67 protein-coding genes, 1 tRNA gene and 1 pseudogene are annotated in these 92,918 nt (G+C 42.9%); 26 read left to right on the forward strand and 43 right to left on the reverse strand.

Annotated elements, in window-relative coordinates; translation table 11 throughout:
* The first annotated feature begins 204 nt into the window (after nt 1-204).
* Nucleotides 205-1,983 (forward strand): M20/M25/M40 family metallo-hydrolase, encoded by a 1,779-nt coding sequence (locus tag NT175_11075; GenBank protein MCX6235239.1) that lies wholly within the window; start codon nt 205-207, stop codon nt 1,981-1,983.
* A 119-nt stretch (nt 1,984-2,102) separates the two neighbouring features.
* Nucleotides 2,103-2,498 (forward strand): GtrA family protein, encoded by a 396-nt coding sequence (locus tag NT175_11080; GenBank protein MCX6235240.1) that lies wholly within the window; start codon nt 2,103-2,105, stop codon nt 2,496-2,498.
* Between the two features lie 19 nt (nt 2,499-2,517).
* On the opposite strand, the gene cdd is transcribed toward NT175_11080, so the two are convergent.
* From cdd to NT175_11140, 12 genes are all read right to left on the reverse strand, one after another.
* On the reverse strand, nt 2,518-3,006 hold the full coding sequence (gene cdd, locus NT175_11085; GenBank protein ID MCX6235241.1) for a cytidine deaminase: 489 nt from the start codon (nt 3,004-3,006) through the stop codon (nt 2,518-2,520).
* 105 nt (nt 3,007-3,111) lie between these two features.
* Entirely contained in the window at nt 3,112-4,773 is a 1,662-nt protein-coding gene (locus tag NT175_11090) for an O-antigen ligase family protein (GenBank protein MCX6235242.1), read from the reverse strand.
* Between the two features lie 47 nt (nt 4,774-4,820).
* Nucleotides 4,821-6,521: a S41 family peptidase gene (locus NT175_11095; GenBank protein ID MCX6235243.1), complete on the reverse strand. Its 1,701-nt coding sequence runs from the start codon at nt 6,519-6,521 to the stop codon at nt 4,821-4,823.
* 39 nt (nt 6,522-6,560) lie between these two features.
* Nucleotides 6,561-6,782, reverse strand: a complete 222-nt coding sequence (gene yidD, locus NT175_11100) for a membrane protein insertion efficiency factor YidD (protein MCX6235244.1) — start codon at nt 6,780-6,782, stop codon at nt 6,561-6,563.
* The gene (locus NT175_11105) at nt 6,763-7,152 is read right to left on the reverse strand and encodes a ribonuclease P protein component (GenBank protein ID MCX6235245.1); all 390 of its coding nucleotides are present in this window, start codon (nt 7,150-7,152) and stop codon (nt 6,763-6,765) included. Before NT175_11105 ends, yidD begins: the two co-directional genes overlap by 20 nt.
* A gap of 34 nt (nt 7,153-7,186) precedes the next feature.
* Entirely contained in the window at nt 7,187-7,939 is a 753-nt protein-coding gene (locus NT175_11110; protein MCX6235246.1) for a uroporphyrinogen-III synthase, read from the reverse strand.
* Nucleotides 7,940-8,000: 61 nt separating this feature from the next.
* Nucleotides 8,001-8,825, reverse strand: a complete 825-nt coding sequence (locus NT175_11115) for a DUF4271 domain-containing protein (protein ID MCX6235247.1) — start codon at nt 8,823-8,825, stop codon at nt 8,001-8,003.
* 28 nt (nt 8,826-8,853) lie between these two features.
* Nucleotides 8,854-9,618, reverse strand: coding sequence for a Sir2 family NAD-dependent protein deacetylase (locus NT175_11120; protein MCX6235248.1), 765 nt, complete (start codon nt 9,616-9,618; stop codon nt 8,854-8,856).
* A gap of 35 nt (nt 9,619-9,653) precedes the next feature.
* Complete coding sequence (locus NT175_11125; GenBank protein MCX6235249.1) at nt 9,654-12,335, reverse strand: bifunctional acetate--CoA ligase family protein/GNAT family N-acetyltransferase; 2,682 nt, start codon at nt 12,333-12,335, stop codon at nt 9,654-9,656.
* Between the two features lie 221 nt (nt 12,336-12,556).
* A complete protein-coding gene (locus tag NT175_11130; GenBank protein MCX6235250.1) occupies nt 12,557-13,831 on the reverse strand; it encodes an OFA family MFS transporter in 1,275 nt (424 codons plus the stop codon).
* Between the two features lie 110 nt (nt 13,832-13,941).
* A complete protein-coding gene (gene acs / locus NT175_11135) occupies nt 13,942-15,858 on the reverse strand; it encodes an acetate--CoA ligase (protein MCX6235251.1) in 1,917 nt (638 codons plus the stop codon).
* Between the two features lie 82 nt (nt 15,859-15,940).
* Nucleotides 15,941-17,218 (reverse strand): hypothetical protein, encoded by a 1,278-nt coding sequence (locus tag NT175_11140; protein MCX6235252.1) that lies wholly within the window; start codon nt 17,216-17,218, stop codon nt 15,941-15,943.
* Nucleotides 17,219-17,576: 358 nt separating this feature from the next.
* On the opposite strand from NT175_11140, the gene NT175_11145 reads away from it, so the two are divergent.
* Nucleotides 17,577-18,776, forward strand: a complete 1,200-nt coding sequence (locus NT175_11145) for an acetate kinase (GenBank protein MCX6235253.1) — start codon at nt 17,577-17,579, stop codon at nt 18,774-18,776.
* 10 nt (nt 18,777-18,786) lie between these two features.
* Here the strand turns inward: NT175_11145 and NT175_11150 are convergent, their stop codons facing one another.
* From NT175_11150 to NT175_11175, 6 genes are all read right to left on the reverse strand, one after another.
* A complete protein-coding gene (locus tag NT175_11150; GenBank protein MCX6235254.1) occupies nt 18,787-19,527 on the reverse strand; it encodes a YebC/PmpR family DNA-binding transcriptional regulator in 741 nt (246 codons plus the stop codon).
* A 207-nt stretch (nt 19,528-19,734) separates the two neighbouring features.
* Entirely contained in the window at nt 19,735-21,315 is a 1,581-nt protein-coding gene (locus tag NT175_11155; protein MCX6235255.1) for a DUF2807 domain-containing protein, read from the reverse strand.
* A gap of 405 nt (nt 21,316-21,720) precedes the next feature.
* The gene (locus NT175_11160; GenBank protein ID MCX6235256.1) at nt 21,721-22,866 is read right to left on the reverse strand and encodes a hypothetical protein; all 1,146 of its coding nucleotides are present in this window, start codon (nt 22,864-22,866) and stop codon (nt 21,721-21,723) included.
* 9 nt (nt 22,867-22,875) lie between these two features.
* Nucleotides 22,876-23,361: an RNA polymerase sigma factor gene (locus tag NT175_11165; protein ID MCX6235257.1), complete on the reverse strand. Its 486-nt coding sequence runs from the start codon at nt 23,359-23,361 to the stop codon at nt 22,876-22,878.
* A gap of 93 nt (nt 23,362-23,454) precedes the next feature.
* Entirely contained in the window at nt 23,455-25,242 is a 1,788-nt protein-coding gene (gene lepA / locus NT175_11170) for a translation elongation factor 4 (GenBank protein MCX6235258.1), read from the reverse strand.
* A 44-nt stretch (nt 25,243-25,286) separates the two neighbouring features.
* On the reverse strand, nt 25,287-29,402 hold the full coding sequence (locus NT175_11175) for a PEP-utilizing enzyme (protein MCX6235259.1): 4,116 nt from the start codon (nt 29,400-29,402) through the stop codon (nt 25,287-25,289).
* Between the two features lie 241 nt (nt 29,403-29,643).
* Here NT175_11175 and gap point away from each other — a divergent pair, with 241 nt between their 5' ends.
* Complete coding sequence (gene gap / locus NT175_11180; GenBank protein MCX6235260.1) at nt 29,644-30,645, forward strand: type I glyceraldehyde-3-phosphate dehydrogenase; 1,002 nt, start codon at nt 29,644-29,646, stop codon at nt 30,643-30,645.
* A 61-nt stretch (nt 30,646-30,706) separates the two neighbouring features.
* Here the strand turns inward: gap and NT175_11185 are convergent, their stop codons facing one another.
* The gene (locus NT175_11185; protein MCX6235261.1) at nt 30,707-33,304 is read right to left on the reverse strand and encodes a gliding motility-associated C-terminal domain-containing protein; all 2,598 of its coding nucleotides are present in this window, start codon (nt 33,302-33,304) and stop codon (nt 30,707-30,709) included.
* 462 nt (nt 33,305-33,766) lie between these two features.
* On the opposite strand from NT175_11185, the gene NT175_11190 reads away from it, so the two are divergent.
* The 3 genes from NT175_11190 (at nt 33,767) to NT175_11200 (ending at nt 37,972) form a co-directional block, all read left to right on the forward strand.
* Entirely contained in the window at nt 33,767-36,016 is a 2,250-nt protein-coding gene (locus tag NT175_11190; GenBank protein ID MCX6235262.1) for a RelA/SpoT family protein, read from the forward strand.
* A gap of 83 nt (nt 36,017-36,099) precedes the next feature.
* The gene (locus NT175_11195) at nt 36,100-36,546 is read left to right on the forward strand and encodes a transcriptional repressor (protein ID MCX6235263.1); all 447 of its coding nucleotides are present in this window, start codon (nt 36,100-36,102) and stop codon (nt 36,544-36,546) included.
* 124 nt (nt 36,547-36,670) lie between these two features.
* Complete coding sequence (locus tag NT175_11200) at nt 36,671-37,972, forward strand: adenylosuccinate synthase (protein ID MCX6235264.1); 1,302 nt, start codon at nt 36,671-36,673, stop codon at nt 37,970-37,972.
* On the opposite strand, the gene infB is transcribed toward NT175_11200, so the two are convergent.
* The 4 genes from infB to NT175_11220 form a co-directional block, all read right to left on the reverse strand.
* Nucleotides 37,967-41,053: a translation initiation factor IF-2 gene (gene infB / locus NT175_11205; protein MCX6235265.1), complete on the reverse strand. Its 3,087-nt coding sequence runs from the start codon at nt 41,051-41,053 to the stop codon at nt 37,967-37,969. The genes NT175_11200 and infB overlap by 6 nt on opposite strands.
* Nucleotides 41,054-41,150: 97 nt before the next feature.
* Nucleotides 41,151-42,386 (reverse strand): transcription termination factor NusA, encoded by a 1,236-nt coding sequence (gene nusA, locus NT175_11210; GenBank protein ID MCX6235266.1) that lies wholly within the window; start codon nt 42,384-42,386, stop codon nt 41,151-41,153.
* A gap of 11 nt (nt 42,387-42,397) precedes the next feature.
* Nucleotides 42,398-42,865, reverse strand: a complete 468-nt coding sequence (rimP, locus tag NT175_11215; protein MCX6235267.1) for a ribosome assembly cofactor RimP — start codon at nt 42,863-42,865, stop codon at nt 42,398-42,400.
* 73 nt (nt 42,866-42,938) lie between these two features.
* A tRNA-Gln gene (locus NT175_11220) sits at nt 42,939-43,011 on the reverse strand.
* Between the two features lie 189 nt (nt 43,012-43,200).
* Here NT175_11220 and NT175_11225 point away from each other — a divergent pair.
* Nucleotides 43,201-46,422: a DUF2723 domain-containing protein gene (locus tag NT175_11225; GenBank protein ID MCX6235268.1), complete on the forward strand. Its 3,222-nt coding sequence runs from the start codon at nt 43,201-43,203 to the stop codon at nt 46,420-46,422.
* Here the strand turns inward: NT175_11225 and lgt are convergent, their stop codons facing one another.
* Complete coding sequence (gene lgt / locus NT175_11230) at nt 46,423-47,223, reverse strand: prolipoprotein diacylglyceryl transferase (protein ID MCX6235269.1); 801 nt, start codon at nt 47,221-47,223, stop codon at nt 46,423-46,425.
* Nucleotides 47,224-47,400: 177 nt separating this feature from the next.
* Here lgt and dprA point away from each other — a divergent pair, with 177 nt between their 5' ends.
* The 3 genes from dprA to dtd all read left to right on the forward strand — a co-directional run bounded on the left by dprA (nt 47,401) and on the right by dtd (nt 49,972).
* Entirely contained in the window at nt 47,401-48,507 is a 1,107-nt protein-coding gene (dprA, locus tag NT175_11235; GenBank protein ID MCX6235270.1) for a DNA-processing protein DprA, read from the forward strand.
* Between the two features lie 65 nt (nt 48,508-48,572).
* Nucleotides 48,573-49,508 (forward strand): ribosome small subunit-dependent GTPase A, encoded by a 936-nt coding sequence (gene rsgA / locus NT175_11240; protein MCX6235271.1) that lies wholly within the window; start codon nt 48,573-48,575, stop codon nt 49,506-49,508.
* 11 nt (nt 49,509-49,519) lie between these two features.
* Nucleotides 49,520-49,972 (forward strand): D-aminoacyl-tRNA deacylase, encoded by a 453-nt coding sequence (dtd, locus tag NT175_11245; GenBank protein MCX6235272.1) that lies wholly within the window; start codon nt 49,520-49,522, stop codon nt 49,970-49,972.
* Between the two features lie 30 nt (nt 49,973-50,002).
* Here the strand turns inward: dtd and NT175_11250 are convergent, their stop codons facing one another.
* Complete coding sequence (locus NT175_11250) at nt 50,003-52,330, reverse strand: TonB-dependent receptor (GenBank protein ID MCX6235273.1); 2,328 nt, start codon at nt 52,328-52,330, stop codon at nt 50,003-50,005.
* A gap of 383 nt (nt 52,331-52,713) precedes the next feature.
* On the opposite strand from NT175_11250, the gene icd reads away from it, so the two are divergent.
* From icd to NT175_11265, 3 genes and pseudogenes are all read left to right on the forward strand, one after another.
* Nucleotides 52,714-54,084: an NADP-dependent isocitrate dehydrogenase gene (gene icd / locus NT175_11255; protein ID MCX6235274.1), complete on the forward strand. Its 1,371-nt coding sequence runs from the start codon at nt 52,714-52,716 to the stop codon at nt 54,082-54,084.
* A 47-nt stretch (nt 54,085-54,131) separates the two neighbouring features.
* Nucleotides 54,132-54,287, forward strand: coding sequence for a hypothetical protein (locus NT175_11260; GenBank protein MCX6235275.1), 156 nt, complete (start codon nt 54,132-54,134; stop codon nt 54,285-54,287).
* Nucleotides 54,271-55,005, forward strand: a pseudogene (locus tag NT175_11265) (citrate (Si)-synthase). Before NT175_11260 ends, NT175_11265 begins: the two are co-directional and overlap by 17 nt.
* 42 nt (nt 55,006-55,047) lie before the next feature.
* Here the strand turns inward: NT175_11265 and NT175_11270 are convergent.
* Nucleotides 55,048-55,629, reverse strand: coding sequence for an ACP phosphodiesterase (locus NT175_11270; protein MCX6235276.1), 582 nt, complete (start codon nt 55,627-55,629; stop codon nt 55,048-55,050).
* 152 nt (nt 55,630-55,781) lie between these two features.
* On the opposite strand from NT175_11270, the gene NT175_11275 reads away from it, so the two are divergent.
* The 3 genes from NT175_11275 to NT175_11285 are packed head-to-tail and all read left to right on the forward strand — an operon-like array spanning nt 55,782 to nt 59,249.
* Nucleotides 55,782-57,404, forward strand: coding sequence for a thiamine pyrophosphate-dependent enzyme (locus NT175_11275; protein MCX6235277.1), 1,623 nt, complete (start codon nt 55,782-55,784; stop codon nt 57,402-57,404).
* A complete protein-coding gene (locus tag NT175_11280) occupies nt 57,404-57,985 on the forward strand; it encodes an indolepyruvate oxidoreductase subunit beta (protein MCX6235278.1) in 582 nt (193 codons plus the stop codon). Before NT175_11275 ends, NT175_11280 begins: the two co-directional genes overlap by 1 nt.
* Before the next feature lie 13 nt (nt 57,986-57,998).
* The gene (locus NT175_11285; protein MCX6235279.1) at nt 57,999-59,249 is read left to right on the forward strand and encodes a peptidoglycan DD-metalloendopeptidase family protein; all 1,251 of its coding nucleotides are present in this window, start codon (nt 57,999-58,001) and stop codon (nt 59,247-59,249) included.
* 66 nt (nt 59,250-59,315) lie between these two features.
* On the opposite strand, the gene NT175_11290 is transcribed toward NT175_11285, so the two are convergent.
* The 7 genes from NT175_11290 to NT175_11320 all read right to left on the reverse strand — a co-directional run bounded on the left by NT175_11290 (nt 59,316) and on the right by NT175_11320 (nt 71,665).
* The gene (locus NT175_11290) at nt 59,316-60,797 is read right to left on the reverse strand and encodes a SusD/RagB family nutrient-binding outer membrane lipoprotein (protein ID MCX6235280.1); all 1,482 of its coding nucleotides are present in this window, start codon (nt 60,795-60,797) and stop codon (nt 59,316-59,318) included.
* Nucleotides 60,798-60,848: 51 nt separating this feature from the next.
* Nucleotides 60,849-64,151, reverse strand: coding sequence for a SusC/RagA family TonB-linked outer membrane protein (locus NT175_11295; protein MCX6235281.1), 3,303 nt, complete (start codon nt 64,149-64,151; stop codon nt 60,849-60,851).
* Between the two features lie 327 nt (nt 64,152-64,478).
* Nucleotides 64,479-66,002, reverse strand: coding sequence for an aromatic amino acid ammonia-lyase (locus NT175_11300; protein MCX6235282.1), 1,524 nt, complete (start codon nt 66,000-66,002; stop codon nt 64,479-64,481).
* Between the two features lie 354 nt (nt 66,003-66,356).
* Complete coding sequence (gene hisS, locus NT175_11305; GenBank protein ID MCX6235283.1) at nt 66,357-67,763, reverse strand: histidine--tRNA ligase; 1,407 nt, start codon at nt 67,761-67,763, stop codon at nt 66,357-66,359.
* Between the two features lie 27 nt (nt 67,764-67,790).
* Nucleotides 67,791-68,960, reverse strand: a complete 1,170-nt coding sequence (locus NT175_11310) for a glycosyltransferase (GenBank protein ID MCX6235284.1) — start codon at nt 68,958-68,960, stop codon at nt 67,791-67,793.
* Nucleotides 68,961-69,018: 58 nt separating this feature from the next.
* Nucleotides 69,019-70,224 (reverse strand): glycosyltransferase family 4 protein, encoded by a 1,206-nt coding sequence (locus NT175_11315; protein ID MCX6235285.1) that lies wholly within the window; start codon nt 70,222-70,224, stop codon nt 69,019-69,021.
* Nucleotides 70,225-70,234: 10 nt separating this feature from the next.
* Nucleotides 70,235-71,665: an LptF/LptG family permease gene (locus tag NT175_11320; protein MCX6235286.1), complete on the reverse strand. Its 1,431-nt coding sequence runs from the start codon at nt 71,663-71,665 to the stop codon at nt 70,235-70,237.
* Nucleotides 71,666-71,973: 308 nt separating this feature from the next.
* On the opposite strand from NT175_11320, the gene NT175_11325 reads away from it, so the two are divergent.
* Nucleotides 71,974-74,673 (forward strand): T9SS type A sorting domain-containing protein, encoded by a 2,700-nt coding sequence (locus NT175_11325; GenBank protein ID MCX6235287.1) that lies wholly within the window; start codon nt 71,974-71,976, stop codon nt 74,671-74,673.
* Between the two features lie 131 nt (nt 74,674-74,804).
* Here the strand turns inward: NT175_11325 and NT175_11330 are convergent, their stop codons facing one another.
* The 4 genes from NT175_11330 to NT175_11345 form a co-directional block, all read right to left on the reverse strand.
* A complete protein-coding gene (locus tag NT175_11330) occupies nt 74,805-75,305 on the reverse strand; it encodes a nitroreductase family protein (GenBank protein MCX6235288.1) in 501 nt (166 codons plus the stop codon).
* Nucleotides 75,302-75,838, reverse strand: coding sequence for a tetratricopeptide repeat protein (locus NT175_11335; protein MCX6235289.1), 537 nt, complete (start codon nt 75,836-75,838; stop codon nt 75,302-75,304). The genes NT175_11330 and NT175_11335 overlap by 4 nt, the downstream gene beginning before the upstream one ends.
* Nucleotides 75,839-75,957: 119 nt before the next feature.
* Nucleotides 75,958-77,793 (reverse strand): pyruvate kinase, encoded by a 1,836-nt coding sequence (locus NT175_11340; GenBank protein MCX6235290.1) that lies wholly within the window; start codon nt 77,791-77,793, stop codon nt 75,958-75,960.
* A 73-nt stretch (nt 77,794-77,866) separates the two neighbouring features.
* Nucleotides 77,867-78,964, reverse strand: a complete 1,098-nt coding sequence (locus NT175_11345; protein ID MCX6235291.1) for an alanine racemase — start codon at nt 78,962-78,964, stop codon at nt 77,867-77,869.
* Between the two features lie 120 nt (nt 78,965-79,084).
* On the opposite strand from NT175_11345, the gene NT175_11350 reads away from it, so the two are divergent.
* The 3 genes from NT175_11350 (at nt 79,085) to NT175_11360 (ending at nt 81,684) form a co-directional block, all read left to right on the forward strand.
* Nucleotides 79,085-79,633, forward strand: coding sequence for a hypothetical protein (locus NT175_11350; protein ID MCX6235292.1), 549 nt, complete (start codon nt 79,085-79,087; stop codon nt 79,631-79,633).
* A 168-nt stretch (nt 79,634-79,801) separates the two neighbouring features.
* Complete coding sequence (locus NT175_11355; GenBank protein ID MCX6235293.1) at nt 79,802-81,040, forward strand: pitrilysin family protein; 1,239 nt, start codon at nt 79,802-79,804, stop codon at nt 81,038-81,040.
* Nucleotides 81,037-81,684 carry an O-methyltransferase gene (locus NT175_11360; protein MCX6235294.1) on the forward strand — a complete coding sequence of 216 codons (648 nt, stop codon included), beginning with the start codon at nt 81,037-81,039 and terminating at the stop codon, nt 81,682-81,684. The genes NT175_11355 and NT175_11360 overlap by 4 nt, the downstream gene beginning before the upstream one ends.
* 5 nt (nt 81,685-81,689) lie before the next feature.
* Here NT175_11360 and purE read toward each other — a convergent pair whose 3' ends face one another.
* Nucleotides 81,690-82,193, reverse strand: coding sequence for a 5-(carboxyamino)imidazole ribonucleotide mutase (gene purE / locus NT175_11365; protein MCX6235295.1), 504 nt, complete (start codon nt 82,191-82,193; stop codon nt 81,690-81,692).
* A 97-nt stretch (nt 82,194-82,290) separates the two neighbouring features.
* On the opposite strand from purE, the gene NT175_11370 reads away from it, so the two are divergent.
* The 4 genes from NT175_11370 (at nt 82,291) to NT175_11385 (ending at nt 85,231) form a co-directional block, all read left to right on the forward strand.
* Complete coding sequence (locus NT175_11370; protein ID MCX6235296.1) at nt 82,291-82,830, forward strand: phosphoribosyltransferase family protein; 540 nt, start codon at nt 82,291-82,293, stop codon at nt 82,828-82,830.
* 175 nt (nt 82,831-83,005) lie between these two features.
* On the forward strand, nt 83,006-83,578 hold the full coding sequence (locus NT175_11375) for an adenylate kinase (protein ID MCX6235297.1): 573 nt from the start codon (nt 83,006-83,008) through the stop codon (nt 83,576-83,578).
* Between the two features lie 19 nt (nt 83,579-83,597).
* Entirely contained in the window at nt 83,598-84,587 is a 990-nt protein-coding gene (obgE, locus tag NT175_11380; GenBank protein MCX6235298.1) for a GTPase ObgE, read from the forward strand.
* 62 nt (nt 84,588-84,649) lie between these two features.
* On the forward strand, nt 84,650-85,231 hold the full coding sequence (locus tag NT175_11385; protein ID MCX6235299.1) for a phosphatase PAP2 family protein: 582 nt from the start codon (nt 84,650-84,652) through the stop codon (nt 85,229-85,231).
* Here the strand turns inward: NT175_11385 and NT175_11390 are convergent, their stop codons facing one another.
* From NT175_11390 to NT175_11410, 5 genes are all read right to left on the reverse strand, one after another.
* Nucleotides 85,232-85,693, reverse strand: a complete 462-nt coding sequence (locus NT175_11390; GenBank protein MCX6235300.1) for a pyridoxamine 5'-phosphate oxidase family protein — start codon at nt 85,691-85,693, stop codon at nt 85,232-85,234.
* Between the two features lie 153 nt (nt 85,694-85,846).
* Nucleotides 85,847-86,197 (reverse strand): phage holin family protein, encoded by a 351-nt coding sequence (locus NT175_11395; GenBank protein MCX6235301.1) that lies wholly within the window; start codon nt 86,195-86,197, stop codon nt 85,847-85,849.
* Nucleotides 86,198-86,222: 25 nt separating this feature from the next.
* Nucleotides 86,223-89,132 carry a hypothetical protein gene (locus tag NT175_11400; GenBank protein ID MCX6235302.1) on the reverse strand — a complete coding sequence of 970 codons (2,910 nt, stop codon included), beginning with the start codon at nt 89,130-89,132 and terminating at the stop codon, nt 86,223-86,225.
* Between the two features lie 13 nt (nt 89,133-89,145).
* On the reverse strand, nt 89,146-92,151 hold the full coding sequence (locus tag NT175_11405) for a phosphoenolpyruvate synthase (protein MCX6235303.1): 3,006 nt from the start codon (nt 92,149-92,151) through the stop codon (nt 89,146-89,148).
* A 59-nt stretch (nt 92,152-92,210) separates the two neighbouring features.
* Complete coding sequence (locus NT175_11410; protein MCX6235304.1) at nt 92,211-92,360, reverse strand: hypothetical protein; 150 nt, start codon at nt 92,358-92,360, stop codon at nt 92,211-92,213.
* Nucleotides 92,361-92,469: 109 nt separating this feature from the next.
* Here NT175_11410 and NT175_11415 point away from each other — a divergent pair, with 109 nt between their 5' ends.
* Nucleotides 92,470-92,784 carry a type I restriction enzyme HsdR N-terminal domain-containing protein gene (locus NT175_11415; protein ID MCX6235305.1) on the forward strand — a complete coding sequence of 105 codons (315 nt, stop codon included), beginning with the start codon at nt 92,470-92,472 and terminating at the stop codon, nt 92,782-92,784.
* Nucleotides 92,785-92,918: the final 134 nt, after the last annotated feature.

Consider the following 92,918-nt stretch of genomic DNA (forward strand, 5'->3'; position numbering starts at 1 on the left):
ATGCTCGTTTCATAAAATGTCGAATTTTAGATTATTGCGCAAATATAAATGATTGTGCTTCGAGCACGTGCAGCGCTTGAGCTACGGACTGGATTTTTATTCGTCTGTGTGTAAACCAAACGGTTTGTAATGTATATTTGATAAACTAAAAAAGTAATACCTTCGCATTTCCAATTTTGATTAAGAGAGACTAACATCAATCAAATGAAGACACTATATAAAGTTTTTCTTGTTTTATCACTTACATTTATTTCTCCCCTTGTATTTGGGCAGGAAATAACTACCGATCAGCTCAAAGAACATATCACATTCCTGGCCTCTGATGCACTTAAAGGCAGAAAAACCGGAACGCCCGAGGAATTTATTGCAGCAACGTATATCAGGGATCAATTAAAAAATGATGGTATTGAGCTTTTAGGTGATGATGGCTTTCAATTTTTTGAAGTGGTCACCGGAGCTGAGCTTGGAAAAAACAATCACTTTATGGTAGCTGGCCATAATCCTGCACCCGATAGCGTTTTCAGACCATTTCCATTCTCAAAAAATGCTTCCGTATCAGCCCCGGTGGTATTTGCAGGTTTTGGCTTCGATATTTCAGAGGATAGCCTTACATGGCATGACTATGCCAATGTGGATGCCAAAGGTAAATGGGTGATGATACTGAGGGGCGATCCTGAAATGGATAAAAGTGAAAGTCGTTTCACGAATTTCACAGGTGCACGTGCGAAAGTGTTGACAGCGAGGGATAAAGGAGCTGCTGGCGTTCTGTTTGTGACCCCCGTCAGAATGAATGAAAAGGATGAACTGGTTTCCCTGACCTTTGATAAAAGTTCTTCCGATGCAGGCATACCGGTGATACATATAACAAGGTCCTTAGCCGATATCATTCTGGCTAAAGCAGGCAAAACTATCGGGCAACTTGAGAAGGACATCAATGATAACAAACAGCCTGAATCTTTCGAAATTCCTGTTGTTGTTAATGGCCAGGCAGATGTCGTGCTGACAAAGGCAAAGGCGCAAAATGTGGTGGGTCGGCTTAAAGGGAGTGATCCATCGCTTAAGAATGAATTTATCGTTATTGGCGCTCACTATGATCATCTGGGAATGGGCGGACCGGAGTCAGGCTCCAGATGGCTTGACACTCTGGCTGTCCATAATGGTGCCGATGATAATGCATCAGGTGTGGCAGGGCTGCTGGAAGTTGCACAAAGGCTTGCCGGATCAGGCGACCCATTAAAACGCAGTATAGTCTTTATAGCCTTTGACGGTGAAGAAATGGGGCTACTGGGATCTAAATATTTCATTAATAATCCTTTAATAGATCTGAAAAAGACCATAGCCATGTTCAATTTTGACATGATCGGTCGTTTGGTTGCCGATTCCGGGGCTCTTGTCATCAGCGGTACTGGGACGGCAGTTGAATCAGAGGAAATACTCAAAGATCACTCCGGAGGCCTGGCATTTGAGCTGAAATTTTCACCGGAGGGATATGGCGCCTCAGATCAGTCCAGCTTTTATGCTGAGAATATTCCTGTTTTCTTTTTAACTACCGGAGCACATGAAGATTACCATACACCTGACGACGATGCTGATAGGATTAACTATATGGGCAGCAAAGAAGTACTCGATTTTGCCTATAATGTCATTTTTGACGTTGATAACCGTGACCAGGCATTAACATTCAGAGAAGCAGGCCCCAAAGAACGACCAGATTATGGCAGAGGTTTTAAGGTCACCTTGGGTATTATGCCCGATTTTGCCTCTACCGAAAATAACGGCCTTCGCGTGGATGGTGTGCGAAAGAGCGGCCCTGCTGAAAAAGGTGGCATTCTGAAAGGCGACGTCATCACTGCCCTGAATGGCAAACAGGTGACAAATATCTATGATTACATGAACCGGTTAAAGGAACTCGACCGTGGGCAGATCATATCAGTCGATGTGTTGCGCAAGGGTGTCACAGTCGTGTTGATTATACAGTTGTAGATGTGCAAAACAGAACACGGATGACACTGAATATCACTGATAGAGATTTTCGTGATAATCCGTTTTATCCGCGTCTACCAGTGTTCTATATAAATAATTTCAGTATTTAAATCTCCTGAATGTCAGAATTATTTAACTGGAATATTATCTGGAAATTCATCCGTTTCGGTGTGGTTGGGATATCCGGAATGGCTGTCGACTTCGGAATGACATACCTGTGTAAGGAGATCATTCGAATACCAAAATACATCGCCAATGCTATAGGTTTCACCCTTGCTGCCTCAACAAATTATATCCTGAACAGAATATGGACCTTTCAAAGCCAGGATCCGGCAATTCTTATCGAATATTCCAAATTCTTCATAGTTTCAGTAATAGGTCTTGGCATAAACACTCTTGTGCTCTGGATCCTCGTGAGCAGATTCAAAAAACATTTCTATCTCTCAAAACTCTTTGCAATAGGAGTGGTGATGATTTGGAATTTTTTGGCAAATCTTCTTTTTACCTTTGCTTGATAGCAGTGCTTATCAGTAATTATTTTTTCAGTTCGTCTGCACTGAACATATTAGGAAGTAAATCCCCGATACTTTCGCTGATGAGAATTTTACCGGTTTCACCCATCATAATTATTCGTATAGGGTGGTTGTGAAGTTTTTCATATTCAGCCAGCACTTGGCGGCATGCACCACAGGGGGTCACCGGAGTATTAATGGTAAAATGTTTTGCACGTGCTGTTATTGCGATGGCCTTTACCGGAATATCAGGGTGACCGGCTGATGCTGCAAAAACAGCCACCCGTTCCGCACACAGTCCGGAAGGATAGGCCGCATTTTCCTGGTTGCTGCCTCTGAGAACAGCACCATTTGAAAGAACGACAGCAGCGCCCACGTGATATTGCGAATAGGGAGCATAAGCTGTTTCAACAGCTTCCTTCGCATTCAGCAGCAAATCTCTGTCATCATAGGTTAAATCATTTATCGAGTCATATTCCAGAAAGGAAATGTGTAGATTTATCTTTTGCATAAAAACGAAATTGGAATAATGCAATAAAGATAAGGCATTTGTAATTATCCGTTAATTTAACTTGAATTTTCGGTTTTTCGAATGGTTATACCTCAACTTGAAGGATTATTTTCTTCCAAAAAGGAAGAAAGAATAAAAGAAAGCAAAAAATGTGACACCGGCCTGTGTTTTCAGCGTGTCATCCGTCAACATCGATAGCATGGCAATGATAAAGAAAATAAGGAAGAAATAATCCTTTATTCCACCGGTTTTGATAGCTGGATAGATCAGTGCGAACAGAAACCATATAAAACCGATAACTCCAAACGAGACCATAATGTTAAGAAACTGGTTATGTGAACTGAAAAGCCCTTCTTTCGCATTCTGCAAGGGTGAATTCATGCGGGCTAGTTCCTTCCTGAAACTGGTCTTCAGATCTCCTGTTCCGACGCCCAGCAAGGGATGTTGCTTTATCTGGGCCATGGCAGCTTTCCATAATTCAATCCGTTCAAGTGCCGAAAAACCTGTTACCTCCCTGTTTTTTTTATATTCCAGGTATGCCAGAATATTCTGATAAATAATGGTCTTGGGATTGAACTTTTTAAGGTCATTAATATTTGCCACGCCGTTTTCAATATAACGTATCTCCTTATCCGTAAGAGAATTCACACCATCAGCATCTTTCCGCAAATCCCGTGAGCTAAGGTACCGGATCAAAGTATACCGCAGTTGCTGTCCTTTCCTGTCGAGACTGTCATAGTTGATCTGACTTCTTCTATTCCAGGCTTCCCTGAGTTCAGGGACACATAGATACAAACCGGTATACCGGCCGTCTTCGACCCCCATCGCTGTATCCTGAAAGTAAGGAATACCCCGTGGAGTATGCTTATCTAGTAGTTCTATTCTGATTGGTTCGATATGGAAATACTTCTTAATAGTAATGGCTACATACGATATGATTACCACGATTACTATTATTGCTCCTATGGGAGCGCCGTATCTGATCATGCGGTTCTGTTGGTGAACTGTATAATAAAAGAACAGAAATAATAAGGTCATGAAAAAGACCATTATGCCGGTCATTGACTTGAGGATGAATAAATATACCACAAGCCATATCATAATCAGGATAAACGGCATTTTCTTTTTAAAAATGTATTTTATCGGTCCATGTTGTTCCTGATAAATGAAATACCAAAGGGTGAAAATGGCAAGACAGATATTCAGGCTGAAGCGTATATGTGACATGAAAGGGGTGATGTCCCTGGAATCAATGGAGGTTTGAGTCAACCATATAAATGCACTGTAAAGGGAGCCACCTGTCACTGCGAGGATATACACCAACATAATATTCTTAAATCCTTTTTTGTCAAGCCCTTCAATTGTTGAAATGAACAACGGGAGCAGAAATAACGGGAGCATCGTGCGCAAATCCTTGAAGGCATAATTAAAATCGGTTGTATATAGCAATCCTACGACAGACATCAATAGGATAGAGCTGAAGATGACTGCAGCCCGGTTTGAGAAAAAGATCCTGAATTTGCGGATAAAATTTTTAGAAACCTCCACAATAGCATCTCCGATCATTCGAACGATGCCAGCAAGAAGAGATTTCTTCTTAAAGTTGCTGACAATTTTCTGCTGGTCTACTCCATCCCACAAAAAAACACCTGTGAGAATGAACTGGGACACACTCATGAAATATTTCGACAAGGGGATTGCGCTGATCATCAGGGCCATACCAAAATAAAAAATTAGCCGCAGAACCGGGTACTTTTTTGAATCCATTAAACAGAATCCGTTGAAGGGTGTGTAATCCTGGTTTTAAATCTATTCTATCCCTTGGTTTTTTTATCCGGTTCGGATTTCAAAGATCCATCCAGAACAGCACGGTAGGCGTTCTGGTCATTCAATACACCAATTGCTCTTTCAATCTCGGGATCTTCTGAAAGTGTAGTGATGATTCGTCCTTCGTCATAATAATACCGGACAACAATTTCTCCTTTCAGTAAAGAACGTAACTCCTTGCTGTATTCCTGCAGATCGTCCATTTTCTCCTGTTCAATTTTATTTCGGAGGGATATAATAATATCTTTAACATCATTATAAAAACCATCCTTCATGGAGGCACTCTCCATCTCTTTGAGCTTTTGTTCGCTTTCAGTCGGATAACTGTAATCTTTGTCTGAGATGAAAGTCAGAAACTCATTATATATACTATCGTTTATAATAAATTGCTCCGGTTCCGGAATGGAAGAGTGTGACCAATAAAATTTGGTGGCATAATTAAAAATGAGGTACTTGCTGAACAGGCTGAAGGCAATATTTGAAAATTTCACAGGTTCGAGGGGAATATCAGGTTCAATGCCGCCACGATCATAAACCGTACGTCCATTGTGGGTTTTAAAAGCTGAAAACAAGGAATCGGGCGTTTTTTCGGCCTCGCCATTCATATCCCGTTTTGAATAATCGATGGCCTGGATGCATCTTCCGCTTGGGATATAATATTTGGCAACGGTAATCTTGATCTTATTATTATAAGGAAGAGGCAGGACGTTTTGTACAAGCCCTTTTCCAAATGTCCGTTGTCCGATGATAATACCTCTGTCCAGATCCTGAATGGCTCCTGCCACGATCTCGGAGGCTGAGGCGCTGGCTCCGTTGACCAGAACGACAAGAGGCAGGTTTATGTCCACAGGCTGTGTCATGGTCGCATACATTTTATTACGGTCTGGCAGACGACCTTTTGTGCTGACGACATGCTCGCCCTTTTCTACGAATAAATTGGTTATGTTAACTGCTTCCTGGAGTAATCCTCCACCATTACCCCTCAAATCCAGAATAAGACCTTTTAATTCGTTTTTTTCTTTAAGCTCAGTCAGTGCCTTTTTGACCTCCTTACTGGCATTCTGTGTGAAACCGACGAGTTTAATATATCCGACACCATCTTTCAACATACCGTAATAAGGTATGTTTGGAACCGTAATCTCTTCGCGTGTGACGTCAATTTTCATCGGTTGGCTTATGCCCTGACGTTCCAAAAGGATTTTAATGGGTGTTCCAGGCTGCCCTTTCAGAATTTCACTCACATCATCGGTTGATTTACCTTTGGCAGATTTATCATTTATTTCAAGGATTTTGTCTCCTGCTTTTAATCCTGCTTTATCGGCGGGAGAGTTCTTGTAGGGCTCGGAAATAATTACATAATCTCCCTCCCGGTGTATCAAGGCGCCTATTCCTCCATACTGGCCCGTCGTTATAAAAGTATAATCTTCAACATCCGACTCAGGGATGAAATTGGTATAAGGATCTAATGATCCAAGCATCGCCTCAATGCCTGATTGCATGAGAGTTCCGGGTTCTATATCGTCAACATAATTGATATCCAATTCTTTATAAAGTGTTGTATAAATGTCAAGATTTTTTGCAATCTCGAAGTCATTATTCTTTTGACTATTACCGGAAAGAGGTAACAGCATAATAATATAAGCCAGAACTGAAAATTTGAGCAGTTTGAATGATGCGATATTTTTCATTGGGTTATATATTTTTAAGATGATGTGATAGTCAAGATTTTAAGGTACGGGATCATATCCACTGCCCCCCCAAGGGTGACAGGAAAGCACACGTTTTAATGTCAACCACCCCCCTCTGAAGGGCCCATGTTTTTTTATGGCCTCTATGCCATAAGCTGAACAGGTGGGCGTGTACCTGCAAGATGGAGGGAAGAATGGTGATATGGTAACTTGGTACAGGCGAATGAATAAAATCATCAACTTACCAAGTAGCTCCTTCATACTCCCTGATTAAACGATGCAAAATTACAATTATTATTGATTCGATTTCTTTGAATGAAACCGCTTTGCTGCCTGAATAGATAAGGGCCAGGGCACATGTTTTACCGGCATGTTCCAGATGGTTGTATAAAACTGATTTATTCTTCCTGTATGCTTCTCGCATCAGCCGTTTCAGTTTATTCCTGTCAACAGCCCTGGGAAAGTTGCGCTTATTGACAGTTATAAGAACCTGAACCGGATATTCAGATGAAAGCTCAGCGCAAATCCAGGTGACTTTAATGGGGTAAATAAAAAAATTGTTGCCCTTTTTAAAAAGAGTGGAGATAAGCTTAAGGTTGCACAGTCTTTCTTCTTTTCTGAAGGATTGCATGTAAAATCTGGCTCACCGGAAGGTCGTGGTCAGCCTATTTTTTCTTGTTGTTTTTGATAATATATTCATCGATGGCCATAGTCATCGATGGGGCAGTTTTTGTCGGAGCTCCGATATTTACCGTAAGACCTGCTTCCTGAACAGCCTTAGTTGTGGTTGGACCAAAAGCACCAATGAGTCTTTCTCCTTGTCTGAAATCCGGAAAATTTTTATAAAGAGATTTAACACCCGAAGGATTAAAAAAGACTAACAGATCATATTTATCAAGCTCAAGGTCTGATAAATCACAGGCCAGTGTCTTATAAAACAGGGCCTTAGTATAATTTATCTGGTTCTGCTCCAATAGCTTCGAAAAATTTTGTTTATGAATATCCGAGCAAGGTAAAAGGAATTTTTCGTCTTTATGCTTTTTAATAATCTCAAGAAGATCGTTGAAATTCTGTTTACCATAAAATATTTTTCTCTTGCGGTACTGAACATATTTCTGAAGATAAAAAGCTGTTACTTCAGAAATACAGAAATACTTCATTTCATCAGGTATTTCAAGTCGCAGGTCTTTAGATAACCTGAAGAAATGATCTACAGCATTTTTACTCGTAAAGATGACTGCCGTGTGTTCCAGAATCTGAATCCTCGATTTCCTGAATTCTTTCGCGGTCAATCCTTCGATAGTTATAAAATTATGAAAATCAATTGTGAGATTATGCTTCTTAGCAAGCTGGATATATGGTGACTTTTCAGCTTCACTAGGTTGCGGCTGTGATATTAAAATACTTTTGATCTTCAATGTTTTATGGTTTTTTAACCGACATATTTAAGGTTAATTGCAGCTCTGGTTTATGTTAGGATTAACCTATCAGTAACTTGACAACAATAATAACCGGTAAAATTTCGACGGTGCAAAGGTATAAAAATAAATAGAATATCGAAAATTTTGAATAGACTATTCCTACGTACAAACCTCTGAAAAGCTTAAAAATGAAAATGATAGCCATTAATATGAGAACGGAATAAATTAAAATAATAAATCCGGTGTATATTATCATCACCAGAAAAGGCAATATGATGACGCCCAGGTTCAGACTGAAGATCAGTGAATTCAGTAAATACCGTGAGGTCGCTTCAGCAGTCTGGAAGACCGTTCTTAACACCCTGATAAGGATATATTTGAACAGAATGAAAAGAATTAATGCCAGAAAAATTTTCAGAAATGTCATAAGATCATTTCCCAGTGAAACCTTAAAGATAACTTTACCGATAAGAAGGAGTATAAGTGAACAAGAGGAGATATAAACAAATCCAAGACCAAGGGCAATCTGCTCCTTAAAAAGATTACCATCCCTGATCAGAAAGTTGACCCGTTTTTCTGAATATAGCGACTGAAGAACCTGAAAAAATCTTTTTCTGAAAAATACCTGTATCCATGCCAGGAGAATGAAACACACAGCAAGCAGAAGAAATATCCAGTCGTTATTGGTACTTTCATAGATTTGTGGCCTGATGTTATGTGGTTTTAATTCATGGGAAATGAATAATGGAGAACCTGATGGATAGATAGTGATGGTTTCATTACTTACAGGAAACTTAAAGATGGTGCTATCTTCTGAAGAACATTGCGACGTATCCTGACTGATAAGAACATAATTTTCAGGAAAATTCAAGGTACCGGACATTCCCCCTGAATCTTGCTGTATGATGTTCTCAGGATTCATTGATTAGCATTAGTTTACCCATCTGCCTGGTGATCTCCACCGCCGGACCCTCCAGAAATATATCAGTAAAGGTATCAGAAAAATGGGATTTCCTGATATTGATTTCAATAATTGATGCACCATTATCTTTAGCCATCATAGGAATCTGGGACGCCGGATAGACCTCGCCATCAGTACCGATAATGAGCAAAACATCCGCTTTTCTGGCTTCTTCGAAGCAACGTTCGACTGTATGCTTTGGAAGCGGCTCATTGAAAAAAACAATCGCAGGTTTCAACAATCCCTTACAGATATAACAGGTTGGTGGCAGAAAATTCAGGTCTGTAAAACTGATATCATATTCGGAGGCACATTCCGTACATATTAATTTTTTGGTGCTCCCATGCAACTGAAGAACATTTTTACTGCCCGCCATCTGGTGTAGGTTATCGATATTCAGGGTAATGATCGACTCAAGGATTCCTCTTTTTTGTAGTATGGAAAGAAAATAGTGAGCCTCGTTAGGTTCGGCCTTTGAAAGGGTTTCATAAAAAATTTCTTTGATTTTCTTCCAGGAAGCGGCTGGCTTTCTGCGAAAGAACTCAATGTCGAGGAAAATCGGATCATAGCGTGACCATAGTCCGTTTTCACCCTGGAATGGAGGTATACCGCTTGCTACAGAGATGCCGGCACCGGTGAATGCCACACCAAATCGCGATGCCTGAAGAATTGCGACAGCCTCCCTGATCAATTCTGTTTGTTCCTTTTCACCCATGGCATACGATCAAATTCTATAATCCTACACTGATCTTAGAGATCTTTTGTTACGTGGACATTTCCACCTTGCTCAAACTGGATCTTGAAGTTATATTTTTTAAAGACGGCGATCATAGGTTTATTATCAAGGGTAGTTTCAGCGACAATATGATTCATTTTCCAGTCACTGGCAATATCCATACAATACTTGGTAAGGATATTACCCAGATCCTTTCTCTGGTAGGCATCAGTAATCAGCACAGCATACTCGACAGTATCCATATCCGGATTGGATATGAGCCGTCCAACTCCAGTGAGGCGGCGTCTTCCATCTTCATTTACTTCAGCTACAATTGCAATTTCCCTGTAGTAATCAATGAAACAGAACTGCGTGGCTATTTCGTGGGCGGCAAAATGAAAATTATACCGGAACCTCGAATAAATCGACTCTTTTGAGCAACTTGAAAGCATCTCTAGCCACATTGGTTCATCCTCAGGTTTAATAGGTCTCAGGATCACCGGTACACCATCGGCCAGTTTGGTTGTTGTAACATACTTTTCCGGATAGGGATGGAGAAGAAGATGTGAATATTCCGGAATCGGATGATTGAGTATCTCCTGGTCAATGACAATACGGGCATCAAGAGCAATAACATCCTTTTCGGTGACCAGGAGCGGATTGATATCCAGTTCTTCAATTTCTGGATAGTCAGCTGCCAGATATGACATTCGGATAAGTATTTCTATAAGCTTTTCTATATTCTTTCGTGGGCTTCCCCTGTAACCTTCGAGTAGCGGATAAATCTTTAGTGACTTCAGCATATTGACAGCAAGTCTTTCACTCAACGGTGGGAATCCCAATGTTTTATCCTTAAACAATTCTGCGCCAATACCACCCATGCCAACAAGCAGCACGGTTCCAAACACCGGATCTTTTTTAATCCCAATGATCAGTTCAACAGCTCCTTTCGACTCGATCATCGGCTGAATGACCACACCTTCGATTTTGGCTTCCGGACATTTTACCCTCACCGAATCCATCATCTTGCGATAACTTTTGAGTAATGACTCATTACTCTTGATATCCACAACCACACCGCCAACATCGGTTTTATGTGTAATATCGTGTGAGGAAATTTTCAAAACGACAGGAAATCCGATCTGGTTGGCAATCTGTAATGCTTCCTCTGATGTCTTGGCCAACTGAGGCCTGGCTGTTGGGATACCATAAATCTCAAGCAACTGTTTGGAATCTGTTTCCGAAAGGATTTTTTCCTTTACAAATGCTGTCTTCTGAAATTCTTCCTTGATCTTTTGCCGGTCATAAGGGAAAGAAACCGGAACGTCTATTGGTGTTTCAAAAAGGGTTTCCAGATTTCTTGAATAATCAACCAGTGTCATAAAAGCCCTTATAGCCTGTTCAGGTGTTTGGTACACAGCGATTCCGGCATCGTTGAAAATCTGGTTGCCGTCTCTCATTACTTTTCCTCCCAGCCAGGCAGCCATGATGGGCTTGGTCGTGTGTTCCGATAATTTGCTGATCAGAAGAGCTGTGTTTGTTGGATCGGTCATAGCTTGCGGTGTAAGAATGACAAGAACAGCGTCGACGCCGGAATCCTCAAGAACGATTTGAGTAGCTTTTGCGAATCTGTCAGGAGGTGCGTCTCCCACAATATCAACAGGATTGCCATGTGACCAATACGGGGGAAGAGCAGCATTGAGTTTTTCTATGGTAGCCTGCGATAGTTCTACGAGATTACCTTTATTTGCAATCAGGGTGTCGGTGGCCATTACACCTGGCCCACCTGCATTGGTAACAATAGCCAGCCTTGATCCTCTGGGGATACGTTTTCTGGAGATCAGATCTGTAAAGTCAAAGATATCTCCTATATCATACACCCTGGCAATGCCGGCTCGCTGGAACACGGCATCATAAACGGAATCCTCAGATGCCAGTGCACCTGTATGAGAGGCAGCAGCCTTGGCAGATTCCGGAAATCGTCCGGCTTTATAGACAATGATTGGCTTTTTGCGGGCAAAGGCACGCGCAGCAGTCATGAATTTTCTTACATTACTGATGGCCTCAACATAAAGAACTATGGACTTGGTGATTGGATCCTGGCCAAAGTAATCGATAAGATCACCAAATTCAACATCCATGCTATTACCTATCGAAACGAAGTAGGAAAATCCGACATTCTCTTCATAGGCCCAGTCGAGAACAGATGTACACAAAGCACCTGATTGGGATATGAATGCCACATGTCCTGGTTTGGGCATCCCGGATGCAAAACTGATATTCAATTTAAGGCTCGGTACAATAATACCTAGACAATTAGGCCCGATGACCCGCATACCATCGAATTTTTTTACCTCTGCTTTAACCTGATCTTCCAGCTTTTTTCCTTCGGGGCCTATCTCCCTGAATCCTGCCGACATAATGATGATGCCCATAATGCCTGCCTCCCCGCATTCCCTAACCAGTTCCGGAACCCGGTTAGCTGCTGTGGCAATCACAGCCAGGTCGGGCGTTTTCGGTAAACTTTTAACATTTGGATAGCACTGTATTCCCAGCACCGCTTCATGTTTGGGATTCACAGGATAGACCACACCATCAAAGCCACCTCCGATAAGGTTTCTGAGTGTGATGCCACTGACGCTCATCGGATCATTTTTTACGCCGATTAATGCAATCCGCTGCGGACGGAAAATTTTTTCAAGCTTTCTGATGCCCATTTTTTTACAGTTAGAATATCCAATAATAGAGTTAAAGCAAATGATTTTTTATACTTTTCAAAAGTACTAAACATATCCTCTTATCAGGAAAATTATTGTGAAAAAATTAACAATATGGAGTTGTTAATAAACCTTGTAGGTTTTTAATTATTTGTCACTGTGAAACAAAAACCCCCTCTTTGTTGCATAAAAAGGGGGTGATAAAAGGTTTTTTTAGCAGATCAGTTTACCCTCTTTACAGCCGGCTTCACCAGTGAAATGGTTATAACTGCCACAAAGCATAAAATACCACAAATAGTGAATGCCAAGGGGAAATTATCTATATCACCGAGTTTTCCTCCAAGTATTGGACCGAAGATACCCCCTATTGCATAGGCCAGAAAGACCCAACCATAATTACGTCCGATATATTTTAATCCAAAAGTGTCGGCAGTCATGGTTGGGAAAAGGGCAAAATTACCACCAAAATTAAAACCTATGAGCATGGCAAAAATGTACAATGTCGCTATATTCCCTGCCATCCACTGAAAAAGGATGACAAAAACGCCCTGAGTGGCCATCATGATGATGATTGCAAGTTTTCGTCCTATTTTATCGCTGATGGTTCCCCATAAAATGCGTCCCAATCCGTTAAACAGGGCAAAAAACACGGCCATCGCCAGAGTCGCTGTAGCACTGGCCACTTCTTTGGATATTCCGTGTGCCTCAAGTGCTTTCATAGGCCAGAGTTTCATCAGTCCAATGCTCATCAATCCTGCACTGGCTCCAAATGCGAAAGTAAGAAGTATCAGATAGAACTGGGTGGTCCGCAGCATTTCACTACTGTCAAAATCTTCAGTAACCGCACCGGGTTTGGACCCTGTTGCAACGGGGGGATTCCAACCTGCCGGTTTCCAGTTCTCCGGCGGGAATGACATCCAGATGCTTCCAATTAAGACGATGACAAGATAGGCAATACCAAAGGCGATAAAAGTACCGGAAACGCCTATGTGCCTAATCAGTTCCCCTCCTCCCAGCGGACCAAGTTTATCAGCCAGAGCCATCCAAAGGGTTGCTCCAAAGCCGAATCCGGCAACTGCCAGGCCGGTTATAAGACCTTTTTTCTCAGGATACCACTTGATACCGACTGCAATTGGCACGACATAACCAAGACCGATACCGCTTCCACCAATGATTCCAACAAAAATCAGCGTTGTGGCAAAATGTTCTGCACCGAAGATTCCTGAAAGAATATAACCTGTACCCAGAACAATTCCTCCTGCCATGGCAAGTTTACGGGGCCCTACTGTGAGCAGCATACGGCCAGCAATGACCATGATGATGGCAAAGAAGGCCAGTCCTGCCGAAAATACCATTTGTGTCTGTGCTTTGGTCCATCCTGCCTCAACCAATGGTTTGGTATAGACCGACCATGCGTAGATGGCACCTAATGCCAGTTGAATAAGAATGGCTCCTACCACAATCATTCCTCTATTCTGGACCTTTTGATTTTCCATTGTATTCTGTTTAAATGATTATTATTTTGAGAGCAAATGTAATACCCGTAAAAAGGCAGATCAAGTCAATTTAGACCTGAAATGCCTTTCTATATCACTGCATTTCTGGACTACCTTTTTACTTCAACTTTAGCTCCCCTGATAATCTCTTCCACAACGCCCGGATCGAGCAGTGTAGATATATCGCCGAGGTCAGTGGCATCACCCTCGCCAATCTTACGGAGGATACGGCGCATGATCTTACCTGAACGGGTCTTTGGTAATCCACTGACGACCTGTACAATATCCGGTCTGGCTATGGGTCCGATGAGCTTGGAAACCAGATCCTTAATACTCTGTTCAATGGTTTTCTGCTCATTTTCGCTTATTTCCTCACAGGTGACATACGCATAAATGCCCTGTCCTTTAATCGGGTGAGGATAGCCAATGACTGCAGATTCATTGACTCTTGGATGCTGATTGATGGCATCTTCAATTTCCGCTGTGCCGATTCTGTGTCCCGAAACATTGATGACATCATCAACACGGCCAAGGAGGCGGTAATAGCCTTCTTCATCTCGGCGGGCACCGTCACCGGTGAAATACAGTCCCCTGTATGTTGAGAAATAATTCAGCCGGCATCGTTCATGGTCGCCATAAGTGGTGCGGATCATTCCGGGCCAGGGGAATTTTATACATAGATTGCCTTCAACGCTGTTACCTTTAAGTTCCACGCCTTCATTGTTCATGATCACAGGTTGCACACCCGGTAAAGGCAAAGTGGCAAAGGATGGTTTTGTAGGAATAATACCGGCAAGCGGGGTGATGAGGATGCCACCGGTTTCGGTCTGCCACCAGGTATCGACAATTGGACAGCGTCCTTTACCTACAAGATCATGATACCAGCGCCAAGCTTCTTCGTTGATAGGTTCGCCGACAGAGCCTAATACGCGAAGTGATCTGAGATCTTTGTTGGTAACCCATTCATTCCCCTGAGCAATAAGTGCGCGGATAGCAGTAGGTGCAGTATAAAATTGGGTGACTTTGTATTTATCAATGATTTCCCAGAATCTGCCCGGATCAGGATAGGTTGGAACACCTTCGAACATGATGGAGGTAGCACCTGCCAGAAGTGGTCCGTATACAATGTAAGTATGCCCTGTTACCCAGCCGATATCGGCTGTGCACCAGAACAAGTCGCCATCGCTATACTGGAATACGTTCTTAAAGGTATATTCAGCAAACACCATGAAACCTCCAATGGTATGCAACACACCTTTTGGCTTTCCTGTAGAACCTGAAGTATACAGGATAAACAGAGTTTCTTCGGCGTCCATAACCTCCGCTTTGTTTTCTTTGCTGACACCCTGAATAAAATCATCCCACCAGATATCGCGTCCTGGAAGTATATTGACATGATCATTTGTTCTTTTAAAGACGATGGTGTTTTTTACAGAAGGACAGGTCTGGAGAGCATCGTCAACAACGGATTTCAGAGGTATCGCCTTGGCACCTCTGTAAGCTCCGTCTGAAGTAATGACAAGGTTACACTGTGCATCCTGGATGCGGTCGGCAAGTGAGGAAGCTGAAAAACCGGCAAAGACAATTGAATGAATGGCACCAATCCTTGCACAAGCCAGCATTGCGATAGGTAATTCGAGTATCATAGGAAGATAAATGGATATCCTGTCGCCTTTTTTTATACCAAGACGTAACAGTGCATTGGCAAACTGACAGACCTGTTCATATAATTCACCATATGTAAGCTTGCGTTCTTTTTCATTGGGATCGTTAGGTTCCCAAATCAGGGCAATCTGATCTTTACGCATAAAGAGGTTCCTTTCGAAAAGATTCTCTGTAATGTTCAATTTGCCATTGATGAACCACTTAATATTAGGTCCTTCAAAATCCCATTCCAGAACTTTATCCCATTTCTTACGCCAGAAGAATGTTTCGGCTTGCTCGCCCCAGAAACCTTCGGGATCAGCGACACTTTTTTCATAGGTTTGAATGTATTCTCCTAGACTCGTGATCTTCTTCGTCATAATTGTATTATTTTTAGTTAATAACTGTATTAAATTGTTTTATCGATAGAAAGAATCATATTAATATGCTCCAACGTGAAAATTATCAGAAAAATATGTAAGCACCTAACAGTAACCTAAGATTCCCAACAATTTCCTCATTTTGGACTACTCCTTTTGAATCAGGCTTTCCATATGCTGCAGCAGTATATTCGACTTCCGCAGAAAACCTTAACTTACCGGGGCTAAAAAGTACTCGTGGAGCGATTCGATAAACATAATCAATATCGGAACCACGGCTGTAATAAATTTGTTCTAAGCTGCTTTGTGTAGGTTTAGTTCGTGCAATTCTTTCAATAACCTCCTTTGATCCAAGATTTCTTGAATACCCTCCGAAGATTCCAAACTGCCATTTTTCACCATTGGAATGTATATCTGTCCAGAATGAAAGAACATCGATAGGAGAATAATTCCATGAGCCAGTCAACGTATCAGTGACACTGCGTACGGCATAACCTCCAAGCATGGTCATACTATAAAATTCCTGTCCATAGATGCCTTCGAATTTGAATGTCACCTTAGGTAACTTAATCTTTAAAAATGCCATACCGGCGAAATTATTGACTGTTTCATCGGCCTGGAAATTTTTATCAGTGACTAAACGAGGTGTCAGCTTCTTATAATTTCCTCCGACACCAAAGAGATATAGCAGACTTTTCGTATCGCCGCTATTTCCATATTGCAGGGTAAGGTTCAGTTCAGGAATAACAGAATTCCTCAGATAAACCGAGCTGGCACCATCAGGTCCGGTACTGACAAAATCGATCTGTGATATGGCCGCGGCACTCACTTTGAGGTTTCCAAAAGCTTGGGTCAGACGGATCTGTGGATTCCTCGAGAAAGGCTGAAAGGGAGCACCGGTATTGAATGATTCCGTCAATGGGTAACAATCCGTGATGAACATAGGATGCCACCACTGTCCCAATATCAGTTCTGTTTTCGGCCATGTCAGTTTAACAAAGGCATGGCGTAAACGGAAAGTATTGATATTTAGATCACTGTTACCAAAAAATTCCGCTTCAAGATAACCTGATATTTTGGCTCCAAGAGCATCCGGTGCGGTAATGACACCCTTCAGCCGTGTTTGTATGGCAAGAAAATGGAAACTCGCTTTGGCATTGATATCATTGCCATTCACATCAAATTGAGGACCCTTTGGGAAAAGTAAAAAGTGTCCCTGCCTTAATGCTACCGTCTGTCTTGAATCAAAAATGATGTCATTTTTTACATATCCGCCAAGCTTAATCCCGAAAGAGCTTTCTCCCTGAGCATATGAAAGCGCTGGTATGATTAAGAATAATAAAACCGAAAGAGAATTTCTCATTTTGTCGAATTATATTTTAACATTCCAGATCACTAAAACTAATTGTTATTTTATTAACAATAAAAGGTGTCGCCACCTAAATTGTTCTTTTAAAAAGTCAACTGCCGTTATTCTGGCATAATTTACCGAATTCTATGATTTAGAATGCGTTAAATAACTCTTTAAAAGTGGACAAAAATAAGACTTTATTCATAATTTCATAGAGTATCCTGAATAATTTTTTAACACAAAGGAAATTTAAAATGAATCTACCTTTATTTTTTTGAAAAGGGAATATTGTTAAAAAAATAACAATAAAAGATCAATTATTTGGAATATTTCTGGAAATTTGCCCCACATTATTAAAACGGTACTCCATATGAACATAATAGTTTTGAATTGCGGCAGTTCATCAATTAAGTCCCAGATGCTTATCATGCCAGAAGGAAGGGTGGGGGCAAAAATACTGATCGATAAAGTGGGTTTGAAAGGGGGAAATATTAAATATTACGATTCTGAGGGGAAAGCTTTCCATTTTCAGCGTGAAATTTCCAATCATCAGAAAGGCATTGAGTGTATACTGGAAATGTTCACCAACAAGACGCATGGTTGTATCAGCGATTTGGCGGAGATACATGCAGTAGGCCACCGGGTAGTTCATGCAGGAGAAAAATACAGTGGGAGCGTCATACTGAATGAGGATGTCATCAAAGCCCTCGAAGAATGCATTGACTTGGCTCCCTTACACAATCCTCCGAATCTTGAAGGAATTTATGCCATGCAAAAGATAATGCCGGGCATCCCTCAGGTCGGAGTTTTTGATACTGCTTTTCATCAAACCATGAAAGCCTGGGCATATTTATATGGTATTCCCTATAATCTTTATGAAAAATACAAAATCAGGCGGTATGGATTTCATGGGACAAGTCACCGGTATGTGGCAAGACGGGCTGCAAAGATTCTGGGAAAAGAGTTAGGATCTCTGAAAATGATCACCTGCCATCTTGGCAATGGTTCATCAATAGCCGCTGTAAAAAATGGTCAATCCATAGATACATCTATGGGCATGACGCCATTGGAGGGTCTGATTATGGGTACCCGTTGCGGCGACCTTGATATCGGAGCTCTGTTACACGTAGCTGAGAAGGAAAATCTTTCACTCAAGGGAATTCATAAACTGGTGAATAAGCAGAGTGGTATGCTTGGCATTTCCGGTGTATCTTCTGATATGAGAGATATTGAGACAGCCGCTGAAAACGGCCATCAGAGAGCAAAAATAGCTTTGGAAATGTTCGCCTACCGTGTGAAAAAATATATCGGAGCCTATGCCGCAGCAATGGGTGGCCTTGATGCTATAGTTTTTACCGGTGGCATTGGCGAAAATGATACAGCAACAAGGCAAAGGGTTATGGAAGATATGGAATTTTTCGGTATTTCATTTGACAGGGAGAAAAATCAAGCGGTTCGCTCTCAGGAAGCTTTTCTTACACAGCAGGATTCTAAGGTTCATGTGCTGGTTATTCCTACAAATGAAGAGCTGGTAATTGCTGAAGATACGTATGAACTGGTTTTAAAATAATTCATCCATTCTACATGTCATCCATCAGCTCATCGGTCATTTCAAGATTGTGGTAAATATTCTGGACATCATCATCATCTTCGAAAATATCGATCATTTTCAGGACTTTTCGGGCGGTTTCTTTATCAAGGTTCACAGACGTCATTGGAATCCTTTCCAGTTCAGCACTTTCGGGCGTCACATTCATCTCTTCCAGCTTTTTCATCAAAGATCCAAAATCTTCCATGGCACAAGTGATGCTGAAGTACCCATCTTCAAGAACAATATCTTCTGCACCCGCATCAATAATGGCCATTTCAAATTCTTCCTGGTTCAGGTCGGCAACCGGTACTTCAAATATGCCTTTTCTTTCAAAGATATGGCTTAATGATCCATTCGTGCCCAGGCGTCCGCCATTCTTATTAAATATTGCCCTGATGTTACTGATAGTCCTTTGCTGGTTATCGGTAGTGCATTCCACAAAAACGGCAACGCCATGAGGAGCGTATCCTTCGTAAGTCGTCTCAACCAGGCTCTCGGAACCCTTTTCGGAACCTTTATTAATGGCCCTCATGATATTATCTTTTGGCATGCTGGCACCTTTAGCGTTGGCTATGGCAAGCCGCAACTTAGGATTCCCCTCAGGGTCAGGTCCGCTTTCGCGGACGGCAATAGTAATATCTTTAATGATTTTTGAGAATATTTTTGAACGCTTAGCGTCGAGGGCTCCTTTTTTTCTTTTGATGGTAGCCCATTTACTATGACCTGACATAGCTATGTAATTTATTTGTATTCAGTTATCTACATGATCAAGGATAAAAAACGGATTGAAAAATGGGTTGTAAAATTAATATATTTTGAGCAATTATAAAATGGAATGCAATAAAAAAAGACTTGCCAGATCCACAGGACCTGACAAGCTTCTCATCAGAAAAGAGAGTCTATGTGTCGCAGAGCATGGACTCTCCTTTTCAAAATATCACCATCCGATAATCGTCAATCCAAGCGTAAAGGGATACAATTCAGGTCCTTTGCCTTGTTTAAATAGCGTATTCAATGCATATGTTCCGAACAGGTTTAGTTTACCCCAACCGATACCAGCATAGGCATCCCAGCGGAATGGCTGTATGCCATAGTCGTCATGTACTTTTCTTTTCTGTCTTCCATTATCTTCCCACACAGCTTTGGAACGGATATTAAATGCCCATCCTCCGACAACGCCACCGGTAACATGAAAGCTATTGACTTTCGAAAACCTGTTGGTCTGGTATTCGAGTAACAACGGAACGGTCAGATATGTTAGTCTTAGTTTACTTTTTATATAATTCCTGTCAGGGTACGGGGGAATGAATTCATTACCCTTGCTGGCATGATAGCCATAAATGGGTTTGGAATCGGCTATGAGAACGATGTCTTTTGAAAGGCAGTAAGTGGTCCATTGAATTCCGATACCTGTAATCAATCCGAAATGCGGTCGTGCCAGGGTGATATTCTGCTCATATATGTTAAGTTGATAGTTGAGTGATTTGGCGTAATTCAGATCAAGAAATTCATACTGATCCGGAACGCTGAATTTCATGTCCTTATCAAGATACCCATTAACTCCCATCTGGAATCCGCCCCAGTGTCCGTTGAATTTTTGCTTATGACTTTTTACAATTCCGACCTGTCCGTCATCCTTAACAACGATCCTGTCATTCCCAATGTCGACATTAACGGAATCGTCATTTACTACATTCACAATGATATTCCCGACCTTCACTTTTGTTGCCTTACCATGTTTGTCGGTTGTCACTGAAACAGGGCCATATACGTCTTGATCATATTCTTCTTCATTTTGTTCTGTTTCAGCTGTTTCTTCTACTTCGGCTGTTTCTTCTACTTCACTGATATTCCGGATGATCTGTGGTTCATTTACGTATGTGATATCGCCAGCCCCGCTGATTTCTGTAGTAACCTCATCGGTGACATTAATATCAGCGCTGGAGGCACCACTTACATTCGCGACGGCAACTTTTGTCACCAGACTATCTGCCTGTAAATGCGATGCACCTGACAATTCAAATGTATGCTGGTTAACCTGGCCTGAGAGTTTCATGTCAGAAGCTCCCGAGAGTTCTGTGACAAGGTTATCGGCTGTCAGTGTGAGTGTCAGGTCAGAAGCGCCGCTGCCTTCCACCGACAGGTTTTCCAGTTGAAAGGGAGTCTGACCTTTAACGGTTGATGCACCCGAAACCTCCAAAGAAGTCAAATCCTTTAATGTGATATAAACGTTAAGCACTTTAAAATTTTTAATTCCCTTCGTGGAAATCTCCAGCTGACCATCACTGACTTCAGTGATCACATTTCCGAGATCTTCAGTTTTCGTTTCCACCTCTACAACCTGGGGCTCTCCCTGTGAAAGGTAAATGGTAAATGCTCCACCTACATTGATGGAGGTGAATTCCGGTAAATTTCGTATCTGCTTAATAATTTTTTTATCTCCTTCCTCCTGAGCCTGAACCGAAATACAGGTCAACAGCATTAAGGACATGAGTGTATAATTCAGCATTGTTTTCATTGTCATTAATATTTAGTTAATAAATCATGTGATTGAAGAATCTTTGTTCCTATGACGGATTGTCATCCAGAATTGTTACAGGGAGTTTGTATAAAAAGAGTTCAAAATATAGTCGGAATGATAATAACTTGGGTGGATGGGGGTCTACTTCTTTAGATGACAAAGTAACTTATTGCTGTATCCAAGAACCATTAACAGTACCTGGGGAAGATTAACCATCTCAGAACATACGAAGTAGAAGGCGAAGGATAAGTAGAAGGCGATATCAGAAAGGAAGTTAGAAATCTGAATTCATCTTTCCATTCGCATATCTCCCTCGCCTTTCAGTTCTACTTCTACTTCGAATGTTCGTATGTTGGATATTCAATTCAGCTTTCTGTCCTGATTTCTCAGACCACCTCAGTTTTATTTGGTCCTGCTGATTTCAAAATTTTCATTTCCCACCTGGTACGACAGGATCTTGCCATTTTTATCTGTCACACGTTCAATCCTGAAATCGCTGTTGGTCAAGTGGTTTATTCCGATGACACCCAGATCGGCCAGCGCCCAGAAGGAGAAATCAGATGATTTTTTCTCATCCTTTGGCTCTTTTTTAAACAGTTTCCTGATTTTGGCATAACCATAGGCGAAGATCGAATTATAATCCTCAGGCTTATTGGTTTGGGCCAAATCCGTCATATAATCTTCCACAGCAAATAAATAAGGCGGTATCCGGGAGAGGTAATTCCTGGTATGAACAATATTTTCCTCCTGATTGTATTCTGAAGTATTTATAATCTGCAGTTCTGCAGTGGCATAATTACCTTTTAATTTAGTCAGGGGTGTCAGATCTCTGTTTTGAAAAGGTAATAATGCTGAATCCATTGTTGGGATTTGCCCTGAGATAACTGCTTTTATTGGCAGAGACTCAGGATTCATTTCGGGAATATATGCAGTAACATTTGATTTTTGGTTCGTCGGCCTGTCCATATCTTTTCCTTGGTAAACAGCGGTATCTGATTTGGTGAAGCCCGCAAGGGTTCTGCTGTCATCGGCTTGTTTACGCATAGGATTAAATAGTAAAAAGAGAATTAGCAAGGCAGCAGCGAGGGTTATGCTATAATAAATCAGCCTTCTGCCTGATATGAATAGCGCTCTTTTTTTCAGAGCCTGTTTGCCGGGGAAAATGATTCCATTATCAGGCTCAAGAACAGTTGCTTTGAGAAGGAGATATTCATTTTTCAGAAAAGGATTCTTATCTATAAAGCGAGTGACCAGCTCTTTATCTTCATTATTCAGATCGCCTTCGAGTTCGGCAATAAAATATTGGTCATAATTGGATGCATTGATGTATCTGACCGATGTGATAATATTTTTTTTCAGATTGTGTTTTCCCGGAAAAGAGATGGTTTCATCAGAAACAAGACGAATATTTTCAAAGGCTTCAAATTCCTCTTTCAGGTCGGGATTATGGTCCAGGAAAACAGCCAGTTCATCAACCTGCAAAGGGGACAATGCACCTTCACTGTAGTCGACAAAAAATATTTCATAATTATTCCTGGCTATTTTCATGGCACAACATTATAGCACGTTTTCCATACGGACGATATAATCTTTAAGAAATATCCTTGCACGGTATATGTAAACCTTCACCTGTGATTCGTTCAGGTTCATGATATTTCCTATCTCCTGATATGAATATCCTTCATAGTCGCGGAGCAGAAGAACGGATTTTTGAACATGGGGCAATCTGGTCAGACCCTGCTCAAGGACTTCTTTCAGGTCGTTATATTCATTTTCCGTCGTTATCATTTGTTCATGATCTTCTTCTAATGCATTGATCCTCTTATCTTTCCTGAGTTGGTCGATCATCGTGTGATAAGCTGTTGAAAAGAGATAGGGTTTGGCTTTTTCAAAAGCAATATCTGCGACTTTTTCCCACATCTTCGCAAAAGCCTCCTGGACAATATCCCTGGCTTTATCTGTATCCTTGATATTTTTGAGGATAAAGCGGTAGACCTTGTCGGCAAATTCTTCTACACACGAATTGTATTCGTAGGTTGTCATCTGTCAGTATGGAAAATTCATTGTTGGTGCCTATAAGACGATATGAGAATGTAAAATGTTACAATACCGATGGCCATTTGTCCGACCATGAAGTTAATCCATTTTAAGAACAGCCAGAAAAGCCTGTTGGGGCACCTGAACATTGCCTATTTGTCGCATGCGTTTTTTGCCTTTTTTTTGTTTCTCGAGCAGTTTGCGTTTGCGGGTGATATCGCCGCCATAACATTTCGCTGTGACGTCCTTTCTGACAGCCTTGACGGTTTCCCTGGCAATAATCTTGGCACCGATGGAAGCCTGTATGGCAATATCGAATTGCTGACGTGGGATGAGTTCTTTCAGTTTACCTGTCATTTTCCGGCCAAAATCATAGGAGTTGGCCTTGTGAATCAGCGTTGACAAGGCATCGACTCTTTCGCCGTTTAACATGATATCCAGGCGGACCAGATCGGCAAGCTTATAGCTGGATTGGAAATAATCGAAAGAGGCATAGCCTTTTGAGATACTTTTTAGTTTGTCGTAAAAGTCGAAGACGATTTCGCCGAGGGGCATTTCACATGTTATCTCCACGCGATCGCTGGTGAGGTAAATCTGGCTTTTGAGGGTGCCCCGCTTATCAATGCACAGATTCATAATCGGGCCGACATATTCTGATTTACTGATGATCTGAGCTGTGATATAGGGTTCTTCAATATAGTCAAGATATTTCTGATCAGGCAGGCCCGATGGATTATGGACCTCTACCATTTCACCCCTGGTGGTGTATGCCTTGTAAGAAACATTTGGTACAGTGGTGATGACATCCATGTCAAATTCCCTGTCGAGGCGTTCCTGGATGATCTCCATATGAAGCAGTCCAAGGAATCCGCACCTGAAACCAAAGCCAAGGGCAACAGAGGATTCCGGCTCGAAGAAAAGAGAGGCATCATTGAGCTGAAGCTTCTCAATAGAAGCCCGCAGTTCTTCATAGTCGTCAGCATTTATGGGATAAACACCGGCAAAGACCATTGGCTTTACCTGTTTAAATCCCTCAATGCCTTTTTCACAAGGCCTGTCGTAATGCGTAATGGTATCGCCCACAGTGACCTCTTTGGATGTTTTAATGCCTGAAATGATATAGCCGACTTCACCGGTTCCCAAAACCGGCCGTGGCAAGTAGGGTAGTTTCAATACACCGATTTCTTCAGCAAAATAATCCCAGTCGGTGGCCACGAATTTCACATGATCACCCTGCCGGATGACTCCGTTCATTATTCTGAAATAGGCGTATATACCCCGGTATGAATTAAAAACCGAATCAAAAATAAGAGCCTGCAATGGTGCCTCCGGATCACCCTTGGGTGGCGGGATCTTCTTTATAATGGCCTCAAGGATCTCATATACGCCATAACCTGTCTTCGCGCTGGCTTCAAGGATTTCTTCCCGCTTACATCCCAACAGATCGACGATCTGGTCTTTGACCTCTTCGGGCTGGGCATTCTCCATGTCCATCTTGTTCAGTACAGGTATGATTTCCAGGTCATGGTCGAGAGCCTGATACATATTGGAAATGGTCTGAGCCTGAATACCCTGGGTAGCATCAATGACCAGCAAGGCCCCCTCGCAGGCGGCGATGGATCGTGATACTTCATATGAAAAATCGACATGACCGGGCGTATCAATAAGATTCAGAATATAGTCTTGTCCTTCAAATTCATAATTCATCTGGATGGCGTGACTCTTAATAGTGATACCCCTTTCCCTTTCCAGGTCCATATTATCCAGTACCTGTTCCTGCAAATCTTTACCGGTCACCGTATCGGTATATTCGAGTAAACGGTCGGCAAGTGTGCTCTTACCGTGGTCAATATGGGCGATGATACAGAAATTTCGGATATTCTTCATAACCTGCAAAGATAGGATTTTATATAAAATCCATCATAATCTGTTTATATACCCGGAATCAGTTCAGACAGTTCTATGGGGTAGTTGCCCTTGTAAATATTCCCGAGGTATCCATCGATAGCTATCCTGTCGCCGGATTTGAATTTCATGGCATTGATTGCGCATTCTTTTTTCTTTTCATTAACAGCCAGGTCAATGCAATTGACGACGCAGACTTTACCGAGCCTGACAGCTGTGACAGCGGCGTGCGAAGTAGCCCCTCCCTTGGAGGTCAGCAGACCGTCACATTTGAAAACCATACCGATGTCGTCAGGAACCGTATCAGGTCTTACGAGAATATGGTTTTGCCCGGGGAATTGTACCTTGAATTTGTCCAGGTCGTCCATGTCAAAAGAAAGGATGCCGTTCATGGCGCCTCCACCGATTCCGATGCCCCTGCCGACCAGTTGCATGTCATGTGGTGATAAGCTGAATACGTTTATCTTTTGCTGATTCAGGATATCCAGGTCGCGGGTTTGGAGAATAAAAACATCATTAGGATTCTCCGACTCAAACGTGAATTCAATTTCCTGAGGCGGGTAACCATGATTTTCAATGAGATCGACGGCAATTTGCTGGATTCTCCTGTAAATTTCCGGCATGGCGCTTTGCAGGGAACGTTTTTTCATCCGCGACAGTTTCCTCTGATTTTCGGAAATGGGTAATGTATGTACAAGTCCACTGACAATATCTTCGCCCTGGCTGCAGAAAGTGAAGTCACCATAGAGATTCACTCCTGGTTTCGGATCATGAGGATAACGTGTAAAAACAACACCAGTTCCGGAGTATTTATGCAGGTTACCCAGGATCATCTTCTGAATGATGACTGCAGTGCCCCACTCGTTGGCAATGCCGAGGTGCTGCCGGTAAGCCCTGGCCCTTTCAGATGACCAGGATTCAAAGACATAACTGATGGTTTGCTTCAGTTGCTCTTGTAAGTCCTGTTCAAAATATATATTGTTATCCGACAAGACTTTCTTATAGGCCATTGCAATCTGGTGCATAAGTGCAGGTTCAAAATTGGCCTTCTGATCGACTTTGTATTTCTTCTTATAGGCCTGGATGGTCTGATCGAAAACATCACGGGCAATACCGTTGGCCATGCCCCAGCACTGCAGCAGACGACGGTAGGAATCCCATGATGTCCAGCCGAAGTTATGCTGTTTACTCAACTCTATAGTGAGCTCGTCATTCATGCCGACATCAAGGAATGTCGTCATGGCTCCAGGCATTGAAATAGCTGATCCTGAACGGACTGATAATAATAGTGGGTTTTTTGGGTTGCCAAATTCCCTGCCTGTGAGTTTTTCGAGCCGTTTAATCTGGGTAAGAATCATACGGTCCATTTCTTCTCCTATATCCGGCAGGTTAGAAATGGCATTCCTGCAGCGGAACACTTCAGTAGTCAGCACAAAACCCTGGGGAACAGGAAATTCAGACAAATACATTTTTTTTAAGAAGTACCCCTTTGAACCCAGGAAGATTTGGTTGTCCATTTCAACGGTTTCTTCGCTGATAGGACTGATGACCAGGTCGGAGTTGTAAGACATGACATCATTGATAAGTGCCTGTGGCAGATGATCAGCCATATTCCGCAAGCTATGCAGAACCCTTGAAACAAGATTATCAAGTGGCTGAACCAGAAAAGCTGAAGAGATAATATCCCTGTAAAATTCCTCTGATTTTTTATTCAGCAATACGGCCATGGACTTTTCATCCTTTTCGTTTTCCGGCCTGAATAACCGGGGAATGATTTCATAAAGCGGATATTCGTAAGTTTTCAGAAAATATTTGTCGATCGATTTTTTAATATCTTCTGCGATAAACTGGAAGATATTGATATACTGTTCAAGCGAGAAGCTTCTCGATATCAGGCTGTATTTAAGCATTTCCAGGTTGGATGTGAAGCCCTGACTATAGATACCATCGAATTCCAGTCCTTCCCTGAAATATTCAAGGATCTCATAAATGCGGTTGAGTGTTTTGGCAGAAATATAATCCAGGTTGATATTGTCAACCACCTTTTCCATCAACCGTGTGGCGATCTTTTCAAGCCTGAATGTCAGCCCGAGCGCTTCAAACTTGTTTTCCCTGTAAACACCGTACATGGATGGTATGCCAATGGCAATATGCCTTTTATAATAGATATTCTCCCATCCTTCACTTGGAGAGGGATTGAAAATAATCTGCTTGAGTTTTTCCATGAAGCTGTATATCATCTTCAGGGATTTCTCGAAATTGTTACTTTTCAGGGCTTTGCTGAACTTTTCGATCTCTTTGTTATCAAGAAAAGGAAATTTTTTAAGAATGGCGCTGATATCAACTGTATCGAAGGAATATTTTTCTTTTAGCAGGAAATAGAGTTTCCTGAGGAATTTGATTCTTTCTTTATCCCTGTTATTATTATCTGTTATCTGTGCGATGAGTTCCTCGAATTTTGATTCTTCCAGGTCAAGGAGTTCAGTATGCCGGCAGCTGCTTTTTTCACAAAGGCTATGCACCATCAGGTGTACAGGGGCAAACCATTCACCCTCCAAATCGATCGATTCGTAAACGTCGGAAGGAAGTAAAGGCTTTAATTTACTGAGGTCACCATCGTACCAGAAGCTGAAAATTTTCCTGGTCAGGTCTATCAGGGTATTGTTGCTCTCGGTATGTACCTGTTTGCGTAGGAAATGGATAAGACGATCCTGGCGGCGTGAGAGTTCGTCAATAGATGTTGTGATATGACGGATATCGCCTTCGGCACCTATCTCATTAAAATAAACAGGGAAAATCTTTGTGAGTTGTTTGACACGCTTATAGTATGGAGCAATATTGGAATTAAGGATCTTACTGATATCGCGCTGGAAGAGGTCAGTGTCATTGATAAATATACCACCGAGTTTAAGGTTAACAATTAGGGAAGAAAGCAGACGCTCAAGGATCATGTGAGGGTATTCAATCAACTCAAGCCAGACCCTGATATTTTTGATATGATTTGGATTCACATTGATCTGCCAGTCTTCATTTACATATACGATGCCGGGGATTTCGAAGCCAAAATCGATGAGTTTACTTTCAAAATGGCTCACGAGCTGTCGTTCTTCAGTATCATCTACATCTATGAGCTTCTTACCCAGTGTCAGCAGGCAATCCAATACCGAGGACATATGATTCTTGCGCAATTGTTCAGACAGTTCGAAGATTTTATCAGTGAAATCTTTGAGCTCATCTTTCTCGATTTCATCGATGGTATTGCGGAGCAGCTTATTGATGTTCCAGATCAGCCGGTCTTTTACCTGTGCCATACCTGGTAGATAGAGCAGATAGAACGAATAGTAGAACTTTTCAATGAACGATTCAAAAATATCCGTAAATCGACTATAGTTGTCGGCAATGGCATCATAAGTAGGAATTTCTGTGGTCAGTGCCTGCCAGTCGGTGATCGTTTCAATTTTTGCCTTGAGAGCATCGAAATAGGGCTGACCGACTGTTGCCAGTTCTGCAGAATAATCTCTCCTGAGGATCTGTTTTCTGCTGTTCATCCATGCATTAATCTGGGATGTTTGTTCCCAGAAAAGGATGTTTTTATAAAGGATTTCCTGTGTAAGCCGAAAGACTTCATCACAGAAGGATGGCAACTGAACCGTGACGGTGAGGTGCTTGATAAAAAACCTTGAACTCTCAATGAAACTTTCTTTCCTCAATTCAAGATTCCTTTTAAATATATGAAGGCATTCGGAGATCGTATGATGAAGGATTTTCCTTTGCCGGCTCAGCAATTCAACGAATTCAATCAGCGTCTGGATGATTTCCAGATGCAATTCTTTTTTCAGGTCACACTGTAACAGTTTATCCTGAACATCCAGGATGACATCAAAAGCTTTTTCGGCCTGTTCATTTCCGAAATAAAACCAGAAATCCCCGAGGAGAATCTCCCTGAGCTGTTCAACAACAAATTTGCGGTTTGAGAAGGGGTGGGAATATTCAATCAGGCATTCGCTGGCCCGTTTGCTAATGCCATAATACGATTCAGACAGTGTAATGAAAAACTGATGTGATTCCGGGATCACAATATTTTTATAGCGTGTTTCAGCCAGGTTAGCCTCCAGGGCTTTAGATATGAACTTATCTGCCATGAACCAGCAACTTTGCATGCAAAATTAATCTAAACCACCGAAATAAAGCCAGATTTTACGGCTAATTTCATCACTGTAACGAATACGGTGACAGATCTGAACAAAAGTTTATTTTTTTTGTTATTTTATTAACAATCTTAATTCTTAAAGTATAATTTTGCACCGCGTAAAAAAACCCGATTCACCAGGTCTTCACGACTGGGTCAGTTTTAATAGTGTTCAATAATTAAAATTTACAATAATGGCTAAGATTAAAGTTGCTATTAATGGTTTTGGAAGGATAGGCCGCAATGTTCTTAAGATCGCCCTTGAGAGGGAAAATATTGAAATTATCGGGATAAATGACCTGACTAATACCAAAACACTCGCACATTTGCTCAAGTATGACTCCACCCAGGGAAAATTTAATGGCACGATAGGATTTGATGACACGAATATCATTGTCAACGGGAAAAAGATCTCCGTATCGGCTGAGAAGAGTCCTGCCAATATCCCATGGCCGGAGAGTCCAGACGTAGTAGTGGAAGCTACGGGTATATTCCGCAACAAGGAAAGCGCTAAAGGCGGCTATGGTGATCACTTAAAAAATGGAGCAAAGAAGGTCATTTTAACAGTTCCTGCAAAGGATGATATTGATAACACAATCGTTATCGGTGTTAACGACAGGGATTTGAGAGAAACCGACCAGTGCATTTCGAATGCTTCCTGCACAACCAATTGCCTGGCGCCTGTTGCAAAAGTTCTGAATGACAGGTTCGGCATCGAAAATGGATTCATGACTACCATTCATTCTTATACTAATGATCAGCGTATTCTTGATGCGCCTCATTCGGATCTGAGAAGGGCGAGGTCATGTGCCATATCGCAGATACCGACCACCACCGGTGCTGCAAAAGCTGTTGGTAAGGTCATCCCTGAGCTGAAAGGCAAACTGGATGGGTTGGCCATTCGCGTTCCTACTCCGACAGGGTCAGTGGTCGACTTCGTGGCCAACCTGAAAGTGGAAGCAACAAAGGAAGAAGTCAATTTGGCTATGAAAGAAGCAGCCGAAGGCCCCATGAATGGCATACTCGAATATACGGAAGATCCGATCGTTTCAGTCGATATTATCCATAACACGCATTCTTCCATCTTCGATGCACTCAGCACTATGGTCATGGGGAAAACCATAAAGGTGCTGGCCTGGTATGACAATGAATGGGGTTATTCCTGCAGGGTGGTCGATTTAATCGAAAAGCTATAGTTACGCGCCTTTCATTATTGTGACTTGTGAAGTCTCAGAATTTGGCAGGATGGATAGCGGTTTATTTCAAAATGTAAACCACACCCTGCAAGGCTCTCTTCATTAAGCCCTTGAGTGTGTATTCATAGACATCGCAGGTATAGAAATAAGGACCATCGCTGCATTCACGGTTTGTATTTTTATCCTTTCCATCCCAGTCAATCTTCGGGTTGGTTGTCTCATAAACCACTGTACCCCAGCGGTTAAAAATTTTCAGGTCGATGCTTTCCACTGAAGTATAGGGGAATGGGACCAAATAATCGTTATATCCGTCCCCATTTGGCGTAAAGACATTTGGCAGGGCATAAACCGGACAGGCATGAATACTCACACATACCAGATTGCTGTAATCGCTTTGATTACCGGTGGTGTCGATGGCTGTTATTGCATAACACCCTGCAATACCCAGCAGGTTCGCATGCAGGAAAGTCGTGTCATCAGCGCTCAAAGTTGAATCCAGGAGTATAATATCAGATTGTATGGTTGGTGAAAAATAGATAAAGTATTTTTCGACATCTGTGCAGCAAATATTATTCGGATTGGTCCATATCAGCCTGTTTAACACCTGTTCACAATCGGTTTCAACGGTCAGTTCCGGCGGGCATGGAGGAACATTATCCAACGGACTGGCACAGGATATTTGCGAAAAATTAATGATGGGATCAATGATCCCCGGCGCGGAATAAGCACCAACAGTTTTTATATAATAACAGTAATTGACCTTATTGATCAGTCCGCTGTCATTATAAAATGGTACCGCGCTGGATCCAATGGAGTCAAAAAGTTGTGTCGCAGGGTTCTTACGGTAGATAATATTGACATCATTGTGCCAGGGTACGTTTTCTTCCCATGCCAGTTCAAGTTTGTTGTCGGTCGGGGTGATACTCAGGTATACCGACGAAGCAATCTGCGTTGAGCCAATCAGGAACCGGTTACCGGGTGTGTCATTATACAGCTCGATCCGGTAACTTGACGCAAAATCAGCTGTGTTGACAGGCAAATCGTGGTAAATGGTATCATTAAGGTCGGACAGGGAGTCAATCAATATCAGATTAGCACCAGTGAATCCATCAGAACGGTAGATCAGGTATTTGTAAGGGCCAGGAGCCTGCAAAACATCCAGTTCTGTGGGTTTTGACCATGCCACATAAATGCTGCCGTCGGTTGTACCCGTTGTTTCAATGCTGACATTGGTAATGATAGGGACATCCTTTTTCAGAGATGCGCAGGCTTCATCAGATGCATAGCTTTCTGCCTCATCCGGAAAAACTGCCACCACCCGGTAGCAATACTGAATTCCATGAATGAGACCGTTGCCATTGTTGTCATCGGTGAATAGCGTATCATCAATAGACAGGCGGTCAGCAATGGGTATGTAGCCAGTAAATTCGGGCAATCCTGTCACACAGTAACCAAGTTCTCCGGTGAACGATCCAAAACGACGGTACACCCTGTAACCGGAAGCATTTGAACAGGGACTTTTGTTCCAGGCCAGATGAACAGAATTACCAATAGGAGTGGCTGTGAGGTTTTCAGGCGGTGGCCCATTGACGAGGATATTCACTGTTTTCATGTCAATGAGTTTTACGGGCTGGCCATCATCAGTAACTTTGAAAAACACTTGGTAGGGTCGTTTCTGGACATGAAGACAGGCGGTTTGCCATGTAAATGTCGACTTCACATATCCTGTGGAATCAACAGGTTGGGGAAAATCAGCAGGATTATTTTCCATGACAATTGGACCACCTGTAGCTGTGAGTGTGATCACATCGTTGTTGATATCGGTAGCTATGACATCGAAGGATATCGTTGATCCGGCAGTGACACAAGTATCCTGTAATGGTTGAATGACAGGTGGATCATTGTTGCATGCGGCGATGTGGATTTGCATATCGCGGGTGATGGCGCTGATGCGAACGCCATGACGCCATTCCTCAATAAGCATAGCCAGGTTAAATTCGCCCTGCATGGTCGGATGATCCCATAGTATGTCTCCTGTCAAAGGATTAATGGTAAGTTCGCCGGGAGGATTATCAGGGTCAGCGACGTTGGGATACACAAAACCGGGTATCACTTCACCCTCAGCGCCCCTGCAGGGAATGAAACGGTAAGAAATACTATCACCGTCAATGTCATAAGCACCGGGATTATGGATGTAAGGTATACCTGTGCATCCATCATCCAAAGGCGGATTAAGTAAGACAGGTGAGTTGTCTGGACCAAGAAAGGGATTAATGACAAGGGTTGTCTGTATATAAAGCGGAACATTGACGGAATTGGGAATATTTATGATGCCATAGTTCCGGTTAGGATCTTCAAGAGATATGACATAGGCAGAATAGCCGCTGTAAGTATGCTGTCCGACATAAACATTGCGCCGGATGTCATTAGCGAGGTCTACTTTTTCAGTACGTGGCAGGATGCTTGATGTGCCATCGCCCCAGAGGATCTCAAGTTCAGGCCTGTCGGCAGGGCTCGGAGCAAAGGTATAGGTGAGTATCTTGAACTCATAGGTCAGTCCGCTGATATGCCGGAATGTGATCTCGCCCGACCGTTGATGTGTAGCTACGACAGATACAGAGCAAAGTAGAAATAGTATTACCGATAGAAATCGCCTCATCACAGCTTAATAACGGATAGACAGTATAAAAAGTTCACCCCCGCTTCCCAAATTCCATGTCAAACTTAAGCATTTTTTACAGCAAAAATTTGACCAAAATAAAAAAGGAAAAATTTCCTGAAAATCCTGAAAGGATTTAACATGAATAACCAAGCCAGAAAGGCTTGGTCACAAGCAATATACCACAGAACAGAACCCTGAAAGGGTTCAATATTTATAAACATTGATTTTACCATGGTATCTCAATTTCAGCTAATTTTGTAAGAGAGGCTGTCTCAAAAGTCCTTAGTGTCCCTTGGTGATTACCTTTGTGTCTCTTTGAGGTTAATCTAATTAATTGTACCACAAAGAGTCACAAAGCATACATAAAGTAACACAAAGTCAGAAAAACAATTTTCCAACACTTTTGCGACTGCCTCAATGTCCTGTTCGTTTTCCCGACGGGCGCCAACAAATTCGACTATGTATCAGGTTGACTTAGAAAAGGAGAAACATGAGATCATCAGGAGGTATCGGAACCTGCTGAGGGCCTGGCATCCGGCCAGCGGAACAAAAGATAAGACAATGATCCGCAAGGCACTGGACTTTGCCGTTGAAGCTCATAAGGATATGCGCCGCAAAACCGGTGAGCCCTATATCTATCATCCACTTGAAGTAGCCAGAATTGTCGCCGCTGAAATAGGCCTGGGCGAGACTTCCATCGTCTGCGCCCTGTTGCATGATGTGGTCGAAGATACTGACTATACCCTGTCGGATATTGAAATGATATTCGGTGAGAAAGTATCCAGGATCATCGACGGTCTGACTAAAATTAAAGGGATTTTTAACTCTCCGACGACCTCAGGGCAAGCCGAATATTTTAAAAAGATACTATTGACTCTTTCAGATGATGTGAGGGTTATATTGATCAAACTGGCCGACAGGCTCCATAACATGCGGACACTGGAAGCCTTGCCGCGTGAAAAACAACTGAAGATTGCTTCGGAAACGGCATTTCTTTTTGCTCCCCTGGCCCATCGGCTGGGCCTTTATGCCATCAAGAGCGAAATGGAAGATCTTGCCCTGAAATACACCGAGCCGGAGATTTACAGGACGATATCCGGGAAATTAAAAGAATCGGAGAAGGACAGAAATAAATTCATCGCGAAATTCATCCAACCTCTCCGGAAAGAGCTGGCACACCAGGATTTTAAGTTCGATATCGAAGGCCGTGTGAAGTCCATCTTTTCCATCTGGAAAAAAATGAAAGAAAAAGAGATCCCATTCGAAGAGGTGTTTGATATTTTTGCCTTGAGGATCATCATTGATGCCATTTTTGAAGCAGAGAAAGTGGACTGCTGGCGTGTATATACGATTGTGACGGAATCATACAGCCCCTTGCACAACCGTTTACGTGACTGGATTTCCACACCCAAAGCCAATGGATATGAATCGCTTCATACTACCGTCATGAGCCACACCGGCCGGTGGGTAGAGGTACAGATCAGGACGAAAAGAATGAATGAAATAGCAGAAAGGGGATATGCGGCTCACTGGAAATATAAAAATGCCAATTCAAATGTAACCGCTGTGGACCAGTGGCTGAACAAGATCACAGAATTACTCATGACACCCGAATCCAATGCACTCGACTTTCTTGATGAATTCAAGCTGAATCTTTTCACAGATGAGATTAATGTCTTTACTCCGAAAGGGGAACTGAGATCCTTACCTGTCGGCTCCACAGCCGTTGATTTTGCTTACGGTATTCATACCGATCTTGGTGATCAAAGCATCGGTGCCAAGGTTAATCATAAGCTTGTCGCCCTCAGCCACGTGCTGCGCAATGGCGATCAGGTGGAAATCATCACTTCCGGGAAGCAGAAACCGAAGGAAGACTGGCTTAACTTTGTGGTGACAGCCAAAGCCAGATCACGCATAAAGGAAGCCATAAAAGAAGATAAAAAGAAATATATCGACGAGGGCAAGGTGAAGCTGAGATCGTACCTGGAACAGCTGGATGTCGAATTTACAAATACCAACCTGTCGAGAATCCAGGGCTTCTTTAATATACATAGCGCCATTGATCTTTTTTATAAAGTCGCCAATAATGAGATAGGCCTTAAAGAGCTCAAAAACTGCTGCCAGGAGCATGACCGTGGCGGGTTGCTGGGCCTTATCACGCGGCCTTTCATCAAATCCAGACCCAATGAACCAAAATCCTTGTCAGAGGCCATTGCCGAACAGATCAGTAAAAAACCCGAGTCACTTGTCCTGAAGGAAGATATGGAGAGCATCACATATCGCATTGCTGAATGTTGCGATCCTATCCCGGGCGATGACGTGGTTGGATTCATGACTTCAGAGAAAAATGAAATAGAGATACACCGGACTAATTGCAGCGAAGCTATCCTTCTCATGACTAAATATGGTAACAGAATTGTTAAAGCGAAATGGCGCAGTAAGGAATCTATCGGATTTCTGACCGGCATAAAAATCATTGGCCTTGACAGAAAGGGACTGATCAATGAAATTACACAAATCATATCGGGAAAACTTGATTTGAACATCCGTTCATTCCACCTTGAAACCCATGAAGGCATGTGGAATGCATTAGTTATGCTTTATGTTCACAATACACAGAACCTTAATGATCTCATAAGGCAATTGAAAAACCTCGACTCGGTGAAGAAAGTCGTCCGTATTAACCGCATGGATGAAAAAGTCATTTAGCTTATCCATTGCTTTTGGAAATTTTATTTTTATTTAAACTAAATTATAATAAAAATTTAGTACTTTAGGCGAAAATCTCTGGAATGACTAAGAACGACACTATCAATTTCGACACTATCAAGAAAATTTTTACAGATTATCTTGAGAGTCATGGTCACAGGAAAACTCCTGAACGATATACTATTCTGAAGGAGATTTATTCGACAGACGGGCACTTTGACATTGAGACTCTTTATATCAGGATGAAGAACAACAAATACAGGGTGAGCCGGGCAACACTATACAATACCATTGAGCTTTTATTGAATTGCAGGCTGGTGACCAAGCATCAGTTTGGCAACAATTCGGCTGAATTTGAAAAATCATATAAATTTGGTGCTCACGATCATTTTATTGATGAAGATACCGGCAAGATCAAAGAGTTTTATGATCCGCGGATAGAAGAAGTCAGGGATTCGGTTGAAAAGCTCCTGAATGTGGAGATTTCACATTATGCCCTGACATTTTACGGCAGGTCAAGGAACCGGTAGTAATAATCATTTAAAGCGATCAACAATTTCAAACTATGAAATATCCACCAGAACGATTTTCATTTGAGCCGCAGTGGATATTTTAGGGATATTCCATGTGATCTAAAAAACAAATTGATAACACATGAAAGTAGATGTAATTCTGGGCCTACAATGGGGGGATGAGGGCAAGGGAAAGATAGTGGATAAACTGGCGCCACACTATGATGTCATTGCACGGTTTCAGGGTGGGGCTAATGCCGGTCATACTATTAATATCAAGGGCGATACCCATATCCTTCATCTGATTCCGTCGGGTATTTTTCATGAGGATAAAATCAATATTATCGGCAATGGGGTGATTGTGGATCCCTTTATTCTGAATAAGGAGATCACTGAACTTAAGCTGAAGGATGTTGATGCCACAAAAAATTTGTTCATTTCGAAAAAAGCGCATCTAATCCTGCCGACACACCGCGTCCTGGATGGCATCTATGAGCGTACCAGGGGAGATGCAAAAGTGGGATCCACCCTGAAGGGTATTGGACCGACATATACGGATAAGGCTGCAAGAAATGGCATCAGGATAGGGGATATCATACATCCATCATTTTCTAGTCAATATATAGCCTTAAAGGAAGAACACTTGCGTATCTCCCGGATGTTTAATTGCAACCCGGATGATCTTCCGATTGATGGATTACCTTTCAGAGACTATGAAGCGCGGTGGTTTGATGCCATTGACAGGATGAGAGGCCTTCATTTGATTGACAGTGAGTTTTTTATTAATAAGTGCCTGGGTGAAAATAAATCGGTACTTGCCGAAGGAGCGCAGGGGACCATGCTGGATGTTGATTTCGGAACCTATCCATATGTCACTTCATCTAACACGATCTGTTCAGGTGTCTGCTCGGGATTGGGTGTTGCACCTCAGATGATCGGGAAGGTGTATGGTATTATTAAAGCCTATACGACCCGCGTGGGCAGCGGGCCATTTCCAACAGAACTTATGGATGACCAGGGTGATTTATTACGTGTTAAAGGTCATGAATATGGATCGACCACAGGTCGGCCCAGGCGATGCGGCTGGCTTGACCTGGTGGCAGTCCGGTACGCTGTCATGCTGAATGGCGTCAGCCACCTTATCATGACCAAAGCCGATGTTCTCAATGGTTTTGAATGTATTAAGGTCTGTAAGCATTACCAGATTAATGATCAAATAATCGACCATTTTCCTTATTGCGTGATACATGAACCGGTTATCCCTTTGTATGACGAGTTGGCCGGCTGGAAAACTGACATCTCCCGGATAGAAAAATTCAAGGAGGTACCAGTAGAATTTATGACATATCTACGTTATATTGAAAGCTCACTGGGGATTAAGTTTGTTATGGTCTCAACAGGTTCAGAGAGAGATCAGATGCTGATATCGGGGGAGCATTTATAATTTCCTTTTTACTTCAATCTCTTCGTATCCTTCAATGATATCGCCAACTTTAATATCGTTGTAATTCTCAATATTCAATCCACATTCATAGCCGGAGGTAACTTCTTTCACGTCATCCTTGAACCGTTTAAGTGACCCGAGTACACCGGTGTAAACTACAATCCCGTTGCGGATAACACGGACTTTCGTGTGCCTGGTGATCTTACCGTCCAACATCATACACCCGGCCACTGTGCCGATTTTTGAGATCTTAAAGACCTCTCTGACTTCAATGTTGCTGGTGATTTTTTCTTCTATTTCAGGTGACAGCATGCCTTCGATGGCATCTTTAATTTCGTTGATGGCATTATAAATAATTGAATAAAGCCGGATATCTATCTGTTCCTGTTCAGCCAGTTTACGGGCACTAACCGACGGCCGCACCTGAAATCCAATGACGATGGCATCTGACGCTGAAGCTAACAAGACATCTGATTCAGTGACGGGCCCGACAGATTTGTGTATAACATTGACCTGAACCTGTTCGGTGCTCAGCTTCAGTAATGAGTCGGACAAGGCCTCCACAGAGCCATCAACATCACCTTTTACGATGATATTCAGTTCTTTGAAGTCACCGATAGCAATACGTCGCCCGATTTCATCCAGAGTAATATGCTTTTGAGTCCTGAGGCCCTGTTCGCGCTGCAGTTGTAACCTTTTATTCGCAATAGATTTGGCTTCATGTTCATCCTTCATGACATTGAACTGGTCACCGGCCTGTGGTGCACCATTCAAACCCAGAAGGAGAATAGGTACTGAGGGCCCTGCCTCTTTTATAGGAATTTTTCTTTCATTGTACATAGCTTTTGCCTTACCAAAGGTAGCACCTGCCAGTACAATATCGCTTATGTTGATGGTGCCATCCTGGACAAGAAGTTTGGCTACGTATCCGCGGCCTTTATCCAGTGACGATTCGATGACTGTTCCTCTGGCCGGCTTTTCCGGATTGGCTTTGAGTTCAAGCATTTCGGCCTCCAATAGAACCTTGTCGAGCAGCTCATTAACTCCGGTACCTTTTTTTGCTGATATCTCCTGGCATTGGTATTTTCCACCCCAATCCTCGACAAGGATATTCAATTTCGATAATTGTTCCTTGATTTTTTCAGGGTTGGTGTTGGGTTTATCAATCTTATTGATAGCAAAAACCAAGGGAACGCCGGCAGCTTGGGCATGGTTTATAGCCTCAATAGTCTGGGGCATCACATTATCATCGGCAGAGACGACAACGATGACGATGTCGGTCACTTTTGCACCCCTGGCCCGCATAGCAGTGAAGGCTTCGTGGCCCGGAGTATCAAGGAAAGTGATTGATTTACCGTTTTCCAGGAAAACCTCATATGCACCGATGTGCTGGGTTATCCCTCCCGACTCCCCTGCAATGACATTCGTATGACGGATGTAATCCAGCAGGGATGTCTTCCCATGGTCTACGTGACCCATGACCGTGACAATAGGTGGACGCCAGGTTAAATCTTCCGGATGGTCTACTTCATCGAATTGGTTAATGGCTTCCTGCACTTCAATGCTGACGAATTCGACCTTAAAACCAAACTCTTCGGCAACCAACGTTAATGTTTCTGCATCCAGACGCTGGTTAATGGCAACAAACAATCCCAGCGACATGCAGGTGGAGATAATTGTTGTAACCGGCACATTCATCATTGTAGCCAGCTCATTAGCTGTAACAAACTCAGTGACCTTAATGAATTTTTTTTCCAATTCAGCTTTATCCAGCTCCTCCTGTCGGAGTTTTGAAAATGTTTCACGCTTCAGCCGGCGGTATTTCGCAGCCTTGGATTTTCCTGTCGAACTCAGGCGCTGGAGAGTTTCTTTGATCTGCTTTTCAATTTCTTCTTCCGAAACTTCAGGTTTGAGGTGATCCCTATAAGGTCGTCTGTCTTTAAATTTCTGTTTGGGTAATGGTTCAGCTTTTTTACCAGTTGCGGAAACCTGCTCTCCTTCGTGTTTTCTAATACGCTTACGTTTTTTCTTTTTATCTTTTAACTGTTCATCGGAAGATGACGCAACAGGTTTCTTTTTATCAGGTTTTTTTATCTCGGGAAGAGCCATTGTGCCGAGTATGGTAGGTCCGGTCAACCGTTCTGCCCTGGCCCTGATGACTGTATCCTCAGGTTTCTTTTCTGTATCAGTTTTTTCCTCAGTCTCCGGACGCACTGTTGTATCGGTGATTTCTTTTGTTTCCTCAGGAGTTACTGTTGTTGTTTCAGGTTTTTCTTTAACGGAGATTTCAGAGACTTCTCCATTAATAGTAATGTCTGGTTTATCCGAGGATACATCCTGTAAGGCAGGTTCATCAGTGATGGATTTAGCCTTGCCTTTTTTGGATGGTTTGGCGATCGTGCTCAGATCTATTTTTCCGAGGATTTTGATTTCTGAGTCGACAAGCCGGGTGGCTTCTGCTGCTGGTTTTTCTTCACCTAATAATGTGTCGTCCTTAAGGGCTTCTTTCTCCGTGACAGCACCTTTGGTTTTCTTTTCTTTGTCCTCCTTAATTTCTAAAAGTTGTTCAGGAGTGAGGACAGCAGTTTTTCCCTTTGGTTGCAAATCCGACTTGTCGTCTGGCTTCTTGCGGGCAGGTTCTCCCTCTTTAACTATTTTTTCTTCTTTTTTGGCTTTTTCGGCAGGAGGTTCTTTTGAGATTCTCCGGTCGGGGACTTCCGGTGTTTTTGTTGTCGTGGTTTTAATGCCAATGTCTTCATAATCAAATGAAAGACTTTTGATAAACAGGTCTTTCTGCTCTCCGGTACCTTCAGTTTCCTCGTCAATAATCCGTTGGTCTTCAATAGAGAGGGTCAGATGGTCGGTATAGTTCAATCCTATTTTACTGGCTTCTTCCTTAACATATTTTTCAGACTGGAATTCAGCCATCAGCAGGTTATACATTTCAGGGGACAACTTGGTATTGGGGCCCCCATCGATGTTATGACCTTTCTTATGAAGGAATTCAACAATGGTGGTACTGCCAACATTAAACTCCTTTGCGGCTTTACTGAGCCGTATTGATTTACTATCATCTCCCATCTTATCTATAAAAATCCTCCTTTAATTAATGTCGCAAAAGTAACAAAATTTATTTATTTCAGTAGTCCTTAACTACTAACAGCAGCTCATTGTTGGTTTATTCAAATTCGGCTTTCAATATTTTAAGCACTTCTTTAATAGTTTCTTCTTCCAGGTCGGTTCGCTTCACCAGTTCATCGATACTCAGTTCCATCGCACTTTTAGCTGTATCACAGCCGATATTCTTAAGTTCATCGATGATCCACTGATCAATTTCATCAGAAAACTCCTGAAGGTCAACATCTTCATAATCAACATCCGTATCGCGGTAGACATCTATTTCATAGCCTGTGAGTTTACCTGCCAGCTTAATGTTGAATCCGCCTTTACCTATTGCCAGCGACACCTGGTCGGGTTTCATATACACTTCAGCCCGTTTATTTTTATCATCAATATGTATTGAAGATATTTTAGCCGGGCTTAAAGCTCTGGTAATGAATAATGTGGGATTATTCGTGAAATTGATCACATCGATATTTTCATTTTTAAGTTCACGCACAATACCGTGAATACGTGATCCTTTCATGCCAACACAGGCGCCGACAGGATCAATTCTGTCGTCATAGGATTCAACGGCGATTTTAGCCCGTTCCCCAGGGACCCTGACGATTTTTTTTATGGTAATCAAACCATCGTAAACCTCCGGTACTTCGGCTTCAAACAAGCGTTCAAGAAAAACAGGTGACGTCCTTGATAAGATAATATAAGGGGTATTATTTCGCATTTCCACCTTTAAAACAACGGCACGTATTGTGTCACCCTTACGGTAATGATCCGAAGGGATCTGTTCTGATTTGGGCAGGATAAGTTCTATGGATTCATCATCCAGAACCAGTATTTCTTTTTTCCACATCTGGTAAACTTCACCAGTGATAATCTCCCCGATTTTCTCACTGTACTTTTTATAAATATTATCCTTCTCGTATTCCTGTATTTTGGAGATAAGGTTTTGCCTGATCGAAAGTATTTCCCGGCGACCGAAATCTTCTAATTTTATTTCCTCCGAGACTTCCTCGCCGACCTCAAAATCAGGTTCAATTTTAACTGCCGCAGAGTATGCTATCTGTGTATTGTCATCTTCAACTTCCCCATCTTCAACGATTTCCCTGTTTCTCCATATTTCCAGGTCACCTTTGTCAATGTTGACAATGATATCGAAATTATCTTCGGAACCATATTTTTTTATCAGCATGTGTTTGAAGACATCTTCCAGAATACGCATCATGGTTTCACGGTCGATATTCTTAAATTCTTTAAATTCTGAGAAGGTTTCGACTAAATTCATATGTTCCATAAATCCTGATTTTAAAGTCTGTTATTTTTAAATGTTACAATGCCTTTAGTTTCCTTTATCTGATCAAAGGGTATGTGGTGGACACTTTCTTCGGATTTCTTTTTTGTTTTTTTGACTGTTTCCGGTTTGATGACAATATATTGATGGTTTGCTTCAAGCAACAGGCCTGTCAGTTTTACGCCATCCATAAGGGTCACACTGACCGGACGACCGATATTTTTTTTATATTGACGCAGGTTTTTATATGGCTGATCAATGCCGGCAGATGAAACAATCAGTTCAAAATCCTCCTCATCGCGGTCAAGATGTTTTTCGACATACTTGCTTGTCATGATACAGTCATCCACTGTGATGCTACTGTCACTGTCGATGTAAATATAGATTCTGTTGTCCGGTTTTATGCGGATGTCAACCATAAACTTATCACTTTGCTCGAGCGATTGTTCCACAAGATGTATTATTTTTTCCTTTTCGATCATTATTAATGTGATTCGTGATGTATATCTAACAAAACAGGGGACATAGTCCCCTCACCACCATTCTATATTTCTGTTGTCCGACCAGGGGTCGAACCTGGAGTCTTCTGAACCAAAATCAGACGTGTTGCCAGTTACACCATCGGACAAGGTATTCCCTTAAAAAGGGATGCAAAGATACAAATATTTCCAATTTCTATAATAAAAAGAATAATTTTGATTTGAAAGCCGATGTGACAGCTCTTTAACACATCTAAAATATATTTACATTCGTGTCGTCTTGAGTAAAATTTATAACTTCGCTACACAAAATTGTAAAATCATTAAAATACCGATTAATGAAAAGATACAAACTGCTGAATAACATCACTGGATGGATAGTATTTATCATCGCCAGTTTCGTTTATATTTCTACAGTCGAGCCAACAGCAAGTTGGTGGGATTGCGGGGAGTATATTGCAACAGCTTTTAAGTTACAGGTCGGTCATCCTCCAGGAGCACCAATGTTTCAGATGTTAGGCCGGTTTTTTTCGCTGTTTGCCTTTGGCGATACATCAAAAGTTGCGCTGATGGTCAACCTCATGTCGGCATTAGCCAGCAGCTTTACTATACTCTTTCTTTTCTGGAGTATTACTCATCTGGCGAAAAAACTGGTTATTACTGACAACGAGTATACTGATGGCAAAATATATACTGTCCTGGGTTGTGGCCTCATCGGTGCGCTGGCTTATACTTTTACTGATTCGTTCTGGTTCTCGGCTGTTGAAGGTGAAGTTTATGCCAGTTCATCATTTTATACGGCCATTGTCTTTTGGGCGATTCTGAAATGGGAAAGCGTTGCTGATAGCAAACATGCTGACCGATGGATCATATTCATCGCTTATCTTATTGGCCTCTCCATTGGTGTCCATTTACTGAACCTTTTGGCTATACCGGCTATTGCTTTTGTGTTTTATTTTAAGAAATACACGCCAACGGCTAAAGGTATGATAAAAACATTGGTCATATCTCTCCTCCTTCTTGCTTTTGCGATGTATGTCATCATTCCTGAAATAGTGAATTTATTTGCAAAAACGGAACTACTATTTGTTAATACCATTGGGCTTCCGTTCAATTCCGGAACTATTTTCTTTGTCCTTGTCACCGCCGGGCTCATCATTTGCGGTATTTTATACACGACAAGGCATGAACAGTCTTCACCATTACGAACATCACTGATCGTTTTATCTATAGTCTTTGTGATTCTGATGCTGGTTGCCAGCACATCTGTCGGGAATTTTATTTTCCGGTTAATCCTGGTTGGCGCCATCACCAGTATTTTTTATTTTTACCGTAATAAGAAAGCTCTGCTGAATACGGTGATACTCTGCTTCACCTTTATTTTGATCGGTTATTCTTCATTCATATTGATCATCATAAGGGCCAATGCCAATACACCGATAAATGAGAACGCGCCCAAAGATGCCATCAGCCTTTTATCCTATCTCAACAGGGAGCAATATGGATCGTGGCCCATATTTTATGGCCAGTATTATAATACGCCGCTGGATGCTGAAAATCCTTATAAAGACGGAAGCCCTGTTTATGTTAAGGATGCGCAGAAAGGTGAGTACATCATCACTGATGACAGGAAATCTTCGATACCCAATTATGATTCACGTTTTATGACCTTTTTCCCCAGGATGTGGAGCAACCAGAAAGACAGCCATATCACCGCATATAAAGAATGGGGGAAGGTCAAAGGTATCCCTGTGTCGTATACAGGACGAGATGGCAAAGCAGAAGTGATCCAAAAACCAACATTCAGCGAAAACTTAAGGTTTTTCTTCCGGTATCAGGTGGGACATATGTACTGGCGGTATTTTATGTGGAATTTTGTCGGAAGGCAAAATGATATTGAAGGGCATGGCGGCATTGAAAACGGGAATTGGCTCAGTGGCATCAAATTTATTGATAATAATAGACTGGGCAACCAGGATTACCTGCCTTCTTCTAGACAAAGTCCTGCAAGGAATACATTCTTTTTTTTACCGCTGATACTCGGATTGATTGGATTGTTTTATCATCTGAATAAAAATTACAAGGACACTCTTATTGTGGCCCTTTTATTCTTTATGACCGGTCTTGCCATTTTAGTGTACCTGAACCAGACGCCTTACCAGCCACGTGAGCGGGATTACTCCTATGCCGGCTCTTTTTATGCGTTCGCCATCTGGATCGGTTTGGGAATCATTCCTCTTGTTGAATTACTTAGCAGAGTGTTAAAACGGAATATCTCGGCCATCATCGTCACTATCCTGTGTTTAATATTGGTACCTGGCATTATGGCGAACCAGGGATGGGATGACCATAACCGGTCAGGCAAATATGCGGCTTTTGATTATGCGAAAAATTATCTCAACTCCTGTGCCCCCAATGCGATACTGATAACCAACGGCGATAACGACACCTTTCCTTTATGGTACGCTCAGGAGGTAGAAGGTGTGAGAACTGATGTCAGGGTCGTCAATTTCATGCTGGCCTCAGGGGACTGGTATATTCATCAGATGGCTAATAAAGTCTATGATTCAGAACCGCTCAAATTCACTTTGACACAAGATCAGTACAACAAGGGAATTAACCAGATCATACCTTATTTTGAGGAAAAGAGCATCAAGGGACGCGTTGAGTTAAAGCTCCTTGTTGACTTCCTTGCCAGTGAAAACCAGAGTACCAAGGTTATGTTGCAGAATGGACAATGGATAAAATACTTTCCTACTAAAAAGGTCAGGCTTACCGTTGATCCGGGAAAGGCTGTAACGAATGGCATAGTTCCCCGTTATCTGGCCGGCAGGATTGATTCGGTTGTTGAATGGGACATCAAAACCAATTATCTGTATAAAAATGACCTGATGCTCCTTGATTTTCTGGCTACCAATAACTGGGAACGGCCGGTCTATTTTGCCAATCCATCCAGCGTAGGCCATATCTTTAATGTGGAACCATATTTCCACCTTGAAGGATTTGTTTACAAGTTCATGCCTGTCAAAGCATTTGATTATATTCAGGGTTTAGGTGGGATATCAACCGAAGAAACCTATGATATCCTTATAAATAAATGTAAATGGGGGAACCTGAATTCTCCGAGGGTATATGTCGACAGGGAGAGTTACCGTAATTCCATGATACCCAAGCAAAATTTTATGCGGTTAGCACAGGCTCTCATGGAAATAAATAAGCCAGATTCAGCTGTTAGGGCAGCAGATGTTTGCCTTGAAGTATTTCCGGATAATAAGATAAAATTTGATGTTTATATGTTGCCCTTCGTCGACGTATATTACAGGGCCAAACAGCCTCTGAAAGGTAATGCACTCGTTGAACAACTGGTAAAGAACTATGAAGAAGATATCATCTATTATAATTCTCAGGAAGGTTCATTTGCTAAATATTACGAGGAGGAAACCCGGCAGGCATTCACTATTCTGAACAGGTTGGCGCAGATTTGCGAACAATACGAACAAAAAGAGCTGACTGATAAAATCAAGGGAGTCATAGATTATCAAATGAAACTGGTCAAATAATCAGCCCTCTGTTTTTGATTTCCTGATCCATTGGGGATATAGCAACAGACATAGTCCGGCTATTACAAATGGTATACTCAGTAGTTGACCGATATCAAGCGCCAGGTTTCTTTCGAAATCCACCTGGGGTTCTTTGAGGAATTCTATAAAAAATCTTACTCCGAAAATGAGTAGAAGGAACATGCCAAACAGAAATCCCTGCCGTGGTTGTCCTCCCTTCAGGTAATAATATTTTAAAAGAAAGACAAAAATCAATAAATAGGATATTCCTTCATAGATTTGGGTGGGATGTCGCGGAATATCGCTGGTTCTGGAAAAAATGAATGCCCAGGGCAGATCTGTGGGTCTGCCGAGATTTTCCGAATTCATGAGATTTCCTGTCCTGATCAAAAAACCTGAAAGAGCCACTACAATGACTATCCGGTCCACAACCCAAAGGTAGGGTTTCTGACTTTTTCTTGAAAAAAGATAAAGAGCAATCAGAATACCAATGGCAGCGCCATGGCTGGCTAAACCTCCTTCCCAGACTTTAAATACATCAAGAGGATGACTGAGATAATAGGAGGGTTCGTAAAAAAAACAATGCCCAAGCCTTGCTCCAACAACTGTTCCGACAATCATATAAGTCGTCAGCCGGTCGAGCTCTTTCAGCGGGATATTTTCTTTCTTAAATATGCCTATCATGATAAAATACCCCAAAAAGAAAGAAAGTGCAAAAAGGACACCATACCATCTTATCGACAGGCCAAAAACATGGGCAATCTCGGGATTTACGTTCCAGTGAATGAAGTTAATCAGCATGTCTAATGGTTAATTTTCGTCAAAATTATAAAATTCACCAGAGTAAACTAAAAATTTTCCTGAATACCAGTGGTACGTTTCAGGACTTTTTCGATAAACAATTAGTATGATTTCGAGTACAGTCTGAGATCATGTTGAAGTCATTAATTACTAAGCAGTTATAATTCATCGCATCCAATGCAGCTCTTATTGTATCAGATAGCGTTAACATTGATTCCGGGAATCGGCTCTATCAACGGGAAGAAGCTGGTGGCTTACTGTGGAAGCGTTGAGGCTGTTTTCAGGGAAAACAGACGACAACTTTTAAAGATCCCTGGCATTGGTGACTCAACAGTAAATGTACTGTCGTCAAAAAACGTTGCCATATTAATGCACAGGGCTGAAAAGGAAATCAAGTTTCTTGAAAAATATGGGATAATTCCCATTTTTTATCTTGACAAGGCTTATCCCGATCGCCTTAAACATTGTATTGACAGCCCGGTGATGTTATTCTATAAAGGGACTGCCGATCTTAATGCCAGCCGGATTGTCAGTATTGTGGGCACCCGCACGGCGACAACATATGGAAAAGACTGTTGCCAGAGCATAGTCATGGATCTGTCAGGATACAAGACTTTAATTATCAGCGGATTGGCTTATGGAATAGATTCCTGTTCGCATAAATCAGCTCTGGATAATGGATTGATGACTGTTGGTATTCTGGCTCACGGATTGGATATTATTTATCCGGCGATAAACAGGTCGCTTGCCGAACGCATGCTTGACCAGGGAGGATTACTCACTGAGTTTATGAGTGAAACTCAACCGGACCGTGAAAATTTCCCTAAACGTAACCGCATCATTGCAGGATTGTCTGATGCAGTCGTTGTAATTGAAGCAGGTAAGAAAGGAGGAGCTCTCATTACAGCTGGTATTGCCAATTCATACAACCGTGATGTGTTTGCTGTACCTGGCAGAATCCATGACCCTTTGTCGGAAGGGTGCAACCATCTCATTAAAACAAATCAGGCTGCCCTGATTCAATCGGCTGCCGATATCATTTATATTATGGGATGGCAGGATCAAGATAAAAGCAAAAAACTCTTACAACCTTTGCTATTTCAAGAACTCTCGAAAGATGAGGAGAAAATTGTCAAAATGCTTGAGATCAATGGAGAATCCAGCATTGACATTTTATGTATCAGTACAGAGCTGACAATGAGTAAAGTTTCGGCTGTCTTGCTGGATTTGGAATTTAAAGGAATCGTCAAATGTCTGCCGGGGAAAATGTTCCGTTTACGCTAAATCATCCGCCAGAGTGTGTAGACTTTTGTTCGTATATTTACATCCTCAAAAAACCTGTATCGCGATTGAAAGGCATTGTCATTAAATCTACAGGCAGCTGGTATGCCATCCGTCAGGAGGATGGAACGCGCATTAATTGTAGATTAAAAGGGCAATTCAGAATCAGGGATATTAAAACAACCAATCCTATTTCAGTTGGCGACAGGGTTGAGTATGAATACTCTCCGGGAGAAAGCATCGGAATGATTAGCGGGATATATGAACGGCAAAATTATATCATCCGCAAATCCAAAAAACTTTCCAAAGTATCCCATATCATTGCTTCGAATATAGATCAGGCATTTCTGATCGCCACCCTGGCGATGCCCAGGACATCCACCGGATTTATTGACCGATTTTTAGTCACAGCTGAGGCGTATCATATTCCTGCCAGTATTGTATTTAATAAGATTGATCTGTATGATGATAAACTGTGGACGATTCATAACTATTTGAAGCATATCTATTCATCGGTTGGTTATGGTGTTTATGAAGTGTCGGCATTACATGGTGATGGCATCATACCACTGGTCACTTCGATGAAGGACCGGTCAAGCTTATTTGCAGGCCACTCCGGAGTCGGGAAAACGGCTCTGATAAATGCCATAGAACCGGCCCTTGACCTTAAGACCAGAGAAATCTCATCGTATCATCATAAAGGAATGCACACAACAACCTTTGCAGAGATGTATGAATTGTCGGCAGGTGGCTTCATCATAGATACTCCTGGTATCAAAGAGTTTGGACTTATTGATTTCAGAAAAGTGGAAGTGGCAGAAAGGTTCCCTGAAATGCGTGCGTTAATGCATGGCTGTCAGTTTCATAACTGCACACATGTCCATGAACCCAAATGCGCGGTCATCAAAGCATTGAAGGAGGGTACAATAGATCCTGCACGTTATAAAAGCTACCTAAGCATCCTGAATGATGAATGGGATGAAACCGATACAGATTTTTCCTAAATTCAGATATTATGCGCGCTGTAATTCAACGAGTCACTGAGGCCCATGTCGAGGTAAATGGCGAAGTAACAGGCAGGATTAGCAATGGTCTGCTGGTTTTACTCGGTATTGAGGAGTCAGATAATGAAGAGGATATCGAATGGCTTGCGGGTAAAATCGTCCGGCTGAGGATATTTGCTGATCATCAGGGAGTAATGAATATCCCGATAACGGAAACAGGGGGGGATATTTTACTCGTGAGCCAATTCACTCTCCATGCCAGCACGAAAAAAGGTAACAGGCCTTCGTATATTCGCTCGGCTAAGCCGGAAATCGCCATACCTCTGTATGAAAAAGTCAAACAACGTATTGAGGAACTTCTGGGTTCACAGGTACAAACTGGTATATTCGGTGCCTATATGAAAGTACATCTGGTGAATGATGGCCCGGTCACTATCTGGATGGATACGAAAAGCAGAGAATAAGAGACAACAGCCCTTCAGAATGTGATTTCTTTAAAAGAAGAATCGCATGCCGGCACTGGGCATAAATGGAAGTTGGTCTACCCGTTCCCCGGTAATGCGGTCAATATAGAATACATTGTTCCTGTTATACAGATTGGTAACACCCACTGTCGCTTCCAATCTGGCATATCTCCCGAAATGAAAACGTCGTAAAAGGCTGATATCCAAGCGATGATAGTAAGGCAGCCGGCCACCGTTGACATCGTCGTACTGGATACCAAGTTCACCGTTTTCGGTAGTGTAATCGGTGTTAATTCCATCCTGGAAAGTAAGTTTTTCATAAAAGCCCTGTGTTCTAGTAAACGGGAATCCAGAGCCGAAATTCCATCGCGCATTCGCCTCCCAGTCACCGGATGAACCAAATGTATAGCTGGCAACAAGATTTACATTATGCCTTCTGTCATAATGAGGGTAATATTCAATTTGCCCATCATACATCTTTACCCATGCCAGGGAGTATGCAGCCCAAAAATAAAGATAGTTCCTGTCGTACTTGAAAGAGATCTCCACACCCTCAGCATGTCCGTTTTCAATAATGAAGTCTTTTCTGAGATAATAGGGTTTATCCTGATTTTCTCCGTTATCATCATATATTTTATTGCGGTTGATATTGGTGAGCTGGGAAAAATTTTTATAATATCCTTCAAGATTAAAAGTGGCGTATTCCATGAGGTCATATTCAAGACCCAGAATGATATGTTCAGCTTTTTGAAGCTTATGTTTCACTTTTTTCCCGTCGAATTCTTCCTGGAGGTTATCCGGTCCGGAAACAAAACCATAAAAAAGGTTCACTACATCGCGGTCGGAACGGGCACTGATGAGGTTCTGCGAATAAAGTCCGCCGGCAAGTTTGAAACGTAATTTATCAGTGGCATTATATTTTAATGCCAGACGGGGTTCCGGCGAAATATTTCCCAGAGAGGCATACCATTGTAATCTGAAGCTGGGCTCGATGAGGAATTTTCCTTTGACCATTTTATATTTTACATATCCGCCGAGCTCCGTTGTATTCTCTTTTTGTTCTATTTTCCGGTTAAGGGAATTGGTATAGTCGAATGAGGTTTCATAACCAAGTAGTTCGACGCCATATTTAACGACATCTTTACCAAGAAAATAGGTGAAATCAAGCCCGACATCAAAGCCGTTGATCTGGCTGGAACGGGTGGGTGTAGATACTTCATCAAGGGTGATCTTATAATTTGAATAATCAATATGACCTTCCATGAGTGCAGGTGACTTTCCTGGTATGACCACGAAATTAACACCACCACCGACAGAATTCCAGTTAAAATCAGATAAGGCCCGGTAGTTATTTACTACATCACTGTAATAGAATCCATAGAAGTTGGCTTTGCTGCCGTTGGAGCCGTTAAGGGACAATTTTCCATAAAGGTCCATATAATTGAAAGGAAGCCCGGCAGTATCAATATATTGATATAAGGCCTTGGAGCTTTGTTCCAGGTATGAGTTTTTAGCTGACAGAATGAATGAAGAGGTACCTCCACCCGTATCGTTTTCTTTCTTAAGTGGTCCTTCGAGTTGAAGTTCTGCTCCAAATGTACTAATACCGGCTCTTCCTGAGAGACGTCTTTTATTTCCATCGCGCGTCGTAATATTCATCACCGATGAAATCCTGCCACCAAATTCCGCTCCGAATCCCCCTGTATAAATCTCGACATTACGGATGATCTCTGTGTCAAATACTGAAAAAAGCCCGATTGAATGAAATGGATTGTAAATCGTCATACCATCCAGTAACACTTTATTCTGAACTGGGGAACCTCCCCTGATGTACAGCTGTCCTCCCTGATCGCCTGTAAAAATCACACCCGGCAGTACCTGAAGATATTGGGCCAGGTCAGGCTGGCCGCCAATTGAAGGTATCTGCTGGATTTGCTTTGGAGTTATCTTGATCACTGACGTTCTTGTTTCCATCCTGGCTTCTTCCCTGGTGCCGGATATATTGACTTCTTTCAAGAGAACAGAGGATTGAGAGAGATAAAGCTTTTTTGTGATCACATCATTTGCGTTGACAGTCAGCGGCATACTCAATGTATCGTAACCAAGATAAGTGACCATCAGCAGATAATCTCCGGGCGGAACTTGTGCTATGGCAAAAAATCCATTCACATCAGTTGCGGCTCCCAATGAGGTACGGTATAGATAAACATTCGTAAAGATGATAGGCTCTCCTGTTTCTTTTTCATAAATAAATCCCCGGATTGTAGCGTTCTGGGCCAATGAATGGTTTATCGAAAATATCAGAATAAACAGGATCCAAATGTGGCAAGTGTTAGGAACGATCTTATTAATGTTCATGATTTCTGCTTAATGACTGCTGATTGGGATGCTTAAAATCTTTTTTCAAAAGTTCAACAAAACTATAAAAAATATTACTTCCAGAATCTAAAATATTAAAAGTGAATTATACAGTCTATAATCTGAAACTGGAAGGCTGCATCCCAGGGCCACAAGTCAGACCACCTATATGAACATTGCTGCCTTAATACTATTTTAATACTTTAAAGTACAATTGCTTAACAAATCTAGAAAGATAAATATATTAATAGTTAAAACAATTTTATATTTGTCGTGTTATTCAGGAAAGATATGTTTTTGTGAAACAAGACAGGAGCAGAATGTCAACAGAATATCAGGTTTACGAATAATATGATTCAAATATCTCTGCTTTGAATAATTATATGATAAAAGGTAAAAAAATCATTCTAAAAGGTGGAAAGCTGATGGTGCCTGATACGCCCATCATACCTTTTATAAAAGGCGACGGGACGGGAGCTGATATCTGGGTTGCATCACAACGGGTTTTCGATGCGGCTGTTGAAAAAGCATATAAAAGGAAACGGCAGATTGTATGGAAAGAGGTTTTTACCGGAGAGAATTCCTTTAACAGGACGGGTGAATGGTTACCGATTGAAACACTTGATACATTCAGGAAATATCTGGTCGGAATAAAAGGGCCATTGACAACGCCTGTCGGCGGAGGCATACGTTCGTTAAATGTCGCTCTGCGTCAGGAACTTGATCTGTATACATGCCTACGGCCTGTGAAATATATTCCAGGAGTACCCTCACCGGTATATCACCCGGAATATGTGGATATGGTTATTTTCCGTGAAAACACCGAAGATATTTATTCAGGTATCGAATGGCAAGCCGGCACGGCCGAAGTTAAAAAAGTGATTGATTTTATAATCCATGAAATGGGAATAAATAAAATACGGTTTCCTGAGACATCCGGAATAGGTATCAAATCCATTTCTCGTGAAGGTACAGACCGGCTGGTCAGAGCTGCCATCATTTTTTCCCTGAATGAAAAGCGGCGGTCATTATCACTTGTACACAAAGGCAATATCATGAAATTCACTGAAGGAGCCTTTAAAAACTGGGGTTACGAGCTTGCCAAAGCTGAATTCAGAAATGAAATCGTAACAGAGAGGGAAAGCTGGATAATAGGCAATAAAGATGCATATCCAGAAATAACATCAGAAGAAAATGCCAGAAAAATCGACCCGGGGTATGATATGATGACCGATGAGCAACAGAAGGAAATAAGGGATGAAATCGCAGCTGCTCTCAAACTCTTACCAACTCATGGAAATGGCGGCTGGAGAAATATGTTGCTGATAAAAGATACCATTGCGGACATTACATTACAACAGGTTCTCACCAGAGCAAAAGAGTTTGACGTTATCGCCACCATGAACCTCAATGGTGATTATTTATCGGATGCGCTGGCTGCACAGATAGGCGGAATCGGTATTGCCCCGGGAGCCAATATAAACTATGAAACCGGACATGCTATCTTTGAAGCCACGCACGGAACAGCACCCAAATATGCCAACCTGGATAAAGTCAATCCCGGTTCTGTCATATTATCCGGTGGTATGATGTTCAAATACATGGGATGGCATGAAGCTGATGAACTGATTTGGAAAGGATTGGTAAAAACTATCTCTCAAAAAAAGGTGACGTATGATTATCACCGGCTTATGAATGATGCCACTCTTTTAAAATGTTCTGAATTTGGTTCGGCAATCATTGAAAACATGTGAAATCCTACTGTGAAATCATTAATTATTAATTATCAAATCTTTATCTTATGTCAATTCTAAAGGAAAGGCTTCGGCAGAAAATATATGAGTGGAGACCACGCATCTCCAAACTGATGGAAGAATACGGCGATGTGGAAGTGGATAAAGTTACAATCGGACAAATTCTTGGCGGAATGCGAGGAATTAATTCAATCCAATCCTAACCTTGATTTTGGTGGCAATTTTGCCCACATGATGGGCATTAAGAAGCCATACGATGACGTTTCACGGCTCAACTTCATCCTTCACAGCGATCATGAAAGCGGTAATGTCAGCGCTCATACAGGTCATCTGGTTGCCAGTGCACTTTCTGATTTATACCTGGCAATTCCTGCTATGATCAATGGGCTGGCAGGGCCGTTGCATGGGCTGGCAAATCAGGAAGTATTGCGTTTTCTTCTGGATATTAAAGATAAAATGAATGATCATTTCCCATCAGAAGATGAAATGAAACAATTCGTCTGGGATCTGCTGAATTCAGGACGTGTCATGCCGGGATATGGTCATGCAGTCCTCAGAAAAATCGACCCGCGTTTTTTACTGCAACGCGATTTCAGCTTAAAGCATTTTCCTGACGATCCATTATTTAAATATATCGACTTTTTATATAAAGTTGTTCCACCCATATTAATGGAACATGGAAAGGCAAAGAATCCCTGGCCCAATGTCGATGCTCATTCCGGTCTGCTTCAATGGCATTATGGAATCACGGAATTTGATTTTTATACTGTACTTTTTGGTATCGGCCGTTCATTGGGTATCGGTGCTAATGTGATCTGGGATCGTGCTCTCATGTATCCGATCGAACGTCCCAAGTCCATTACTACCGATATGCTTGAGGAAATTGTCGAAAAGAGCCGGAAAAAGCAACTGGTGAATTAATACCGGTCACATAGAGTACTGGGATTTCAAATCTCCTCCAAGCTATAATTGTTTTGCATATTCAATGATTTCAGGAAAAAACAATCTGAACTCCTCAGTAAAAAGTGAATAATCACGCAGGAGATCGATTACGGCGTTTTCCATGTTTGATTTGAATGGTGTCCGCATGGCCATGCCTTCCAGACTTCTTTGTAAAAAATCAAAATGGGCATACGATGCAAGCCAGTTTGACTGGATCATAAATGGCAACAGCCGTTTTGTTTTTGGAGGAAGGGTGAGGAAATATTTCAACAGTAATTTATAGTTCCTTACTGTGAAATCATGGATGTCCTCATGTGAATAATCTCTCCAGTTAGCAGCCAGCAGGTGATCATAAAACATGTCGGTGATGACACCGGAATATTTGTGGTATTGCCCGATCAACCGGCTTTTGCTCCTGATAAACTGTGGATGTTGATCGGTATACATATCAATATTCCGGTGGAAAACAATTCCTTTCATAAAACCTGGCCTGAATCGCCTGGTACCGTTGCCCTTCACATGATCGGCAATAAAACTGCCGATTATAAATTCTTCATCATTACCTGATGACCATGCTAAATATGTGTGAGCCAGAAAGTTCATTGAACTGTGATCCTAAAAGGCCAAAATTACTTAAAATAGTTTATGACAGATGCTGTTAAAAATTTGGTACAGCCTGTAGATATTAAAAATTATTTATATTTGTATAGGTTGCGAAGTCAAGGAGATTTACATTTTATAAAGCGGATTTGAGCATGCAGAAAAATGTTTTTCTAGGTGATGAAGCCATTGCCCAGGGGGCAATGGATGCCGGGATATCGAGTATATATGCTTATCCGGGAACTCCTTCAACCGAGATTCTTGAATTCGTTATAGATTCTATAAAGACACGCCGTCATTCCATTCATGCAGCCTGGTGTACGAATGAAAAAACAGCCATGGAAGCAGCTCTCGGAGTCTCTTATGCAGGTAAGAGAGCCATGGTTTGTATGAAACATGTCGGATTGAATGTTGCTGCCGATCCATTCATCAATTCTGCAATAACCGGAGCCAATGGAGGTTTGATCATTATCGCTGCTGATGATCCATCGATGCACTCCTCACAAAACGAACAGGATTCTCGTTTTTATGGAAAATTTGCCATGATACCTATACTGGAACCCTGTAACCAGCAGGAAGCCTATGATATGGTTTTTTATGGTTTCAATCTGTCAGAACTTTACGGGATTCCAGTTTTATTGCGGTTAACAACTCGCCTAGCCCACTCCCGTGCTGGCATTATCCGTAAGGATACTGTGGAACAGAATGAACTTCATTTACCTGCTGATCCGCGTCAATTCATTCTTTTACCAGTCATTGCCCGTCAACGGTTTAAGGCTCTTCTTCAAAGTCAGCTGTCATTTATTGCAGAATCTGAGAAATCACCGTATAATTATTATTTTGAAGGGGACAATAAAAAACTTGGCATCATCACAGCCGGGCTTGCATATAATTATCTTTTAGAAAATTATCCTGACCGTATTGTGCCATATCCGATTCTTAAAATAGGTCAATATCCGCTGCCACGAACAAAAATTGAACGGATTATCAGTGAATGCGAAAGGATTCTGGTACTGGAAGATGGTTATCCTTTCATCGAAGAGATGTTGCGGAGCTATCTCAATCACCATAAGATCATTGGAGGCAGGATGGATGGAAGCATTCCCCTTGATGGCGAACTGACACCATGCAAGGTAGCCACTGCATTAAATCTGCCTACCTGCGAAGGGTCACCTATCCCGAGTATTGTGCGTCCACGACCACCATCATTATGTAAGGGTTGTCCGCATATCTATTCATATAATGCCTTGAATGAGGCTCTTACAGGATATTCGAAGGGAAGGGTGTTCTCCGATATAGGGTGTTATACACTTGGAGCCCTTTCACCCTACCATGCTATAAATACCTGTGTGGACATGGGTGCCTCCATTACGATGGCTAAAGGTGCTGCCGATGCCGGGCTAACACCCGTTGTGGCCGTCATCGGTGATTCCACTTTTGCCCACTCCGGAATAACCGGATTGCTCGACGCAGTGAATTACAAAACGCCTGTCACTGTGATGATCCTGGATAATTACACCACCGCCATGACTGGCGGCCAACCCTCAGCAGGTGAAGGTAAACTCGAAGCCATTTGCCTGGCTGTCGGCGTGGAAAAGGAACATCTTCATGTCCTTAGTCCAATACCCAAGGAACATGAAAAGAATACCGAGATATTGAAAAAAGAGCTGGCTTATAATGGCGTATCGGTCATTATTCCACGGAGGGAATGCATTCAAACGGCTACCAAACGGCTTAGAGAGGAAAGAATAGAAAAATTACAAAAACAGGAAGCCTGATGAAGAAAGATGTCATTCTTGCAGGCGTCGGAGGACAAGGTATTCTCACTATTTCAGCCATTATCGGTTTGGCCGCCGTGCGGTCGGGATTATTTCTTAAGCAAAATGAAATACACGGTATGAGCCAAAGGGGAGGCGACGTCCATTCAAATCTCCGCTTATCTGATAAAGAAATCGCTTCTGATTTAATACCCACAGGCAAAGCCGATATTATTCTTTCGGTTGAACCAATGGAAGGATTACGCTACCTTCCTATGCTAGCATCTGACGGCTGGCTCATCACAAGTACTGAACCATTTATCAATATTCCAAACTATCCACCCATTGAAGATATTCTTAATGAAATATCCAGGGTTAAACACCACATTGTTATTGATGCCGAGAAAATCGCTAAAGATCTGGGTTATGCCAAAGCAGCCAACATGGTCATCTTAGGTGCTGCCACACCCTTTCTGGATATGAATTTCGGATATCTTGAAGATGCTATACGTGAGTTTTTTTATCACAAGGGTTCCGGCTTAATCGACACAAACATACTGGCCCTTAAAGCAGGGAAAGAATTCACTCTTAGCCATTCATAATTAAGTCATGGGTTTGAAGCGATATCGTATACTTCTGGTCATTGGATTTCTGGCCTGCTCTATTATTATTTTCATTTCTCTGATCCGTCATCAACACCGGAAAAACGAAAAGGAAAAAACGGTTTCTGTTTTGCCAGTGAGGGAACCCTCATTTAAGTATGGTATTAATGTGGATTCTTTTACTGTTGTAAATGGTAAAGTGCGGCCCGATCAGAATTTGTCGGTTCTGCTGCAATCCTATCATGTCACAAACTCAAATATCGATCTCCTGGCAAAACTGTCACAACGGGTTTTTGATGTCAGAAAAATTAAAGCAGGCAACGCATATACCGTTTTTTGTTCACATGATACTCTGGAAAAGGCAGAGTACTTCATCTATGAGGTGTCTCCGACATCCTATGTAGTCTTTGACCTCCTCAATAAATTAAATGTATATTCAGGCAGGAAGGAGGTCACAACAATCGTAAGGTCCGCCTCAGGAACTATCAGGTCATCACTCTGGAATTCCATTGAAGAAAAGGGATTAAATCCTTCCCTTGCCGTTGAGTTAGCCGATATTTTTGCCTGGACAATTGATTTTTTCGGTATACAGAAAGGTGATCAATATCGGGTGATCTACGAGGAGGAGATAGTTGAAAAGGATACCATCGGCATTGGCCGTATTCTTTCGGCATGTTTCAATCATATCGGACGTGACTATTTTGCCTTTTATTTTGTACAGGATGGTATTGGTGATTATTTTGATGAGATGGGCAACAGTGTGAGGAGGGAGTTTCTCAAGGCGCCCCTTCGATATAGCCGGATCAGTTCAAAGTATTCACGGAGTCGTTTACATCCGATATTAAAGATATACCGGCCTCATTTTGGGGTAGACTATTCCGCACCCAGCGGCACGCCTGTATATACAATCGGGGATGGAACAGTGATTGGCGCCGGGTACGATTCTAAAGGAGGTGGCCGCTATGTGAGGATAAAACACAATTCAGTATATACTTCATTGTACATGCATCTCTCAGGATATGCCAGGGGTTTACGGGAAGGTATGCGTGTTCAGCAGGGCGATTTGATAGGGTATGTCGGCAGAAGTGGCTTGGCTACCGGGCCACATCTGGATTTCAGGATATTTAAAAATGGTTCTCCTGTTAATCCGATAAAGGTGGAATCCCCTCCGGCAAAACCTGTTGATCCTTCAAAAAGAATAGGTTTTGACAGTGTAAAAGTTAATTTCCGAAATCAACTGGAGGAAATAGTACCATCCAAATAAAGATATTATTTAAAAAAAGGGTGCCTCACTTCTGAGACACCCTCTTTTATAAAAGACAATAATCTTTTAATTTACTCCGGTTCTCTTATCCCACCACATTCTCTCTCCCCAGAAGTTGTCAACAATAGTTGCAGCGAAAGGTACAACGTTCGTTTCATTAAGGTTTGCTTCATTAGTAGGATAGGGATAGCGGAAAGGCTGTCTGTTGTGAGTGCCATAGGGTGGTGTCAATGAACCTTTTGACATATCGACAACAGGCACGTCTGTTCTGCGTACTTCTGCCCAGGCTTCCTGGCCCTGCTTGAAAATGGCGATCCAGTTCTGAAGCTGGATTTGTTTCACGTCATTATTCCAGGCTATGGCCGGTTGAGCAATGTATGCATCATAAGCAGCCTGGTCGAGGCCATTTTCTTCCATCGAAGCCAAAACGCCAGCTTCATAAGCATCCTTGGCAGTCCATCCGGTAGTCCATCCGAGGAAGGAAGCTTCGGCAATATCGAACAAGACTTCAGCATACCTCATATATGGCGTAAAACCTGCTGCATCGTCACGGAAACGGGCGCCGATGCGTGAGATGGTATCCATGCGGAAGGTTCCGTCAATAGCACCGGGATCGAGGCCCCTGTATACAGGATTGCCCTCTCCATCGGTGTATGCAGGATGAGCATAAACGGGAAGACGTGGGTCATTGTTTTGTAAGAGATTGTTGATCAGCACGTCGCACATGCCGTGGTCATCACGTGTCTGGGAATCTTCCTGGTAAGGCTCTTTATAGGGAGCCGAACCCGGCCACCACTGGAATGCATTGTCATCGTTGCTGGCCATTATCGGGTATTGTCCGGGATTACCCAGAACCTCTTCAAAGATGGCTTTAGCCTTGGCTCCATCAGCAGCCGACATGCGTATGGCGAGGCGTAAACGCAACGAATTGCAAAATTTCTGCCACTTTGCGGCATCACCATTAAAAAGGATATCGCCTTCACCAAGTGCATCGGCAGCACCGCTGGCGAAAAGGTCAGCAGCTTCCTTGAGTTTGTCGGCAAGGGCAAAATAAATGTCGCTCTGCGAATCATAGGTAGGAAGAGTGATGCCATCCAGTCCAAGCAGTGCATTGGAGTAAGGAATATCTTTCCACTGATCGGTACACATCTGCCACAGCATACAGGAGAAAGTTTGAGCGGCAGCTTTCATATTGACTGCCCCCTCAGCATCAGATTTCTCCATAATGACTTTCAGGTCCATCTGACAAGTATAATAATCTGTCCAGGCGTTATTGACAACGCCTTCACGGAAGTTATAACGGGCTTCGTCAACATACTGGATCTTGGTGATCTGTCCGGCAAAGCTGCACATTTCATTCATACCCTGCCAGGCATTGAAGAAATTATCACCACAGTAACGAATAACACGTGCGAGTATGTTGGTGGAAGGAACATCATTCGGTTGGTTTGGATTGGTGTTCAATTCCTCAAAATTCTTGGTACATGAGACTAATGTTACAATAAAGCCTATGACCAGAATGATATTTACTTTAAATATTTTTTTCATTGTCATAATTTTTTAGTTAAAGGTTAATCAATGAATTACAAACTGTTCAGGCTAGAATGTCAACCTTAGTTTAATACCCATGCTTCGTGTCGGAGGCAACTGATATTGTTCGAGTCCGACGCCATTATTGGAAGTACCGAATCCGGTTTCGGGATCGATGCGCACATCATTGCTTTTTGATCTTGCCAGCAAAGCCAGGTTCCTTCCATAGAGTGATATGTCAGCGGATTTAATGAATCCGGTTTTAGTCATCCATGAATCCGGTAAATGGTAATCGATAATGACTTCACGTAATTTAAGGAAGCTGCCATCGATAATGGATATTTCATGGAGTCCCCAGTAATTTTCGTAAAAATCCTGAGCGCCGACAACGGTGGTATTTTCAACGGCCTTACCATTTTCATCAATCTGAACACCATCCACGATGACACCATCTCTTCTGATTTCGGCACCATCACCGGCAGGTTTAACGAGATCACCTTCGATGTCTTCAGCCGATTCTTTTGTAACACCCGAATAGGCGCCAAACCAGTCGGTGACACTGAAGATATCACCACCTTTACGGAAGTCGAGCAGGAAGCTGAATGAAAGATCTTTCCATCTGAAGGTATTCCGCAGGCCGCCCACCCAATCAGGTTCTATGTTACCAATATTCACTGGTAAAGCAGATTTTTTGGGTAGTCCGTTTGCGCCGACGATTATTTTCCCTGTCGTTTCATCGCGTACAAAGCCTTTACCTCTGATAACGCCCCAGGGTTCACCCGGACGTGCTTCGATGGTAACGGTCTGCCATGAAGCGGATATCTGATAAGCAAGTAATTTCTGATGAGTTACAGGATCCTCATAAAGTTCCACAACTTCATTGTTGTTTTTTGACCAGTTCAGTGTCATTTCCCAGTTCAGTCCTTCGGTTGATTTAAGGATCACACCTGTCACCATCAGTTCATGTCCCCAGTTGTCGATCTGGCCAGCATTCAACCGCATGTTGTTGAAACCGGTTGCCCTGGAAATATTTACTGCCAGTATTTGGTTCATGGTGCTCTTCATATAATACGTATAATCAACACCTATCCTGTTATTGAGGAATTTCAGGTCAAGGCCAAATTCAGTACTATTAGTTTTTTCTGGCATCAGGTTAAGGGGCGGGATGGTTCTGGTATAGAAGAAACAAGCGACGCCGTTATATGGGTCTGCATCTGATGAGAAGGTCGGGGTAATCTGATAAGGACCGGTGGAATTACCTACCTGTGCCCAGCCTCCCCTTAGTTTACCGAAAGTGAGGATATTGGGTGAAATATCAAATGTTTCGGTGAATACCCAGCTTAAGCTGAATGACGGATAGAAGTATGACCAGCTATCTTTTGGCAGCGTGGAATACCAGTCATTTCTGGCTGTAATGTCAAGGTATAGCATACGTCTGAAGGAAATGCCTAAAGACCCATAGATACTATTCGATTCTTTTTCTTCATCGTACATGCTCACCGTTGGATTACCTTTTGTATTACCAATGGTGAAAAGGTTTGGCACCGTCAGTTCATTAGCCTGCTCTGACATGTTTTTATACTTGTAATTCATATAATTCGCACCCAGAGTAGCTTTTAATCCGAAGTCTTCTGACAGGTCCTTATCGGCTGTGAAAATAATATCGGCATTGGTTTCATTTTCGAACCGTTGATTCTGCCAGAAATAACCACCGGATGATGATTCAATGGACAGGTCGTACGTCAGATGTTTTCTGTATTCATTGTATGCATCTTGTCCGATGCGTCCCATCACACTCAACCAGTCGGTGATCTTATAGGTTAAATTAATATTACCGAAGGTTCTGTTCCTGGTTCTGGAGGTGGTGTTATAACCGGTTGTCCAATAGGGATTGTTATGGTAGCTGCTGTTCCAGTTATATGGTTGGCCAAAGCCATCAAAATCCTGCCAGTGATCTTTCAGGTTCTGCATATTGATCTGACGACCCCACCAGGAACCGAGCGACTGCATGATGTTATTTTCGTCATAACCATTACCCGGCAGATTATCACTCTGGTTCTGGACATAGGTAATGGTTGCATTAGCTGTCAGACGTTTCGACAGTTCCATGCTTCCATTGAAATTCACCGAGTACTTCTTCAGGTCGGTATTTGGAATAGCGCCTGTGATATTTTGTGACGAGAGTGAAAGACGGGCGGCTGTTTTGTCTGTTCCACCGACGAGTGACAGGTTGTTATCCCATGTAGCGCCATTTTGGAAAAAGTCTTTCACATTATCTGGTTGTGAAACCCAGGGAGTAGCCACATGACCTTGAGTAGGATCTTCGGCATTCACATAGGGGCTGTCAAACTGAGGAATCATCAGTCCGGCATCCAGTCTTGGTCCCCATGATTCATCCATACCATCATTCACACCACCCCAGTTGCCGTCATAATAGCTGAAGGAATTTTCGAGGCACCATGTTTCGTATGCTTTCATGTCGTCAGAAGCCTTCATACCAGTAGCATCAAAATAATGCGTTTCATCACCGGCATATCCCTGTCCGTATTTGTCTTGATACAAGGGTAAATAGGAGACCTGGTTTATTTCATAGGCTGTAGTGAAAGTGACGCCAATACCTTTAGAAGCACCTTTTTTGGCTGATTTGGTCGTGATGAGGATGACACCATTGGCGGCTCTTGATCCATAAAGAGCAGCGGCATTAGCGCCTTTCAGCACACTCATGGATTCAATGTTGGCAGGATCAATATCCATGGCTGCATTACCGAAGTCAATGCCACCATATTGGTCAACTGCCGTGGAATAGTTGGAAACGGGAACACCGTCAACAACAAAGAGGGGCTGGTTTTCACCGAAGGAACTGTTACCACGTATGGTAATACGTGAAGAAGCACCAACGGCACCACTGGCGTTAATGACCTGTACGCCGGCCACTTTACCGGAGAGGGAATTAACGATGTTGGTTTCTTTGGCTGCTTCCAGGTCCTCGCCTTTGATGTCTTGTACGGAATAGCCCAGTGATTTCTTCTCACGGGTCATACCAAGGGCAGTAACGACGACCCCTTCGATGTCCATGATGTCAGGCTCAAGGGATATGGCGAAGGTTTTAAGGGCGCCAAGCTCGATTTCTTTTGAGGCCATACCGACATAAGAAATCACGATGATCTTGGCATCCTGGGGAACGGACAGTTCGAATTTCCCATCGACATTTGTGGTGGTGCCGATGGTCGTGTTCTTAACAAGAACGGTAGCCCCGGGTATAGGGGTGCCATTCTCTGAACTGGTTACCGTACCAGAGATTGTCCTCTGTGCATTAACTACCTGCATTCCTATAATAAATAGGAGTACAAGTACAAGAGTAAGTTTTCTCATAGTCTACAGTTTTTGGTTAGTAATTAGTTTAAAATAAAGGAATTCTGCTTTTAAATAAATATAATGATGGATATATATATATTTAAATGAACAAGCCCCTCAATTAAATAGCCAAATTATAAAATTCTTAATAAATATCCAAAAATAAATTAACAGAAAATTTATTTTTATTTAATAAAAAACGTTAAGCCTGACTTTCTTTGCTTATTATCAGGCTATTAATGAATATTATACAATGATTAATTAAATTAACTTTAAATAAAGGTAATTGATTTGTATGACTGATTTAAAAGGAATTCAATCCCCAACTTCTGAAAACAGATGTGATCATTCCAGGTTCCCAACCACCTTTTCAACTTCATCAAGGATTTCACCTGATTTGACCAACTCTTTCATCCTGGTGTGATCGTCATAGAGAGGACGGTCAACATCAAGAAAATCAACATATTTTCTGATCACTTCTTTAGCTTTAGTAGTGCCGTGACCGAATTTATAGTCACGGAAGTCAAGAGCCTGGGCTGCAGCCATGAATTCAATTCCAAGAACGCCATACGCATTGTCGAGTATCTGGAAGTTCTTAATAGCTGTATTCATGCCCATAGAGACAAAGTCTTCCTGGTCTGCTGCAGCCGGTATGGACTGGATGGATGCCGGCATAGAGAGGATACGTTGTTCGACGATCATCATGTCGGCTGTGTACTGGCTGAGCATGAGCCCTGAGAACATCCCGGCCCCTTTGGTCAGGAATGCCGGTAATCCAACGCTGAGAGCCGGATTATTCAATCGGTTCATTCGTCTTTCCGACATCACGCTGACCATGGTAATGGCAACACCTGCCATATCCATCGGTAATGAGACGGGCGATCCCTGGAAATTGGCACCGGAGAGTTGCAAATTTTCCTCAGGGAAAAAGATGGGATTATCTCCGACGCCATTCAATTCAATTTCAACCTGTGAGCGGGCAAATGCCAGTGCATCGTGTGAGGCACCGATGACCTGGGGTGTGGAACGCATGGAGTAGGCATCCTGTACTTTGCATTTGACGCGATTATCGACGAGATCACCACCTGCAGCGACTTTACGGATAGATCTTGCGGTCCGGATGGCGCCTGGAAAGCCCCTGGCTTCGTGTAGCTTGGAATGGTATGGCCGCATATTGGCTTTCAAAGCTTCCAGCGACATAGTGGCAGCAATTTCAGCTTGTTTGAGCCACCGGGTCGCATCATAAAGGAAGATGGCGCTCATGGCTGTCAGAAGGTTCGACCCGTTGATAGCGGCAAGTCCGTCTCTGGCTTTTAATCCGGGTACTGGAATACCAGCCCTGGACAGGGTTTCTTTTCCATCTAAAAGTTCACCTCTGTAATAAGCTCTGCCTTCACCAAGCATCAATAGAGCAATCTGTGACATGGGTGCGAGGTCGCCACAGGCTCCTACTGATCCTTTCTGGCAAACATAGGGTGTGACACCTTTATTAAGCATGTCAACAAGTGTTTGTGTGATCTCCAGCCGGCTGCCGGAGTTTCCATGGGCATGTACATTGATCCTTGATAACATAGCAGCCCTGACATATTCTATCGGGGCTGGATCGCCGATACCTGCAGCATGATTGTAAATCAAATATTTCTGGAAATCTTTCACCTGATCATCTGTCAGAACAATTTCTGAAAACTCACCTATCCCTGTGTTAACGCCATACATGATCTCACGGGCTTCAATTTTCTTTTCCAGCATTGCACGGCAGGCGTTAATACGCTTTATCGCATCGGCATGAAGCTCCACTTTTTCTCCCTGTCGGGCCACGCGGACCACGTCTTCAATAGTTAAACCGTTACCGGTTACAATATAAGTCATAAAATATCCTCCTGAATTTATTTTAAAGTATGAATATTGATTTTTTGGATGAGGCTGTCTCAAAAGTGTTTGAAAATTGTTTTTCTGACTTTGTGTTACTTTGTGTATCCTTTGTGACACTTTGTGGTTCAATCAATTAGATTAACCACAAAGGAACACGAAGGTAATCACAAAGGGACACTAAGGGCTTTTGAAACAACCTCATAACAGATTCTGATAGGAACATTTATGGGCAGTCCCCCTGAATTAAAGATAAAAAAGTGCAGTGCGGTTGATCTTTATTTTGAATTCAAGATTTGGATTTTTCATACAGCCATCATTAATAATATTTAGTTCGTCAATGCCGGGATAAAGTTATTTAAAATTCCTGTCGGTGGAATTTTGAGATACGCTGAACAAGATTTTGTTTAATTCTCCGATAAGATCTTTAACCGCTATGGAACGCTGTTCTCCGCTTTTCATGTCTTTTATCACAGCCAGGCCGCTACTGATTTCATTTTCTCCGATAAGTATGACGAAAGGAATATTTTTCTTATCCGCGTATGTCATTTGTTTTTTTAATTTACCGGATTCAGGGAACAATTCAGCGTTTATCCCTGCTTTTCTGATGTTATCCATGAGAGGCAGACAATAGATTTCTTCCTGCAGGCCAAAATTAGCGAACATTACTTGTGTCGTGGCCTTGGTTTTTTCAGGAAAGAGATGCATTTCTTCCATGACATCATAGATCCTGTCGGCTCCAAAAGAGATTCCGACACCGGAAACGCCGGGTAATCCAAAGATTCCGGTAAGGTCATCATACCTGCCACCGCCACACAGGCTTCCAATGCTTACATCCCTGGCTTTGACCTCTATGATGGCTCCTGTATAATAATTCAGCCCCCTGGCCAATGTAAGATCAAATTCCACTGCATGGGTCAAGGTCAGTTTATCAAGATAATTGAAGATAGTTTTCATCTCTTCAATGCCCTTTAACCCAACAGATGAAGCCTTCAGCTGTTGTTCAAGGACAGAAAATTTTTCATTCAGCGTTCCTTTCAGTAAAATGACAGGTTGTAATTTTTGAATAGCTTCGTCAGATATTCCTTTTGACCGGAGTTCGGAATTCACATTATCGAGGCCGATTTTATCCAGTTTGTCGATAGCAACGGTCATATCGGTCAATTTATCAGCTTCTCCGATAACGGCTGCAATCCCGCTCAGGATTTTCCGGTTGTTGATTTTAATAATAACGTCAATGCCAAGAGCGCTGAAAACTTTTTCGCTGATATTGAGTAGTTCAACTTCATTAAGGAGGGCATGGCTGCCGATGACGTCCACATCGCACTGGAAGAATTCACGGTACCGGCCTTTTTGTGGTCTGTCGGCGCGCCAGACAGGCTGGACCTGGTAACGTTTAAAAGGGAACGTGATCTCATTCAGGTGTTGCACCACATACCGGGCAAAAGGCACGGTCAGGTCATACCGTAATCCCTTGTCGCAAATCAACGATGATAAACGTGTAAGATCTCCGGATGTCCAGTCATGTCTTTCAATTCCTGATAGAAAATCTCCGGAATTAAGTATCCTGAATAAAAGCCGGTCACCCTCTTCACCATATTTTCCTAACAGGGTTGACAGGTTTTCCATTGCCGGGGTTTCGAGAGGCAAATAGCCAAAACGTTGAAAAATCCCGATAATGGTATCAAGAATATGATTCCGTTTCACCATCTCAGCAGGGGAGAAATCGCGGGTTCCTTTTGGTATGGAGGGTTTCTGCATCATATATTTATAGACGGATATAATAATTTATTTCATAGTGTTTTTTATAAGCTCATCCAGTATTTTGGTGTTGACTTCCCAGCTGTAATGCCTTAAAACAAAGTTGTACCCATTCAGGGCGAGTTGGTCGGCTTTTGATTTATCGTTTAAAAGAGTGAGGGTATGGCCGGCCATCTCTTCGGGAGTGCTACCCACTAAAATCTCTTCATTTTCCTTTGCTCCCAGTGCATTGTTGGCCAGACGAGAGGTGATACTGGGAATTTTCATTGCCATGGCCTCGAGCAGTTTGTTTTGCAAACCTATCCCAATCTGCATCGGGGCAATAAAGATTTTTGCCTGGGCATAGTATTCACGAATGTCTTTTACATATCCGGTAACATGAACGTGTGCAGATGCCAGTGCCAGGACCCTTGGGTGCGGTGTGGCACCGGCAAGAATGACCCGTACATCAGGCAATTTTTTCTTTACTATGGGTACGACTTCATTGACAAGGAAAACGGCTGCATTCACATTGGGAGGATAGCCCATGTTCCCTGTAAAAATTATATCATAGATCTTCTCCCGTTCAATCGGTTTGAAAAACGCCTGATCCACACCATTTGGCACGATGACGATCTCCTCTCTTTTTGGGTGCGGAATAAGGTCACGGTCGGGTCTGGAGATAATGGTCCTGTGATCAAAGATATCAAAGACTTGCCTTTCGTATCTCAGCAATCGTTTATACTCTATTTTGAGGACAGGCTTAAGCCAGAACGGTGATGTGGCAATCCGCCTTTCAACACCTTTGGAAAATGCATCCTGATAGTCAATGGTTTTGGGAATATCCTTATCACTGACATATTCGGCCACACGAACGAGCTGACAGTAAATATGGTCAGGTTTTATCTCTTGTATCACCCTGTCAACTGTTTTTTTTGCCTTTTTACTGAAAAAGTAGCCGACCTGCAATGGTTTGCCGGAAATAAAAGCCCTGAAGATATTCCAGATAATACAGAGTTTGGAAAGGTTGACAACCGTTATGGATGTACAATATTTATTCAGTTCCGGCAGGGCTTCTTCGTCAATCTTTGTATCATTTAGGGCACATAAAAAGATCTCGTGATTTTTCGATAAGCATCGTATCTGATGATAGGCCCGGAGCTTATCACCTTTTACAATTGGAAAGGGCACCCTGGATAACAGTACAAATAATTTCATTCAATACAGCAATAGATCTTTCGACAAAAATAAAAATATAACCTGATGTGCACAAATGTCAGGCGAGGGATATTTTGATATACAGATCGGTTAAACTCAGGATGATGCGGTCATTATCATGCTCTTTTTCAATCAGTAACCGGGCTTTTCCCCCAATATTATGGCATCGGGACTGATCATGCATGCATGTCCTTATGGCCTCCGCGAACAGTACAGGTGTATCAGCGATCAGGATATTTTCACCATCCTTACAGTTTATTCCCTCAGCTCCAATGGAGGTTGATATGACGGTTTTTTCAACAGTCATCGCTTCAATGATTTTTATCCTTATACCGCTGCCTGAAAACAACGGGACGATCATAATCCATTTTGATTGCATGAAGGTGAGCGCATTTTCTACTTCTCCAACGACGATTACATTTGGATATTGGGAATGGATGAGCCATTCAGGCATCATTCTTCCTGCAAGATAAAATTTCAGATCCGGAAACTCCTTATGTATTTCAGGCCAGACATTATCGAGGAACCATTTAATACCTTCCACGTTGGGTATCCAGTTCATTGAGCCGATATGGAAAAGTGAAGGGATTTCCGGTATTATCTCAGGATTAAGGATATAATCGCCGGTATTCACCCCAAATGGAACATTCACAACCGGAACTTGTGAAACGACAGATCTGAAGAAGTCGGCGTCAGTACCTGTTATGGATGCAATACCATCGAATTTTTTTAATGCAGTCAGCTCGAATGTTTTAAGGGTTCTGTAAAGATATTTCAGATAAATTTTTTTCAGTGGATTCCTGCAATTGTCAGCTATACGTTTCCAGATAAGATGTTCAATATTATGGGTACGCAGGACAACTTTTGCGTTAGAACAGGTTCTGATCAAATCGACATAAGGTGCGACGTACAGGGTTTCAAGGTGAACGATGTCGAATTCATTGTTTTGCAGGATCTGAATAAGTTTTTCCTTTACTTCAGTGGTAATAAAACGCTGAATATGATATGACCGGGAAGCGAGGAGATTAATTAATGCGCTGAAAGGTTTAACAGAGAGGTCGATATAAACCATCTCCAGGTTGATTTTATTCTTGTAATCTGCAGGAATGTCGTCGGGGTGAATAAAATATTTATTTGTGTTGATGGCCAGAACTTTTAGCTGGTGGCCTGCCCTGAGGAGTCCCTGGATAATCGCATTCATCGCAATGGGACCACCTTCAAGGGGTGGGAAAGGCGATTTATTACAGATAATAAATATCCTCATGTATAATGGTTTATGTTCTTTTTCTAAAGAAAATCAATCGATTGATAAATTTTTTCCAGGAGTCTAAATCAAAGATTGGGGAATCGCTGGTTGCTTTAATAGTAAGCAGGATGCCAATAGGAAGGTAGATGGCAGAGGCCAGCCACATGCCCTGCAGAGCAGTCATTACGCCTTCTCTGGCATATTTAAATCCGGTTGTTGACAGGATATGATACATGACAAAAAAGAACACGGAGACCACCATGGGCAATCCCAGGCCTCCTTTTCGAATTATCGCTCCCAGCGGGGCGCCAATAAAAAAAAGAATGACACAAGCAAATGAAAGTGTAAATTTCCGGTGCCATTCAATTTCATGCGATGCTATTAATTTGGTCCTTCCACTGAGATATTCCTTTTCTGTACCAATATTGACTTTAATATTCCTGGAGACGTTCATTGCTGTTTCAATGATCTTCAGTTTTTCTTTTTCCGTAAAATTGGACAGAAAATTTGTCTTTAGTCCACGGGCTGTGTCGGGTAAGGATCTGGCCGATGAATCGTCATATGATCTGTAATATATGTAATTAGCAAGAAATGATTTGCTGAATTCTTGTTTCCGCAGGTCGGTTTCACGCCGCAGGGAGTCTACGGCTTTTTTCAGCTGCCGTATGTTCAGCATCTGGTAATGGTTCTTGAAAAGATCTTCATTGGTACGTGTCAGAGCGAAGGCTGACAAGTCAAAACGACGTTGTTCTTCGGCAAAGGAAGTTCGGCGCATGGTCATTTTTTCCACGTTGGAACGGTCGAGTTTTTCATCGAAATTGGCACCGTTGTATAAGGTGAGAATCAGGAATTTGTCATCAGGTGTCATCTCCATCCTGCCTGAATCGGCAACAGTCAGGTTTGAATTTCCCATTTTACCGGTATGATCGTATATCATGACATTGCGAATCGTTTTCTCATCCTTTTCTTTTTTTCCAACACGTATAACATAACCATCAATACCACTGTAATAAATACCTTCCTTGATGTTGAATGCCAGTTTTTGTTGCCTGACATCAAAAAGGATACTGCGGAATTTCAGATTGGCAACCGGCAGGGCATAATTGGAAAAAAGGAAGCCACACAAACCTGTCAGCAGCGAAAGAAAAACCAGTGGCATCATTACCTTCTTCAGGGAAATACCGGCAGCTTTTACGGCAACGAGTTCATTGTTTTCGCCAAGATTACCGAAGGTCATCAGTGATGAAAGGAGGATAGCCAATGGCAGGGCTACCGGTACGAAAGTGGCAGAGGCATAAAAAAGAAGTTCGGCGAGGATATTCCATTCCAGCCCTTTTCCTACCAGCTCATCCACCCATTTCCAGAGAAACTGCATCAGAAGGATGAATACGGAAATGAAAAAGGTCATGACAAAGGGACCCAGAAAGGATTTGATGATGAGAAGATAGATCTTTTTCAATTTTTCCTCAGCTTGCTAAATACAAATATATATAAGAAACGATAATTATAAACAATGATTATGTTTGTATGTTCAAAACCAATTTTTTTTTATCACGTTGCATAAGTTGTCTTTTTATTTTATAATTTAGCTCTCCTAAAACTAAAAATTCGCAAACTAATCTCAATGTCTAATTAAAAACCCAAACGATCATGAAACAATTGTTACTATTAAGTTTTGCACTATGTATTGCGTTTTTTGCCATTTCCCAGAATTCTTACCGGGTAAAATCACAATACGTTAAATCAGAAAGTTCAAATGCAGGCCTTATGAAGGCGGCGGATTTAGAACCTGTTAAACCTCCGGCAATCACAAGTGCCCCTTTTGTACGCCCAACACCACCAATAGGTCGCGAAATCGTTACGTGTGACTCGATCGGACACTCAGCCAATGGTTATAGTTATGGCTATGGTGGTGGACAAAAAACCATTGTCTGGGTCGATAATGCACTCAACACCTTTGTTAACCTGCACAGGGAAGTCGGCGGATCTCCTAACTATTCAGGAAATCTGGATATTGACATTTCTTACGACCGTGGTGAAAACTTCCTGGTTGACCAGAGGATTTACACCGCCACCGTTCCAGGAGGAACTTATTATCTTGATGCTGCCCGTTATCCACAAGGAGCTATTTACAATCCTCCAGGAAACACTGATCCGGCAAATGCTTACTATGCGTACTTTGCACCAAATCTCGACGGTTCCAATCAGGCAGCTGGCTGGGGAGGGTATAGCTTTGGCGTTTCTAACCTGGTTGATTTCACGGATACCACCAAACACTTACGGTCATCTGATCCGACTGATGGTTTATATCAGGATGTTCCGGATGGTTACGCCATGACCAAGCAGGGCGTATCACTCGTTGTTGACAGATTAGTTGACTGGTCTTCTACTGGTGTATATCTTGGTGCAAATCTTGTATCCCGGGGCGTTTGGAATACCGCCTCAAACGATTTTGAATATGACTGGTTTACCCTCGATGCGCCTGTCCCTCCTGACTCATTGTTTTGTCCTGCTGACCATCGTTGTGCCTTTGCACCTGACGGCCAGACCGGCTATATCGTTATAATTACTGACGACCTATCTGTTGAATTTAGCTACCGCGATTTTTATCCTGTCATTTATAAAACGACCGATGGCGGGGAAAATTGGGAAGACCCCATTGGTGTGCAGCTTGGCGGTGACGATGGTATCCCTGAGATCGTCGATGAATTTTTATCCGATGATGAGATTAATGCCCTCTGGACGGTACCTCCCGCACGTGAAGATATCCACTATACCACCGCTTTTGACTGCGACATTGTGGTCGACGCCAGCGGAAATCCACACATCGCAGTGGTCGTTGGCATGTCTAATTATTATCACGGAGATGGTGCGCCATATGCTATCATATCCGGATTCAATCCTCCTTATGATACAATTTTCGTCCTTTCTGCTTATGATATCTACTCACCCGATGGCGGGCAGACATGGCGTGCGTTCTGGTGTGGCGACATCAAAATGCTACGTGGGGAATACCCTGATGGACAACAAGATTATACCGAAGATAGCCGTCCTCAGGCCTCCATTACAGAAGATGGCACGAAAGTTTTCATCTCCTGGCTGGATACCCGCTATGATCAAGCCCTCAGCAACAACTATCCTGATATTTACAGCCGTGGCATTGATATCGGTAATTATAAGATGACCGAAGCACCTGTTAACGTTACCGAATATTCACTGGCCTGGCTCGCGGCGAATTTCTTCTGCGCTCCTTACAATGTGTTTGAGGATAATGGTACATATACCATTCCTTTCACTTACGAGCATCTGATTGGGAATGATGCGGCGCAGCCAGTCACATACTGGTATATCAAAGACTTTTCATATATCGATGATGACTTTACAAAAGTTATCCCCGGAGGCTTAATGGCCGATGCAGGTTCAAATGGCGTCATGTGTGAAGGCGGAAGCTATTCCCTTACGGGAAGTGCCATAGGTTATGATTATTTGGAATGGACTACATCAGGTGATGGCACATTCGATGATCCTACCATTCTGGAACCATTCTATACACCCGGACCTGACGATAATGCAACAGGTAGTGTCATCCTCATACTCACCGCCTATAAAAATAGCGGAGAATCAGCCAGCGATGATATGATATTGACCATCAAACCCGCTCCGGTAGCAGATGCCGGCGATCCAGGCGAAATTTGTGCTGGCCAATCATATACCAACACCACAGCTACTGCTGAGCACTATTCCTCACTTCTGTGGTCCACATCAGGTGACGGAACCTTTGATGACGGAACCATACTTCTTCCAACCTATACACCAGGTGCAAATGACATAACCAATGGAACGGTCACCCTGACACTTAAAGCCCAGGGCGTTTTCCCGTGCGGATTTGTCACAAGTGGTATGATCCTCACTATTTTACCTTTACCAGGAATACCAGGCATACCTGCCGGACCCGACTTTGTTGATCCCACCATAACCCCGACATCAGAATATACTATTGCTGAGGTTCCTAATGCTACTTCATATACATGGGATTTGCAACCAGCAGAGGCAGGATCCATCTCAGGAACTTCCGCAACAGCAACTGTGACCTGGAATGAATATACCGGGCTTGCTTATGTAAAAGTGAAAGGCGTAAATTCCTGCGGTGAAAGTGACTTTTCAGAACCTGTTATAATTACTGTCTGGACTGAAGGAATAGACGAATTGAATGCAAGCCGTATCACCATTACCCCAAATCCTAACACAGGCGAATTTATCCTCAACCTTGTATCAAGGGAAAATGCCCTCATGCAGGTCAGAATAATGGATGCCATGGGGAATGTGATTTATAATGAAAACAACATCCCTGTTTTGCAGACCCTTGTAAAGAAGATTACCCTCAGCAGCATTCGCGAAGGAGTATATCTCATGCTGATCAACGATGGAAAGACAACTGTGGCAAAGAAGTTTGTGATTCAGAAGTAATTGAGATTGATGAGGATATCCTGCGAGGAATTTAGTATTCCACATGGGGCATCCTTTTATCTCTTCGTCTTAAAAAGTCCCTGGCTACTGAGTCAGGGATTTTTTATTACCACACACACTGTCCATTTTCTTTACCATCTATTGAATTTGACTTTACTCCAGTCGTAGTCGCTTTTTGGAGGTTTCTCTTCTGCGGGATGACCGATGGCTATTAGAGCAACAGGGAGAATGTGATCGGGTAGTTTAAATAAATTTTTCATCCCTTTCATCCTTTCTTCTCTTGCATATACTCCCAGCCATACGGAACCCAGACCTAAATGGGCTGCTGTGACCAAAATATTTTCTGTCGCGGCAGAGCAGTTTTGAACTAAATATCCGGTATTATTTTCCTGTGCCAGGTCACCACATACAAGAATAGCCAGAGTAACCTCTTTACACATTGCCGCATAGGGGTGAAAAGATGGGATTTCATCAAGTAAATGTCTCTCTGTGACGGCGATAAAATGCCAGGATTGCGTATTCCGTGCTGATGGAGCGCAAAGGCCGGCTTTTAAAAGTTCCTCAATATGTTCGCTGCTGACCGGTTCACCGGTGAATTTACGTATGCTGCGGCGTTTGAAGACAGGATTCATTTGCAGTATTCCTTTATCAGTTTATCCACTTCTTTACCATACTTCTGAGTAAAACCCAGTTCAAGAGCTTTCTTCAGGTCGATGCAAATCATGCCGGTGTTTTTGATGGCAATGAAAATCAATGCCCTGTTACGGTAAATATAGGGATCGTCAGGATTCAGATTGATGGCTTGCTGCAAGTCCTCCAAGGCACCTTTATAGTCTTTCAGCATATATTTGGCATGACCACGGTTACAATATGCCCTGGCATCATTGATCTCGTCACCTGTTTTAAGATCGATGGATTTCGTATAATCATCAATGGCGCCCTGATAATCACCCATCTTTTCTTTAATATAGAATGCCCTGGAAAAATAAGCCTCGGCATTATTCGTATCATTTTTTATGGTGGCATTGATCTCTTTAAGTGCCCCATCATAATTTTCCCTGTTTGCTTTTGCAATAGCTTTATTATAGGGATTTTCCTCTGTTTTCCGTTGACAGGCTGATAAAATAAGGCTGATAGTTATGGATAACAGTAAGACTTTTTTCATAACAACGAATTTCTGCAAATGTCGGTTAATTTCTGTGAATTTCAAAAACACTGTGCATGATAGCACAGCGGTATGACGGTCAAAAACTACCTGGTAGTTTACAATAGCATTTACTGACTTTATTCAAGCTTAGTATCCAGAATCGGCAGAAGTGTCGCCTGTTTATCCTGATATTTTTCGGTGTTTCGCAGGATCTTATCAAGCATGCGGATAGCTGGTATGATATATGGCCCTTTATTGAGCATCACGCATTCGGCTTGCTGGGAAGAAGCCGCATCAGTGATTTCAGCCCGCGATGGCATGCCTTTTTTTGCCAGACCTTCGAGAACCTGTGTGGCATATATGTTTGGAATATGGGCTGCTTCACAGAGCCGGAGTATTTCATATTGTATTTTCGCCATGTATTTCCATCCGCATTCTATAACCATATCACCCCTGGCAATCATCACACCAACAGGGTAAGTCCTCATGGCAGTGAGGAGTATCTCAGGCAGATACTGAAATCCTTTCCTGGTCTCGATCTTCAATATGATGCCAATTGTTGCCTTTATTCTTTTAAGCTCTGACAGCAGATTGATAACATCCTCCGGCCCATTCACAAAGGAAAGGTTGATTGCATCAGCATGTTGAATGATGAAGTGCAGATCCTTTTTGTCCTTTTCAGTTAATCCGCTTACCGACAGGTTGCTTTCCGGCAGGTTAATGCCTTTGTCGGCTCTGAGTTTACTGCCTGATTCACGGGCAAATGTGATAGTGACATGCAATTTTTCATCTGTGACCTCTTTAATAATACCCTCAATTTTGCCATCATCAAAAAGTATGGGTTCACCTGCTTTCAGATCTTTGAATACTTCGGGCAGTGTGCAGGATATATGCGGAAGACGAGTGAGTTTGCCGGATTCATTGTAATGTGCCGGCTCTCCGGGTGTGGTATCCTTATGGAGAATAAGGTTGTCGCCTTTTCGAAGTATGATGGTCTGTTCGATGGATGTCAGATCACCGATGTGGTCAGTCTTTTGTGCCTGTACATCATGTTTTATAAGGTTTATTTCAAGTCCAGGCGTTATGTAAGCTGAATCGTAGCTGTGTGCCCATGCCGCCTTACCTTCCCTTGCGATGACCTTTAGGGTGCATTTTTTGCCCCTGGCATCTTTATACTGGATTTCGTCACCTTTTTTAATTTCACTGATCCATTTGGCGCTGGCAGGAATAAATGCATCAGCTTTTGCCGGTGGCAGTGAGTTTTCTGTCGAGATCCATACCAATGATGGTTTGATGACTCTCCCCATCTCATCTTTTGGCGGAATAAGATGAGCGACTTTGGGTCCTGGCATCATAGGACCGGTGCGTAATTTCGGCCCACCCAGATCCATGATGATCTTACACGTTCTTCCAAGCGATGCCTCAGCTTTCCGAATGTTTATAATGATCTTTTCCCAGATTTCCTCATCATCATGGGCACAGTTGATGCGTGCCACATTGATGCCGTTACGGATCAGTTCATACACAAGTTTATAATCTGAGGAGGCTTCACGTGGAAGGGTGACCATGATCCTGGTCTTTCTTCCTTTGGATTTGCTGCCGAATAAGGCTTTTGTATGGTTGTTCAGTAATTTGACACCTTTTTTAATGGTAACCGGGATGTCGGCAGTTTCTCTGCTTTTTTTACCTGTCAGAATTTTCAGCATTTTTCTTGTGGCACAGAGGCTGGCCAGGACATGTCCTTCGACTTTAGAAAGACTGGCGAGGCCTGAATAACCTAATTCTTTCTGCAAGTCGCGGATATCATTGTTGCGAAGAGCCAGGTAGTGGACAAGGTTAAGAGCACTTTCCCTGAATGACGGCTCAACTTTTGCGATTTCCTCAGCGTACTTCTTTTCATAGGATCTGGCTTGTCCGCAGATATCATCGATACGGGCAATCATCACTTCCAGAGTATCTTTCTGAGCCTTCATTGAAATCCTGAATAGGAAAGTAATCAGAGTGTAAATTTAATGAAAAATTAACCCAAAATCCTTATTGGCAGCGTTATTTTCCGGATAGCAGGGTATGAATATTCTCTCCGTCAAGCGTCGTATAGGATCTCATAGCTGCACCTGTCAGGCAGGAATGGACAGGTAATATGCCAATGATATCTCCGGTACGGTATGATTTAATGTCTTCACCGATAAGTTTGATGATGCCATGTTCCTGTGATATGGTAGACAGATAGGACTGGTCGTTGTTTTCCCAGTGATTGTCTTTGATATTCACTAATAATCCAAAGCATGCTTCACCAGATTCCATAACAATAAAATCCTTTGAGAAATGGACAGCGCCCCCATAGATCACCAGCTCATTTCTCAGTGGATATCTGGCAATGACAGGACAGGCCATTGCGACTGCAATATCTTCAAGCATGCATGACCCTAATTTATATTGCATGACATCATAGAAGACAAAGTTCCCCGGCCGTATTTCGTCAATTCCTTCAAAGTTTTCCATGATGCTGCAGCATGGTGTATCACCGATCGAAAGAGTGATGTCATGGGTAAGGGATAAGAGGTTATCCTTTAAGCCAACCATTTTACTGATTGTGTCATAATGGATCTGTTGTATTTCATGTTTGTCTTTTGCCAGGTAGGACTGACCGGAATGAGTGAGCAAACCTTTGAATGTCAACTGCCGGGAGTTCAGGATTTGTCCGGTCATTTTTCGGATCAATGAAATATTTTTTGCCTCAACACCGGTGCGGTGGTGTCCGGTATCTATTTCAATGAAAACGCCTGTCATGGATCTGAGGTGTTTTGTCAGATATGTCACTGTTTCTTCCGATTCAACCAGCAGATTAAGATTTATCTGACCGGCCAGCCGGTCTATGTCATTTATTTCCATCAGGTTAACAGGCATGGCAATAGTGATGTCATTCCAGCCATGATCTGCAAAATAGTTTGCCATCTGGCAAGAGGTGACAGTAATGGCATCAACACCATAATCCCTGAACCAGCTTCCAATCACTGCAGATTGGTGGGTCTTGAAATGAGGGCGGAAATGGAGGTGATGATGCCGGGCTTTGTCAGCCATCCGTTGAATATTTCGTAAGCATTTTTTTCTATCGAGGAGTAAGGTGGGACGCAGGATTTTCATAATTTTAACGTTAATTAATTCTGGAAACGCCTCACCCCCCGGCCCCCTCTCCTGCAAGAGAGGGGGAGAAGGGGGTGAAGTCATTCAAAAATAGCTTAATTTCTCAAAAAAAAACGTACTATGAAATTAATTAAGTTCATTCTTCTGATCATATTCATTGATTTTTTTATCTCCTGTAACACTTCTTCAAGGAAAAACATGATTGTCATCACTGAACGAATCCAGTACGATGTGCCGATTAAGAGCCCTGATCCGGATTTTGACTGGTGGGTGCAAAATCTCGAGGGCCCCAGGCGTGAAGCTTTTGTGAAAATGATCATGGAGGCAGCATATTCCGGCAAATATCGTGTCTATGATTATTTTAATAAACCTCTGACACCGGAGCAGGTGAAAAACATTGGAATCCGGCGAGTTCCTTTTACATTTCAGCGTACGTCTCCACCCTATGACTCCTATGATACCCTGATTGAACAAAATCTTGAGCTCAGGGATATCACACGTGTCCGTTTTCTCGAAGAATGGTATATGGATGAACGCCATTTTAAAATGAATAAGAAAATCGTCGGCATGGGTCCTGTCATTGAAGATTTTGATGAGAATGGGAATTTCCGCGGGTACAGGCTGCTTTTCTGGATTTATATGGATGAAAAGTATCCAATTGCGAATTAATGACCCCAAATAGTTACTGTAATACTACCTCGAAATCAGGACTATTTTCAACCATGTCCTTGTTATAATGTTGTAAAACAGTATGGGCAGCATTTATGATGGTGGAGTGAAAGTGAAGTTAAATTTTATAATTTTACCCTGCATTTTTCATTCTTCATTATTTTCATCATGGACTTTAACCATCATACCCTCTCCAACGGCATCCGTCTCATCCACCTTCATGCAGATACACCCGTAGCCCATTGCGGTATACTCATCAATGCCGGCACGCGTGATGAAAAGGAAAATGAGCAGGGCATGGCGCATTTCATTGAACATGTCATTTTTAAGGGAACACAAAAAAGGAATGTCTACCAGATACTGAACCGGCTGGATAACGTCGGCGCTGATCTGAATGCTTACACCACCAAGGAGGAAACCTGTATCCATGCATCTTTTCTCAATATCTGGTATGACCGTGCCCTTGAGCTGATAGCCGATATTACATTTAATTCTACTTTTCCCGATAAGGAGATCGAAAAAGAAAAAGATGTCATCATTGATGAAATAAATTCATATAAGGATAATCCTTCTGAGAAAATATTCGACGATTTTGAAGAGATCATTTTCACAGGCCATCCAATTGGCCGGAATATCCTGGGGACGGCGCGCCAGATAAGGAGATTCAGGAAACCTGACATCCGGCAGTTCATCCTGAATAATTACCATACTGACGAAATGGTGATCAGTTCTGTCGGAAGTATTGATTTCAGAAAGTTGGTCAGGATTGTCGAAAAGTATTTTAGCGTGATTTCTGAAAATTCCCGGTTGATGTCCAGGTCTCCTTTTCTGAATTATTATCCCCGCTACAAGTCTGTCAGGAAAAAGACCTTTCAGACTCACTGTATGATTGGAGGCATTGCCTATGCCTATAATGATCCACGGAGATTTGGCATGGCATTGCTTAACAACATCCTCGGAGGCCCGGGCATGAACTCACGGCTAAACCTGTCGGTGAGGGAACGGCATGGCCTGGCATATACTGTTGAATCGAGCTATAACGCATATTCCGACACGGGTATTTTCAGCATTTACACCGGTCTCGATAATGGTACTCTCGATAAAACAGTAGAACTCATACACCGTGAACTCAGAAAATTACGGGAGCAACCTCTGGGTCCGGGACAACTCAGGACAGCAAAGCAGCAACTGACAGGCCAGCTCGCTGTCGCATACGAATCGAATCTGAATAAAATGTTGTCGATGGGGAAAAGTATGCTGATGTCCAACAGGGTTTTATCCCTGCAGGAAATAAATGAAAAAATCGAAAATGTCACATCAGAACAGTTGGCTGAAATAGCCAGGGAGGTTTTTGACCCTTTAATGCTCAGCATGCTTTCCTATTTGTCTGAAAAACATAAACCATGAAAAAAGAGCCATTTATCATCGTGGATCCAGCCATGGAGGAGTATGCCGGACATCATACCACACCTGAATCGGCTATTCTCAGTGAACTGAACAGGGAAACCTATGTTAAAATACTGAATCCCAGGATGCTTTCGGGTCACGTACTGGGCGAAGTGCTTAAATTGTTCAGCCGGTTGATCCGGCCAAAGCAAGTCCTGGATATCGGCACTTATACCGGTTACTCGGCTATTTGCCTTACTACAGGTCTGGCTAATGGCGGAATGATCCATACTGTTGAGATAAACAGGGAATTGGAAGAAATCATCAGGCGTTACTTCGTCAAAGCCGGCGTTGAGGATAAGATTAGGCTTTATTTCGGTAATGCACTCGAAGTCATTCCGTCAATTCATGAAGAATTTGACCTTGTATTCATTGATGCCGACAAAGAGCATTATCTGGATTACTATAAGCTGGTGATTGATAAAGTGAGAAAGGGTGGACTGATCATTGCCGATGATGCATTATGGGATGGTAAAGTGCTTAATCCGGAGGACAGCGAAACGAAAGGTATTACCAGGTTCAATGATTTTGTGCAGAGCGACAAGCGTGTAGAGAATATTTTATTGACTGTCAGGCATGGGTTGATGGTGGCCCGTAAAGTGTGAGCTAATCAGCATTTAAATTTATAATTTATCTTCTTCAGTTCCTCATTCGCCTTAATCACCTTTTCTTTCAGTTCTTCCTTGAATGCCAGCAGTTTTTCAAATAATATTTCATCATGGATTGCCAGCATTTCTGCTGCGACGATGGCTGCATTCCGGGCTGCGTTGAGTCCGACAGTGGCTACCGGAATGCCCGGAGGCATCTGGAGGATGGAAAGAATGGAATCCCAGCCTTCCAGAGAGGATTTGATGGGTACGCCGATGACCGGAACAGGCGTCATAGCTGCAATGACACCAGGCAGATGGGCTGCCATGCCTGCACCGGCAATGATGACCTTTATACCTCTTTTATGTGCATTCCTGGCGAATTCTTCCACCTTCTCAGGAGTACGGTGAGCCGACAGTGCATTCATTTCAAAGGGTAACTCCATCTCGTCCAGGAACTTTGCAGCTTCTTCCATTACCGGTAAATCGGACGTGCTGCCCATGATGATACTGACTTTTGGTTTCATGATGAGATCTTTGGTTGTCACCATCAAAAATACAACATTTTAGATGAAGTTCTGACGTAAATGGTATATTTGTAAAACATAACATCTGATCCGCTGGATGAAAACTATCACCGTCAACGGCAGGACTTTTGTCATTTCAATCTCTGCCGGGGAAATTGAAAATGCCGTCGTACGCATAGCCGAAGAACTTAACAGGGATATGGCAGGAAAAACCCCCCTGTTCCTTGTTTTGCTGAATGGTGCATTTGTTTTTGCTTCTGATCTGCTGCGGAGGTTTGACCATGAATGCAACATTTCATTTATCAAACTGGCATCCTATAGAGGTACACAGACAACAGCCTGTGTGAAAGAACTTATCGGGCTTGCTGAAGATGTGAGCAACAGAACAGTCGTGATCGTGGAGGATATTATTGATACGGGCATTACAGTCGACAAAACTATTGGTGAATTAAAAAAACTTGGTGCGGCGGATGTGAAGATAGCTGCCCTACTCTTTAAGCCGGCGGCTTTTAAGAAGGATTTCATGATTGATTATCTGGGGATATCGATACCAAATGAATTTATCGTCGGATATGGGTTAGATTATGATGGATATGGAAGGAACTATCCGGATATATACAGGCTTCAAGACTTATAATGACAGAATTTCAGGCACTATTTGACTTGCAGCCTCCAGCTTGTAGCTTGCAATCCCGACTTTATCGGGATTTCGCTCGGCTGCGCCTCGCTCAACCTGTAACTTGCAACTTGTAACTTGTAACTTGTAACTTGCAACTAAAAATTTTAACTAATAATTACCAAACTCACAACGTATGTTTAATCTCGTTTTATTTGGCCCTCCGGGAGCAGGGAAAGGAACACAGGCCATAAGGATGGCTGAAAAATACCACCTTTTCCATATTTCAACAGGCGATCTCCTGCGAAATGAAGTAAAAAATCAAACCCCGCTGGGCTTGAAAGCTAAAAGCATTATGGAAAAAGGTGAACTGGTTCCTGATGAACTGCTTATTAATTTGCTATGGGATGCCATTCACAAGCAAAAAAGGGTAAAAGGCTTTATCCTCGATGGGTTCCCCAGAACGATAAAGCAAGCCGGCGATCTTGACCATCTGCTTGAAAGCGAAGGGAAGAAAATAGATCTGACGCTGGCATTGGATGTGGAGGAAGATGAGCTCATGCGGCGTATATTACACCGTGCCAAACTGGAAGGAAGGGTGGATGACACCGAAGATGTCATAAAGAACCGTCTGTTAGTGTATCATAAGCAGACAAAACCCCTTATTGATTTTTATTCAAAGCAGGGAAAATTCCGGTCGGTCACTGGTAAAGACTCCGTGGATGACGTCTTCAAAAAGCTATGTGAAGAAGTCGACAGTTTTATATAGAAATAGCACTGATAAGTAAATGGGCAGCTCGAATTTTGTGGATTATGTGAAGCTTTTTTGCCTTTCCGGAAAGGGAGGTGCAGGTTCGGTACATTTTCTCCGCAGCCGGATGAATCCCAGAGGCGGACCTGATGGCGGCAATGGCGGGAGAGGCGGACATATTATCCTTATGGGTAATAAGCAGCTCTGGACATTATTACATCTGAAGTACACCAAGCATGTAAAGGCAGGTCATGGCGGCAATGGCAGAGGCCAGCTGATGACTGGCGCCGACGGGAAAGATGCCATCCTGGAAGTGCCCCTGGGCACTGTGGCACGTAATGCTGACACAGGCGAATTTGAGTTCGAGATCACCCATGACGGCGAAACGCATATCCTGGTGCAGGGCGGCAGGGGCGGACTGGGTAATGATCACTTCAAATCAGCCACCCACCAGACACCACGTTTTGCCCAACCCGGTGAACCGGCTATTGAAGCAGCAAAAATACTGGAACTCAAACTGCTTGCCGATGTCGGACTTGTCGGTTTCCCCAATGCCGGAAAATCTACATTGTTATCTGTCATTTCTGCTGCCAAACCCGAAATAGCCGATTATCCCTTTACCACTCTTCAACCTAACCTCGGCATCGTCAGTTATCACGATTATAAGTCATTCGTCGTGGCTGATATACCCGGTATCATTGAAGGAGCCCATGAAGGCAAAGGTCTTGGACTGCGTTTCCTCCGGCATATTGAACGGAATTCCTTACTCCTGTTTATGGTGCCGGCCGATAGCAGTGACATCAAAAAGGAATATGACATTCTGGTTAATGAATTGAAGCAGTATAATCCGGAATTGCTCGATAAAGCGAGAATTCTGGCCATAACCAAATCGGACCTGCTCGACGATGAACTGATTGGTGAAATGAAAAAGGAATTGCCCAATATACCATGGGTTTTTATCTCTTCTTTTACTAAAAGGGGACTTGAAAAGCTGAAAGATATGATCTGGACGGAACTCAATAAATAAGACCTCTTCCCTCATTTATAGGGAAATAACCACGGAGGGACACAGAGGAAAATGGATTTGATATGTTAAGTAAACTCCTGGAGTGGGATAAAGAGTTGTTTCTTTTTATCAACGGCCACTATAGCGGTTTTTGGGATTTTGTGATGTACTGGCTGAGTAATGGAGCGATATGGATACCACTGTATATTTTTTTCATTGCCATGATCATCAAAAGGTACCGCTGGTTCTCCGTAGTCATTATTTTGTTGGCCGCTATCCTTGTCACATTAAGCGATCAATCGTCTGTTCATCTTTTCAAGAATCTCGTCATCCGGCTGCGGCCCTGTCATGATCCCGGACTGGCAAATCTGGTCCATCTCGTCAATGGAAAATGCGGAGGTGAATATGGTTTTGTTTCATCACATGCCACCAATATGTTCGCCCTTTCTGTTTTTTTAATTCATCTTCTTGGGAACAGGATTTTTACGCCGCTGATACTGATATGGGCAACTGCCATTTGCTACAGCAGGGTATACCTGGGTGTGCATTTCCCGGGAGATGTGATTGGCGGAGCTATATTGGGAATTATTATCGGATTGGTCCTGGGCAGGTTATGCATGTATTTATACCATGAATATTCCAGGAGGAGGAGTGCGCCAGATTAATCAGTAACCATATATCCTGCCTTCGAATTTTTCGACGGCGATCTTGTAAGGTTGCACCTCCTTGATGCTTGGAGCACTGAAAGTAAAATCCCTGCCGGCATATTTTCGCATGATGACATTAAGCGCTGCCATCTTTTCTTCCGGATCATCAATAAACACGACCTTCCCATATACCAGCACACTGCGGTATTTCATGCTCCAGCTGCAGGCGACATTTTCACTCTGGTAACGCAGCATATGGTCGGTGCTGAAAGTAATGCACACATGGGGATTCTTTCGCAGGATACTGATCTTTTTACCCTCTTTTGCAGAATGGAGATATACCGTATCATTTTCAAAGCCAAAATTAAAGGGTAAAACATACGGCATACTTCCCTCATCAACCATTCCCACATAACATACCTCACTCTTGTGGATGATGCGTCTGATTTCTTCCTTGTTGATGACCGACCTGTGCTTCATAATCGGGTTTTTACATTATTTAACGAATATTAGCTCAAGATATTGACAGCCGACCGCTGACCGCCGACCGCTGACCGTTGGCTGCCGATCCCGCATTCGCTGCGCTTTGCGGGACGTCGCTTCGATCCGCCGCCGACCGCCGACTGCCGACTATCACTGCTCCTCATGCCTTCTCTCAAATCCCTGAAAGAGGGAGCTGATGAGTGTCACGATGACGCTGAATGCCAGCGCCCACCAGAATCCGTCTACCTGAAAGCCCGGCACCAGCCGGCTGGCCAGCAGTATCAACAAAGCATTGATGACCAGCAGGAACAACCCGAATGTCAGTATCGTCACAGGTATGGTCAGAATGATCAGCAGGGGTCTCAGGAACGCATTTAACAGTCCAAGGACGATAGCCACGATGAGGGCTGTCCAGAAATCCTCCAGATTAATTCCAGGCAGGATGTAAGAGGTGATGATCACAGCCAGGGTCATTACTATCAAACGTATCAGAAATCTCATAAATATTGGTTATTAATCATTTCACTTAATACTTCTTCACCTGAACGATTTCGGGTGACAGAGGTTCATTGTCGGAACGGTCTTTATACCAGGTTGTAAAGTTAATCGAAAAAAGAAACTCAAGGCCGAAGGTGTTATTATTTGGTAAATATGTAGTTCTGACTCCAAGGTCAAGAGGGCTCAGGAACCGCAGGATGTGCATGTCGCCCGTAAGCTCTATCCCGGCAGAAGTATTGACACTCTCCCCTTGGTCATTCGTGCCAATGGCATAATCATAAAACAGATTGACTTTCACACGCATCAGGTAAAGGAGAGAGCTAAGGCTCAGATCAGGATATAATAGCGGGAACTTATAATTGACCGAAAAACTGGCAGCCTCGTCGAAATACAGTTCCGAATACCCTCTCGGGTAGGTGATGAGGTCTGAAAAACTATAGTTTTTAGGATGTTTCGACTGATAACCGGCATATAATTTAATGCCCTGGTGTGGCAGTATCCCTGGAAAATATAGGTAGGACTCCGCCGACCATATATCGCCAAGGGAGTTGCCGGTAAAGGGCGTATGCCTGTAATTTATATCGACAGCCTGAGCCCACCGCGGGTAGATGTCCCTGTAGCCCGTCTTGATCTGATTATAGGCGACAAGCCTGTATTCCATGGCTTGGATATTCCCTTCTATGAAATCATCGGGAGTCAGATCATCATGATGAATATGGATCAGCTCAGAGCCTACTGTCGGCTGCCATCCCATGAACCAGGCATTCCGGTTATAATCCTGGAGAACGGTGGCTTTGAGCGACAGGTTATTTTCATGCCAGGTGAAACGCTCTATTCTATCGTGCTCATCTACTTGCTCACCGGCTCTCTGGCCAATGTTAAAAGTGACATCTATGACCGGGTAAAATCCACGGTAACTGTAATCCATATAATACCTGCCGACCTGTTCATTCAGATCAAATGCATATCCAAGTGATAAGAACGAGGTACTAAGGGCATTTTGCGATAGGACAGAAACGCCGGGCATGAAGGTCTGGTTTTGAGCGTCAATAGCCAGGGGCGCCCAGCTGTGAGGATTGATAAGATTCTTCCATTTCCGGTATCTCATAGAGGTAAAGGTCTGACTTTTAGTGGTGTCGACAGGAGGCACACCCAGTTCCTGTTGACTGATGATCACGTCCAGTGGAAATCTATTATCGGCGATTTCTTCAAGCGGTACCCACTGTGATTTTTCAATTCCCGCTTTTACCAGTTTATATCCTTTACCCGAATAATCAGCATAGAGTATTTCCTTTCCATCCGCAGATATAGCCGGATCAAAGGCTCCGAATACAGATGAGGTCACACGGTATATCAGCAACGTTGCTGTATCCACAGCATATATATTGCTGATGCAGGAATAAGCTCCGGTATAAAAAACATAATTTTCATACATGACCGGTGTAGCGATTTCGGTAAAGCTGAATGGTGTCAGATGGCGGATACTCCCGGTAACAGGGTCAACAAGTACCAGGCTTTTGCCTCTGTCATCCATGACAACAGCAACGATATTTTTATCATCCGGCGACCAGGACGGTGTCATCAGGAAAAGACCGCCGGACATCGCGATCCGCTTTATCTCTTTACCGGTGCTGACATCCAGAATCACCAGGGCATAGACGTCAGCCGTGCCGGCTTCAACTGATACAATTTGTGTGGCATCGTGCGACAGGGAAGGGGCGAAAAGTCTGCTCTTCCGTGTTAGTTGTTTAACTTTTCCGGTATTACTGTCGAACACTTTAATGACCGCATACGACCTCTGGCTCCACCGCGGATCATTGAGCCTTTCCGACCAGGCTGCAAGTCCCTGTGCGTATGAAATCGCCTCACCGAAATATAAACCCGGCGTATGCACTATGGTTTCCCTGCCATATTTATCAACCTTCACGAGCCTGCCAATGTCATCAATCGAAGTTTTTAAAGATATGTACGTAGAGTCACCGATAAATTGAGGGTGCCGATAACTGGTATAGAACTTCGTATCGGTTCGACTTATCGTGGTATATGCGGTATAAGTCTCTTTTTGCTGTTGTAAATGCCATGCCTTAGCGAGCGTGTCGGCCAGGTGTCTGTAAAGCCTGATTCTCGAAATGCCGGTGACTGAACGTATGCCATAGGTAAAAGGCGTTATCAGGAAGGGTTTCCTGCCAACGGTATTCATCGCATGATCCCACAGGACGGTGCCATATTCCGCCCGTCCCATCGATACGAGATGATAGCCCAGAATATAGTTGTCCGGTACATGATCTCTGTACGATCCGAAAACGGCTTTATTGTAGCCGTACCTGCCGTCAGTCAGCAATTGTGTCCTCAGTTCCATTTCAAAGGATGGCACTCTTCCTCTTCCGGAATGGCTTATTGCGGTTTCAGTGGCTGTTGCATCACCTTCGGTGAACCAGAACGGAACGAACAGGCCGGTAAGTCCTGCTGCTACCTGCTCACCAAGGATGTAATACAAACCTCTGGAAAATCCCTGGTACATCTTTTCGACCTGAACCGTGTGCCTGAATTCATGGATGAGGACCTGGTACAACCAGGACTCAGCATAAATATCCTGTGGAGGGCAGGTGAGTATTTCAATGCGCCGTGGTGCCCATGGCGCCGTCGCATTCGATATGACTGATAGGGTGTGAAGGATGACAGGCACCCGCCGGGGTTTTGATTTTAACGAAAACGATCCATAACGGTAAACCGAATCGCTGAAAGCAGCCAGATGCCGGGCCTGCCGCTCATAAGCAGCGGGATAAATAAACCGGAAATGCTCCGTTTTTATCTGCCTCCATTTTAAGCTACAGGGATCCTGGCCTATATCAAAATATTGCCCGGAGGCCTGAACAGCAGTCAAAAAGATGATAAAAACAGCAAGACCGGCATGTAATATAGTTGTCCTCGGAATCATCAGTGAGGGAATATCAGGTCAGTTTTCTATCTATTTCGATTTCCATGTCCGGTTTATAGATGACGCCGATATTATTTTTCCCGTCGATCATGATGGTCAGAGGTTTTTCAAAACGGACATGCCTGATGTATTCATCTTCGTACACGGGAGTAAGTGTCTGGAGGAAGTCCACATCGTAATAGCCATCATGTATATATGGATTGATAGTGAAATAGCCTACCCTGAATGAGGTGAGGTTCTGGAAGAAGTGTGTGCCCTGGCTGGGGTCGATGCGGTATTTTGCCAGGCCTGATTCGACGATGACCCTTGCAGCAGATATCTGGGGCCATTTCACGGGTATGCCCAGCCAGGGGTCTGTCGAACCCCACCGCCCCGGGCCTATCAGGATATAATTTCTCTTTTCAGCCACAAACTGGTCATTGAGTTTTGCCACCTTGCCGGCGAGTTCCTGATTTTTTGCCGCATTGAAAGTCTCCGGCCTGACATAGACCATATCCCTGATGTCCTTTATGATACCGTTTCCCATCGCCGACTTTGAATAAACAATCGTACGGTCCATCGGGATATCTTCAAGATTGATATTGATGGTCTCCCTGTTGTCGACGATAGGCCTGATCTGCAACAGGTTGAATAACATGGGCTTGCCCTTGGGCCTGTCGAGGTCTATGGCAAATTCTATTTCGATAGGCTTATTCATAGCCTTCTGGCCCATTTCAAGGATCATCTGGATGATGTCGCTGAGCGGGAATGTGTTGTGCAGCAGAATATTCGAAAATGTCACCAGTTTCTTACCGGCATAATTCACCCCGTCGCGAAGCATTTCATTTTCATAATCGTATGTCGATCCCACAAATCTGAGTGAGTTGTCGGCCATAGCATCGTTAAGATTTAGCTGAAGAAGGTTATGGCAGTCATCGATGGCATGTTTGAAGCTTTCCGGCCTCAGATCGAGGGCATAAAAGATCTTTTGGGTCTCACGCAGGGCTATTTCGGGAGTCATCAGCTGCAGGGCTTTGTTCGGATGCTTTGGCGAGAACCGCAGCGTAATGCCGCCGTCGACGATATATTTTCCTAATCCCAGCGCGATATTAACTATGCCATCCTCGGGTTTTTCAGGATCAAGAGGATAAAAATTGATGGAACGGGCCACACCGGAAAGGGCAGGGTAGAAGCGGTCACCGTACTTTTCGCCGCAGACGGTCTGAAGGACGATGGCCATTTTCTCTTCGTCGATGACATTGGATGTGGCGGTCATGTATGCCTTGCTGTTCTTAAAGAATGCCGAGGCATAGACACTTTTGATGGCATCGCTGAGCATCTGTATCATGCGTCGTTCATCATCGGGCACGTTGGGGATCATGTAAGTGGAATAGATGCCGGCAAAAGGCTGGTAATGCGAATCTTCAAGCAGGCTGGAAGAGCGGATGGCCAGGGGATTGTTCACATAGCTGATCAGTGTATAAAGATCTTCATGGATGCGGAAGGGCAGCCGTGCGTTGACGAACTTATCCAGGATCTCTTCATCGCTGAGGTCCGAAAGGGCGACTTCATACAGGTTATTCTCCTCCATAAATTCGTCAAAGACATCGGTGCATATCACCACCGTTTTAGGAATGGTGATGATGATGTCATCATATTTATCGAGAATTCTATAGCTTTTGATGAGGGAGTCGAGGAATGCCAGCCCGCGGGCTTTGCCGCCAATAGAGCCGTCGCCAATGCGGGTGAAGCTCAGGTATTCATCGAACCTGTCGCGGTTGAACTCCGCAATCACACCCATCGACTTGCTCATCCTGAAGCTGGCAATGGCATCAAAAATAAACCGCCGTATCTCGTTGAGATCATTATCGAAGTCCTGCATGCGCAAGTCCCTGATGAGGTCGGCAAGAGGAAATAAAGCCCGCGCCCGCAGCCATTTTGAGAAGTGGTTCCGGGTGATATGGTATAGCAGCGTGTCATCCGGTATTTCGAACATCTTCATCTGGAGCGACTTGAGGTCGGAGGCCCTGTTTATTTCTTCCTTGGTCTTGGGATCAAGGAATACAAAGTCGCCGAAAGCAAAGTGCTCGATGATGAAATTCCGCAGCTCTATCGACAGGGTTTTCGACCTCTTGTTGATGAAACCTACCCTTAGATCAATGGCTGTCTGCTCATTTTCAACATCCGACGACTGCAGCAGCAGTGGCATGAACTCATCATCCATCTTGACTTTCTTGCACAGCTTTATGCCGGCCTCCTTATCCATCACACCATTCCGTTTGTAGGCCACGTCGGTGATGATGCCGAGGAGGTTCATCTTATATTTTTCATATAAGGTGATGGCTTCTTCATAGCTGGTGGCGAGCAGGATTTTAGGCCGCCCGCGCATCCTGAGCATCTGCTGGTGTTCATTCAAACCCTCGGTCATGAAGGCCTTGGAATGCTTGAAGATGATCTTGAAGATATTGGGCAGGTAGCTCGAATAAAACCGTATGGAGTCTTCGACAAGAATAATGCATTGCACGCCGACCTCATTCACATCATAGTCTACATTCATTTTATCTTCGATGAGCTTGATGATGGCCAGCAGCAGGTCGGGATTGCCGAGCCACGAGAAGATATAATCGATATAGCTCAGGTCTTCGCGGTTGACTTTAAGTGTGACTTCCCGGGAGAATGGTGTTAAGACGACGATGGGTTTGGCCGGGTACCTGTTTTTAATACGTTCGGCCATGCCGAAGGTGTCGGCTTCGTCGGCGCTGAGCATGATGATGATCAGGTCGATAGGCTCATCCTGAAGTATGGCTGACGCCTCCTTTTCCGAATGAGCCAGGATGAATTCAGGCGGGTAGCGTAGGTTAAGCGAGACATATTCATTGAAGATCTGTTCATCGATACGGCCGTCACCTTCCAGGATAAACGCATCATAGGCGCTGGAAATCAGCAGCACATGGTATATCCTCTTTTTCATCAGGTTGATGAACGACGTGTCGGAGAAATAATACTTTTTCAGGTTCGGCTTACGCGGATGTATTGACATAATTCAGGAGATTTACCTTTCACAAAGGTAAAAATACGGAAAATACGGATGCCATCTTTCTAAAAAAGATGGCATCCATGCTTCTCCGTCGGATGACATCTTTCCAAAAAGATGGCATCCGTGTTTCTCCGTCGGATGACATCTTTCGAAAAGATGGCATCCGTGCTTTCATCAAAGGTAGGTACCCATTTAAGTGCCTGTATATCCATAATCGGTATGTCTTATGAAGAATACGTTGTTTTTTTATATTAGGATTTTATAGATATAATTCGTAATATTGCTGTTAGCAAATAGTTATGGTGAATTAAAAAAATGAACATGAAAGAAATATTGAGTGACGTAAGAAACCTGTTAAATTCCAGAAAATACAGGAATGAAGAACAGGTTAGATTTTCATTGGTAGCACGAATTCTACAAAAACTTGATTGGGATATTTGGAACCCTGAACAAGTTCATACTGAATTTAGGACTAACCAAAAGGACGACACAAGAAAAGTAGATATAGCACTATTTTGCAATAAAGATTATCCATCTATTTTTATTGAAATTAAGTCATCCGATAAACTCAATAATCAAGCAGAGCTTGCCAAAGCCGAAATAAATTTAAAAGATTATAATGCTGACTTAACGTAAGCCTTCGGCCTGATGCATATTGACCGGTAATGCAAAATTAGTTTTATTTCCGGGCGATTTTATTTCAGATTATGCGGAAGCAGTTCCTCCAGGCGTTGGATGGATTGATCCGGGATGCGGGTGAGGACTTTGGT

The sequence above is a fragment of the Bacteroidota bacterium genome (assembly GCA_026391695.1).
Taxonomy (GTDB): domain Bacteria; phylum Bacteroidota; class Bacteroidia; order Bacteroidales; family JAGONC01; genus JAPLDP01.

Coding starts and splice junctions, on each gene's coding strand:
- NT175_11105 (MCX6235245.1), bottom strand. CDS start 7,152: ATGCAATCCTTCAGAAAAGAAGAAAGACTGTGCAACCTTAAGCTTATC.
- dprA (MCX6235270.1), top strand. CDS start 47,401: ATGCAGCTCTTATTGTATCAGATAGCGTTAACATTGATTCCGGGAATC.
- NT175_11330 (MCX6235288.1), bottom strand. CDS start 75,305: ATGAATCCTGTCTTCAAACGCCGCAGCATACGTAAATTCACCGGTGAA.
- NT175_11390 (MCX6235300.1), bottom strand. CDS start 85,693: ATGAAGCACAGGTCGGTCATCAACAAGGAAGAAATCAGACGCATCATC.
- gap (MCX6235260.1), top strand. CDS start 29,644: ATGGCTAAGATTAAAGTTGCTATTAATGGTTTTGGAAGGATAGGCCGC.
- NT175_11315 (MCX6235285.1), bottom strand. CDS start 70,224: ATGAGGATATTTATTATCTGTAATAAATCGCCTTTCCCACCCCTTGAA.
- NT175_11275 (MCX6235277.1), top strand. CDS start 55,782: ATGCAGAAAAATGTTTTTCTAGGTGATGAAGCCATTGCCCAGGGGGCA.
- NT175_11335 (MCX6235289.1), bottom strand. CDS start 75,838: ATGAAAAAAGTCTTACTGTTATCCATAACTATCAGCCTTATTTTATCA.
- NT175_11325 (MCX6235287.1), top strand. CDS start 71,974: ATGAAGGCGGCGGATTTAGAACCTGTTAAACCTCCGGCAATCACAAGT.
- NT175_11340 (MCX6235290.1), bottom strand. CDS start 77,793: ATGAAGGCTCAGAAAGATACTCTGGAAGTGATGATTGCCCGTATCGAT.
- NT175_11120 (MCX6235248.1), bottom strand. CDS start 9,618: ATGGGTGAAAAGGAACAAACAGAATTGATCAGGGAGGCTGTCGCAATT.
- NT175_11400 (MCX6235302.1), bottom strand. CDS start 89,132: ATGATTCCGAGGACAACTATATTACATGCCGGTCTTGCTGTTTTTATC.
- lepA (MCX6235258.1), bottom strand. CDS start 25,242: ATGAAGAATATCCGAAATTTCTGTATCATCGCCCATATTGACCACGGT.
- NT175_11295 (MCX6235281.1), bottom strand. CDS start 64,151: ATGAGAAAACTTACTCTTGTACTTGTACTCCTATTTATTATAGGAATG.
- NT175_11300 (MCX6235282.1), bottom strand. CDS start 66,002: ATGACTTATATTGTAACCGGTAACGGTTTAACTATTGAAGACGTGGTC.
- purE (MCX6235295.1), bottom strand. CDS start 82,193: ATGAAACCAAAAGTCAGTATCATCATGGGCAGCACGTCCGATTTACCG.
- obgE (MCX6235298.1), top strand. CDS start 83,598: ATGGGCAGCTCGAATTTTGTGGATTATGTGAAGCTTTTTTGCCTTTCC.
- NT175_11150 (MCX6235254.1), bottom strand. CDS start 19,527: ATGTCAGGTCATAGTAAATGGGCTACCATCAAAAGAAAAAAAGGAGCC.
- dtd (MCX6235272.1), top strand. CDS start 49,520: ATGCGCGCTGTAATTCAACGAGTCACTGAGGCCCATGTCGAGGTAAAT.
- rimP (MCX6235267.1), bottom strand. CDS start 42,865: ATGATCGAAAAGGAAAAAATAATACATCTTGTGGAACAATCGCTCGAG.
- NT175_11350 (MCX6235292.1), top strand. CDS start 79,085: ATGAAATTAATTAAGTTCATTCTTCTGATCATATTCATTGATTTTTTT.
- NT175_11140 (MCX6235252.1), bottom strand. CDS start 17,218: ATGAGAAATTCTCTTTCGGTTTTATTATTCTTAATCATACCAGCGCTT.
- NT175_11160 (MCX6235256.1), bottom strand. CDS start 22,866: ATGAAAATAGCCAGGAATAATTATGAAATATTTTTTGTCGACTACAGT.
- NT175_11225 (MCX6235268.1), top strand. CDS start 43,201: ATGAAAAGATACAAACTGCTGAATAACATCACTGGATGGATAGTATTT.
- cdd (MCX6235241.1), bottom strand. CDS start 3,006: ATGCAAAAGATAAATCTACACATTTCCTTTCTGGAATATGACTCGATA.
- NT175_11355 (MCX6235293.1), top strand. CDS start 79,802: ATGGACTTTAACCATCATACCCTCTCCAACGGCATCCGTCTCATCCAC.
- NT175_11270 (MCX6235276.1), bottom strand. CDS start 55,629: ATGAACTTTCTGGCTCACACATATTTAGCATGGTCATCAGGTAATGAT.
- NT175_11080 (MCX6235240.1), top strand. CDS start 2,103: ATGTCAGAATTATTTAACTGGAATATTATCTGGAAATTCATCCGTTTC.
- icd (MCX6235274.1), top strand. CDS start 52,714: ATGATAAAAGGTAAAAAAATCATTCTAAAAGGTGGAAAGCTGATGGTG.
- NT175_11415 (MCX6235305.1), top strand. CDS start 92,470: ATGAAAGAAATATTGAGTGACGTAAGAAACCTGTTAAATTCCAGAAAA.
- NT175_11280 (MCX6235278.1), top strand. CDS start 57,404: ATGAAGAAAGATGTCATTCTTGCAGGCGTCGGAGGACAAGGTATTCTC.
- NT175_11190 (MCX6235262.1), top strand. CDS start 33,767: ATGTATCAGGTTGACTTAGAAAAGGAGAAACATGAGATCATCAGGAGG.
- yidD (MCX6235244.1), bottom strand. CDS start 6,782: ATGAAGGAGCTACTTGGTAAGTTGATGATTTTATTCATTCGCCTGTAC.
- NT175_11395 (MCX6235301.1), bottom strand. CDS start 86,197: ATGAGATTTCTGATACGTTTGATAGTAATGACCCTGGCTGTGATCATC.
- nusA (MCX6235266.1), bottom strand. CDS start 42,386: ATGGAACATATGAATTTAGTCGAAACCTTCTCAGAATTTAAAGAATTT.
- NT175_11090 (MCX6235242.1), bottom strand. CDS start 4,773: ATGGATTCAAAAAAGTACCCGGTTCTGCGGCTAATTTTTTATTTTGGT.
- NT175_11130 (MCX6235250.1), bottom strand. CDS start 13,831: ATGGAAAATCAAAAGGTCCAGAATAGAGGAATGATTGTGGTAGGAGCC.
- NT175_11405 (MCX6235303.1), bottom strand. CDS start 92,151: ATGTCAATACATCCGCGTAAGCCGAACCTGAAAAAGTATTATTTCTCC.
- NT175_11370 (MCX6235296.1), top strand. CDS start 82,291: ATGAAAACTATCACCGTCAACGGCAGGACTTTTGTCATTTCAATCTCT.
- NT175_11250 (MCX6235273.1), bottom strand. CDS start 52,330: ATGAACATTAATAAGATCGTTCCTAACACTTGCCACATTTGGATCCTG.
- NT175_11115 (MCX6235247.1), bottom strand. CDS start 8,825: ATGTCCGGTACCTTGAATTTTCCTGAAAATTATGTTCTTATCAGTCAG.
- NT175_11200 (MCX6235264.1), top strand. CDS start 36,671: ATGAAAGTAGATGTAATTCTGGGCCTACAATGGGGGGATGAGGGCAAG.
- NT175_11310 (MCX6235284.1), bottom strand. CDS start 68,960: ATGAAATTATTTGTACTGTTATCCAGGGTGCCCTTTCCAATTGTAAAA.
- NT175_11385 (MCX6235299.1), top strand. CDS start 84,650: ATGTTAAGTAAACTCCTGGAGTGGGATAAAGAGTTGTTTCTTTTTATC.
- NT175_11410 (MCX6235304.1), bottom strand. CDS start 92,360: ATGGATATACAGGCACTTAAATGGGTACCTACCTTTGATGAAAGCACG.
- NT175_11175 (MCX6235259.1), bottom strand. CDS start 29,402: ATGGCAGATAAGTTCATATCTAAAGCCCTGGAGGCTAACCTGGCTGAA.
- NT175_11345 (MCX6235291.1), bottom strand. CDS start 78,964: ATGAAAATCCTGCGTCCCACCTTACTCCTCGATAGAAAAAAATGCTTA.
- NT175_11075 (MCX6235239.1), top strand. CDS start 205: ATGAAGACACTATATAAAGTTTTTCTTGTTTTATCACTTACATTTATT.
- NT175_11360 (MCX6235294.1), top strand. CDS start 81,037: ATGAAAAAAGAGCCATTTATCATCGTGGATCCAGCCATGGAGGAGTAT.
- NT175_11095 (MCX6235243.1), bottom strand. CDS start 6,521: ATGAAAAATATCGCATCATTCAAACTGCTCAAATTTTCAGTTCTGGCT.
- NT175_11290 (MCX6235280.1), bottom strand. CDS start 60,797: ATGAAAAAAATATTTAAAGTAAATATCATTCTGGTCATAGGCTTTATT.
- hisS (MCX6235283.1), bottom strand. CDS start 67,763: ATGCAGAAACCCTCCATACCAAAAGGAACCCGCGATTTCTCCCCTGCT.
- infB (MCX6235265.1), bottom strand. CDS start 41,053: ATGGGAGATGATAGTAAATCAATACGGCTCAGTAAAGCCGCAAAGGAG.
- NT175_11260 (MCX6235275.1), top strand. CDS start 54,132: ATGTCAATTCTAAAGGAAAGGCTTCGGCAGAAAATATATGAGTGGAGA.
- NT175_11375 (MCX6235297.1), top strand. CDS start 83,006: ATGTTTAATCTCGTTTTATTTGGCCCTCCGGGAGCAGGGAAAGGAACA.
- NT175_11155 (MCX6235255.1), bottom strand. CDS start 21,315: ATGAAAACAATGCTGAATTATACACTCATGTCCTTAATGCTGTTGACC.
- NT175_11145 (MCX6235253.1), top strand. CDS start 17,577: ATGAACATAATAGTTTTGAATTGCGGCAGTTCATCAATTAAGTCCCAG.
- NT175_11125 (MCX6235249.1), bottom strand. CDS start 12,335: ATGGGCATCAGAAAGCTTGAAAAAATTTTCCGTCCGCAGCGGATTGCA.
- lgt (MCX6235269.1), bottom strand. CDS start 47,223: ATGCTGATTAACTTCATTCACTGGAACGTAAATCCCGAGATTGCCCAT.
- NT175_11185 (MCX6235261.1), bottom strand. CDS start 33,304: ATGAGGCGATTTCTATCGGTAATACTATTTCTACTTTGCTCTGTATCT.
- NT175_11165 (MCX6235257.1), bottom strand. CDS start 23,361: ATGACAACCTACGAATACAATTCGTGTGTAGAAGAATTTGCCGACAAG.
- NT175_11195 (MCX6235263.1), top strand. CDS start 36,100: ATGACTAAGAACGACACTATCAATTTCGACACTATCAAGAAAATTTTT.